The following is an 89,712-nucleotide window of genomic DNA, read 5'->3' as shown; positions in this document are numbered from 1 at the left end:
AATCAAGGTAAAAAATATTAAAAAGCTCGTAAGAGCAATTCAAACGTTGATACATCAACTTTTCTAGAGGGAGACTCGCAGGTTCTCCCCTAGGAAAGGGCTTCTCGGGTGAAGAGTATAAACTAAACGCCAGTTAGAGGACCTTTACGTGCGGAAGATGAAGCCTAGATGGCGTCCCGCTTGTTTATCTTGACGATATGAAAATCCTCGTTCACTTGTAAACGTGCAAATAGCTGTTTGTTCAATATGAGCTTCTAAAACACCCGCACGCAAACACTGTTCTTTCACAGTGGCCCCATTATCGATATGATATTTTCCAGTCTCTTCCCGGTACTTAATCCAGTCATTTGCATATCCTAGTTCTTGATACTTCTGAGCCACATCTGCATCTACTTCAAAGCGATCTTGGCTGAGGCAATGTCCGATGTAGGCATGCAGGTGGTTAGGATCTTCACCCTTCTTTTCTATCAAATGCGTCAGGAGTTTCGGTACAATCTCTTTTACCGTTCCTTGCCAGCCGGAATGTACAGCTGCAATCAGTCCACTCTGCTCACTCCAAAGAAGAAGAGGGACGCAGTCTGCTGTGAAGACACCTAATACGGTATTTGGTTCATAACTAAACAACGCATCTGTATCCGGAATGGCAGTCTCCAGTGATGTGGCCCCTCTTCCCCAGTCATCTTTCGTTACCTCATAAAAGTTAGCGCTATGTGTCTGATTGGCTAAAACAAATTGAGAGAGCGGAACGCCAAGTTCGGCTGCTAGCTGGTGTCGATTTTCTAGAACTGCATCAGGAGAAACACAACTATGAAGAGCTATATTGTTTGATTCCGGTCGTGTTTCATCACGTAAGGTGAGTCCTACTGTAAGGTGAGCTGTTGGGTGAAATTGTGTAAGCATCCAATCCTCCTCTAATTCATAAACAAAAAGTCGTTTTCCGTTATAAAGTCGTAACTAAAATCGATAAATAAAAAATAGTCGTTACTAAGCGGGTAGCTGAATGTGCGGACAAACTCACGCGTCTCAATATCGGAGTAGAGGTCGGATAAGCGTCCGTGTTGCGTCCGCTGCATGCGCATCATGTTCTCCAGGAAATAAGGACGAAACGCCCAGTTAGATCCGCGGACCTGTTCTTCTCGCATCCAGGCCCCTTGCTTTTTTCTTAAGTTGGCAGATACTTGGCGTCCGCTCGCATCGCATATGTAGAGACGGAATGCGGGGCCATCAAAAATGGTTTTGGCTTCTTCTGCTAAGTCGTCTGCATGTTCCTCGTCTCGCCATTTGGATAGTTTTTTTAGGCGTTGGTGGCATTGTTCAGTGAACTGAATGCGCTGAAGGATCAATTCTTTTTCGCGACTCACAAAGGTCTGAATCTGACTAGACAATGTCACATCGAGCGTTACATCAAGTTCAAGCTGGCAACTCGGTTTGGCGATATAAAACCCTTGGTAATAATGTCCGTTATTTTTCCAAGCAAAATAGAGCTGATTGGCGTCCTCTATCATCTCATAAGCTAGCACGGCACCGATTCGTCTAGCTAGTACTGATAAAGTATGAAGGATATCTTGAAAGTTTTCTAAGTTGGTTGAGCGAGTCAACGACGCATCGATTTTGAGAATGTCTGGTCGCAAAGCGCGAATCCGGTCAATATTCGAGCTGGCGCCACCGATATGATCGATGGCGAGTCGAATGCCGTACGTCTTATAATAGCGAAACAGATGGTTCAGACTTTCAAACTCTTCTTCAATATCGTGCTCTGTTACTTCAAGAACAAAACGGTTCAGTGCGAAACCTTTTTTCTCTTGTTCGGTTAAGAAGCGTAGGAACGCCTCGTCGTCTCCTTCGATCAATTGACTAGCCGACCGGTTGACTGAGAGGAATCCAGGGTCTCCGGTTGCTAGTAAGTGGTCTACTGCCAGTGACAGCAGATGCGTATCGACTTCATTTTTAAATTCAACGGGAATCTCTGGATCTAAAAAGAACTCTCCGAGTGACTGCCAGTTGCCGTCCTCTTCGTATCTCCCCAATACTTCATAGCCATCCACTTGATGGGTGATAGCACTGACGATTGGCTGTAGCGCAGGGCGCACGCGGTCTAGGTGATCCATAATCTGAAGAGCGTCCATTTCATAGCCCCCTTAAAGGTACTTGTCATTTCATGATTATATCATTTTGTAAGCAGACTAAAAATGCAAAGAATTCGGAAAATGGGTAAACTAGAGAGAGCTAGGGTAAGGAAGGAGAGAGCAGAATGAAAGTCACGACATTAGGGTTTTGGGGAGGCTACCCCAACCAAGGAGAAGCGACATCTGCTTTTCTAGTAGAATATGAAGGAAGTCGTTTATTAGTAGACTGTGGGAGTGCTGTATTATCCACTTATTTAACGCTAGGTGAAGTGCAAGAATTGGATGCGGTGTTAATCAGCCACTACCATCCAGATCATATTGCAGATGTTGGTGTCCTTCAGCATGCCGCGATGATCTTCAAGCAGCTTGGGCAGCTAGAAAACCCGATTCCAATTTATGCGCATACGCAAGACCCTGTCGAGTTTGGGAAGTTAAGTTATAAAGGTGTGACAGTAGGTATGGAACTAGATGCACGTGCTACCTATACAATCGGGCCATTCAAAGTCTCAACATGTCCTACTGTGCATCCCGTCTATTGTCTTGCCTTTCGTGTTGAAGCAGGTGGAAAGACCGTCGTCTTCACTGCAGATACAGGCTGGACAGACGCGCTCGTCTCATTTGCGGATAGAGCCGACGTACTAATTAGTGAGTGTAATGTATATCCACAATACGCAGGTAAGATCCAGGGACATTTAACTGGAAAAGAAGCGGGCAAGCTCGCATCGGAAGCGGGAGTGGGAAGGCTGATATTAACTCATTTACCCCAGTATGGAGACCGGACTGTTCTTGTGACGGAAGCAGAATCTGCCTATTCAGGACCTGTAGAACTTGCCTATACCAAACAACAAATCGAATTGTAGAAATGAGGACGCATATGAAAACAGCATTGATGCTCGGAGGCACCCAGTTTGTCGGAAAACGCGTGGTGCAGCTTCTTTTAGAGCGTGGAATCCAAGTGACGATTGCAACTAGAGGGCAGAAGCAAGACGATTTCCGAGACCAAGTCACCCGAGTTCGTTTAGACCGAACTGATGAGAAGTCCGTATTACATGCTCTTCAAGGAAAAGAGTTTGATGTGGTGTTTGACCACACATGTTATTCTCCTGTTGAAGTGAGAGAAGTGCTAGAAGCTTTAGGGGACGGAGTAGGGAAATATGTATTTATTTCTTCTGTTGCGGTCTACGATTTTGGGGAAAATTTGACGGAACAAGAGTTCAATCCACGTCACTTTGACATTCATTATAAACCGCGTGAGGAATACGCAGGGCTAGAGGGGTATCAAGAAGCGAAGCGTGCTTCGGAAGCGGTACTTTATCAACAGGCCCCTTGTCCTGTCGTCACAGTTCGCTTTCCTTATATCGTTGGGGTAGACGACTATACAGAACGTTTCGCGTTTCACGTGCGGTCGATTGAAGAAGGTCACTCAATTGGAGTGAGCAATCCCCAAGCGCGCTTCGGATTTGTTGATTCTGCTGAAGCAGCTCACTTTTTAGTGGAAGTGGCGGCAAGTGACTTTGAAGGCCCGATCAATGCAGGATCAGATGGGAGTGTCTCGCACGAAGAACTGTACCAGATGATTGCACAGGCGCTTGATAGAGAATACCGGCTTTCAGAAGATACGATGACAAACCGCAGTCCTTATGACTTAGGGGATTCTCTTGCTCAGACAACAGCGTTCGCTCATGAACAAGGGTTTTCGTTTAAAGAGATGCATCAAGTAATAGAAGAACAAATTGCCATTCATCAGACAGCTGTCAGCAAAAAGGATGACAGTGGTCACTAGTAGGATAGTGCGCATATTGTGTAGAGTAGACATAAGGAGATGACACTATGGATACAACACATACATTTACAAAACGTGAAGAATTGATCAACGCTCTGATTCACGGACTGGGGGCACTACTCAGTGTAGCGGCGCTCGTCGTGCTCATCGTTGCAGGCGCTCAAACAGGAAATGCTTGGCATGTCGTGAGCTTCGCCGTTTTTGGTACTTCGATGTTGATTTTATATACGTCATCGACACTCGTTCACAGCTTTCCTGAAGGGAAGGCAAAAGATTGGTTTGAGTGGCTCGACCATTCTTCGATCTATTGGTTCATCGCCGGAACCTATACACCGTTTTTGTTTTTAGCAGTAGAAGGAGCGCTGGCTTGGGTGTTGTTTGGCATCGTGTGGGCGCTCGCGATTGGTGGCACATTATTTAAACTATACTTTGTCAAACGTTTCGTAAAACTTTCTACATTCCTTTATGTTGTGATGGGATGGTTGATCGTATTCGCTTGGAATCCATTGACCGCTGCGATGACACAAGAAGGATTGTGGCTGTTGATTGCCGGCGGAATCCTTTATACGGTTGGAGCTATTTTTTATGTGTGGCGAGGATTTCTTTACCATCACGCCGTCTGGCACGTATTTGTATTAGCTGCAAGTGTCTGCCACTTCTTTTCTGTCTACAGTTTACTTTCATAAAGCGATGGCTGGACTGAAGTGGTTACGGTTGTTAAAGGAAAAGGACTGGCTGATCGTGCCGCCGCTACATCAAACACCAGTCGCTCTTAAAAATAAAGTGCCTTAATGCCACTCCTTCTGAGAGTGGCTTTTTGTATGTATAACTTTGCTGTCCTGCAATCTTTTACAGAAAGATTATGCGAAGGTTGTACAAATTAAAAACATTTTCTACTAAATAATAGCTAAAAAACGAAAAGGGTTGTATAATCATTGTACAAGTATTGTATAAAGAGGAGGGCCATCCATGAAAAAGAGAATCGCAGTCGTGGGAGCGGGACCTGGTGGACTTGCAGCAGCCATGTTATTGGCCTCAAAAGGCTTTGAAGTAGACGTTTATGAGAAAAATGATACGGTCGGCGGACGTAATGCAGCCATTGAAATGGAAGGGTTTCGTTTTGATGTAGGACCTACATTTTTAAGCATGATCCATATTGTTGATGAATTGTTTGAAGCGGCGGGTCGGAATATGCATGACTACATGGATTTAGTAGAACTTCCTGAGATGTATCAGTTAACGTTTGATGGAGGACATACTTTGGACATGACACGAGACCGGGAAGAGATGAAGCGTCGTATTGAAGCGGCATATCCAGGAAATAGTGAAGGGTATGATCAGTTTTTATACGAAAGCAGCAAGAAGCTTTCTGCTTTGACGCCGATCCTTCAATCTCGCATGGACAAATTTATCCATTACATGCGGCCATCTGTCATAAAAGCACTACCCGAGCTTGAGCTAGGAAAAACGTTGTACGACGTCTTGAGCCGCTACTTCAATCACGAAGAATTAAAACTAGCCTTTACATTCCAGTCTAAGTATTTGGGGATGTCTCCTTGGGAATGTCCAGGAGCGTTTTCAATCCTCTCTTATATGGAACACGCGTATGGTATTTATCATCCGATTGGTGGTGTGAATCAGCTCTCGCATTCTATGGCCAAAGTGGTTGAAGAATACGGCGGGCGAATCCACTTAGGACAAGGTGTGAAGAAGTTCAAACTTGATGGCAAGAAAGTCACAGGATTGCTCCTTGAGAATGGAGAACAAGTGGACGTAGACGAAGTGGTCGTTAATGGAGATTTCGGACATGTCATGACAAATCTCGTTGATGAAGGTACACTAAAAAAATATTCACCTGAAAATTTAGAAAATAACTATTGAACAGAAGCGCATTACAGCCCTTCATTCACAGGGGAAACAAGTCTGGAGTGGTGACGAGGTTGTGATGAATGCCGATTTGTTGAAGGCCTATCCGGAGCTTGTGGACGAGGCGGACCGTCCATCGTTTACAAATCAACATGTGGAAAAAATCGAGCCTTCGATTTCAGCATTTGTAATTTTGGCTGGTCTTACTACACGATTAAAGGGTTTGAATCATCATACAGTTTATTTCTCAAACGACTACCGTTCGGAATTTCAAGCGCTATTTGAACGAGGAGAGCTCGCACAAGACCCAACTATTTATTTGTGCAACTCAAGTGTAACGGATCGAGAGCGGTCACCAGATGGCGATAATCTATTTATCTTGGTTAATGCTCCGCCACTATCTAAGGACGGGTTCGCTTATTATGACGTAGATGCTTATAAAGAGCTCATCTACGATCGCTTAGAAGAAAAGGGACTGGCTATCCGAAAGCACATTCGAGTGGAGCGAGTTATTCCACCAGCAGAAATTGCAGAAACGTTCGGGGCATTTCGTGGAGCACTTTACGGCCTCTCGAGTCACCGCAAACAAGACGCCTTCTTACGACCAAGAAACAAAAGTAAAGATCTGCACAACCTGTACTTTGTTGGAGGCAGTACCCATCCGGGTGGCGGCTCGCCAATGGTCACACTTTCAGGTATGAATGTGGCAGAGGTGCTGATTACAAAATGGAAAGGGCGGTCTTAGATGTATCGTAAACAACAGTATGTTTTAGAAGGTGGCATGCCACGCGAAGTGGTCGTGAGAACCTATACAGAACAAGATTTTGATGAATTGATTCAAATTCAACGCGAAAGCTTTCCGCCGCCTTTTCCAGATGAACTTCTTTGGACACGAGAGCAATTAGAAAATCATATCCGCCTTTATCCAGAGGGTGCTTTGTGCGTGGAAGTGGACGGGAAGCTCGCAGGTTCTGTCACTGGTTTACGTATGAACTATTCTGAAGAGGATCCAGACCACACGTGGGAAGAAGTGACCGGCGGAGGAGACATTTCCCCTCACGTACCAGACGGCAATACACTTTATGTAGTGGATCTCTGCGTGCGACCGGAATTTCGTAGCTTAAAGCTAGGAAACCTCCTCTTACAAGGCCTTTATGAACGGGTCGTTGTGGATGGATTGGAGAGACTGCTTGGTGGAGGACGTATGTCAGGCTATCATCGCTATGCGGCTCAAGCAACACCAGAAGAATATATGGAAAACGTGCTAGCTGGCGAATGGAAAGACCCCGTTATTACATTTATGCTACGAAGTGGTAGGACACCCGTACGAATTGTGAGAAACTATCTAGAAGACGAGGAGTCCCACAACATGGCCATGCTAATGGAGTGGAAAAATCCATTTAAATCTGTGTGAACATTAGAGGTGTCTATCTTAATTGTAGATAGGCACCTTTTTATACATAGGGTTGCAGGAATTCCTGCAATACGTTACGATTAAATAGAAAGTTACGTGTTTTGTCACATTTGGAGGGTCAATATGAAGGAAATACTGCAAAAAGTAGAAAATTCAGCTGGAACTATGTCGGCAGGTCAAAAACGTCTCGTAACACTTTTGAAAGAAAATCAAATGACAGTGGCCTTTTCTTCTGCAACTGAAGTAGGAAAGAAAGCACAAGTGAGTGAGTCAACCGTGATCAGGTGGGCACAAAAGCTAGGCTATAAAGGATTTACCGAATTTCAAACCCACTTGCAACAACTTCTAACAGAAGCCCACATTGAAACAGGGGAACCTCCGAAAGGTGCTTCTACATCCATCGTGAAAAATTTACTCGATGCAGATATACAAAGTCTCCATGTCTTGAAAGAGAGCTTAGATGAAGAACAGCTTCTTCAAGCGGTAGATGCTTTAAGTCGTGCGCAACGTATTTATGTAACGAGTAACTTTTTTGATTATGGACTCGCTCACTCATTTGCTCACTGGTTGGACATGGTACAAGGAAATACTCAGCTGCTCATGCAAGGAGATGTCCAATACTACCAACAGCTTTCAAGGTTGACTACAGACGATGTCGTTTTGGCGTTTGCTTTTCCGAGATATACAAAGAATGTCAATAAGACACTCGAAATCGCTAAACAGCAAGGTGCAAAGGTGATCGTAGTTACTGACGGACCACATAGCCCCGCTACTGAATTTGCAGATGTGACGTTCTTTGTGCAGGTGCCGAGTAACTTGAGCATCGATTCTTATACAGCTGTTCATGCTTTGAATGCCACACTTATGCGCTTCCTATATGTGAAAGAGCATGACCGGATGGTTCAAAACATTGAACGCGTAAATGATATGTATGAACGTCAAGATATCTTTTTACCACCAAACCCCAAGTCAGACACGAACTAAACTCGATTAAAAGGAGAGATTGGATGAAGAAAAAGACAGGACTATTTGTTTCACTCGCAGCAACAGCAGCCTTGGTACTCGGAGCATGCGGCTCTGGAGGATCGGAAAACTCAGGTGAAGAAGGCGGTATGAACCTCCTTGAAGACGGGAAACTAACGTATGCTTCAAGTGGTCTCTACAAACCATTCAGCTTTGAAGAAGGCGGAGACCTGCAAGGATTTGATGTGGAGATTGGTGCGGCTATTGCAGAAGAGATGGGACTAGAGCCAAATCCGGTAACATCCCCATGGGAAACAATTATCCAGTCGTTACTCGGCAATAAGTTTGATGCCGTAATCGGCTCTATGTCCATTACGAAAGAACGTGCAGAACGAGTAGCCTTCTCTGATCCTTACTACTATTCAGGTGGTATGATCTTTGTTCCTGAAGGAAGCGACATTCAAGGAGCCGAAGATTTAGAAGGAAAACGTATTGGTGTAGTAGCTCAATCTACGTATGATGAAGCTGCGCAAGAATACACGGACGATATTAAATACTACAATTCAGACGTCGTGGCTTTAAAAGATTTAACAGTTGAGGGACGTTTAGATGCTGTAATCACGGCGGATGTAGTTGGCTTTGAAGCTATTTCCTCTGGAATGGCTATTCAAGAAGTTGGAGAACCTCTATGGGTAGAACAGCCAGCATTTGCTGTTCGTCCGGAAGATGAGGAATTACTAGCAGAGATGGATAAAGCACTCGATGCCATCATCGAGGATGGTACGTATGCGGAAATCTCTGAGAAGTATTTCGGACGTGACTTATTAGACGTCGATCTAGAAGGCATTACAATCTTAGAATAACCGGGAGGAAACACAATGGAGTTTTTACAAACTATACTTGAAGTTCTCAAGCGAACAGCTCCCGGATTCCTCGAAGCAACCGTACTGACCTTACAGGTCACGGCGGTTGCTTTGGTGTTAGGAACACTTCTAGGGCTCGTTTTCGCTTTGATGAAGATTTCAAAATCAAAAGTCTTACAAGCCATCGCAAATACTTACATTATGATTATAAGAGGGACACCACTGATCGTTCAGATCATGTTCCTATACTTTGGAATCACCGCAATAGTTATCTTAGATGCTTTTTGGGCCGGTGCCATTGCGCTAGGGATTCATAACGGGGCCTATATTGCGGAGATTTTCCGAGGAGCTATTCAAAGCATTGATAAAGGACAACGCGAAGCGAGTATGGCACTTGGAATGACGCGAGGTCAAAGCATGAAGCGTATCATTTTTCCTCAAGCTTTGAAACGTTCAATTCCGCCACTAGGGAATCAATTTATTATCACATTAAAAGATTCTTCGCTCGTCTATATTATCAGTGTGTCCGAGTTGTTTGCGGTCGCTAACCGAGATGCGGCACAGTCGTATCAACCATTTGAGACGTATTTAGTAGTAGCACTTTATTATTTAGTGCTTGTTATGATTTTTACAGCGATTCTACGCTGGTATGAAGGCCGTTTAAACGTAGACAAATAGGAGGTGATTCAACATGTTAAAAGCAACTGATTTACACAAATCATTTGGAGATTTAGAAGTTCTGAAAGGAATTAACCTGGAAGTGCAACCATCAGAAGTGGTGGTCCTTGTAGGAGTTTCTGGTTCTGGTAAGAGTACGTTGTTACGCTGCTTCAATTTCCTAGAACGCATCAATCAAGGGACGATTGAAATCGATGGACAAGTGATTGATGCTAATAAACAGAAATTGTCGCAAGTACGTGCGGAAGTCGGAATGGTTTTTCAGCACTTTAATTTGTTTCCACACAAAACGGTGCTCGAAAACGTGATTGAAGCACCGATCATTGTAAAGAAAGAAAAGAAAGAGACGGCCATCGCAAAAGGCAAGGCCCTTCTCGAGAAAGTAGGATTGGCGGATAAAGCGAATGTCTATCCTTCTAAGTTGTCTGGAGGACAAAAACAACGCGTGGCCATTGCTCGGGCACTTGCTATGGAACCGAAAGCGCTGTTGTTTGATGAGCCAACTTCTGCGTTAGATCCGGAGCTTGTTGGAGAGGTTCTTGCAGTTATGAAGCAACTAGCAGAAGAGGGTATGACAATGGTCGTTGTGACGCATGAAATGAAGTTTGCTCGTGAAGTAGCAGACCGCATTATCATGCTAGATGAAGGTGTCATCATTGAAAACACGGATCCAAACACGTTCTTTGAAAATCCATCTAATGAGCGAACACGTCAGTTTATCTCATTAGTAGAATAACAAAAACTCCCGCACAACGTTACTGTGCGGGAGTTTTCTGTTGTTCGTAACATGTAAAACAAAGCAACTGGCCATTTTCATGGACACCTTGTACAAAACCGGCATCACAATAGATGGTTTTACTACAAGACGCGCAAGTTCCTACGATTTCCATGACACTCACCTCTTACCACGATTATACAGTAGCTAAAGCTTTAAGTGCGATAGAAGGTCCAAAGAACTCGTAATGGATCTGCTCTTGTGAGAAGCCTAAGTCAATCAGATTGGCAATCATGCTCTCCATGAAGCCGACTGGTCCACAGACATATATATCAGCATTTTGAGGAATGTTTGCTAGCACTTCACGAGTAATGAACTGACCATCTGTCTCAGAGAAGAATGAGATGTAAGAAAGGTGTTCTTGTTCTGCATCTAGTTTGGTTAACGCATCTGCAAAAGCAGCATCTTTTTCACTTCGTGCCGCATGGTAAAAATGAATTGGACGATTGGCTGACGTTTGAAGCAGGCGCTCCGTCATACTCATAAGTGGTGTAATCCCAACACCGCCAGCTAAAAAGACGACCGGAGTTTGACGAGATTCATCTAATACAAATTCTCCTGCTGGAGGAGTTACTTCGACTACGCCACCCACCTCAAGCTGATCGTGTAAGTACACAGACACTTTTCCATTCGGGTCTTGATCGTCTTCACGTTTCACAGAGATTCGGAAAGTCTCTGCATCTGCAGCTTTTGACAGACTATATTGACGGATCATCATGTACTGTTCTCCAGGAATCTTCACTCTAACAGAAATATACTGACCCGGTTGATAAGTAGGAACAGTTGAGCCGTCCGCAGGTTTGAGATAGAACGAAGTGATGAGGTCACTCTCTTGAACTTTTTCAACAACAGTGAAATCTTTAAACAAACGCCATCCGCCATTTTGTTCGGCAGCTTGATCATACATTCCTTTTTCAACAGAGATAAATACATCTGCAATGACACCATAAGCTTCTGCCCAGGCATTGATGATTTCAGGTGTTGCCGCATCACCTAATACCGTTTTGATGGCTTTTAATAAAAATTCTCCAACGATAGGGTATTGCTCTGGTACGATACCGAGACTAACATGCTTATGTGCGATTTGAACCACAGAAGGGAGAATCGCTTCTAAGTTGTCGATGTGGACAGCCGCTGCATAAACGGTGTTGGCTAGTGCCGTCTGCTGACGTCCTTTTGCTTGATTTGCATGATTGAAGACATTCAAAAGTTCTGGGTGTGCTTCAAACATAGAACGATAAAATTCAGTAGTGATTGTTGTTCCGTGTTGAGCGAGGACAGGTGCAGTAGCTTTAATGATCGTGCGTGTTTCTTGAGATAACATAAAAACAGCTCCTTTTCTCTTGGTAGCTTTAGCATACTCCTCGTCAGACTTTAAACCAATATACAAAATACCACTTTAAAATTTTAGACACATTTGTTGTCACAAGTTGTTCACCTGTGCGATAGTGAGGAGAGAGGTGAACGGCATGCGGATGACGATGTATACAGACTTTTCATTACGTCTATTAATTTATTTGGCAATACGACCTACCGGTGAGAAAGCTACAGTTCCAGAGATTGCAGACTCATATGGCATCTCTAAACATCATTTAATGAAAGTGGCCCAACATTTAGCGAAGCTCGGGTACATTGAGAGTACTCGCGGTAGAGGTGGCGGAGTCCGATTACTGAAAGAACCAGAGTCCATCAATGTCGGGCAAGTGGTGCGGCAAATGGAAGATGATTTTCATTTGGTAGAGTGTTTTGACCGAGAGAAAAACGGCTGCCCGATAACACCGGTATGTTCTTTAAAACATGCACTAGGCAGGGCATTACAAGCGTATTTGGCTGTATTAGATGACTATACTTTACAGGATCTGGCGCATAACCCATTAGAACTTTTGACATTCTTGAATGGAAATCAGCAGCCCACATAAAAAACGGTCACTTCAAATGGAGAAGTGACCGTTTTTTCAACTGACTAATTTCAATCCTACGACACTGGCGATGATGAGACCCAAAAAGAAAAGGCGAAGTGGGGCAGCTGATTCTTTATAAAACACCATTCCCAAAACAGCTCCACCGGCAGCACCGATTCCCGTCCAAATAGCGTAAGCCATACCCATAGGCAATGTCTCCATAGCGATTGAAAGAAATAAGAAACTCCCTCCGAAGCTCGCAACCAGTAGAGCTACAGAACCAATTGTCTTCTTTTGATGGAGACGCGCCATCATAGCTACTCCTGTCATTTCTAAAAGTCCTGCAACAACAAGCGCTATCCAAGCCATTAGACATTCTCCTCCTTCGTCGTTTGTTTCAATCCGATGATTCCTGCCAGTAATAAACCGATAAATAGAATTTGCATCCAACCAAGGGGTTGTCCAAAAACTAATGCATCTGTTAGTACAGTTCCTACAGTTCCGAGTCCAACAAATACAGCATAAGCCGTGCCTACAGGTAATTTCTTACCGGAGCGGATCAACAAGCCAAAGCTGATTACAATGGCCACGACAGTAAGTCCCCATTCAGGTAGCGTGGTAGCATGTTTTAACCCAATGACCCACATCACTTCAAATACAGCTGCTACTACTAATAAACTCCATTCTTTCATTATTCGAACTCCTCTCCAAAATAAAAACCTGAAAGACACTGCTTCCGCAGTATCTCCCAGGCTTTTGTCCCTCCGTGTACATGGCCATGCCATGCGTTTTCTCTCGGACCAGTCAAAGCGCTAGCTTCCGGAACCCTAGAAAACTTTCGTGTCTTTCAGTTGCCCATAGTATACTAAAGAAAAGTAGTAATGGGAAGGGAGAACACTTCATGGCACAAGTGGATTATGCAACACCGATCGGCCGCCTTGTCATCACGGGAGATGAGAAGGCAGTTCATTCTGTCTTGTTTGAAGACGGAGACGAGCTGCAACACCCCTATTCAGAAACATTGCCACAAGAGTTAAAACTGGCTTTTCAGGAAATCAAAGACTACTTTGAGGGGAAAGGAAAAGACTTCACGTTTCAAATGGAACCTCAAACGGGTACACCGTTTCAGCGAGAAGTATGGCAGAGTCTGAGTGCCATTCCTTATGGAGAAACAGGATCCTACTTACAAATTGCCACATCGATCAATCGTCCAAAAGCGGTACGAGCAGTCGGAGGAGCGAATGGCAGGAATCCGTTTACTGTCGTCTTACCATGCCATCGAATCATTGGATCTAGCGGCAAGATGGTAGGTTATACAGGAGGTCTATGGCGCAAAGAATGGCTATTAGCCCATGAACAGAAATTTAAAACCACTTTGGCTGATTAAAGCCAAAGTGGTTTTTCTCTTACTTTGTAGGTGTGCGAAGTTCCACACGACGAATTTTTCCAGACGTCGTTTTTGGAAGCTCTTCAATAAATTCAATAATACGAGGATATTTGTAAGGTGCTGTAATTTCCTTCGTATGCGTTTGCAATTCTTTGATCAAAGCGTCTTTGTCTTCATGTTGATTCGAATCACGAAGGACAATAAAGGCCTTCACTACACTCCCGCGGATTTCGTCTGGAGCAGCTACGACAGCACACTCACGAACAGCAGGATGCTTAGTAAGAGCATCTTCTACTTCGAATGGCCCGATTGTATAGCCAGAACTGATGATGATATCGTCACTACGGCCTTCAAACCAGAAGTATCCGTCCTCATCCTTTGTCGCTTGGTCACCAGTCAGGTACCAGTCGCCACGGTAAGCAGCAGCTGTACGGTCTTTATCATTGTAGTAGCCGCGGAACAAAGCAGGAGCTGTTTTATGGACCGCAATATCTCCGACTTCGCCTGGCTTTACGGGATCTCCAAATTCATTGATGACATCCACTTGGTTTCCAGGAGTCGGTTTCCCCATAGAACCTGGGCGAACTTCCATATCTTGCAGAGTTCCTACAAGTAATGTGTTTTCAGTTTGCCCGTAACCATCACGAACGTTTAATTGGAACGCGTCTTGGAACGCCTCGATTACTTGACGGTTCAGTGGCTCACCAGCTGAAACGGCGCTGCGTAATTGGTTGAGATCATAAGACTTTAAGTTCTCGACTGAGCGTTCGCTCAAAACTACTTTAAACGATCCCCTTATCGTATAAAAAAGTCTCTTTGATTGTAAGCGGTTTCGCAAAACCCAGTCAATCTATTTTTTTATAATTGAAACTATTTAAATAATTCAGTGATACTTCAATTTTTTTGCTTAGAAATGGCAAAAACGGGTATAGATACAGTACGAGCTAGTAAAAGTGAGGTGATTCGATGTTTGGTAAGAAAAAAGAAGATGAACACGAAAAACGTAAAATTCGTGAATTAGAAGATAAGAAGTTGAAGCTTTCTTCAAATGACATGGATTCGGATAAAAATGAGAATACAGAAGTTGTAGATCCTCAGCCTCGAATCAACACAGAAAACTTATAACTATTAAAAACCCAGACCATCTTAGGTCTGGGTTTTTGTTTAGCTTCTTGTTTTTAAGATGGCGAGCTGTCCTTGATCGCGTCTTTGAGCAAGCTCTGTAATTGTGAACTGTCCGTAGGAGGCTTCTGCAAGAGCAGCTAGCCGTTGTCTGGTTGCCTCATCCATTTGCGGGTTCCCTTGAGCTTCCCAAGAAGACTCCATAGTAGGTCCTAGGTGTTTTGTGAAAGCTGCGATTCCGCCTTCGCCACCTCCAAGGTGCATGCCAAGCATGGGGCCTGTGACAGCCCAGCGCAGTCCAATTGAATCTTTGACGATTTCGTCCATTTCTGCCATCGTTACGACTCCTTGATCGGCCAAATACATAGCTTCCCTAAGTAAAGCAAATTGAAGCCGGTTGGCTACAAAACCAAAGACTTCTTTCTTGATCAGCTGCGGATGTTTCCCCAATGATTGATAAAATGCCATGGCTTCCTCAATTGTTTCAGACGAAGTTGATTCTCCTGGTACCACTTCTACTAGAGGCATGACAAGAGGTGGGTTGAATGGATGCCCTATGGCTACCCGTGACGGATCTTTCATCTTCTCTGAGATCGCAGTTGCCGGAAGTGTTGAGGAAGAAGAGAAGAACAGTGTATGGGCAGGGGCCCATTGCTCCATTTGTTGATACAGCCCTTGCTTAAACTCTAAATTCTCAGGTCCGTTCTCTTGAACCCAGTCCGCTGCTGCGAGGGCTTCCTGGAGGTTCATTGTGACACGTAGTGCTTCTTCAGAATATGTATCTGGTAATCCGAGCTCTCGAAGTGTAGGTTGTACGGTTTGATGATGCTGTTCCCAAACAGACGCCAAGTCGTCTCGGATGTCGACAATAGTTACTTGGTGCCCGTGGCTGAGGAACAAAGATGCCCAAGACAATCCGATTGTTCCTGCCCCCACTACAGTAATTTGCTTCTGTTTCATGATGTCTCCTCCTTTATTCTGTTCTCTATATCGTAGCAGATTCACAGAAGGGGAGTTAATTGTTTTCATATTATTCAAACGGTATACTTAAAATATCTAAATGTTTAGGAAGGGGATGACGGATGACATTTACCGTCGATAGCGCAATATTTGTATTATCTGTTCTATTAATTGTTGGAGTCGCTACTACTAAATTTTCCTCACGTCTTGGATTACCCTCACTAGTACTCTTCATTGGGGTTGGTATGCTTGCCAGCCAATACATCTATTTTGATAATGCTAAGATTACACAACTTGTTGGAATTCTCGCATTGATTGTTATTTTGTTTGAGGGTGGTATGCAAACAAAATGGAAATCGATGCGTACAGTATTGCCAGCTGCAGCCTCACTCGCGACTATTGGTGTGCTCCTTACAACAGTCGGGATTGGGGTTGTAGCCAAATTTGTGCTCGACCTTTCTTGGTTAGAAGGCATGTTATTCGGTGCTATTGTTGGCTCTACCGATGCGGCAGCTGTATTCGCAGTCCTAGGAAATAAAAATATCAAACAAAATATCACGTCCACACTTGAAGCTGAATCAGGAACGAATGATCCGATGGCTGTCTTTTTAACAGTCACGTTCATTAGCTTGATTCAAGCAGAAGCAGGATCTATCTGGTCGTTGATCGGATCGTTCTTTTGGCAAATGGGTCTTGGCTTAGTTCTAGGACTTATCATTGGAAGGATCTCTGTGTGGGCTATCAACAAAATCAATTTGGATTCTTCTGGTCTCTATCCGGTGCTCGCGATGGGGTTTGCCATTTTCACATATGCCTTTACAACAGCCGTGGGAGCGAGTGGGTTACTTGCTGTCTATGTCATGGCGGTGCTGCTTGGAAACATGGATCTCACATACCGTCACTCCATTTTCCGCTTTAATGAGGGATTTGCTTGGATGATGCAAATCTGTATGTTTATTCTTCTTGGTCTACTAGTGTTCCCAAATCAGCTGCGTGAAGTCATTTGGCAGGGTCTGCTACTCGCTGTGGTTTTAATGTTTGTTGCACGACCTATTGGCGTCTATATCAGCTTATTGACGAGTCAGTTCAATGCAAAAGAAAAGCTGTTCATCTCATGGGCAGGGTTACGAGGAGCGGTTCCTATTGTATTAGCAACTTATCCACTACTTGCTGGAATTGATAACGCAGATTTGCTGTTCAATGTCGTGTTCTTCGTCGTGTTATTGTCTGCATTATTCCAAGGAGCTACGCTGACACCATTTGCTGAGAAATTGCAGCTTGTAGGACCTAAGACAGTTCAAGTTCCTCACAGTTTAGAACTTGTATCTATAGGGAAAACCAATACAGAAATCATCGAGATTGTGATTGAACCTGGTACAAAAATCGATGGAGAAGAGCTAAAGAATGTCGAGCTTCCTACCGATACATTGATTACGGCAGTCATTCGAGGAGAGCGTGTGATCACACCTCGTGGAGATACGTTAATTCAAGGTGGGGACGTCCTTTACGTTCTAGTTTCTAAGTTCAAACGAGAAAAAATTAAAGCTATGTTCAGAGAAAAATAGGATAAATGGCTTCACCTAAACACAAACAGTTTACGAGAATTCGTAAGCTGTTTTTTTAACCGTGATGGTATACTAGGACTACAACAGTTGGTATTTGAAGTGGTCGAGACTGAAAAAGTAGAAGACTTGCAGCATTTAAAGAGAATCTTGACCTACTATAAAGAAAAAGGGTTCATGTATGCACTTGATGATGTAGGAGAAGGGTTCAGTACGCTGGAGATGTTAACCGGAATTGAACCTCACTACATGAAGTTAGATCGTAAATTTGTCACCGATATTCATCAGCGACCAGAACAACAAGAGGTGGCCTTATCTTTTCTTGCTCACGCACGCGAGATGGGAACCGTGCCACTAGCTGAAGGAATTGAAACGAAAGAAGAATATGAGTGGTTAAAGCAGGCAGGCTATGTTTTATTCCAAGGGTACTACATAGGCCGTCCGCAAGCTGAACCAGCTCCAATTGAAGCCCTCAACTTTTGAGGGTTTTTTTATGTTGTAGAAATCCTAAAGATATCGGTGGAAACGAAAGCCGATGTCATGTAAAATGTTTAATTATAAACCTCAAGGAGGAACACCCATGGTAAAAATGAAAAAAAAGCGTAAAAAAATTAAAAATCAAATTCTTTCGACGATGCAACATGCTGCATCACTTGAGATTAATGAACAGTTGCAACGATTAGCATTAGAGTGGAATCGTGGTATGGAAGCAGCTTTCGCGGAGCAAACCATCACTTTTACACAATATAATGCGCTGCGCAAAATCAAAGAGCATCAGCCATTACACCAACAGCAATTAAGTGACCTATTATCTGTAACTAAAGGAAATGTAAGCCAATTGATTGGCCGTCTCGAAAAAGCTGATCTTGTGAAAACGGAAAAGTCCGGAAATGTGAAGCATGTCACACTAACCGAAGCAGGAGAACAAGAAGTAACTCGTTTACACCAGACGGCTGTAAGTGCGGATAAGGAATTCTTGGGTCACTGGAGCGAGGAAGAACAACAAGTGCTGAATGGTTTACTGAAGAAAGCGCTTTCATAAATTTAAGGAATTTCTGAATATTATTTGAAAATATGAAAAGGTGGGCAATTGCATGAAAGAAACTATTACCCGCCTGCAAATAGACGGGAAAGAAATTATATTAATAGGTGCTGCGCACGTCTCGAAAGCTAGTGCCACCGAAGTTAAAGAAGTGATTGAACGTGAAAAGCCAGATGCTGTGTGTATTGAACTTGATGAACAACGTTTTCAATCCATCCAACAAGGTGACAAGTGGAAAAACATGGACATCTTTAAAGTCATTAAAGAGAAGAAAGCAACTATGTTGTTGATGAACCTGGCTATTTCTTCTTTTCAAAACCGTATGGCGAAGCAATTTGACGTCACGCCAGGGCAAGAGCAAATTCAGGGGATTGTTAGTGCTAAAGAGGTTGGTGCCGAACTTGTTTTGGCGGATCGAGATATTCAAGTAACCTTTGCGCGTATCTGGGGAAATCTTGGCTTCTGGGGAAAATCGCAACTCTTAGCAGGAGTCATCTTCGGTATTTTTGAAAAAGATACCATCACAGAAGAAGAGATGGAAAAGATGAAAGAACAAGATACCTTACAAGCCGTACTTGCTGAATTTACGGAGTCGTTCCCTCGTTTGAAAACACCTTTAATAGATGAGCGTGACCAATATCTAGCGCAAAAGATCAAGTCGGCGCCTGGTGATAAAGTTGTCGCTGTGCTTGGTGCAGCCCATGTTCCGGGTATCACAAAAGAAATTTACCGTGACCACGATTTGGAAAAGCTCTCAGAGCGTCCACCTAAGTCGATTGTGCCGACTATTCTTGGATGGGCACTGCCTATTTTAATTATTGCTTTGATCGTCGCGACTTTTTTCATCAATCCTGAAGCGGGAGCAAACCAAGCCTTTAGTTGGATTCTTTGGACTGGAACAATGGCGGCGATTGGAGCCGCTGTTGCTTTCGGGCACCCTTTAGCTATCGTGTCCGCTTTCTTTGCTGCACCGATTACGGCACTGCATCCGATTTTGGCATCAGGTTGGGTCTCTGGGCTTGTTCAAGCCTTTGTTCGGAAGCCAACAGTGGCAGACTTTGAGACACTATCGGAAGACGTCTTCACAGTTAAAGGATTTTGGCACAATAAAGTGACGCGTGTCTTGTTAGTTGTAGTTTTGACCAATATCTTTGGTTCGATTGGAACATTTATTGGAGGGGCAGATGTCATTCGTCTGTTCTTGAAAAATCTAGGGTTTTAGAAAGTGAGTACCAAATTCATGACAGTAATAAGCTATTTATATATGTATGGGTACAACGAAGATGAAGGTCAACTTGCAGAAATGGAAATTCGAGCATTCTTTGGTGAGGATGCAAAAGGCAAAGTTATTGTGTCTCCCGTATCGGTAGATCCTTCTCGCAGCGTCTTTATCCGTGAAAAGGTACACGTCTTGTTGAAAGCTGATTCAGTGGAACACTTGATTGAGCAAGCTCATCAGTTTGGAGCGATTGATGAATCCTACAAGGTAATGTTTTTAAAACACGACCGAGTCAATGAAACAGGAGAATGGGGCAACGAAGAACGGCTCCGTTTGACGCGTGCAGTAGGTAACGAGATGCCTGGTACCCTGTCTTTTAAAAATCCTGACCAAGTTTACGCGATTACCCATTTAGACGGAGTCTGGTATCTAGGGATTTACGAAAAGAGCCAACCGGTCTGGATGAAACATGTAGACAAACCTCAGGGCTATTCCACAGCCCTAAGTGCTCGAACCGCCCGTACTTTAGTCAACATCGCCAATCCAAAAGCTGAGCCGCTGACTATGATTGATCCCTGCTGTGGTATCGGAACGGTGCTAGTAGAAGCGGCCTCCATGGGGCTGTTCGTCAGAGGACGGGACAAGAATCCGCTTGCTTGTGTAGGAGCGAGAGAAAACTTGGAACATTATAACTACCCCGTAGAAATTGATGTGGAAAAAGGGGCAATTGAAGACCAGGATGGTCACTACGACGTCGCGTTTTTAGATCTACCCTATAACCTCTACACACATTCAACGGAAACAGAGCAACATGCGCTCATCGATCATGCGGCGCGTCTTGCTGAAACAATCGTACTCGTAACTATTGAGGCAATGGACAAGGCAATTGAAGCAGCAGGACTTCAGATCGTAGACCGAGCGACTACGACAAAACAACGCTTTACCCGAGAAGTATTAGTATGTAAAAGAACCGATCTGTCGAGCTGACAGATCGGTTCTTACTTTATTAGTGAATATCTTTTTTCTTAAAGCGCCCGCCGCGTACTTCCGCAATAGAACCGATGGCAAGAAATGCATTTTCATCAAAGTCTTCTACAATCGTTTTCAATTTTGCTTCTTCCAGACGAGTCACGACGGTAAAGATTACTTTCTTCCGGTCTCCGGTGTATGCACCTTCTCCGTGTAAAAACGTCACACCACGACCGAGACGGTCAATGATAGCGGCACCAATATCTTCAGTTTCATCACTAATGATGAATACAGAACGAGATTCATCCAAGCCTTGGATGACGATATCGATTGTTTTAAAAGCGATAAAGTAGGCGAGGAAAGAATACATAGCTTGTTCCCATGTGAATACAAACCCCGCAATAGAAAAAATGACCAAGTTGATGATCATGATGATTTCTCCAACAGAGAATGGAGTGATTTTGTTGAAAAGAATCGCTAAAATCTCCGACCCGTCAAGAGACCCTCCATTTCGGATAACCAAGCCGACTCCAAATCCTAAAACAATTCCTCCAAATACTGTAGAGAGTAATAAATCGTCCGTGAAGGCCGGAACCGGATGCAGGATTGCGGTAAAAATCGATAATACGGTAATTCCAAACAACGTGGATAAGGCAAATGTCTTTCCGATCTGTTTATACCCTAAAAAGAAGAACGGGATATTTAATATGAAAATAAAAACTCCTAACTGAATAGGGGTGACATGAGAGAGAATAATGGACACACCCACAACCCCGCCGTCTAGGATCTTATTTGGAACAAGGAACAGTTCAAGTCCTACAGCCATTGCCACGGCACCTATAAAAATGAGAAGTAGTCTAGCGAATAAAACTTTAGCAGGTGTTTGACGATTGGCAATTCGTTTTTTTGTACCATCAGGTAATTCAATAATAGTATCCATCATTCAAATTCCAACTTTCCATTTGTATAGTTATAAGCATACCAAACCGGGAACTAAACGGAAGACTATTTTGAACTCAAAATAATCTTTGTTGAAAAATTCTTTATTATCTGACAAAATAGTAAGTGGGAGAAATGTAAGCGTATTCATTGCGCGACTAAACAAAAGGAGAGATGAGAATGGTTTATAAGTTTCCAAACACTGAAGGTGCAGTAATAACATTTAAAGAGCAGTATGATAACTACATTAATGGGAAGTGGACAGCTCCAGTCAAAGGTCAATACTTTGAAAATGTAACACCTGTAACAGGAAAAGTGTTTACTAAGGTAGCTCGTTCAACTTCTGAAGACATTGATTTAGCATTAGATGCGGCTCACGCAGCAAAAGATAGCTGGGGAACCACTTCTGTAGCTGAGCGTGCAGTCATTTTAAATAAGATTGCAGATCGTATGGAAGAAAATTTAGAGATGCTAGCGGTTGCAGAAACTTGGGACAATGGGAAAGCCGTACGTGAAACTTTAAACGCAGATCTACCACTTGCCATTGATCACTTCCGCTACTTTGCAGGAGCTATCCGTGCGCAAGAAGGAAATCTGAGTCAGATTGATAACAATACAGTAGCGTATCATTTCCATGAGCCGCTAGGAGTGGTAGGGCAAATTATTCCTTGGAACTTCCCGATTTTAATGGCTGTGTGGAAATTGGCACCGGCACTTGCTGCAGGAAACTGTGTCGTGTTAAAGCCAGCGGAGCAAACGCCTGCTTCTATTTTAGTCTTGATGGAATTAATTGAAGACTTGCTACCACCTGGTGTTATCAATATCGTCAATGGATTTGGTCTTGAAGCTGGGAAGCCACTTGCGTCTAGTCCTCGTATCGCGAAAATTGCGTTTACAGGAGAAACGACGACTGGTCGTTTGATTATGCAGTATGCATCTCAAAACTTGATTCCTGTGACACTTGAACTTGGTGGAAAGTCACCAAATATTTTCTTCGAAGATATTATGGACAAAGACGATGCGTTCTTAGATAAAGCAGTAGAAGGTTTTGTGCTATTCGCTTTAAACCAAGGGGAAGTATGTACATGTCCATCTCGTGCGCTAATCCAAGAATCAATCTACGATAAATTCATGGAAAAAGTGTTGAAGCGAGTAGAGGCAATTGCAACTGGAAACCCACTTGATCCGAATACTATGATGGGTGCACAGGCATCTACAGAGCAGATGGAAAAAATCTTGTCTTACTTAGATATCGGGAAACAAGAAGGTGCTGAGTGTCTAGCAGGTGGAGAGCGCAATGACCTAGGCGGCGAATTTGCAGAAGGCTATTACATCAAACCAACTGTCTTCAAAGGCCACAACAAAATGCGTATCTTCCAAGAAGAAATCTTTGGTCCAGTAGTTTCTGTTACAACGTTCAAGACGAAAGAAGAAGCGCTTGAAATTGCAAATGATACATTATACGGACTTGGTTCAGGTGTTTGGACACGTGATATGAATACAGCGTACCGTTTTGGACGTGGCATTCAAGCAGGCCGTGTGTGGACAAACTGTTACCATGCGTACCCAGCACACGCTGCTTTCGGTGGTTACAAAATGTCGGGTATTGGACGCGAAAATCACTTGATGATGCTGAGCCACTATCAACAGACAAAGAACTTGCTTGTATCGTATGATGAAAACAAATTAGGATTCTTCTGATCCCACCGAGGAGGTGATGGCGATGACAGAACGGGTTGTAGCGACAGACGCGGCACTGGATTTAATTGCGCTGTTGACAGAAAAGCACGGCCCCGTGATGTTTCACCAGTCAGGAGGCTGTTGTGACGGGTCTTCTCCGATGTGTTATCCGGAAGGAGATTTGTTGATAGGGGACCAAGACATTTACCTTGGAACCATCGGCGGCGCCAAGTTTTACATCCATAAAAATCAGTTTGACTACTGGAAGCATACGCAACTGATCATTGATGTAGTCGACGGTCGTGGAGGCATGTTTTCTTTAGAGGGTGTAGAAGGCAAACGCTTTTTGACAAGATCCCGTGCATTCACATCGGAAGAGAACAAAGAACTTCAAAATTCATAAATTGAATGGCTCCTCCTTCATGGGAGGGGCTGTTTTTTGTATAATGGGAACATGGACAAGGAGGATACCCATGCAAATTGAATCTTATGAAGTAGAAAGACTTCTCGATCCGACTGGAATTGTAGAAGGAGATCGCTATGAATTTTTATTCGGACTAGCTTATGACGAAGAAGATGAATTGTTTGAAGAGACGGATTCAATCGATGTGCGTGTCATCTTTGCTGATGACAGTAAAGGTAAACGCATCGCTCAAGCGCACTTTATCGACCGAGCTACAGGGAAAGTGTTAGACTTTGAAATTGAAGAAGACGAATATACAACTCTTTTGGCATTTTGCCAGGAGCACTATACAGAAGCAGAATGATAGGGATAGAGGTGAACTCATGAAACTCACAGAAATTTTATCGGCTCTTGATGTAGTTGATGTGAAAAACGAACAAGCGGTAGATATTACAGGGCTCGCCTATAATTCTCGCAAAGTAGAACCGGGGAACGTCTTTGTCTGTATCCGAGGTGTCAAAGCGGATGGGCATAAATTTGCACCTTCAGCAGTAGAAGCGGGAGCAGTTGCATTGATTGTGGAAGAGTTCTTAACGGAGCTTGCCGTTCCTCAATACTTGGTGAAAGACGCGCGTAGCAGTCTTGCTGCCTTAGCAGACGCTTATTTTGATCACCCGACGCAAAAAATGAAAACAATTGGCATTACAGCAACGAATGGCAAGACATCGACTTCATTTATGGCGAACGCCATTTTAGAAGAACAAGGACTTAAAACAGGTCTTATCGGAACGGTAGTCGTAAAAATTGGAGACAAAGCAGAACCTTCTGAATTGACGACACCAGAGTCACTTGATCTGCAACGTTATTTTTCAGAGATGGTAGATGCAGATATCCAGCATGTGGTGATGGAGGTCTCGTCTTCAGCACTAGAACTCGACCGCGTGGGCAGTGTGGATTTTGATATCGTAACTTTCAATAATATCAGCCGGGAGCATATCGACCTGCATTCATCCTTTGAAAACTACGTGATGCACAAGTCAAAGCTAGTTACACGAGCGGGTGCTGATAAAGTAGCCATCTTGAACTTGGATGACGCCTACTCAGCAGCGCTTCAAGATCAGACGGAGGCTCAGGTTGTAACGATTGGTGTAGAAAGTGAAGAAGCGGACATCCGCTGCACGAATCTCGATTTGTCTACAGGACGAGCTACATTCACAGTAGCAATTGCGCGTACAATCGAAACGCCACAAGGAACGATTCCTCAAGGAGACTTCACGGTAACTTTAGGTACTCCAGGATATCACTCGGTTTACAATTCTTTAGTGGCGATTGCAATTGGACTCCTTTGTGATGCATCGGTTGAAACCATTCAACGAGCAATGGAAAACTTCACCGGAGTAGAGCGTCGTTTCGAGATGATTTTCGAAGAGAGCTTCAAAATTATCGATGATCACTTCGCAAACAGCGGGAATATTGATATTACACTTGGAACACTTGAGAAGATGGACTACCGCAACTTGAAGCTTGTCTATGCCATTCGAGGGGACCGTGGAGTGACGGTCAACCGTGAAAATGCAGAGGCTATTGCTCGTTGGGCGCCGAAGCTCGGGCTCACAGAAGTGATTGCGACAATCAGTAAATCACACGTCACAGCTAAAGATGTCGTGGCGGAAGAAGAGAAAGCGGTCTTCTTGGAAGTTATGGAAGCTGCCGGGATTCAAGTGCATTTGCATGAAGAATTACCAGATGCGGTGAAAGAAGGCTTGTCACGTGCTGAAGAACAAGATGTCGTGTTACTTGCAGGGTGCCAAGGCATGGACTACGGCGCAAAATTTGCGCTCGAACAACTTGCGGACATGCAACCTACGCTAGACCGAGAAAAACTATTCAAACCTCTTGCTACACGAGTGGCGGGAGTCTAATGACAGAACAAGCTCTGAAGCACATTTGCTCCAGGGCTTGTTTTTTACCATTCAATGTCTTCGTTTTTAGGGTAATCGACCGTCAATTGAATATCATGGACGGCACTTTTTGTCTTATTGGCCTCCGCAATAACCTTTTGCTTAAAGCCTTCGTAGTCTGGTCCGCCGACCACGATGCTACGAGCTAGTTTTGGCAGGATGACTTTACGTTCTTCTTTCGGTACTTTCAAGAAAGACACGGCCAGCATGTCAACGTATTGTGTCGCATAATCTTCCGTTGAACGCTGAGGAGAAAGGAGCGCCTGTTTGACGTCTGTGAAATCCTCTTCAGGTAACACACTTTCTAACGCTTCAATAACTTTCGCTTGGAAAAGACGCACTTCCATCGAATATACATGAAGATGTGGGTGCTTGATGTCTTCGCCAGCTAAGCGAATGAAATCGTTCAACCCGAAAGCGGTGAACAGCAGCTCTGGCCAAAGAATTTTACAGCCAAAATACACATTGCGCTCCGGTGTGATCATGTCCCGGTCTTTCAGCAAGTCTCGCCGTGCCCCATTGGCTACTACCATCACGTCTTCCTTTCCTTTTCGTGCAGCAGCGATACATAACAGTGTTTTTGTTAGGCGTCTATGGGTGCTTTCGTAGTCGTAAAACGCGTTCTCTTCCCCAAGGAGATCAAACGCCGCTGTTAAAAACGCATCTAAATCCCAAATGTCTCCACTAACAGTGGCCCCTGTACTGTAAGGGGTTGATTGAATCGATAACATACCAACACGTCCTTTCTTCAGATGAATTAGCGTTTCGGTTGATAGTCGAGCATAGCAAACAACGTTTGCTTTTCTTTGTCTGTTAGATCGCGCCATTTGCCGATTGGCAAACTACCGAGTTCGATGTTCATGATACGTACACGCTGAAGGCGCTTAATGGTAAACCCTAAAGCCGAACACATACGACGAATCTGTCGATTCAGTCCTTGTGTCAAGATGATGGAGAAGGTATGTGGCCCGAGCTGTTTCACCTTGCACGGTTTCGTCACCGTATCTAAAATCCGCACTCCGGATGCCATCTTCTCAAGAAACGTCGGTGTAATCCGCTCATTAAGAGTCACGATATATTCTTTTTCATGTTCGTTCTCAGAACGCAAAATTTCATTGACGATGTCGCCGTCATTAGTTAGTAAAATCAACCCGTCAGAGTCTTTATCAAGTCGTCCTATGTGAAAGATGCGCTGGTCGTGGTTGACGAAGTCTACAATATTGCCTTCGATATGTCGTTCTGTAGTACTTGTAATTCCCACGGGTTTGTTTAACGCGATATAGACCAAATCCTGTTCATGAGAAATGACTTTGCCATCTACAGTTACTTCATCGTCTGGTTGTACACGGCTTCCAAGCTCTGCTGGTGCGCCGTTGATTAAAACGCGTCCATCTAAGATCCACTGATCCGCGCCGCGGCGTGAAACGATGCCAGCTTCTGCTAAATATTTGTTGATACGCATACTCTGCCTCCTTATTGATTCTTAAACAGTTTAAACCATCCTTTGTAGGTAAACCACACTAGCATACCTCCCGCAATCAAGAACATAAAAAGCAGTACTCCAAAGTAGCCAAATGACCAAGAAAGTTCGGGCATATAGTCAAAGTTCATTCCGTAGACACCTGCAATGAACGTCAATGGAATGAAGACGGTCGATACAATCGTAAGAGTCATCATAATCCGGTTCATGCGACTGGAGTTCATCGACATATGGCTGTCTCGAATATCCGAAGTCAGCTCTCGATTAGACTCGATCATCTCAGAAAGTTTGATTAAATGATCATAGATATCTTGGAAATACGTTCGCTCTTCTTCGGTAAAATTAAGTCGTGAGGAAGCTAGCATCCGGTACAATAGGTCTCGCATCGGATTGATAGTACGGCGAAGGTGAAGAAGGTCACTTCGCAGTTCAAAGACCTGTTTCATAGAAAATTGGTCTTGCTGGTAAGACATATCGTCTTCCACATCATTCAAATAATCTTCAATCTTATAGATGATCGGGAAGTAGTGATCCACTACTTTATCAATAATCTGATAGAGCGCCTGCATGGAGCCGCGCTTCCATGACTTTGTACTTTGTATCAAGCGATCTCGCGCTTCGTCTAGCTCATGCATCTCGTCATAGTGGAAGGTCACGACAAAGTTCCCACCGACAAAGACATCGAGTTCTTCCGCTTCCATGGTCTGTTCATTATATGTATGAAGCACAAAGAAGGTATGGCGGTCATAGTTGTCTAGTTTGGGGCGTTGCAAATCGTGTAAACAGTCTTCAATCGCCAACGGATGAAACTGAAAGTAATCTTTCAATAAGTTTTGTTCGTCAATGGATGGGTTGCTGATGTCGACCCAATACCATTCGAACAGTTGGTTTTGTAATTCTTCTAAAGTGAAGTCTTGGACGAGCTCGTGCTCTGTAGTGACTCCTAGCGTGCGAATCATGCAAACACCTCCTACTTGTTCTATCATACCCCCTCACTCGTATTCTCAAAAGTAAAATCCTGTATTGACATTAGGAAAAGTCCTGACGTATAGTGAAGCTAACTAGAAATCGAAAAGAGGTGGAGCATTATGGCAAGTGTATATGTAAACGCACGCATCTGTTCAGTCAGCATGCTTCATTCTCTATGTGTACATTCCGGTCAGCTCTGACGATCGGTTTGTTTTGCAATAGGATGAAAGCTGTTTCTGAACGCAGATGCGTGCAGAGACAGCTTTTTTTGTCGGCAAAAAGCAAAAGGGGAAGCCGGCGACTACCTATTTGGAGGGCATCACATTGCACCTATTAGAAAATTATGGCTGGACACCAGCTTGGGAAGAAAAAATGACACGCCAAGGAACGGCGGGAAGAGTGACTGTTGCACATAAAGGTTTGTACCGAGTGGCAACTGAGGAAGGCGAATGGCTCGCTGCTCCTAGCGGGAAGTTTGAATTCTCACAATCCAGAGAGCACCAACCTGTAGTAGGGGACTGGGTTGTAGTGGAACAAATGCCAGGAGAACAACGAGCCATCATTCACGAAGTGCTGCCTCGAATTTCTCAATTTGAGCGCAAGATTGCGGGACGTACTACAGAAGTCCAAGTGATTGCCGTCAATGTGGATTATGCTTTCTTGACCATGTCGCTGAATCAAGATTTCAATTTGCGTAGGCTAGAACGTTATTTGATCGCAGCTTACGATTCAGGTGCTTCACCGATTGTCGTACTCACGAAAAAAGATATGTGTGACGATTCGGAGTGGTATCAAAAGCAAGTGGAAGAAGTTGCGTTCGGCGTTCCTATCTTTACAGTTAGCAGTAAGACAGGAGAAGGAATCGAAGACTTGCGCGAGCTGATTCAGCCGAATAAGACTGCCGCATTACTTGGCTCGTCTGGGGTCGGGAAGTCATCACTAGTTAATGCGGTTTTGGGGACAGAATGGATGGCTGTCAGTGAGATTCGAGAAGACGATGCGAAGGGCCGTCACACGACCACCCATCGTGAACTAGTACTGATTCCGAGTGGAGGAGCTATTTTGGATACTCCGGGAATGCGAGAGTTTCAACTATGGGATTCAGGTGAAAGTCTAGGAGAGAGTTTCTCAGATGTGGAGCAGCTATCTGAACACTGCCGCTTCCGTGACTGCCAACATCAGAAAGAGCCAGGATGTGCGGTACAACAAGCCATTGCAGAAGGAACATTGAAAAAAGACCGCTTTTCAAGTTATTTAAAACTGCAAAAAGAGCTTGCTCATATGAAACGCAAGGCAGATTCTTCGGCACAGCGTGAAGAGCGCAACAAATGGAAACAAATTACGAAATCAGTACGTAACAACAATAAAATAAAACGATAATTTCATAAAAAGCATTGCAATCCCCTCCATTTGCGAATAATATGGTTAAGTGTTTTCAAATTGTTCGTATTTAGGAGGGTTTTCATGTTTCGTTTACAAGAACATGGTACAACCGTTAAAACAGAAGTATTAGCAGGAATTACAACATTCCTGACTATGGTCTATATTGTCATTGTCAATCCTGTCATCTTGGCGGATGCAGGAGTTCCATTTGATCAAGTTTTCTTAGCTACGATTATCGCGTCCGTTGTCGGTACGTTATGGATGGCGTTGTTTGCAAATTATCCAATTGCTATTGCACCAGGGATGGGGCTTAATGCGTTCTTCACGTATACGGTGGTCATCTCCTCAAACGGGCAGATTGATTACTTGACGGCATTTTCAGCTGTCTTTATTGCAGGAATCATTTTTGTTATCTTATCTGTTACACCACTGCGTGAAAAACTCATCATCAGTATTCCGTCTAACTTAAAGCACGGGATTACTGCAGGAATAGGGTTGTTCATTTCTTTTATCGGATTACGTTTATCCGGTATTGTGCAAGCGCATGAGATGAACTTAGTAAAGCTTGGAGATTTGACGAACCCGTCAGTATTACTAACTTTATTCGGACTGCTTGTCACATTGATTCTCATGGTGCGAAACGTCTACGGAGCTATCTTCTACGGCATGCTCACAACAGGGATTGTCGCTTACTTTACAGAACAACTGAAGTTCGATGGCTTTTTCAAAGTCCCATCGTTGCCAGAAGGAATTCTTGTGTGGAATCCGGTTGCAGCGATCGGCGATGTCATTGAGTTTGGGATGATCGGAATCATCATCTCGTTTGTACTTGTAACATTATTTGATACGACAGGAACAATGGTCGGGGTAGCCAAACAAGCTGGTCTGATGAAAGGTGACCATATGCCACGTGCTCGTCAGGCACTTCTTGCAGATTCTGTTGCTACAACGATTGGATCGATGTTCGGGACAAGTCCAACTTCTGCTTATATCGAATCTTCTTCAGGGGTAGCGGTAGGAGGGCGAACAGGATTGACGACGTTGACAGTCGGCATCTTGTTTATGGTCTCTGCTTTCTTTGGCCCGTTAGTTGCTTCCTTGTCAGGTGTTGCTGCTATCACAGCGCCAGCACTGATTATTGTTGGGTCGCTAATGATCAGTGCAGTCAAACATATCGACTGGGATGCATTTGATGAAGCCTTCCCGGCATTCATCGTCATCTTAGCAATGCCGCTTACATCGAGCATTGCAACAGGGATCGAGCTTGGATTCATCATCTATCCGATTCTGAAGATGGTTCAAGGTCGCTTTAAAGAAGTACATCCACTTCTTTATATCTTTGCCGTCTTGTTCTTCTTCCAACTAATCTACCTGCCTCATTAATACACCACGCTCCGAGCTCATGCTCGGGGCGTTTTTTATATGAAAGCAAATCAATTGCACAGTCTAAAGTGAATTCGTATAATAAAGTCAAAGATAGTCAAAGTCAGTAGGAGGTGAGACCATGAAAAATATCTCAGACATAATTGAAGGGTATTTGAAAAGTATTATCGAAACTACTAAACAAGGGCAAATTGAAATTAAGCGCAATGAAGTCGCTGAAAAATTTCAATGTGTTCCGTCACAGATCAACTACGTGATCAATACACGGTTTACTGTAGACCGGGGCTACCTCGTAGAAAGCAAGCGAGGGGGAGGCGGATACATTCGGATTTTCCGAGTTGCTGCCAGTGAACAGACGGACGTCATCCGCGATATGTTAGATGTACTAAAGGGAGGCGCCTCTGAATCGATGGTCGAAGACATGGTGTATCGACTACTTGACCTTGACATGATTTCAAAACGAGAAGCCAAACTGATTGTCGCCGCTTGTGCGCGTTCTACCTTATCGGTGCCGTTGCCACTGCGTGACCAGTTGCGAGGCCGAGTCGCCCAGGCGATGTTATTGACACTGTTACAGCCTGATCAGGAAAGGTAGGATGCCAGATGATTTGTGAAAACTGCAAACAGCGACCTGCTCACGTCAAGATGACCGTGACGCAGAACGGAGAACCTTTTACACGCCACTTATGTGAGGTGTGTGCGAGTCAGCTGCATCCATTTCAAAATCAGCAAGATCCGCTCACCGTACATCAGTTATTAACTAATTTGTTTACACCTGAACAACCGACTAAACAAGCCAACCGGGAAAAGAGCCAGTGGAGCTGTCCAACCTGCGGATGGACGTATGAACGCTTTGTTCACCGCGGGAAGTTTGGCTGTGCCGACTGCTATACGACATTTGGCAATGCCTTACCGCCTGTCATGAAGCGGCTCCATAACGGCAATGCTGAACATATAGGCCAAGTACCGGAAGCATATGAAGAGACGCGTGATTTAAAACGCCGTATAGAAGATATTCGCTCGCGTATGCAGGAAGCCATTGCTCAAGAAGAGTTTGAGACGGCCGCAACGCTACGTGACCAAGCGCGTGAGCTCGAAGCGAAGCTTTTGAAAGGGGGCGATTGACGGTGGATATGGACCGCTTTCTGAAGAACCAAGTGACGAGCTGGATGGAAAGTACCGGGGAATATGCCGACATCGTCATGAGCACCCGCATCCGTCTAGCACGAAACTTGGACGGCTACCGCTTTCCATTAGCATTTACAGAAGACGAAGCGCATAGAATCGAACAGACCGTGACGGGCATCTTGCTCGATGCTGACAAGCTTCCTCAGCAGTTCACGTCATATCAAATGAAGCAGCTCGACCCGCTCGACAAGCAAGTGTTGATTGAAAAACATTTAATCAGTCCGAGTTTGATCGAAGCAGAATATGAATCGGCTGCCGTGATTTCAGAAGATGAATCACTCAGCATCATGGTCAATGAAGAAGACCATTTGCGCATCCAGTGCATCTTGCCAGGGCTGCAACTTGAAGAAGCCTACAAGCAGGCGCGCAACATTGACCGTGTGCTCGATCGTGAAGTCAGTTACGCATTTGATGAAAAGTATGGCTATTTGACCACATGCCCTACCAACACAGGAACGGGACTTCGAGCCTCTGTAATGATGCATTTACCGGCACTGACTGCCACGAAGCAAATGGCCAAAATTGCACCAATCATCAACCGACTGGGTATGGTCGTGCGGGGTATTTACGGAGAAGGCAGTGAAGCTCTAGGCAACGTCTACCAAGTGTCCAATCAAGTGACGCTTGGAAAGGCAGAAGTCGAGATTTTGCAAGAACTGCAAGGCTTGACGAAGCAACTGATTGAAAAAGAACGAGAAGCGCGGCAAGCCCTCTTGTCTCACTCGCGCATTATCTTAGAAGACAAACTGTTCCGCTCACTTGGAACACTCCGTTATGCACGAATGCTCTCAACGGAAGAAGCAGCTTCTTGTTTATCGGATGTGCGTCTCGCTATTGACTTGGGAATCATCACCCACGTCAGCAAAACGATCTTGAATGAATGCATGGTGTTTATGCAGCCAGGATTTTTACAGCAATATGCCGGATCCTCTCTTTCCCCGAAAGACCGCGATGTGTTTCGGGCGAAAATGATTAGGGAACGGTTGACTATAGAAGAAAAAGGAGAGAATTCATATGATGTTTAATCGTTTTACACAACGTTCACAAAAAGTGCTTCAACTAGCTCAAGAAGAAGCCATTCGTCTAAAACATGAAGCGATTGGCACTGAACATATCCTTTTAGGACTGATTCGTGAAGGTAACGGGATTGCGGCTAAAGCTCTAGAAGCAAGCAACGTCGATCCTAAAGCTATTGAAGAAGGCATTGAAGAATTGGTCGGTACTGGTGAGAAAGACGTCGGCCCGATCGTTCACTATACACCTCGTGCGAAAAAAGTAATCGAGCTATCTGTTGATGAGTCTCGTAAACTTGGCCACTCGTACATTGGTACAGAACATTTATTACTTGCATTGATCCGTGAAGGCGAAGGCGTCGCGGCTCGTGTACTAAGCAATGCGGGTATCAGCTTGAACAAAGCGCGTCAACAAGTATTGCACCTGCTAGGAAGCAGCGAGCAGGCGAACAATTCGTCTTCTTCGTCTTCCACATCTACTGCGAGTACACCGACACTGGATGGTTTAGCTCGTGACTTGACTCAGATTGCACGTGAAGGCACGCTTGACCCAGTCATCGGACGTAGTAAAGAAATTACGCGTGTCATTGAAATCTTAGCGCGTCGCACGAAAAACAACCCAGTTCTAATTGGGGAACCAGGTGTTGGTAAGACGGCAATCGCAGAAGGTCTTGCTCAGCAGATCGTTCACAACGAAGTACCTGAAATCTTACGTGACAAACGCGTTATGACACTGGACATGGGTACTGTAGTCGCTGGTACAAAATACCGTGGTGAGTTCGAAGACCGTCTGAAAAAAGTAATGGACGAGATTCGCCAAGCGGGCAACATCATCCTATTCATCGATGAGTTGCACACCTTAATCGGAGCCGGTGGAGCTGAAGGAGCTATCGATGCCTCCAACATCTTGAAACCAGCCTTAGCTCGTGGCGAATTGCAATGTATCGGTGCTACAACACTGGATGAGTACCGTAAATATATCGAAAAAGATGCAGCGCTTGAGCGTCGTTTCCAACCGATTCAAGTCGATGAGCCATCTGTTGAAGAAGCTATCCAAATCATCTACGGCCTACGTGACCGTTACGAAGCGCATCACCGTGTGAAAATTACAGATGCTGCTGTGGAAGCTGCAGTCAAAATGTCAGACCGCTACATCTCGGACCGTTTCTTACCGGATAAAGCGATTGACTTGATTGATGAAGCGGGATCAAAAGTTCGCTTGCGTTCTTACACAACTCCACCAAACTTAAAAGAGATGGAGCAACAGCTCGAGAGCCTTCGTTCTGAAAAGAATGCGGCAGTTCAAAGCCAAGAGTTCGAAAAAGCGGCTTCGTTCCGTGATAAAGAGCAGAAGTTAAAAGATGAACTTGAAAAACTAAAAGACAACTGGAAAGAAAAACAAGGTAAGGCAGAGACAGAAGTCACTGTAGAAGATATCGCGACTGTCGTTTCGATGTGGTCTGGTGTACCAGTTTCGAAACTTGCGCAAACTGAATCTGACAAGCTATTGAAGCTTGAAGATACACTTCATGAACGTGTCATCGGTCAATCGGAAGCAGTCGACGCTATCTCTCGTGCGATTCGCCGTGCACGTGCGGGTCTGAAAGATCCAAAACGTCCAATCGGATCCTTCATCTTCCTAGGGCCAACTGGTGTCGGGAAGACTGAGCTTGCCAGAGCGCTTGCTGAAGTGATGTTCGGGGATGAAGACGCGATGATTCGAATCGACATGTCTGAGTACATGGAGAAACATTCAACGTCTCGCCTAGTCGGTTCTCCTCCAGGATATGTAGGGTTTGATGAAGGTGGTCAATTGACGGAGAAAGTGCGCCGCAAACCTTACTCAGTCATCCTACTGGATGAAATCGAAAAAGCGCACCCAGATGTATTCAATATCCTATTGCAAGTGTTAGAAGACGGCCGTTTGACAGACTCAAAAGGTCGCACAGTCGATTTCCGTAACACGGTGGTCATCATGACATCGAACGTCGGAGCAGACGCTGTGAAGTACAACAAATATGTTGGCTTCAACTTGCAAGAAGCAGGCTCTTCTAAAGACTACAAAGACATGAAGTCGAAGATGCTTGAAGAACTGAAAAAGGCGTTCCGCCCAGAGTTCTTAAACCGTCTTGATGAAATGATCGTGTTCCACTCTTTAGAGCGCGAGCACTTAAAAGAAATCGTCACTTTGATGGCGAACCAACTGACAAAACGCTTGAAAGAGCAAGATATTGAGCTGGAGCTGACAGAAGCCGCTAAAGATAAGATTGCGAAAGAAGGCTATGATCCAGATTACGGTGCTCGTCCACTGCGCCGTGCTCTACAGAAACACGTAGAGGATCGCCTATCTGAAGAAATCTTAAAAGGTGAAGTCTTGACTGGCCAACACATCCTGTTCGATGTGGAGAACGACGAATTCGTTGTTCGTACGCAAAAAGCAGAACCAGTTAGTGAGTAAATTTATCCAACACCCTATGATATCGCATGCATGGGGTGTTGTTTTTCGTTCTAAAGAAATTGCGGTATACTAGAGAGAACGCACGTTCCATAGGAGGTAGACATGGCAAAACGAAAAACCAAATTTATGTGTAATGATTGTGGCTATGAATCAGCAAAATGGATGGGGAAATGTCCGGGCTGTGGTAACTGGAACACGATGGTAGAAGAAGTTGAAGTGGTCACGAAAGGACCAAAGCGTTCGTTTGTCACTTCTGATGGCCCATCAAGTAAAGCAACACCAATCAACTCTGTAGAAACACAAGAAGAGCCTCGTGTCGATACATCTCTTGGCGAATTAAACCGAGTACTAGGTGGCGGAATCGTGCCAGGATCTTTAGTGTTGATCGGTGGAGATCCGGGTATCGGGAAATCTACGTTGCTTCTTCAAGTATCTTCGCTGTTAGCGAATAAAAATATGCGCACGCTTTACATCTCTGGGGAGGAATCTGTCCGCCAGACAAAGCTTCGAGCAGAACGTCTCGGAGTGGCATCGAGTGAGTTGTACTTGTACGCTGAGACCAACCTCGAACTGATCAACGAAACGATTGAAACGGTGCAGCCGAAGTTTGTCATTATCGACTCCATTCAGACGGTTCACCATCCGGAAGTGACGAGTGCACCAGGTAGTGTCTCTCAAGTCCGCGAATGTACAGCGGAAATGATGCGCATTGCGAAGACGAAAAATATTGCTATCTTTTTAGTCGGTCACGTAACAAAAGAAGGGCAGATTGCAGGACCTCGATTACTCGAACATATGGTAGATACCGTGCTGTACTTTGAGGGGGAGCGTCACCATACTTACCGCATCTTACGTTCGCAAAAGAACCGATTTGGTTCGACGAACGAGATTGCCATTTTTGAAATGGTTCAAGCGGGTTTAAAAGAAGTGCTGAATCCATCGGAACTATTCTTGCAGGAGCGTTCGCACGGAGCCCCAGGGTCCGCCATTGTGGCATCTATGGAAGGGACACGGCCAATCTTAGTCGAGATTCAAGCTCTCGTCACACAGTCGAGTTTTAACTATCCGAAGCGAATGGCAACAGGTGTTGATCAGAACCGCGTCTCCCTCCTCATGGCCGTCCTCGAGAAACGGATGGGGATGCTACTGCAGACGCAAGATGCCTACATCAAAGTAGCGGGTGGCGTGAAGTTGGATGAACCGTCTATCGATTTAGCCATTCTCGTCAGCGTCGTCTCGAGCTTCCGAGATACCGGAGCGAAACCGACCGATGTCTTTATCGGAGAAGTCGGACTGACGGGTGAAATCCGCCGCGTGTCACGCATTGAACAACGTGTCCAGGAAGCAGCGAAACTTGGCTTCAAACGTGTTATAGTCCCCGCTAGTAACTTGGGAGGCTGGGACTTCCCAGCAGGCATTCAAGTCATCGGCGTTGATAGCGTCAACGAAGCGATGAAACTAGCTTTTCGCGAAGAATGATTTACTTGCCATAGACCTTTTCGGGTCTATGGCTTATTCTTTAGGCTCCGCGTGGACGGACAAGAAAATGTAAGCGTATAATGAAAAGACAACTGATAAGGAGGTGGAGACATGCTTAAATGGATCATTCAAATCGCGTTTATTCTGATTGGTGGTACACTCGGGTTATTTTTATTACCGCACTTATACGAAGCTATGAATTTATCCGACAACCCATGGATTGCCAATCCGTACGTATCCATTTTAGTAGGGGCCGTTTTACTTTATGTGGCCGCATTATTTATAACAGATTATCTGGTGACGTTTATTCGCTGGATGGAAGAGAGATTACTGAACACGCCTGTCTGGGACCTGGTATTTGGAACCATTGGATTGGTACTGGGGCTAGTTGTAGCATTTCTTCTTGGTAGTGCCATCAACACACTCGACTTGCCGGCAATCGGTTCAGTCGTACCGGTACTGCTCTCGCTTGTTCTTGGATACCTTGGATTCCAAGTGGGCTTTAAAAAACGAGAAGAGATGATGTCGATTTTTTCAGGTGTTCGTACTCCGGCAGCGAAAAAGAAAGCGGAAGAGGAACTAGCAGTTTCTGATACGCCGAATTACAAATTACTCGATACAAGTGTCATCATTGACGGGAGAATCGCAGACATCTCGGATACAGGCTTCTTAGAAGGGACGCTTGTTATTCCTCAGTTCGTTTTGACAGAGCTCCAGCATATTGCGGATTCTTCTGACACTCTGAAACGAACTCGTGGTAGACGGGGCCTAGATGTGTTGAAACGATTGCAGGCAGAACGTGCCACTCCTATTGAAATTGCAGATGACGATTTCGATGACACGCACGAAGTGGATCTGAAATTGATGAAGCTTGCTAAGAAGAAAAAAGGAGTCGTTATGACCAATGACTTCAACTTGAATAAAGTATGTGAACTTCACAATGTTCCCGTGCTCAATATCAACGATCTCGCAAATGCGGTGAAACCCGTCGTTATTCCGGGCGAAGTGATGCAAGTCGTCATCATCAAAGACGGAAAAGAGCAAAATCAAGGCGTTGCCTACCTCGATGATGGTACGATGATTGTTGTAGAAGGCGGAAAAGCGTATATCAACCAAGCCATCCAAGTGGAAGTGACAAGTGTGTTGCAAACTTCTGCTGGTCGGATGATCTTCGCCAAGCCACTTGAATCCAAATAGCCACAGAATCTCGGTTGCACGTCGGACCGAGATTCCGTTTGTTTACAACAGATAGAAAGGTGTTTACATATGAACTATACAGTGGTGCTTCCTGCTGCAGGAAGTGGGAAGCGAATGGGAGCTGAACACAACAAGCTGTTTTTAAAGCTAGAAGGGCAGCCCATCCTCGCGCACACGTTGCAAGTGTTTCAGCAAGATCCTTGGTGCGAAGCGATCGTTCTTGCTATTAAAGAAGAAGAACGGAACATCATTGAAGAGCTTGTCGAAACGTACAGGCTTACAAAGGTTACTCACCTCGTTCAAGGGGGAAGTGAACGCCAGCACAGTGTGTTTGAGGCGCTGAAGGCTGCCTATCCGTGCGAAATCGTATTGGTCCACGATGCAGCGAGACCGTTCATCTTGCAGTCGACGATTCACGCACTCGTTGAAAAAGCAGACACAGAAGGTGGTGCCATAGCGGCTGTAAAAGCAAAAGATACGATGAAGCGTGTACGGAACGGTCGTGTAGAAGAGACGATTGACCGAGAAACGTTGTGGTCGGTCCAAACACCACAGGCTTTCCGCTACCCACTTTTATTCGAAGCAGCGGAGCAAGCGCAAAAAGACGGGTTTTTAGGGACGGACGAAGCGATGCTTGCTGAACGCGCAGGTATCCCGGTTCATGTTGTTGAAAGCTCATATGACAATCAAAAAATGACGACACCAGACGATTTATTAATTGGAGAATTGATTTTGAAACGACGAAAGGAGAACAACTAATGCGTATTGGACAAGGATTTGATGTACATGCTTTTGAAGAAGGACGCCCATTGATCATCGGAGGAATCACGGTTCCTCATGAGCGCGGTCTAGTCGGCCACTCAGATGCCGATGTACTGCTTCACACGATAACGGATGCAGCTTTAGGTGCTGTCGGAGAAGGGGATATCGGACGCCACTTCCCAGATACTGACCCAGCATTTAAAGATGCGGATTCAGCAAAGCTATTGACGCACTGCTGGAACATCGTCAAAGAAAAAGGTTACGTGCTAGGAAACATTGACTGTACGATTATTGCACAGCGCCCGAAAATGGCGCCGCATATTCCTGCGATGCGCACACGGATTGCGGAGCTTCTGGAAGCGGACGAGTCGCAGATCAACGTCAAGGCGACGACAACGGAAAAGTTAGGCTTCCCAGGACGCGAAGAAGGAATCGCGGCTCTTGCAACGATTCTATTAGTACAAAAATAAACTTTCTCTATCGCCTATCCAGTGATAGAATGGTACAAGTGAATTTTAGAGGAGGAACACCCCATGACGAATGAAGTCCGCGTACGCTACGCACCGAGCCCGACTGGTCAACTCCATATCGGCGGTGCCCGCACAGCGCTTTTTAATTATTTATTTGCTCGCCACCACGGCGGGAAATTTATCGTCCGCATCGAGGATACGGATATCGAACGCAATATTGAAGGTGGCGAACTGTCGCAGCTTGAGAACCTTCGCTGGTTAGGGATCGACTACGATGAGTCCGTTGATATCGGTGGAGACTACGGCCCATATCGTCAAATGGAACGTTTAGATATCTACACAGAGCATGCAGAAAAAATGCTTGCAGAAGGACATGCTTACAAATGCTTCTGTACACCAGAACAATTAGAAGCAGAGCGTGAAGAGCAAAAGGCTTCTGGTATTGCTGCTCCGATGTACAGCGGAACTTGCCGCAACTTGAGCGCTGAAGAAGTCGCTGCAAAAGAAGCGGCTGGTGAAAAGTTCACGATTCGTATGCGTGTCCCTTCAGATGTAACGTACACGATCGAAGATATGGTTCGTGGAACAGTTACGTTTGAATCAAAAGACGTTGGCGACTGGGTGCTTGTGAAAGCAAACGGCATTCCTACTTACAACTATGCAGTTGTTCTTGATGATTACTTCATGAAGATCAGCCACGTGCTTCGTGGGGAAGAGCATCTTTCCAACACACCAAAGCAGATCATGGTCTTCCATGCATTTGGGTGGGAAGCACCGAAATACGGTCACATGACGTTGATCATCAACGAGAGCCGTAAAAAACTTTCAAAACGTGACGAGTCCATCATTCAGTTCATCACGCAATATAAAAACTTAGGCTATCTACCAGAAGCGATGTTCAATTTCTTCGCACTACTTGGCTGGTCTCCAGAAGGAGAAGAAGAAATTTTCTCTAAAGAGCAGTTGATCGAGTTGTTCGATGAAAAACGCTTATCGAAGTCACCATCTATGTTCGATACGAATAAACTAACATGGATGAACAACCAGTACATGAAGAAATTATCCGCTGAAGAAGTCGCTGCTATGGCGATCCCGCATCTTCAACAAGCAGGTAAGTTACCGGCTGAACTTACGGAAGAGCAAGCAACTTGGGCAAACCAACTTGTAGCGTTGTACCAAGAGCAAATGAGCTTTGGTGCGGAAATCGTAGAGCTGTCTGAACTATTCTTTGCAGATGAACTTCACTATGACGACGATGCAATGGCTGTTTTGAACGAAGAACAGGTACCAGCTGTTATGACAGCGTTCAAAGCACAGCTTGAAGCGATGGATACGTTAGAGGCAGATGCTATCAAAGCGGCTATCAAAGCCGTTCAAAAAGAGACTGGCGCGAAAGGGAAAGGCTTGTTCATGCCAATCCGTGTCGTTGCTACAGGCCAAACTCATGGCCCGGATCTCCCAAATGCTCTAGCTCTTCTAGGGAAAGACAAAGTACTGAGCCGCGTTGAAAAGTTCGCTAAACAATAAAGTTGACTTTCTTTTCAGTGTGAGTAAAATTAGAACCACATGAACGATACCAAAGCTTCGATGAGGAGAAGTAAAAGGCGTATGCTCCCGTAGAGAGGGTCACCACCGGCTGAAAGTGACCTGAGCCAATGCAACTTTGAAATGCACCTCTGAGCGCTGTGCTGAACTTGTAGTAGGCCAGACGATTCGCCCTCGTTACGGGTAGGAAAAGTGGGATTCTTTTTTGAAAAATTCCTCATCAGAGTGGAACCGTGCATATAGCGCCTCTGTCTAGTCGATCTGACTGGACGGGGCGCTTTTTTCGTGAGGGATAGTGGGTGTGGTTTGGTTTCCATAAAATCACTTGGGGCGTGAAATGAGCGTCTTGGGTCTCTAAATGGCTTTACTCAGGCGCCAAATCCCTGCTCTCGGTCCTTAAAACAAACTTGACGGTCGTCAAATTGAACGACCGTATCACAATCTATGTATACAAAAGGAGGAACCTGCATGTTCAAACGTATGAAAGAAGACATCGCGACCGTCTTCGAGCAAGATCCCGCGGCACGCAGTGTCTTGGAAGTCGTCTTGACCTATTCCGGACTGCATGCTGTCTGGGCGCACCGCATCGCACATGCACTATTTCGCAATAAATTATTTTTCTTGGCGCGCGTCGTCTCACAAGTGAGCCGTTTCTTCACAGGGATTGAAATCCATCCGGGGGCTAAAATCGGACGCCGTTTCTTCATCGACCACGGTATGGGTGTTGTCATTGGAGAGACCTGTATAATTGGGGACGACTGTATTATCTTCCAAGGTGTCACTTTAGGTGGGACTGGAAAAGAGAGAGGCAAACGCCATCCGACGCTTGGGAACAACGTGCTTGTTGCTACCGGAGCCAAAGTGCTAGGTTCCATAACACTAGGAGACAACAGCAAGGTTGGGGCAGGGTCAGTCGTGTTGAAAGATGTCCCGCCTAACGCTACAGTCGTCGGCATTCCAGGTAAAGTGGTTATTTTAGATGGAATCCGAGTGAAACAGAACTTGAATCATCAAAATTTACCTGATCCAGTAGATGAGCGTTGTCAGCAGATGGAAGATTGCATTGAAAAGCTGCAACGAGAATTGGACCGTTTAAGTACGCAATTGCGAGAGGAGAGAGGACAATGAGTATTCGTATTTTCAACACGTTGACTCGTGAAAAAGAGACATTCGTTCCGTTAGAAGAGGGTAAGGTCAAAATGTATGTATGCGGACCTACTGTATACAACTACATTCATATCGGAAATGCCCGTCCTGTCATCGTATACGATACAGTGCGCAACTATCTGACGTATCGCGGTTACGACGTTCATTTCGTCTCGAATTTCACAGACGTCGACGATAAGATCATCAAAGCAGCGAACGATCTTGGTGAAGAAGTCTCTGAGTTGACGGAGCGCTTCATAGAAGCCTACTTTGCAGACATCGAGGCACTCGGATGCCACCGTGCAGACGACCACCCTCGCGTTACGGATCATATGGATCAAATCATCGATTTCATTCAAGTACTCATCGATAAGGGCTATGCTTACGAGTCACAAGGAGACGTGTACTACCGCACTCGAAAGTTCGAAGGTTATGGCAAACTGTCTCATCAAGACATCAACGACTTGAAGAGTGGAGCACGCATTGAAGTCGGCGAGAAAAAAGAAGATGCGCTTGATTTTGCTTTATGGAAAGCGGCAAAACCGGGAGAGATTTCATGGGAAAGTCCTTGGGGAGCAGGGCGTCCAGGATGGCACATCGAATGTTCTGTTATGGCACGAGACATCTTAGGGGATACAATTGACATCCACGCGGGTGGACAAGACTTGACGTTCCCGCACCACGAGAACGAGATTGCTCAGTCAGAAGCGCACAATGACAAAGAGTTCGCGCGTTACTGGATGCACAACGGCTACATCAATATCGACAACGAGAAGATGTCGAAGTCACTAGGGAACTTCGTCCTTGTGAATGACATTCGCAAACATATCGACCCACAAGTATTACGTTTCTTCATGCTCAGCGTGCACTACCGCAATCCGATCAACTATTCAGGGGAGCTTGTAGAGCAAGCGGAGGCAGGGCTTGACCGCATTCGTACCTCTTACACGAATGTACTTCATCGTTTAGAACACTCAGCAGACCTTGGGGATCAAGACGACATGTGGACGTTCCAGTTAAACGAGCAGATCAAAGCGTTTGAAGATGCGATGGACGATGACTTCAATACTGCGAATGCTATCGCCGTGTTGTTCGAAATCGCAAAACAAGCAAACGTCTACTTGAAACAGAACCAGACGTCTGTTGCTGTATTGACTGCGTATGCATCGACACTTGAAAAGTTCATGCAAGTGCTCGGCTTGAAATTGTCTGCTGAAAAAGAACTGTTGGACGAAGAAATCGATGCACTAATCGAAGAACGCAATCAAGCACGTAAAGACCGCAACTTCGCACGCGCAGATGAAATTCGCGACCAGTTGAAAGAGCTCAACATTCTGCTTGAAGACACCGCACAGGGTGTCCGCTGGAAACGGGGCTGACCAGATGACTTTAACACCTGCTGATGTGAAACAGTTGAATGCTCTTGCGCTTGCGTATATGGGAGATGCCGTACTTGAACGCGCTGTCCGAGAACACCTTTTGGTGAACGGCATGATCCGTCCTAATGCGCTGCACCGAGAAGCGACGAATTACGTCTCCGCTAAAGCGCAGAGTCTGATCGTACACACCATGTTAGATAACGAATTTTTGACCGAAGAAGAAACGGCGACATACAGACGCGGTAGAAATGCCAAGTCCGGTACTGTCCCGAAAAATACCGATGTGCAGACGTACCGAGCGAGCACAGGCTTTGAAGCTGTGCTTGGTAGCCTTTATCTTCGCGGCGAACACGACCGAGTAGAAGAGTTGCTACGTTATGCCATCGAGTTGATCGATAGCCGAAAGGAGGCAACATTATGACAGAACATACAACACAAACCGGTGAAATTATTGCAGGGAAGAATCCTGTCCTTGAATCATTGAAAGCCGGCCGTGAGATGAATAAAATCTGGATTGGAGAAGGGACGCAAAAAGGGGGCGTTGCAGAAATCGTCAAATTGGCGAAAGAAGCAGGCGTCATCGTTCAGTTCGTTCCTAAGAAAAAGCTCGACCAGTTAACAGACTCCGTTCACCAAGGCGTCGTGGCATCTGTCGCTGCTTATAGCTACGCAGAGCTTGACGACATGTTTGCGCTTGCTGAAAAACAAGGGCAAGACCCCTTCATCTTAATCCTAGATGAACTTGAAGATCCGCATAATCTCGGTTCGATTTTACGTACAGCGGACGCATCAGGTGTTCATGGTATTATCATCCCTAAACGACGCGCTGTCGGTCTAACTGCAGTTGTAGCGAAAGCTTCAACAGGTGCTATCGAACACGTGCCGGTTCACCGTGCGACGAATCTGGCTCAAACGATTGATGAGTTAAAAAAACGTGGCGTATGGATTGCGGGAACAGACGCAAAAGGCTCTACAGACTACCGCCGTATGGATGCGACACTTCCGCTTGCTATCATCATCGGAGGAGAAGGTAAAGGAATGGGCCGCCTACTCAGAGACAAGTGTGATTTCTTATACCACTTGCCGATGATCGGTCACGTCACAAGCCTCAACGCTTCTGTAGCTGCTTCACTTTTGATGTATGAAGTGTACCGAAACCGTCATCCGCTAGGGTCCTGATATGAAGCAGATTCTTCTTGTTGACGGCTACAACATCATCGGGGCTTGGAAAGAGCTTCGCGTGCTGAAAGATACGAAGCTCCTTGATGCGCGCGACCGATTGATTGAGCATATGGCTGAATATCAGGCATTCATGGGGTGCGAGGTCATCATCGTTTTTGATGCGCACTTGGTGCCTGGCATCGAGGCGAAAGAACAGAAGTATAAGCTGCAAATCATTTATACACGTGAAAACGAGACCGCAGACGAGCGTATTGAAAAATTAGCTGCACAGCTGATCAACCGCCGGACAGAAGTTATCGTGGCCACGTCCGATTCCATCGAACAATGGGTCATCTTTGCGCAAGGCGCTCTTCGGAAATCTGCGCGAGAGTTAGAGATTGAGATGGAACTTGTCGAAAAACAAATCACTAAGGAAGTGCGGACGATTCAGTCCACAAATGCCCACACTAAGATTCCGCTGACGCAAGAAGTGGCAGAAATTTTTGAAAAATGGCGCAGAGGATTGAAATGATGCATTGAAGGCGCTTACCAACTTCTGTATACTAGAGGTAACAAGCGCATCCGAGGTGACTTCATGGATAAGACAGCACATGGGCATGCTCCCTTTTCACAGCAGTCGGATGAAGAGGTTTTAGAACTTATTCATGCCGGCAATACAGAAGCACTCGATTTTCTCATCACCAAATACAAGCCACTCGTCCGCATGAAAGGTAAGTCGTATTTCCTGATCGGTGCCGATCGGGAAGACGTCTTGCAAGAAGGCATGATTGGGCTTTATAAAGCCATTCGTGATTTTCGTGAGGAGAAGCTCACGTCCTTCCGAGCTTTTGCTGAGCTATGCATCACGCGTCAAATCATTACTGCTATCAAGACGGCTACGCGACAGAAGCATATTCCGCTGAACTCGTACGTCTCGCTCGATAAGCCGGTGTATTTTGACGAGGAGTCGGAACGGACGCTTCTTGATACGATTGCCAGTACGGTCATCGACAATCCCGAGCAGCTACTAATCAGCCAGGAGAGCTTTGATTTTATCGAAGAGAAGATGGGCGAGATGCTCAGTGATTTGGAGCAACAAGTGCTCATGCTATACATTGAAGGGCAGTCCTATCAGGAGATCTCAGAGCAGCTGAACCGTCATGTCAAGTCTATCGACAACGCTCTGCAAAGGGTCAAACGCAAATTGGAGCGCTATGCAGAAGTGAGTGTTATGAGCTGATTGGGGATTCATATCTGTTATTGACACAGGAAAAATCAGGTGTTACGCTTGTAAAAGACTCTACACGCCGAAAGGTGAATGGTATGTCTCAAAAAATCAGTTTAAGTTGTACACAGTGTGGCAGCCGTAACTATATCGTTCCTGCCAAAACGACATCAACGCGTATTGAACGCAAGAAATTTTGTGCGCATTGCAATGCACATACACTTCATAAGCAAACACTGTAAACATACATCGTAAGATCCCACGCATGGAGGTTTTAGCTCGAATGGCTAATGTAGGTAATTTCTTTAAAAACGTCGTTTCTGAGATGCGTAAGGTCAGCTGGCCGCGCCGTAAGGAACTTACACGTTACACGATCATTGTACTGTCCACGGTTGTAGTTGTTGCATTATTCTTTGCTCTAGTTGATTTAGGAATTACAGAACTGTTCCGTTGGTATCTTGATCTGTAAGCAGCAACAGTTTGATATGTGAACGAATAGCCCGTACTTGAAACGGGTTTTTTCATTTGGAGAGAAAAAAAGGAGGATTCCACACCGATGGAGAAGAATTGGTATGTTGTCCACACGTATTCTGGGTATGAAAACAAAGTAAAAGCAAACCTTGAAAAGCGCGTTGAGACGATGGGAATGCAGGACAAGATTTTCCGCGTCATCATTCCAGAAGAGCAAGAGACAGATTATAAAGATGGTAAAAAGCGCACAGTGATGCGTAAAACGTTCCCAGGGTACGTTTTGGTCGAATTGATCATGACAGATGACGCTTGGTACGTCGTACGTAATACACCAGGTGTAACAGGATTTATCGGGTCATCAGGTGGCGGTACAAAACCGACTCCACTTCTTCCTGAAGAAGTTGACTTCATCTTGAAGCAAATGGGCATGTCCGAGCGTAAAGTGGAGATGGACTTTGAAATTGGCGAATTGGTTGAAGTACTTGAAGGACCATTTGCGCACTTCCAAGGAAAAGTTGAAGCGATCGACGGCTCTAAGGGCAAAATCACAGTTTCTGTCGACATGTTCGGCCGTGAAACAAACATGGAACTTGACTATGAGCAAGTTCAGAAAATATAATTTCCATTTCGCACTTGCGAAACCTTGGAAATTATAGTATCATTTCAAAGGTCAGGCTGAAAAAGTCTGCCTAACAAATTTTATTACTGTAAGCAGCGTAACGCTGAGAGACAGATATTGAGTGGGAGGGGCAACCCTATTACCACATCACGGACTTAAGGAGGTGTGTCTCGTGGCTAAAAAAGTGATTAAAGTTGTTAAACTACAAATCCCTGCAGGTAAAGCTAACCCAGCTCCACCAGTTGGACCAGCACTAGGTCAAGCAGGTGTGAACATCATGGGATTCTGTAAGGAGTTCAACGCACGTACTGCTGATCAAGCAGGACTAATCATTCCGGTTGAAATTTCTGTATTTGAAGACCGTTCATTTACATTCATTACAAAAACTCCACCGGCAGCAGTTCTACTTAAAGTAGCAGCTGGTATTCAATCTGGATCAGGTGAACCAAACCGCGTAAAAGTGGCAGTGGTGAAACGTGATAAAGTTCGCGAAATCGCAGAACAAAAAATGCCAGATTTAAATGCAGCATCTGTTGAAGCAGCTATGTTGATGGTTGAAGGTACTGCACGTAGCATGGGTATTACGATCGAAGACTAATACTGTGCTCACGTTTTTATGACGCGTTTGTTTTTGGGGGTTGTAGTTGTTCATATAATGAATAGCTACAGCCCTTAATTGTGGGAGGTTTATTCCGCTAAGACCACTATAAGGAGGACATTTTAAAATGGCTAAACAAGGTAAAAAACTACAAGATGCGGCGAAATTAGTCGACCGTACGAAATTATATTCTGTTGACGAGGCAATCGCACTTGCTAAAGAAACTAGCACTGTGAACTTCGATGCAACAGTTGAAGTGGCATTCCGCCTTGGAATCGACACTCGTAAAAACGACCAGCAAATCCGTGGAGCGGTAGTGCTTCCAAACGGAACTGGTAAAACTCAGCGCGTACTTGTATTCGCTAAAGGTGACAAAGCTAAAGAAGCAGAAGCTGCTGGCGCTGACTTCGTAGGCGATGCTGATTACATCAACAAAATCCAACAAGGTTGGTTCGACTTCGACGTGATCGTAGCGACTCCAGACATGATGGGTGAAGTTGGTAAAATCGGTCGTGTATTAGGACCTAAAGGCTTAATGCCAAACCCGAAAACAGGTACAGTTACATTTGATGTAACAAAAGCTGTTAACGAAATCAAAGCAGGTAAAGTTGAATACCGCGCTGATAAAGCTGGAATCATCCACGCTCCAATCGGTAAAGCTTCTTTCGACAACGAAAAGCTAGTAGAAAACTTCAAAACTGTATTTGAAACAATTCAAAAAGCTAAGCCATCAGCGGCTAAAGGTGTTTACATGAAGTCTGTAGTTGTAACAACAACTATGGGTCCTGCTGTAAAAATCGACGCTGCAGCTGCAGCGAAATAATTGTTGACAACTCCAAGAGACATCTGTTAAGATGTCTCTTGTTGTAACTTAATCATTTGTACCGAAGACAGCAGGTGCGTGTCATGCGCTTAATGTTCCTGCCGAGGACAAGCAAAATTCAGATTCTTTTTGATGATGACTTTTCCTGCCTTCGTGTCTTTCGAGATCCGGAGGCTTTTCTTTTGTCGGTATAAATGGCAATTCTAATAGGAGGTGCCACTATGAGCAAAGCAATCGAAACAAAACAAGTGCAAGTGAAAGAAATCGCTGAGAAATTCCAAGCTGCTGCTTCTGTTGTAGTTGTTGATTACCGTGGTTTAAACGTTGCGCAAGTAACAGAACTTCGTAAACAACTTCGTGAAGCTGGTGTGGAGTTCAAAGTATTCAAGAACTCACTTACTCGTCGTGCGACTGAGTCTGTTGGCTTTGAAGCATTAAACGAGCACTTAACAGGTCCAAACGCTGTTGCATTTTCTAACGAAGATGTAGTAGCTCCAGCGAAAATCATCAACGATTTCGCAAAAACGAACGAAGCGCTTGAAATCAAAGCGGGAATCATCGAAGGTACGGTTGCATCTGCAGCAGACGTTAAAGCTCTTGCAGAACTTCCATCACGCGAAGGCCTACTTTCTATGCTACTTTCTGTACTTCAAGCTCCAATGCGCAACTTCGCGCTTGCAACAAAAGCTGTTGCAGAACAAAAAGAAGAGCAAGGCGCTTAATAGCAGCCTCGTAGCTTCATAAACTTACATCCAAATAGGAGGAAATTAAAATGAAAAACGAGCAAATCTTAGAAGCAATCAAAGAAATGACAGTTCTTGAACTTAACGACCTAGTAAAAGCAATCGAAGAAGAATTTGGTGTAACTGCTGCAGCTCCTGTAGCTATGGCTGGTGGCGCTGGTGCAGCTGCTGCTGAAGAGCAAACTGAATTTGACGTAATCCTAGCTTCTGCTGGCGATCAAAAAATCAAAGTAATCAAAGTGGTACGTGAAATCACTGGTCTTGGCTTGAAAGAAGCTAAAGAAGTAGTAGACAACGCACCAAAAGCACTTAAAGAAGGCGTATCTAAAGAAGATGCTGAAGCAATCAAGGCTCAACTTGAAGAAGTAGGCGCTAACGTAGAAGTTAAGTAATTTCTTACTTCTTACATTGAAAAGCCCGTCATATTGGTGACGGGCTTTTCTTCTTTTTACGTTTTGGGAAGGAGGAACTATCATGAGCAACCACTATTATTCGAATCGCCCAGATGTAGAAAGCAAGCCGTCCAGCATTTCGCATACCGGTCGTGGTCATCAGTTCACATTGGAGACGGACAGGGGAGTTTTCAGCAAGAGTGGAGTAGATTTTGGCTCCCGTGTGCTCATGGAAGCATTTCAAGCGCCTCAGATAGAAGGGGATTTCGCTGATGTTGGATGTGGCTATGGTCCGATCGGACTGACGCTCGCCAAAGATTTTCCAAATCGCATAGTCCACATGGTGGACGTCAATGAGAGAGCAGTCGAGCTTGCCGGGAAAAATGCAAGTCGCAACGGGATTCAAAATGTGCGAATTGCCGTGAGTGATGGAATGGAACGTGTGCCAGATCAACTGGCTGCGGTCATCACCAATCCTCCGATTCGTGCGGGGAAAGAAACCATCTTTCGCTTCTACCAACAAGCGTATGATCGCTTGGTTTCAGGCGGAGAATTGTGGGTCGTCATCCAGAAGAAACAAGGGGCGCCGTCTACAAAAGACTTTCTTGAGGAACTATTCAATGAAGTAGAAGTCGTAGAAAAAGTCAAGGGATATTGGATTTTAAACGCCAAGAAATATTGACTTGACAAAATGGCTATGATATTATAATAAAATGCAAAAATATTATTTTGTAGGAGTATGCCCATTTTTAAAGCGTGCTTCATCAATTTGTTTATGTAATCGAAAATGAGCTCTAACTTAGAACTCGTTTTCTTTTTGTCTTTATCGCTGCACTGCAGCATAGAAAGAAAATTGTTTCTTGAGGGGTGAATAAGTTGACAGGTCAACTAGTTCAGTACGGACAACACCGCCAGCGCAGAAGTTTTGCGCGTATCAGTGAGGTGCTCGATCTTCCGAATCTGATTGAGATTCAGACGGCATCTTATGAGTGGTTTTTAGAAGAAGGATTGCGTGAAATGTTTAAAGACATCTCGCCAATCGAAGATTTTACAGGGAATCTTTCTCTGGAATTCGTCGACTACAAGCTGGGCGAACCTAAATACTCAGTAGACGAATCAAAAGAACGTGATGCTACGTATGCAGCACCACTTCGTGTGAAAGTTCGTCTTCACAATAAAGAGACAGACGAAGTAAAAGAGCAAGACGTATTTATGGGTGACTTCCCACTTATGACAGAGACAGGCACATTCATCATCAATGGTGCTGAGCGTGTTATCGTTTCTCAGTTAGTTCGTTCCCCTAGTGTATATTTCCATGACAAAACAGATAAAAACGGTAAAAAAGGCTTCGGCGCTACAGTGATTCCAAACCGTGGTGCGTGGCTTGAGTATGAAATTGATGCAAAAGACGTTGTCTACGTCCGTATCGACCGTACTCGTAAATTACCGGTTACTGTGTTATTGCGTGCTCTAGGTTTCGGGACTGACCAAGAAATCATTGATCTTCTTGGAGACAACGAATACCTTCGCAATACATTAGAAAAAGACAACACAGAAACTACAGAAAAAGCACTTCTTGAAATCTACGAGCGTCTTCGTCCAGGCGAGCCGCCAACAGTAGAAAGCGCGAAGAGCCTGCTTTACTCTCGTTTCTTCGATTCGAAGCGTTATGATTTAGCGAATGTAGGTCGCTACAAAATGAATAAAAAGCTTCACATCAAAAACCGCCTGTTCAACCAAACGATCGCTGAGACATTAGTAGATCCAGAAACAGGAGAAATCCTAGTTGAAGAAGGTACAATGATTGACCGTCGTGTGTTAGACCGTCTGATTCCAAACCTTGAAAACGGCATTGGTTTCAAAACACTTTCACAAGTGGGTGGCGTTCTAGAAGACGACATCACGATCCAAGCAATCAAAATCTACGCGCCAAACGATGAGAACCAAAAAGAAATTACGGTTATCAGCAATGCGTACGTAGAAGAAGAAATCAAAAATATCACACCAGCGGATATCATTTCTTCTATCTCATACTTCTTTAACCTACTATTCAATGTTGGAAACACAGATGACATTGATCACCTAGGAAATCGTCGTCTGCGTTCAGTCGGAGAGCTTCTTCAGAATCAGTTCCGTATCGGTCTTTCTCGTATGGAGCGTGTTGTACGTGAGCGTATGTCTATCAATGACACACAATCTATCGTACCGCAACAGCTGATCAACATCCGTCCTGTTATCGCGTCGATTAAAGAGTTCTTCGGTAGTTCTCAGTTATCTCAGTTCATGGATCAGACCAACCCACTTGCAGAACTTACGCACAAGCGTCGTCTGTCTGCACTTGGACCAGGTGGTTTGACACGTGAACGCGCCGGCTTTGAAGTACGTGATGTTCACTATTCTCACTATGGTCGTATGTGTCCGATTGAAACGCCAGAGGGTCCAAACATTGGTTTGATCAACTCCCTATCGAGCTTCGCGAAAGTGAACAAGTTCGGTTTCATCGAAACTCCATACCGTCGCGTTGATCCAGAAACTGGTCAAGTGACAAGCCGTATTGATTATTTAACAGCTGACGAAGAAGACCACTATGTAGTAGCACAAGCAAACTCGATTCTAACTGAAGACGGTAGCTTTGCTAACGAAGAAGTCGTAGGTCGTTTCCGTGGAGACAACACGGTATTCCGCCGCGAACAAATCGACTACATGGACGTATCACCGAAACAAGTTGTTTCGGCTGCGACAGCTTGTATCCCGTTCTTAGAGAATGATGACTCCAACCGTGCCCTAATGGGAGCGAACATGCAACGTCAAGCCGTGCCTCTATTAAACCCAGAAGCACCGTTTGTCGGAACAGGTATGGAGCACGTCAATGCTCGGGATTCAGGTGCTGCTGTAGTAGCGAAGTATCACGGAATCGTAGAACATGTAGAAGCAAAAGAAATTCGCGTTCGCCGCATCGAGGAAGTCGATGGCAAAGAAGTAAAAGGCGACTTAACTACGTATAAATTACAAAAATTCATCCGCTCGAACCAAGGGACAAGTTACAACCAGCGCCCGATCGTTAGTGTTGGTGATGTTGTAAAACCAAAAGACATTCTTGCAGACGGTCCATCTATGGAAGCTGGAGAACTTGCGCTAGGTCGTAACGTTCTTGTTGCCTTCATGACATGGGATGGTTACAACTATGAGGATGCTGTCATCATGAGTGAGCGTCTTGTAAAAGATGACGTTTACACATCTGTCCATATTGAAGAGTATGAGTCAGAATCTCGTGATACAAAGCTTGGGCCAGAGGAAATCACTCGTGATATTCCAAACGTCGGAGAAGAAGCACTTCGTAACTTAGACGATCGCGGAATTATCCGTATCGGTGCTGAAGTACGCGATGGCGACATCTTAGTTGGTAAAGTAACACCTAAAGGGGTTACAGAATTGACTGCAGAAGAGCGTCTATTACACGCAATCTTCGGTGAAAAAGCACGTGAAGTACGTGATACATCTCTACGTGTACCACACGGTGCTGGCGGGATCATCCTGGACGTGAAAGTATTCAACCGTGAAGATGGCGATGAGCTTCCACCAGGTGTGAACCAATTGGTTCGTGCGTACATCGTACAAAAACGTAAAATCTCTGTCGGAGATAAGATGGCGGGTCGTCACGGAAATAAAGGGGTTATCTCTCGCATCTTGCCAGAGGAAGATATGCCTTTCCTTCCAGACGGAACTCCAGTAGATATCATGTTGAATCCACTTGGGGTACCATCTCGTATGAACATCGGTCAGGTACTTGAGCTTCACTTAGGTATGGCTGCTCGTACTCTTGGCGTTCATATGGCATCTCCAGTATTTGATGGAGCGAATGAAGAAGACGTGTGGGAGACAATGGAAGAAGCCGGAATGAACCGTGACGGGAAAACCGTTCTTTATGATGGTCGTTCTGGAGAACCATTTGATAACCGCGTGTCTGTCGGAATCATGTACATGATCAAACTTGCGCACATGGTTGACGATAAACTTCACGCTCGTTCTACAGGTCCTTACTCACTTGTTACGCAACAACCGCTGGGTGGTAAAGCTCAGTTTGGTGGACAGCGTTTCGGGGAGATGGAGGTTTGGGCACTTGAGGCTTATGGTGCTGCTTACACACTTCAAGAAATCTTGACAGTAAAATCCGATGACGTGGTAGGTCGTGTGAAAACATACGAAGCCATCGTTAAAGGCGAAAGCGTTCCAGAACCAGGTGTTCCTGAATCATTCAAAGTATTGATCAAAGAACTTCAGTCATTAGGTATGGATGTGAAGATGATGACGATTGATGATGAGGAAGTCGAGCTTCGCGATCTTGAAGAAGACGAAGACCTGCCATCAGCAGAATCACTTGGCATCTTGCCACCAGCAGTAGAAGAGACTGCTGGAACAGTTGAATAAGAACTAATTTATTGCGGGAGGGTTCTCCTTCCCGCCTATCTTAAAGCAGAGCTGCTTGAAGTCTTTTAAAGACAACACTAGAGGGAGGTAGGCTCCTTGATAGACGTTAATAACTTCGAATATATGAAAATTGGATTAGCTTCACCAGACAAGATTCGTTCATGGTCTTATGGAGAAGTTAAAAAACCAGAAACAATCAACTACCGTACACTAAAACCTGAGAAAGACGGGTTATTCTGTGAACGTATCTTCGGTCCTACAAAGGACTGGGAGTGTCACTGTGGGAAATACAAACGCGTCCGTTATAAAGGCGTCGTCTGTGACCGCTGTGGCGTAGAAGTCACACGTGCAAAAGTACGTCGTGAGCGCATGGGTCACATCGAGCTTGCTGCTCCTGTTTCTCATATTTGGTACTTCAAAGGTATTCCAAGCCGTATGGGCTTGATCCTAGACATGTCTCCACGTTCATTAGAAGAAGTCATTTACTTCGCTTCTTACGTGGTAGTCGATCCAGCGGATACACCTCTAGAGAAGAAACAACTTCTTTCTGAGAAAGAATACCGTGCATACCGTGATAAATTCGGTACAAAATTCCAAGCAGCGATGGGTGCAGAGGCTATCAAACGCCTTCTTGAAGAAATCGACTTGGAAAAAGAAACCGATACATTAAAAGAAGAATTGAAAACTGCACAAGGTCAACGTCGTACGCGTGCGATTAAACGCCTTGAAGTAGTAGAGTCATTCCGTAACTCTGGGAACAAACCAGACTGGATGATCCTTGATGTTCTTCCTGTTATACCACCGGAACTACGTCCGATGGTACAGCTAGACGGCGGACGTTTTGCGACGTCTGACTTGAATGACCTGTACCGCCGCGTAATCAACCGGAACAACCGTCTCAAACGCCTTCTTGACCTTGGTGCTCCAAGCATCATCGTCCAAAATGAAAAGCGTATGCTTCAAGAAGCTGTAGATGCATTAATTGATAATGGTCGTCGTGGCCGTCCAGTTACTGGACCAGGTAACCGTCCATTGAAATCGTTGTCTCACATGCTAAAAGGGAAGCAAGGACGTTTCCGTCAAAACTTACTGGGTAAACGTGTTGACTATTCAGGTCGTTCGGTTATCGTTGTAGGTCCTAACTTGAAAATGTACCAGTGTGGTCTGCCAAAAGAAATGGCGATCGAGCTATTCAAGCCGTTCGTTATGAAAGAATTGGTAGAGCGCGGTCTGGCTCACAATATTAAATCTGCTAAACGTAAAATTGAGCGTTTGCACTCTGAAGTATGGGATGTACTAGAAGACGTGATTCGTGAGCACCCAGTTCTTCTTAACCGTGCACCTACGCTTCACCGTTTAGGAATCCAGGCATTCGAGCCGACACTTGTTGAAGGCCGTGCCATCCGTCTACACCCACTCGTATGTACAGCGTATAACGCCGACTTCGACGGTGACCAAATGGCGGTTCACGTTCCATTATCTGCAGAAGCACAAGCAGAAGCTCGTCTTCTAATGCTTGCTGCACAAAACATCTTGAACCCGAAAGATGGAAAACCAGTTGTTACACCATCTCAGGATATGGTATTAGGAAACTACTACTTAACTCTTGAGCGTGAAGGTGCAACTGGTGAAGGCTCTATCTTCTACGGTCCAGATGAAGTATTACTTGCGTACACGAACGGACACGTGCATTTGCACTCTCGTATCGCAATCGCAGCATCTTCTTTGAACAACCAAACGTTCACAGAAGAGCAAAACAAAATGTTGTTATTAACGACAGTTGGTAAAGTGATCTTCAACGAGATCCTTCCTAAGGAATTCCCGTATATCAACGAACCAACTGATTTCAACCTACAAGTAGAAACACCGGAGAAATACTTCGTTCCAACAAACACAGATGTGAAAAAACATTTTGAGGGAGTTGAGCTGGTATCTCCATTCAAGAAGAAAATTCTTGGAAACATCATCGCAGAGGTATTCAAGCAGTTCCACATCACAGAAACATCTAAAATGTTGGACCGCATGAAGGCTCTTGGATTCAAGCACTCAACTCGTGCCGGTATCACAATCGGTATCTCGGATATCGTGGTACTTCCGGACAAAGGAGAAATCCTTGAGGAAGCACAAGGCAAAGTGGACAAAGTAACGAAGCAGTTCCGTCGTGGTCTTATCACGGAGGACGAGCGTTATGCAAGTGTCATCAGCCAGTGGAGTAAAGCAAAAGAAGTCATCCAAGAAAAACTGATGCAATCTCTAGACAAATTGAACCCAATCTTCATGATGCAAGACTCTGGAGCACGTGGTAACGCGTCTAACTTCACACAGCTTGCAGGTATGCGTGGTCTAATGGCCAACCCGGCTGGTCGTATCATTGAGTTACCGATCAAATCTTCATTCCGTGAAGGTCTGACAGTACTTGAATACTTCATCTCAACTCACGGTGCTCGTAAAGGTCTTGCCGATACAGCCCTGAAAACAGCTGACTCTGGTTACCTAACTCGTCGACTTGTTGACGTAGCACAAGATGTCATCGTTCGCGAAGACGATTGTGGTACAGACCGCGGTCTTGAAATTGGGTCACTTATGGAAGGTTCAGAGGTCATCGAGGACTTCAGCGAACGTATCGTTGGTCGTCACACGAAGAAAACAGTTTACCACCCAGAAACTGGTGCTGTGATCCTAGAAAAAGACGGCTTGATTACAACGGATATTGCTCGTGAGATTCTAGACGCTGGACTTGATAAATTAACAATCCGTTCTGCATTCACTTGTAACACGAAACACGGTGTATGTAAGAAGTGTTACGGTCTAAACCTTGCAACAGGCGACACAGTAGAAGTGGGAGAAGCAGTTGGTATCATCGCTGCCCAGTCTATCGGAGAGCCAGGTACACAGTTAACAATGCGTACATTCCACACAGGTGGGGTTGCCGGAGACGATATCACTCAAGGTCTTCCACGTATCCAAGAAATCTTTGAAGCTCGTAATCCGAAAGGACAAGCGGTCATCTCAGAAGTCAACGGTACAATTGCGAAGGTCGATGAGATTCGTGAAGGCCAAAAAGAAATTACAGTCCAAGGTGACGTGGAGACACGTAAATACTTGGCACCATACAATGCCCGTCTGAAAGTCGCTGAAGGCGATACAGTAGAACGTGGACAAGTTATGACAGAAGGTTCTATTGATCCGAAAGAGTTACTTCGTGTCAAAGACGTAAACACAGTTCAACTGTACTTGCTGAAAGAAGTTCAGAAAGTATACCGTATGCAAGGGGTAGAAATCGGAGACAAACACATCGAGGTTATGGTTCGCCAGATGCTTCGTAAAGTGCGTGTCATCGAGGCAGGCGAAACGGAACTTCTTCCAGGATCACTTCTGGATGTTCACCAATTCGCTGAAGCTAACCGTGATGCAGTTCTTGAAGGAAAACTTCCGGCAACTTGCCGTCCAGTTATCCTAGGGATCACAAAAGCATCTCTTGAAACAGAATCCTTCTTATCTGCTGCATCGTTCCAGGAGACAACTCGTGTTCTTACAGATGCTGCGATCAAAGGAAAACGTGATGAGTTGCTTGGTCTTAAAGAGAACGTTATTATCGGGAAGCTTGTCCCAGCAGGTACTGGTATGCAACGCTACCGTCAATTGCGCTTAGCAAAAGACGAGCTTGAAGAAGATTTAGAAACGATCGGTGCTGAATAAGCACTAGTCGATGAATCGCGGGCTCCTTCCAAACTGGAGAGAGCCCGTGATATTTTTATGGATTCGTGTTGACATGAATCTGTAGAGATGATAATATGTTTAAGGTTGATAGTTCCATGACTTGACCGCTTTGGAGGATATGCAAATGTCTTATGAAAAAGTGAAGCAAGCACAGAAAACGATCATCGGTACAAAGCAAGCAGTAAAAGCTGCGCGAAAAGGACACTTGTCCGAAATTATTGTAGCGATGGATGCCGATCACCATGTGATTGCACCGGTTCTAGAAGTTGCACAACAGTTCAATATTCCAGTAACTCACGTTCCATCAAAACAACAGCTTGGTAAAGTGGCTGGCCTTCGGGTTCACGCTTCTGTCGTAGCAATTGCTGACTAACGGTTTTTGTGAAATTCACAAAGCCTTTGTTTTTTACCTAAAAATGAACCACCTGGATGTGTGGTCTTAAATTAACTAGAAATGAAGGGAGGACAAATCGATGCCTACAATTAACCAATTGGTCCGTAAGCCTCGTAAATCCAACGTCACTAAGTCAAAATCACCAGCACTAGGAAAAGGCTACAACAGCTTTAAAAAATCAACGACAAACTTGAACTCGCCTCAAAAGCGTGGAGTTTGTACGCGTGTTGGTACAATGACACCGAAGAAACCGAACTCGGCTCTTCGTAAATATGCTCGTGTGCGTTTAACAAACACACTGGAAGTAACTGCTTACATTCCAGGTGAAGGTCACAACCTTCAAGAGCACAGTGTTGTACTTATCCGTGGCGGACGAGTAAAAGATTTACCAGGGGTACGCTACCACATCGTTCGTGGTGCACTTGATACTGCTGGTGTTAATGGTCGTATGCAAAGCCGTTCACTTTACGGTACTAAGCGTCCAAAAGAAAAGAAATAATTTAATTCAAATCGTACCAATCTTTGAAAGGAGGAAAACACATGCCTCGTAAAGGTCCTGTTTCCAAACGTGACGTGTTACCAGATCCAATTTACAATTCAAAGCTAGTAACACGCTTAATTAACAAAATGATGATTGATGGTAAAAGAGGTACTTCTCAAAAGATTCTTTATGGAGCGTTCGAATTAGTAAAAGAGCGTTCTGGTAAAGATCCACTAGAAGTATTCGAAGCTGCACTAAACAACGTAATGCCAGTACTAGAAGTACGCGCACGCCGTGTTGGTGGAGCGAACTACCAAGTACCGGTTGAGGTTCGCCCAGACCGTCGTTCTACTCTTGGTCTTCGTTACCTTGTAAACTACTCTCGCCTACGTGGAGAGAAAACAATGGAAGAGCGTTTAGCGAATGAAATCCTAGATGCATCTAACAACACTGGTGCTTCAGTTAAGAAACGCGAAGATATGCACAAAATGGCGGAAGCGAACAAAGCATTCGCTCACTACCGCTGGTAGGATTTATCCGAATCTAAACACTCTAATCCGAAGTGGAAGGAGACAAAATAAATGGCTCGCGAATTTTCATTACAGAAAACTCGTAATATCGGAATCATGGCCCACATCGATGCTGGTAAAACAACAACGACTGAGCGTATCCTTTATTACACTGGCCGTATCCACAAAATTGGTGAAACGCACGAAGGTGCTTCACAAATGGACTGGATGGAGCAAGAGCAAGAGCGCGGAATTACAATCACTTCAGCTGCTACAACAGCTGCATGGAAAGAGCACCGCGTAAACATCATCGATACACCAGGACACGTAGACTTCACAGTTGAAGTTGAACGTTCATTACGTGTACTTGATGGTGCGGTAACTGTACTTGATGCACAGTCAGGTGTAGAACCACAAACGGAAACAGTATGGCGTCAAGCTACAACTTACGGCGTACCACGTATCGTTTTCATCAACAAAATGGATAAAACAGGTGCAGACTTCTTGTACTCTGTTAAAACATTACACGATCGTTTAGAAGCTAACGCTCATCCGATCCAATTACCAATCGGTGCAGAAGACGACTTCAAAGGAATCATTGACTTAGTGACAATGACTGCTACGATGTACGGAAACGACCTTGGTACTGACATCCAAGAAGTAGAAATTCCAGAAGAATACAAAGCTCAAGCTGAAGAATACCGTGAAAAGTTAGTTGAAGCGGTTGCTGAACTTGACGAAGAACTTATGGAAAAATATCTTGGTGGCGAAGAAATCACAAACGAAGAACTAGTTGAAGGTATCCGTAAAGGTACTGTAAACGTCGAGTTCTACCCAGTTGTTTGTGGTACTGCGTTCAAAAACAAAGGTGTTCAGAAGATGCTAGATGCGGTTATCGCATACTTGCCTTCTCCACTTGATGTAGCTCCAATGAAAGGTATCGACCCAGACTCTGGTGAAGAGCTAGTACGTGAGCCATCTGATGAAGCTCCGTTCTCTGCACTTGCCTTCAAAGTTATGACAGATCCTTACGTTGGTAAATTAACATTCTTCCGTGTGTACTCAGGTACATTGGACTCTGGATCTTATGTTCAGAACTCAACAAAAGGGAAGCGTGAGCGTGTAGGTCGTATCCTACAAATGCACGCTAACTCACGTGAAGAAATTTCTAAGGTATATGCAGGAGATATCGCTGCTGCTGTTGGTCTTAAAGACACAACTACTGGTGACACACTTTGTGACGAGAAGCACTTAGTCATTCTTGAATCAATGGAGTTCCCAGAGCCAGTTATCTCACTATCTGTAGAACCAAAATCAAAAGCTGACCAAGATAAAATGGGTCAAGCTCTACAAAAACTTCAAGACGAGGATCCGACGTTCCGTGCTCACACGGACCAAGAAACTGGTCAAACGATCATCTCTGGTATGGGTGAACTTCACCTTGATATCCTAGTTGACCGTATGCGTCGTGAATTCAAAGTTGAAGCTAACGTAGGTGCTCCACAAGTATCTTACCGTGAGACAATCCGTTCTACTGCTCAAGTAGAAGGTAAATTTGTCCGCCAATCTGGTGGTCGTGGTCAATTTGGTCACGTTTGGATCGAGTTCTCTCCAAACGAAGAAGGTAAAGGCTTTGAATTCGAAAACGCTATCGTTGGTGGTGTAGTACCACGTGAATACATTCCAGCAATCGAAGCGGGTCTTCGTGACTCTCTAGATAACGGTATGTTAGCTGGTTACCCAATCATCGACTTGAAAGCAAAATTATTCGATGGTTCATACCACGATGTTGACTCGAATGAGATGGCGTTCAAAATTGCCGCTTCTATGGCACTTAAAAACGCAGTATCTAAAGTTAACCCAGTTCTTCTAGAGCCTGTTATGAAAGTAGAAGTTGTAATTCCAGAAGAATACCTAGGCGATATCATGGGTGACATCACGTCACGTCGTGGACGCGTTGAAGGTATGGAAGCTCGCGGAAACGCACAAGTAGTTCGTGCAATGGTTCCACTTGCTGAAATGTTTGGTTATGCAACATCTCTTCGTTCTAACACTCAAGGACGCGGAACATTCTCAATGGTGTTCGATCACTACGAAGAAGTTCCTAAGTCAATCTCTGAAGAGATCATCAAAAAAAATAAAGGTGAATAATTGAAATTCACCTTCGTTTCAAGTATAACTATCTTGTAGTGTATGAAAGCGAGGGGCTTGCCCCTTTCGCTTTTATCATAAAACAAACAATTACTGAGGAGGATTTACTCTAATGGCTAAAGAAAAATTCGATCGTTCCAAAACACATGCTAACATCGGTACTATCGGTCACGTTGACCACGGTAAAACAACTCTAACAGCTGCAATCGCTACTGTTCTTTCTAAGCGTCTTGGTGGTGAGGCTCGTTCATACGACCAAATCGATAACGCTCCTGAAGAAAAAGAGCGCGGAATCACAATCAACACTTCTCACGTTGAGTATGAAACTGCTACTCGTCACTATGCACACGTTGACTGCCCAGGTCACGCTGACTATGTTAAAAACATGATCACTGGTGCTGCACAAATGGACGGCGGTATCTTAGTAGTATCTGCTGCTGATGGCCCAATGCCACAAACTCGTGAGCACATTCTTCTTTCACGTCAAGTAGGTGTTCCTTACCTAGTTGTATTCATGAACAAATGTGACATGGTTGATGACGAAGAGTTACTAGAATTAGTTGAAATGGAAATTCGTGATCTATTATCAGAATACGACTTCCCAGGCGACGAGATTCCAGTAATCAAAGGTTCTGCTCTTAAAGCTCTAGAAGGCGAAGCAGAATGGGAAGAAAAAATCATGGAACTTATGGACGCTGTAGATTCTTACATCCCAACACCTGAGCGCCAAACTGACAAGCCTTTCATGATGCCAGTTGAGGACGTATTCTCAATCACTGGTCGTGGAACAGTTGCTACTGGCCGTGTTGAGCGTGGACAAGTTAAAGTCGGTGACGTTGTAGACATCATCGGTATCGTTGAAGAGCCAAAATCTACTACTGTAACTGGTGTAGAAATGTTCCGTAAACTTCTTGACTATGCAGAAGCTGGAGACAACATCGGTGCACTTCTTCGTGGGGTTTCTCGTGAAGATATCCAACGTGGACAAGTATTAGCTAAACCAGGCTCAATCACTCCACACACTGAGTTCAAAGCTGAAGTTTATGTTCTTTCAAAAGAAGAGGGTGGACGTCACACTCCATTCTTCTCTAACTACCGCCCACAGTTCTACTTCCGTACAACTGACGTAACTGGCGTATGTAACTTACCAGAAGGCGTTGAAATGGTTATGCCTGGAGACAACATCGAAATGACTGTTTCTCTAATCGCTCCTATCGCGCTTGAAGAAGGTACTAAGTTCTCTATCCGTGAGGGTGGACGTACTGTTGGTGCTGGCGTAGTTGCTACTATCACTAAATAATTTCAGCTTTTGCTGATCTTGACCCTTCCCGGGACGCTGGGAAGGGTTTTTTATATATCTAGATGTGGAGAACGCCGTTCTAGAAATCTTGTGAAAACCGGGCGGGTCCGTAGAGGCGCTTTTGCCTCTATGGATGCGACCGGTTTTCGCGGGGATTTCTGGCGTTCGCAACTCGATTTCGTCTAGATGCGGAAGGCGTTCGCAGCTCGATATCACTAGATGTGGAGAACGCCGCTCTAGAAATGCTTTAGTTAAGTGATTATTACATTAAATGCTCTCATTATGACGTTAGAGGCTTCCATTCTTACATTAACTCGTTCCACTCTGACATTAGATTGCTCCACTCTTACATTCCTCGCTTTATGGAACCCTTTTCCCTAACCACCAGCTACCTAAATCTTTCCTAGAAAGACCTACCACACTCTAAGGGTTTGTCCAAATCTCATCACGGGTAAAGTCTCCTATATTAATAGAGGAGGCTATCCCTCATGAGGATCAGCACTTACAAAGTCCCCAGTACCAAATCCATTCGTCTAAAAGACTATCCCACTACTGAAGATAAGAAAAAAGAAAATGAACACATACGAGATGAAATCATTCCAGACTTGGTGAAACAGATGAAGTCGTTACATCATCGGCTACATGCTGAAGAAAAGCATGGAATCCTTGTAGTGCTGCAAGCAATGGATGCAGCGGGGAAAGATGAAGCCATTAGTTACATTTTCTCGAACCTAAGTGCCCAGGGACTAAAAACCACCACTTTGGGAAAACCAACAGAAGATGAGCGTGCAAAAGATTATTTGCGTCGCATTCAAGAAGGCTTACCTAGTAGAGGCGAGATCGGTATTTTGAACCGCTCTCATTACGAAGAAGTCATCGCTCCTCGTATTCATGATTTATTAGAAGAAGGGGACATTCCTTCACATGGAGATAAACAAAGTATTTGGCAGATGCGCTACCGTCAAATAAATGATTATGAAAAATATTTATATGAAAATGGCATCCACATTGTGAAGTTCTTCTTCCACATGTCGAAAGACGAGCAGAAAGACAGGTTGCTCGAGCGTATGAAGAACCCAGAGAAGCATTGGGAGTTTTCATTTGCTGACGTAGAAGAAAGAGAGCACTGGGACGACTATCATAAAATTTTTGAAGAAATGCTAAATCATACGTCGACCAGTTACTGCCCTTGGTATGTCTTACCGGCCGATGATGAATGGCATAGTAGACGTCTGGTGACAGAAATCATGATTCAGTTGATGGAAAAGCTGGATCCTAAATATCCGACATTTACAGGAGACGATTTAAAACGATTGAAGAAGGAAATTAAAAAGCTTGAGAACGAGTGAGAGTGTCGCCATATCTGGCGGCATTTTCTTTTATAGAAGCAAGGATTCACCAATAAATTCATTTATACGGATCATTAATCACTCCTGTTGACACCTCTAAATACCCGTGCTATTATAGCTTTTGTTACTTTAATACTCTACTTGTTTAGCAGGTTAAAGTATTAATCATAGATATCTAGAAAAGAGGAATTTCCATGAATGCAGTACTTATCGCGGTATTGATCATGCTTGTGCTCAGCTTGCTGCGCGTCAACGTGGTCATCGCATTACTTGTTGGTGCGCTCTCTGGTGGCCTTATTGCCGGATTGTCACTAACGGATACATTAACAGCTATTACAGAAGGTCTTGGCGGAGGAGCGACCATTGCACTCAGCTATGCGTTACTTGGAGGCTTTGCGGTAGCCATCTCGCGTACTGGATTGCCACTTTGGTTAGTAGACAAACTGGTGGATTCAGCGAACCAGAATAAATCAGGCAACTTTGGAACCATCAAGTGGTTCTTGCTAGCTGCCATCTTATTGATGTCAATTGCATCACAAAACATCATTCCTATTCACATTGCATTTATTCCCTTATTGATTCCGCCGTTGTTGCCACTATTTAATAAAATGAAGATTGACCGTCGTTTGATTGCTTCGATTTTAACGTTCGGTCTAACAGCTCCATACATTCTATTGCCATACGGATTCGGAGCTCTCTTCCACGATATCATCGCAACCCAGATGGAGGCTGCTGGAATGACAATCGACCGTTCGGACATTCCTATGGCGATGTTAATCCCGACAGCAGGATTAGTAGTCGGTCTTATCGTAGCGGTATTTATCAGCTACCGAAAAGCTCGTGACTACAAAGATACAGCAGCTGTAGAAGTTGAGCGTGTCAAAGTAACGCCGATGACTATCTTATTCACGATTCTTGCATTAGCTGCTGCGTTAGCAGGACAATTGCTCACAGAGAGTATGATTATCGGAGCTCTAGCTGGTATCGCTGTTTTATTCGCCACTCGCGCAGTGCGTTGGTCCGAGTCGGATCGTGTTCTTATAGAAGGAATGCAGATGATGGCATTCATCGGTTTTGTTATGATTGCGGCTAATGGCTTTGCTAGCGTCATGACAGCAACTGGAGACGTTGAAACATTAGTAGAGGGAACGACAAGTGCTATTGGGAACAACCAAGCCTTAGCTGCCCTTCTAATGCTTGTAGTGGGTCTTGTGGTCACATTAGGGATTGGATCATCATTCGCTACGATTCCAATCATAGCGACATTGTTCGTACCGTTTGCTATGGAAGTCGGATTTAGTCCTATGGCAATCATCGCTCTAATTGGAACAGCAGGGGCACTAGGAGATGCAGGGTCACCAGCGTCAGACTCAACGCTTGGTCCGACATCAGGATTGAATGCAGATGGCCAGCACAATCACATCTGGGATACTACAGTGCCAACGTTCATTCACTACAACATTCCGCTCATTATTTTCGGCTGGATTGCCGCAATGATTCTTTAATTAAAAAGAAACAAAAAAGAATTCGCAAAAACACTTGCGGATTCTTTTTATTTTAGTTATAATGTTGAATGTTGGTCTTTGACTGCGATGAAGCGAGAGGTTACCGACACACCCGGCCGCTTTGCCATGGCGGGTGTGCTGGAAAATTTTCGTGGAGAATGTCTAGAAAATAGGCGAAAAGGAGGGAAAATAATGGCAAAACAAAAAATTCGTATCCGTTTAAAAGCGTATGATCACAGAATTCTTGATCAATCTGCTGAGAAAATCGTAGAAACTGCGAAACGTTCAGGTGCTAGTGTATCAGGTCCGATCCCACTTCCAACTGAGAAGTCGACGTACACAATCTTGCGTGCGGTTCACAAGTACAAAGATTCTCGTGAGCAATTCGAAATGCGTACGCATAAACGTCTGATCGATATCGTTAACCCAACACCACAAACTGTTGACGCGTTAATGAAGCTTGATTTACCATCTGGCGTTGATATCGAAATCAAACTTTAATGGTAGAAAAATAAAAAACAAACAATTAACAGGAGGTGTGACGAATGACCAAAGGAATCTTAGGTAGAAAAATCGGTATGACGCAAGTATTTGCTGAGAACGGTGATCTAATCCCTGTAACTGTAATCCAAGCTACTCCAAACGTAGTTTTACAAAAGAAGACAGTTGACACGGATGGCTACGAAGCGATCCAGTTAGGTTTTGAAGATAAGCGCGAAAAGCTTTCTAACAAACCAGCTAAAGGACACGTAGCAAAAGCGGACACTGCTCCTAAGCGCTTCATCCGCGAGTTCCGCGGACTTAATACTGCTGATTACGAGATTGGTCAAGTAGTCAATGTAGAAAGTTTCGCTGAAGGCGATGTAATCGATGTAACAGGTGTAACAAAAGGTAAAGGTTTCCAAGGTGTGATTAAACGCCACGGACAATCTCGCGGCCCAATGTCTCACGGTTCTCGTTACCACCGTCGTCCGGGTTCAATGGGTCCAGTTGCTCCGAACCGTGTATTCAAACAAAAGAAATTACCTGGTCAAATGGGTGGAAACACAGTAACAATCCAAAACTTACAAGTTGTGAAGATTGATGCTGAGCGTAACCTTCTATTAGTAAAAGGTAATGTTCCTGGTTCTCGTAAATCATTAGTAGTCGTTAAAGCTGCTATTAAATCGAAATAATCTTTGAAGAAAGGAGGAAACAGGAATGGCAAAAGTTAAAGTTGTAAATTTAACAGGTGCTGAAGTTGGTGAGATCGAATTAAGCGACAAAGTATTCGGTATCGAACCAAATGAATCAGTACTGTTTGAAGCAATTATTGCGCAACGTGCTTCTCTACGCCAAGGTAACCACAAAGTGAAAGGTCGCTCTGAGGTATCTGGTGGTGGACGTAAGCCATGGCGTCAAAAAGGAACTGGCCGTGCTCGTCAAGGGTCTATCCGCTCTCCACAATGGCGTGGCGGTGGTATCGTATTCGGTCCAGTACCACGTAGCTATAGCTACAAATTACCGAAAAAAGTTCGTCGCTTAGCTCTTCTTTCAGCGTTATCTTCTAAGGTACGTGAAGAAAGCTTCGTAGTCGTAGATGCATTGTCATTTGATGCACCAAAAACAAAAGACTTTGCTAAAGTATTGAAAGATCTTTCAATCGCTAAAAAAGCATTGTTCGTTACTGCTGATCTAGATGAGAACGTAGCATTATCTGCTCGTAACTTAGCTGGTATCACAGTAGTTCCTGCTTCTGGAATTAACGTTCTTGATCTTGTTGGACATGATCAAGTAGTTATGACTAAAGCAGCTGTAGAAAAAGTGGAGGAGGTGCTTGGATAATGGAAGCACGTGATATTATTAAACGTCCGGTCATTACCGAGCGTTCTTCTGAACTAATGGGCGATAAGAAGTACACTTTCGAAGTGGACACTCGCGCAACAAAAACAAACGTGAAAAGCGCTGTGGAAGAAATCTTTGGTGTTGAAGTTGCGAAAGTAAACATCATGAACTATAAAGGTAAATTCAAACGCGTTGGCCGTTTCGGCGGATTCACAAACAAACGTCGTAAAGCAATCGTTACATTGACTGCTGACAGCAAAGAAATCGAATTATTCGAGATCTAATCTTATAGAAGAGTTAAAACCAAGAAGGAGGGAAAAAAATGGCGATTAGAAAGTATAAACCGACCACAAACGGACGTCGTAACATGACTAGTCTTGATTATGCTGAAATCACAACAAACAAGCCTGAGAAATCATTGCTTGCACCTGTGAAGCGTAAAGGCGGCCGTAACAACCAAGGTAAAATTACTGTTCGTCATCACGGTGGCGGTCACAAGCGTCAATACCGTATCATCGATTTCAAACGCAACAAAGATGGCATTCCAGGCCGCGTTGCTACAATCGAGTATGATCCAAACCGCTCTGCGAATATCGCATTAATCAACTATGTTGATGGAGAAAAACGTTACATCTTAGCACCAAAAGGATTAGTAGTAGGTATGGAAATCGTATCTGGTCCAGAAGCGGATATTAAAGTAGGTAACGCGTTACCACTTGAAAACATCCCAATGGGTTCTACAATCCACAACATCGAAATGAAACCTGGTAAAGGTGGACAGCTAGTACGTTCTGCTGGTACATCTGCACAAGTTTTAGGTCGTGAAGGTAAGTACGTAATCGTACGTCTTCAATCTGGTGAAGTTCGTCTAATCCTAGGTGTTTGCCGTGCAACTATCGGTGAAGTAGGAAACGAACAACACGAACTAGTAAACATCGGTAAAGCAGGTCGTTCACGCTGGTTAGGTAAACGCCCAACTGTACGTGGATCTGTAATGAACCCGAACGATCACCCACACGGTGGTGGTGAAGGTCGTACACCAATCGGACGTAAGTCTCCAATGTCTCCATGGGGTAAACCAACTCTAGGAGCGAAGACTCGTAAGAAGAAAAACAAATCCGACAAAATGATCATTCGTCGTCGTAAAAAATAATGTGGTTAAACTGCGGTTCGTAGGAGCCGTAGTGGAATCACTAAGGGAGGTTCCAAAATGGGTCGTAGCTTGAAAAAAGGACCTTTTGTAGACGATCACTTAATGAAAAAAGTGGACGCTCAGAAGGACAGTGAGAAGAAGTCAGTAATCAAAACTTGGTCTCGCCGCTCTACAATTTTCCCATCATTCATCGGTCAAACGATTGCAGTCTACGATGGTCGTAAACACGTGCCTGTATACGTAACTGAAGATATGGTTGGACACAAATTAGGCGAGTTCGCACCAACACGTGCTTATAAAGGTCACGGTGCTGACGATAAGAAAACAAGACGCTAATTGAGAGGAGGTAACACCACATGGCACAAGCTAAAGCAGTTGCTAAAACAGTGCGCATTGCTCCTCGTAAAGTACGATTAGTCGTTGATTTGATCCGAGGTAAGCAAGTTGGCGAAGCTGTTGCAATTTTAAACCACACACCACGTTCTGCATCAGTAGTTGTTGAGAAAGTTTTAAAATCTGCAGTCGCTAACGCAGAGCACAACTACGATTTAGACATTAATAGCTTAGTAGTATCTGAGGTCTTCGTTGATGAAGGTCCAACATTAAAACGTTTCCGTCCACGTGCACAAGGTCGTGCGAGTGCGATCAATAAACGTACTAGCCACATCACTGTAGTGGTATCTGAGAAGAAGGAGGGATAATTCGTGGGTCAAAAAGTACATCCTATAGGGTTACGCGTAGGTATTATTCGTGATTGGGAATCAAAATGGTTCGCTGAAAAAGAATACGCTACACTCTTACACGAAGATTTGAAAATTCGTAAATTCATCGACACACGTCTAAAAGACGCGTCTGTTTCTAAAGTAGAAATCGAGCGTGCTGCAAAACGTGTGAACATTACAATTCACACTGCGAAACCAGGTATGGTAATCGGTAAAGGTGGTACAGAAGTTGAAGCTGTACGTAAATCTTTGAATGATCTTACTGGCAAGCGTGTACACATCAACATCGTTGAAATCAAACGCGCGGATCTTGATGCGAAATTAGTCGCTGAAGGAATTGCACGCCAACTTGAAGGCCGTGTATCTTTCCGTCGTGCACAAAAACAAGCTATTCAACGCACAATGCGTGCTGGCGCACAAGGGATCAAAACGCAAGTTTCTGGTCGTCTAGGTGGAGCTGACATCGCACGTGCTGAACATTACAGCGAAGGTACTGTTCCACTTCATACACTTCGTGCTGATATCGATTACGCACACGCTGAAGCTGATACTACTTATGGTAAGTTAGGCGTTAAAGTATGGATCTATCGTGGAGAAGTCCTTCCTACTAAGAAGAACTCTGAGGAAGGAGGCAACTAATATGTTAATGCCTAAACGCGTTAAATACCGTCGTCAACACCGTGGAAAAATGCGCGGACAAGCAAAAGGCGGTACAGAAGTAACATTTGGTGAATTTGGCCTTCAGTCAACTGAAGCTAGCTGGATCACAAGCCGTCAGATTGAGTCTGCACGTATTGCAATGACACGTTACATGAAACGTGGCGGTAAAGTATGGATTAAAATTTTCCCGCACAAACCATATACGAAAAAGCCTCTTGAGGTACGTATGGGTTCTGGTAAAGGGGCACCTGAAGGCTGGGTTGCTGTCGTTAAACCAGGAAGAATTATGTTTGAAATTGCAGGAGTATCTGAGGAAGTTGCACGCGAAGCTCTTCGCCTTGCATCTCACAAGTTGCCTGTAAAATGTAAAGTAGTTAAACGTCAAGAAATTGGTGGTGAATCTAATGAAAGCTAATGACATCCGTGAACTTACTACAGCTGAGATCGAACAAAAAGTAAAATCACTGAAAGAAGAGCTTTTCAACCTTCGCTTCCAATTGGCGACTGGTCAATTAGAAAACACAGCTCGCATTCGTGAAGTCCGCAAAGCGATTGCACGTATGAAAACTGTGATTCGCGAAAGAGAAATCAGTGCAAACAACTGATAAAGGAGGTTTTCAAGCATGACTGAGCGTAACCAACGCAAAGTGTATACAGGCCGAGTGGTTTCAGACAAAATGGACAAGACTGTAACGGTTCAAGTTGAAACTTACAAAAAGCACAAGTTATACGGCAAGCGTGTAAAATATTCAAAGAAATTCAAAGCGCATGATGAAATGAACGAAGCTCAAGTAGGAGATATCGTACGCATCATGGAAACTCGCCCGCTGTCAGCTACAAAACGTTTCCGTTTAGTGGAAGTTGTAGAAAAAGCGGTTATTATCTAATAAAATTCGGAACGATTTATTTCCGGAAGGAGGTAACCTAAATGATCCAACAAGAGAGTCGTATGAAAGTTGCTGACAACTCAGGTGCACGTGAAGTTTTAACTATTAAAGTACTTGGTGGTACTGGACGTAAGACTGCTAACATCGGCGATATCGTCGTGTGTACAGTTAAGAAAGCAACACCAGGTGGCGTTGTCAAGAAAGGTGACGTTGTTAAAGCGGTAATCGTTCGCACTAAGAGCGGAGTTCGCCGTAAAGACGGTACGTACATCAAATTTGATGAGAACGCTTGTGTCATCATCAAAGACGACAAAGGACCTCGTGGAACTCGTATTTTCGGACCAGTTGCACGTGAACTACGTGACAGCAATTTCATGAAAATCGTATCTTTAGCTCCAGAAGTTCTTTAATTACGAGATAGTGCCAATCAAGGAGGTGCGACAGAATGCATGTAAAAAAAGGCGATAAAGTCATGGTAATCTCAGGGAAAGACAAAGGGAAAACAGGTGTTATCCTTTCAGCGTTTCCTAAGAAAGACCGCGTGCTAGTTGAAGGTGTAAACATCGTCAAAAAGCACACTAAGCCAAATCAAGCAAATCCACAAGGTGGAATTGTTGAACAAGAAGCTGCCATTCACGTATCAAACGTCATGTTGATCGACCCTAAAACAGGGGAACCAACACGCGTAGGTTACAAAGGGGAAGACGGTAAAAAAGTTCGTGTTGCCAAAAAATCTGGTGAAATTATTAAATAAGCTAAATGAAGAAGGGAGGTACACACATGAACCGCCTAAAAGAAAAGTTTGTTAACGAAGTTACTCCTGCTCTAATGAGCAAGTTTGAATATACATCTGTTATGCAGGTACCAAAAGTAGACAAAATCGTGATCAACATGGGTGTGGGCGACGCTGTCCAAAACACTAAATCACTTGATGCTGCTGTTGAAGAACTGCAAACAATCGCTGGTCAAAAACCAGTAATCACTAAAGCTAAAAAATCTATCGCCGGCTTCCGTCTTCGTGAAGGTATGCCAATCGGTGCGAAAGTTACACTACGCGGTGAGCGTATGTATGACTTCTTGGATAAATTAATCGCAATCTCACTTCCACGTGTACGTGACTTCCGTGGTGTTTCTAAAAAAGCATTCGACGGTCGCGGTAACTACACATTAGGTGTGAAAGAGCAATTGATCTTCCCTGAAATCGATTATGATAAAGTATCTAAAGTCCGCGGTATGGACATCGTAATTGTAACAACTGCGAACTCTGATGAAGAAGCTCGCGAGTTATTGACACAATTCGGTATGCCATTCCAAAAGTAAATAATAGGGAGGCGAAATCGTGGCTAAAAAATCAATGATCGCTAAACAAAAACGTACGCCAAAACATCCAGTGCAAGCCTACACACGCTGTGAGCGTTGTGGACGCCCGCACTCTGTATATCGTAAATTCAAGCTTTGCCGTATTTGTTTCCGTGAGTTAGCTTACAAAGGACAAATTCCAGGCGTTAAAAAAGCAAGCTGGTAATCCCCTAAACTGGGAAGGAGGTAAATGTAATGACAATGTCAGATCCAATTGCAGATATGCTGACTCGCATTCGTAATGCGAATATGGTTCGTCACGAGAAACTAGAAGTGCCTGCTTCAAACTTGAAGAAGGAAATCGCTGAAATTCTAAAGCGTGAAGGTTTCGTCCGTGATGTTGAGTATGTAGAAGATAGCAAACAAGGTATCATTCGTATCTTCTTGAAATACGGTCAAAATAACGAACGCGTTATCACTGGCTTAAAACGTATTTCAAAACCAGGTCTTCGCGTTTACGCGAAAACTAACGATGTTCCTAAAGTTCTTAACGGACTAGGTATCGCTTTAATTTCTACTTCACAAGGTCTTGTAACAGATAAAGAAGCTCGTGCTAAACAAGTTGGCGGAGAAGTCGTCGCTTACGTTTGGTAATCAGTAACAAATGAATGGAGGTGCAACAGCATGTCTCGCGTAGGTAAAAAAGTTATCGAAGTACCAGCTAACGTTACCTTGACAATTGCAGATGACAATACGGTCACTGTTAAAGGTCCTAAAGGTGAGTTAACTCGTACGTTCAACCAAGATATGAAGATCGAACAAGAAGGTACTACACTTTCTGTAGTTCGTCCATCTGAATCAAAAGAACACCGTACAATCCACGGAACAACTCGTGCGTTACTAGCTAACATGATCACAGGCGTTTCTGAAGGATTCACACGCGGTTTAGAATTAGTTGGGGTTGGTTACCGTGCACAATTACAAGGGAAGAAACTTGTTCTTAACGTAGGTTACTCTCACCCAGTTGAATTCACACCTGAAGACGGTCTTGAAATCGAAGTTCCTTCAAATACGAAGGTAATCGTTAAAGGGATCAACAAAGAACGCGTTGGAGCATTAGCTTCAAACATCCGTCAAGTACGTCCTCCAGAGCCTTATAAAGGTAAAGGGATTCGTTATGAAGGCGAAAACGTTCGTCGTAAAGAAGGTAAAACAGGTAAATAATGCTCGTAAGCATTAGAAAGGAGTGACCACTGTGATTACGAAACAAGATAAAAATCAAGTTCGTAAGAAACGTCATGCACGTGTTCGTACAAAAATCACGGGTACTGCTGAGCGTCCACGCTTAAACGTATACCGTTCTAATCAACACATTTATGCACAATTGATTGATGATGCTTCTGGTGTAACACTAGCTAGCGCTTCAACAATGGAAAAAGGCTTTGACGGTGCTACTGGTAATGTAGAAGCCGCAGCTAAGGTTGGCGAAGCAATCGCTAAACGCGCTGCAGAAAAGAACGTTACTAATGTTGTATTTGACCGTGGAGGTTACTTATATCATGGACGTGTGAAAGCATTAGCTGATGCTGCACGCGAAAATGGCTTAGAATTTTAAGAAGAAGGAGGGACATACATCATGCGTGCTATTGACCCAAACAAATTTGAATTCGAAGAACGCGTAGTAACCATCAACCGTGTTGCTAAAGTTGTAAAAGGTGGACGTCGTTTCCGTTTTACAGCATTAGTCGTTGTTGGTGACAAGAATGGACATGTTGGATTCGGTACTGGTAAAGCACAAGAAGTGCCAGACGCAATCCGCAAGGCTATTGAAGACGCGAAGAAAAACTTGATTGAAGTACCAATGGTAGAAGGAACTACACCTCACCAAGTGCTTGGCCGTTTCGGCGCTGGTTCGATTATGATCAAACCTGCTGCACCTGGTACAGGAGTAATCGCTGGTGGACCAGTACGTGCTGTACTTGAGTTAGCTGGTATTACGGATATTCTTTCTAAATCACTAGGTTCTAACACACCAATCAACATGGTTCGCGCTACTGTTGATGGCTTAAAACAATTAAAACGTGCTGAAGATGTTGCGAAGCTACGTGGTAAATCTGTGGAAGAACTATTAGGATAAGGGGGGAATTGACAATGGCAAACAAATTAGAAATCACCCTAACTAAAAGTTTGATCGGTTCAAAGCCTAACCAACGTAAAGTTGCGGAAGCACTTGGTCTTCGTAAGATGCACCAAACAGTTGAACACCAAGATAACGCTGCAATTCGTGGTATGATCACGAAAGTTGCACATTTAGTCACAGTTAACGAGAAGTAATTCTCTGATTTTACAATTAAGGAGGTGCCACCAGTTGAAACTACATGAGTTAAAACCAGCTGAAGGTTCACGTAAGGAACGCAACCGCGTAGGTCGTGGTACAGGTTCTGGTAACGGTAAAACATCTGGCCGTGGACATAAAGGGCAAAATTCTCGTTCTGGCGGTGGAGTACGACCAGGATTTGAGGGTGGACAAAACCCATTGTTCCGTCGTTTACCAAAACGTGGATTTACAAACATTAACCGTAAAGAATATGCTGTAGTCAACCTAGATGCGCTTAACCGTTTCGAAGAGGGCACAGAAGTTACACCTGCTCTTCTTATTGAAACAGGTGTAGTGAGCAAAGAAAGATCTGGAATCAAGATCCTTGGTAACGGAACTCTTGACAAAAAGCTTTCTGTTCAAGCTCACAAGTTCTCTGCTTCTGCTAAAGAAGCGATTGAGAACGCCGGCGGATCCGTCGAGGTGATTTAATGTTTCAAACAATCTCTAACTTTATGCGTGTGCGAGATATTCGAAATAAAATTCTATTCACGCTAGCTATGCTTGTCATCTTCCGCCTTGGAACTTTTGTTCCAGTGCCAAATGTAGATGCAGACGTGCTACGTGCATCAGATGAGTTAGGAATCATTGGATTCCTAAACATCTTCGGTGGAGGGGCGTTGGTTAACTTCTCAATCCTTGCGATGGGAATTATGCCATACATCACCGCATCCATTATTGTGCAGTTGTTACAAATGGATGTTGTCCCTAAATTTACAGAGTGGGCGAAGCAAGGTGAAGTCGGTCGACGTAAGCTTGCGCAATTCACTCGTTATTTCACAATCGTATTAGCGTTCATTCAAGCGATCGCCATGTCTTACGGATTCAACCGTATGTACGGTGGTCAATTGATTCAAGACGACGGCGTAATGACTTATGTGGTTATTGCAATCGTTCTGACTGCAGGTACAGCATTCTTGCTGTGGCTAGGTGAGCAAATTACAGCACACGGAGTAGGTAACGGGATTTCCATTATCATCTTCGCAGGTATCGTAGCTGCGATTCCAACAGCAGTGAACCAAATTTACGCTACGCAAATTGAAGGAGCGGGCGATGCCCTATTCATCAATCTTGCTATTCTCGCATTAATTGTCTTGGCAATCATCGCAGTAACTGTGGGCGTTATTTACGTTCAACAGGCACTACGTAAAATTCCAATTCAATATGCAAAACGTGTTGCAGGCTCCTCTCAAACAGGTGGTCAGCAAACACACTTACCATTAAAAGTTAACGCGGCGGGAGTCATCCCAGTAATTTTCGCTTCTGCGTTTCTAATGGCGCCACAATCATTGACGTTGTTCTTCGGTACCAACTCGGTTACAGAAGCTATGACACGTGTCCTTGATTACACACAGCCAATCGGTATGATCTTGTTCGTTGCTTTGATCGTTGCCTTCACATACTTCTATGCATTCATTCAGGTGAATCCGGAGAATATGGCAGACAACTTGAAAAAGCAGGGAGCTTACATTCCGGGGATTCGTCCAGGAAGCCAGACGCAAGATTACTTAACAACTGTCCTCTACCGCTTAACATTTGTCGGAGCTATTTTCTTAGCAGTGATTTCGGTTATGCCACTGTTATTCATCGAATTTGCAGGGTTGCCACAATCTGCGCAAATCGGTGGAACAAGCTTGATCATCGTTGTTGGGGTAGCATTAGAGACAATGAAACAGCTAGAGTCACAGCTTGTGAAGCGTCACTATAAAGGGTTTATGAAGTAAGAGGTTGAAAAGGGAACATTTCGTTCCTCTTTCGACCTATTGATAAGAGGGAGGAAAAAACGTATGAATATCGTTTTAATGGGTTTGCCAGGTGCCGGAAAAGGTACGCAAGCAGATAAAATTGTTGAGAAGTACGAAATCCCTCATATTTCTACAGGCGATATGTTCCGTGCGGCGATTAAAAACCAAACGGCACTAGGTCTTGAAGCAAAATCGTTTATGGATCAAGGTGCATTAGTACCTGATGAAGTAACGATTGGTATTGTTCGTGAACGTTTAAGCCAAGCAGACTGTGAGAAAGGCTTCTTATTAGATGGCTTCCCTCGCACAGTACCTCAAGCAGAAGCATTGGATGCAACACTTGCGGATATGGGGAAATCTGTAGAGCATGTGATCAACATCCAAGTGGAGCAAGAGGAATTGATTAAACGTTTAACCGGTCGTCGCATCTGTAAAGAATGCGGTACGGCCTATCACTTAGTGTTCAACCCTCCACAAGAGGAAGGCAAATGTGATAAAGACGGTGGCGAATTGTATCAACGTGCGGATGATAATCCAGAAACGGTATCAAACCGTCTGGAAGTAAATATGAAGCAAACACAGCCACTACTCGACTTTTATGGCGACAAAGGCGTGTTAACTAATATTGATGGTCAGCAACATATCACTAAAGTATTTGCTGATATCGATGCTCTATTAACAAACCACCGCAAGTAACCCCGGTTCTTGTCTTCGGACATCCGGGTGGTATGCAACAAGAAACATGTTTTTCTAGAGAGCTGCAAAAGCATATTGCGCCCGGTATACGAACGGATGATAGGTTAGTGTACAACTACCTATTGGAAGGGGTATAATGGGTTTCGTGGAAGCATCGATTGCTTTATGCGAAGCCTTACGAGTGTCTTTCGAACATCTCTCATGCTTTCCAGACATATGCTCTCAGCAGACGATCGTACCTGTATGAAGCAACAGAACAGCGAATGGGCTTCGGCTTGATTTGTATAAGAAGGGAGACTGGGTTGATGGCGAAAGATGATGTAATTGAAGTCGAAGGAACAGTAATTGAGACTTTGCCAAATGCCATGTTCAAGGTAGAACTTGAGAATGGTCATACTATTTTGGCGCACGTTTCAGGCAAGATCCGGATGCACTTTATTCGTATTCTTCCTGGAGACAAAGTCACAATTGAACTATCTCCTTATGATTTAACTCGCGGTCGTATTACGTACCGTTTTAAATAATCTTTTGCACTCCGGACTATTAAGGAGGTTAGGTTAGATGAAAGTGAGACCATCTGTAAAACCGATCTGCGAAAAATGTAAGGTTATTCGCCGACGCGGTAAAGTTATGGTAATCTGTGAAAACCCTAAACACAAACAAAGACAAGGTTAATTTGAAGGAGGTGCACTCATGGCACGTATTGCTGGTGTTGATATTCCTCGCGATAAGCGCGTTGTAATTTCATTAACATACATTTATGGTATTGGTAAAAACACAGCTCAGAAAGTTTTAGAAGCTGCTGGCGTATCTCAAGATACACGCGTACGCGACTTAACTGAAGATGAGCTAAACAAAATTCGTGAAGCAGTCGGTGCGTTTAAAGTAGAAGGAGATCTTCGTCGTGAAATCTCTCTAAACATCAAACGTCTAATGGAAATCGGATCATTCCGTGGTATCCGTCACCGTCGTGGTCTACCAGTTCGTGGACAAAATACGAAGAACAATGCGCGTACGCGTAAAGGTCCTCGTAAAACTGTAGCGAACAAGAAAAAATAATCGGTAAAGGAGGTTTTTCTACAACATGGCACGTAAACAACAAACTCGTAAACGTCGTGTGAAAAAGAATATCGAATCTGGTATTGCTCACATCCGTTCTACATTCAACAATACAATCGTTACGATTACTGACATGCAAGGAAATGCCCTTTCATGGTCAAGCGCTGGAGCACTAGGATTCCGTGGTTCACGTAAATCTACTCCATTCGCTGCGCAAATGGCTGCTGAAACAGCTGCAAAGGGTTCTATGGAACACGGTTTAAAAACGTTGGAAGTAACAGTAAAAGGTCCTGGTGCTGGTCGTGAAGCGGCTATCCGTGCACTTCAAGCTGCAGGTCTAGATGTAACTGCTATTAAAGACGTAACTCCAGTTCCACATAACGGTTGCCGTCCACCAAAACGCCGTCGCGTGTAATAGGTGAAACTGCATCATTTATTGGACTGATGAAAATCAGCAACGATCGAATTCATGATGGCAAGTCCTATACATTCGATGTTTTGAGGGAGGGTAAAGTAGTATGCTGGAAATCGAAAAACCAAAGATTGAAACGATAGAAATCAGCGAAGATGCGAAATATGGCAAATTTGTTGTTGAGCCGCTAGAACGTGGGTATGGAAATACTTTGGGGAATTCACTACGCCGCATTCTTCTGTCTTCTTTACCAGGAGCTGCAGTGACATCTATTCAAATTGACGGTGTACTTCACGAGTTCTCAACTATTGAGGGCGTTGTTGAAGACGTAGCATCGATCATTATGAACGTGAAGAAACTTGCACTTAAAATCTATTCCGATGAAGAAAAAGTCATCGAAATCGATGTAAAAGGTGAAGGAACAGTGACTGCTGCAGACATTACGCATGACAGTGATGTTGAAATTTTGAACCCTGAACTCTATATCGCAACAATCGGCAAAAACGGACACCTTCGTATGCGTTTATACGCTAACCGAGGCCGTGGCTATACTCCTGCTGATCAAAACAAACGTGAGGATCTTCCTATCGGCGTAATCCCGATCGACTCTATTTATACTCCAGTTTCACGCGTTAATTTTCAAGTGGAAAATACTCGTGTTGGTCAATCGACTAACTTCGACAAATTATCGCTTGATGTGTGGACAGATGGCAGCACCGGTCCAAAAGAGGCGATTTCGCTTGGAGCTAAAATCTTAACGGAGCACTTGAACATCTTTGTTGGCATGACGGATGAGGCAAAAACTGCTGAAATCATGGTCGAAAAAGAAGAAGATCAAAAAGAAAAAGTCTTGGAAATGACAATTGAAGAGCTTGATCTTTCTGTTCGTTCTTACAACTGCTTGAAGCGCGCTGGAATCAATACGGTTCTAGAATTAGCTAACAAGTCAGAAGACGACATGATGAAAGTACGTAACCTTGGTATTGAACTAAAGGAGGGAAACATCCATGGGTTACCGCAAACTTGGACGTACAAGTTCTCAGCGTAAAGCAATGTTACGTGACTTAACTACGGACCTAATTATCAACGAGCGTATTCAGACAACTGAAGCACGTGCGAAGGAATTACGTTCTGTAGTTGAAAAAATGATCACACTAGGAAAGCGTGGCGATCTTCATGCTCGCCGTCAAGCTGCTGCTTACATTCGCAATGAAACAGCTGTGAAAACAGATGAAGAAGGCAATGAAACATCAGTATACGCTTTATCTAAACTATTTGATGATGTAGCACCACGCTACGCAGATCGTCAAGGTGGTTACACTCGTATCATGAAAGTTGGTCCACGTCGTGGAGACGGCGCACCAGTAGTAGTGATCGAATTAGTGTAAGACAAACGAGAGAGGGTTTAGGGTTCACCCAGACTCTCTCTTTTTCAAACGATTTATACGACAATTAAAAAGGCTGAGCGTTATGATGAGCGGACCTTCTTGGTGGCGTCTCGTCTAGCTCTACGCACCTCATCAAGCAGGCATGCCTTGAGCAAGCAGCCTGCACAACCCTGAAGAGCGCACTGATGAGGTGCGCGCTTTTTTATTACCCAAAAAACCGACTGTTTCGGAAAGAATGCATAGCCGTGCATTGCTTCGGGCACAGTAAAAAGCCTAGATGAGAGAAGATGAGACAGCTAGAGGAGGAGTCATTCATGACAACCGTTGTTCGTTTACAGGATGTGTCGTTCACGTATCCTTCAGAAGAACCAATCAAACCCGCTGTGTCCCATGTATCCTACTCCGTCAATCAAGGAGAATGGATTGCGATTGTCGGACATAACGGTTCAGGGAAATCTACTATGGCCAAGCTGATCAATGGCTTGCTCTTCCCAAGTGAGGGAAGCGTCGAGTTGTTTGGACACCGTTTGACAGAAGAGACGTTGTGGGAGAGTCGTTCCCAGCTAGGGATGGTCTTTCAAAACCCAGACAATCAGTTTGTAGGAGCTACAGTACAAGACGATGTGGCATTCGCTTTAGAAAATAATGGGATTCCATACGAAGATATGGTCCAGCGTGTTCATTCAGCCCTGCAACAGGTCCAGATGGCGGAATTCGTCAATCAGGAGCCCCATCACCTATCAGGTGGGCAGAAACAGCGTGTTGCTATTGCAGGCGCTATAGCGATGCAACCAAAATTATTAATTTTAGATGAGGCCACTTCGATGTTGGATCCTCAAGGGCGCCGAGAGGTCATACAGACGCTTCAGACGCTCCGTGAGGCGTCTGATGTAACCGTCCTGTCTATTACACATGACTTAGAAGAAGCGATGCTTGCAGACCGTGTCATTGTAATGAACGGCGGAGAGAAGTTTTTAGAAGGAAGTCCGCAAGATGTGTTTGCTAACCGCGAGCAGATTACGGGACTTGGACTTGACCTTCCATTTGCAGCGAATGTTGCGGCGCTGCTCCGTGCACGCGGACTAGATGTGCCGTCAACGATTATGTCAGAGCAAGAATTGGTGGATGCCTTATGGACATTAAACTCCAACAAGTAAGCTATGCCTACGCGGCAGGTACGCCATTTGAGAAACGCGCTTTGTATGACGTGGACTTGACGATTCCGTCAGGCAGCTATCAAGCCATCATCGGGCACACTGGCTCTGGGAAATCGACCATCCTGCAACATTTGAATGCGATACTGAAGCCAACGACTGGGACCGTGCAGATCGGTGACAAACGCATTGATGCCGGTCAGAAGCCGAAAGAGTTAAAATCGGTCCGTCAACGTGTCGGCATTGTGTTTCAGTTCCCTGAGCACCAGTTGTTCGAGGAGACTGTGGAAAAAGACATCATGTTCGGTCCAATGAACTTTGGTGTCCCAGAAGAAGAAGCACGTCGACGTGCGCATGAGCTGGTCGGTCTTCTTGGATTGCCACAACAAGTACTAGAGAAATCTCCGTTTGACTTGTCTGGTGGCCAGATGCGCCGAGTAGCAATTGCCGGAGTTCTTGCTATGGACCCTGAGGTGCTTGTCCTTGATGAGCCGACAGCTGGACTGGATCCACGAGGTCGTAAAGAGATCATGAACTTATTCGCACGTCTTCACCGCGAAAAAGGGCTGACGACCGTTCTCGTGACGCACAGTATGGAAGATGCGGCGCGATATGCAGACCGGATTGCCATCATGCACAGCGGAAAATGTGTCGTCGAAGGCACCCCTCAAGAAGTGTTCGCACAGACCGAACTTCTAGAAGATTTCCGTTTGGAGCTTCCTCAGTCTGTGAAGCTGCAGCGCACAATTGAAGAGATTACCGGGCATGAGTTCCCGACACTCTATCTGACGGAAGAAGAGCTTGCTGAAGCACTAGCTAGCTACTGGACGCCGAATGGGGAGGGGATGAACTGATGCTTGAGAAAATGATTTTTGGGCGTTACATCCCGGGAGACTCGATTGTTCACCGAATTGACGCGCGAGCGAAACTCGTCTTCGTGTTCTTGTTCATCGCCATCGTGTTCTTAGCGAACAACTGGATCACCTATGGCTTGTTGATTGTGTTCACGTTAACAATCGTCGCAGTATCCGGAATTCGCTTTTACTTTATCGTCAGTGGTCTGAAGCCTGTGTTGTTCTTACTAGTCTTTACCTTCTTGTTGCACACGTTCTTCACCAAAGAAGGAACGGTGCTGCTCGATTTAGGATTTACAGAAATCTACACAGGCGGTGTAATTCAAGGTATTTTCATTGCAATCCGGTTCTTCGTACTGGTTGTGATGACGACGATTCTGACACTCACGACGACACCGATCTCGATTACAGATGCACTTGAACTGTTGTTGAATCCTTTAAAGAAAATCAAGCTACCGGTACATGAACTTGCTTTAATGATGTCGATTTCGCTTCGCTTCATTCCAACGCTTATGGACGAGACGGACAAAATCATGAAAGCCCAGATGGCGAGAGGGTCGGATATGACGACAGGGCCGTTCAAAGAGCGAATGAAAGCGGTCGTTCCTTTGTTGATTCCTCTGTTTGTCAGCGCGTTCAAGCGTGCAGAAGACCTTGCTACTGCAATGGAAGTCAGGGGCTATAAAGGTGGCGAAGGACGCACGCGCTACCGTCAACTGGACTGGAACCTTCGCGACACGGTAGCGATTCTCTTATTGCTCGTATTTGCAGTCGGGCTTTTCTTATTAAGGTCGTAGGGGGAGAGGACCATGCGTTTACGAGCTATCATCAGCTATGACGGAAGCGGCTTCTCTGGCTACCAGGTTCAACCGAATGGTCGCACCGTTCAAGAAGAGATTGAAACCGTCTTGACGAAGATGCATCAAGGTGTGAAGACGCGTATCACAGCAAGTGGCCGGACAGATACTGGAGTACATGCGACAGGTCAGGTCATCCATTTTGATAGTGAACTGTCGATTCCGCCAATGGGGTGGGTAAAGGGTCTCAATGCCCAGCTACCAGATGACATTCGAATTTTACAAGTGGAACAGGTGGCTGACGACTTTCATGCGCGCTTTGACGTCCAGTGGAAGACCTATCGCTACAAGTGGACGCTTGAGGACATCCCTATGCCGTTTGAGCGTCATATGGTGTCTTATGTCCAAGGAAAGCGTCCGGAGCTGTCACGGATGCAGGAAGCGGCTAATCACCTTATCGGAGAACATGACTTTCGAAGTTTCAGTGCTACGAACACAAGTATCCAAGATTTTGTGCGAAGTATTTACGAAGCGCGTCTGGAGCAGCATGATCACCAGCTTCATCTAGTGATCACCGGAAACGGCTTTTTGTACAATATGGTGCGGATCATTGCGGGAACTTTGTGGGAAATTGGAATCGGTAAACGCGAGCCTTCAGAGATGATTGAAATCATCGCGGCGATGGACCGCAGTAAGGCTGGCAAAACCGCGCCACCGCAGGGCTTGTATCTTGAAAAAGTCGGCTACGAAACTTTGTAGCAACTTTTCCAGGTGTTTTTTGAAAACCGCTTGACATCAGGCCGTATCTGTTATACGATGATGTATGGTATTTTCAAACCCCACAAATAAGCCCCGAAACTTAATTGTTAGGTTAAATAGAAAATTCAAGAACGAATCAGATCGTTATTAGGAGGACAATATACATGCGTACAACATTCATGGCTAAAGGTCACGAAGTAGAGCGTAAGTGGTTAGTTGTTGACGCGGAAGGCCAAACTCTTGGTCGTCTAGCTTCAGAAGTAGCATCTATCTTACGTGGTAAAAACAAACCAACATTCACACCAAACGTTGACACAGGTGATCACGTAATCATCATCAACGCTGACAAAATCGAATTAACAGGTAACAAGTTGCAAGACAAAATCTACTACCGTCACACTCAATTCGCTGGTGGATTAAAGCAACGTACAGCTCTTGAAATGCGTACTAAGTACCCAACTCAAATGCTAGAATTAGCAATCAAAGGCATGCTTCCTAAAAACTCTTTAGGTCGTCAAATGTTCCGTAAGCTTCACGTTTATGCTGGAGCAGAACACCAACATGCAGCACAACAACCAGAAGCATACGAGCTTCGCGGATAATCATTAAGAGGAGGACATACCCTTGGCACAAGTTCAATATATCGGCACAGGCCGTCGTAAAAGCTCAGTTGCACGCGTACGTTTAGTACCGGGCGAAGGTAAAATCATCATCAACAAACGTGAAGTAGCGGACTACGTTCCATACGAAACGCTTGAGCAAATCATCAAACAACCACTTGTAACTACTGAAACTCTTGGTAGCTACGATGTACACGTAAACGTAAACGGTGGAGGATTCACTGGTCAAGCTGGTGCTATCCGTCACGGTATCGCACGTGCTCTACTTACTGTAGACCCAGACTTCCGCGGGAAATTAAAATCTGCTGGATTCTTAACACGTGACCCACGTATGAAAGAGCGTAAAAAGCCAGGTCTTAAAGGCGCTCGTCGTGCACCTCAGTTCTCAAAACGTTAATGTTTGGATTACGGTACAAACCCATTCTCGCTTCGGCGAGGGTGGGTTTTTTTGTTGGGTGAAGATCTTACTAGGAAGGGCTTGGGTACTAAAGATCTTACTAGGAAGGGCTTGGGTAGCTGGGGGTGGGGGTGTGGATAGTTTCCATAAAGCGAGGAATGTAAGAGTGGGGCGAGCTAACGTCGGAATGGAGTGAGTTAACGTAAGAGTGGAGCCTGCTAACGTCATAATCAGAGCACTTAATGTAATAATCACTCAACTAAAGTGAAGGTCTTACTAGGAAGGGCTTGGGTAGTTGGGGGCGTGGATAGTTTCCATAAAGCGAGGAATGTAAGAGTGGGGAGAACTAACGTCGGAATGGAGTGAGCTAACGTAAGAGTGGAGCCTGCTAACGTCACAATCAGAGCACTTAATGTAATAATCACTCAACTAAAGTATTCCAAAGTTGTATAATCTACATACCAAATCCAATATACACTCTGTAATCAAAATGCTATTCTACTTAAAAGGAGGAATCGCTATCGAACTCTATTACAACGATACTTATTTTCAAGATCTTGAGATCTTCTATGCCCGAATCCCTTCTGCACACCCTCAAAAAAGTTATGTGGAATCTCAACTAACTCACGTGAAGATAGGTGGCCGTGGAGAATCGAAAATATTCCGAGCCCTCGAGGAAGTGGCTTTCGAAGAACCCGCGCTGATTATCCGTAATTTTGTAACACAAGTTCATGAGAAACGTATAATTCAAATTGATTATCTAGTAGTCACTCGAAAATATTTGCTCCTAATAGAAGTGAAAAATATCGCAGGGCATGTGAAGTTCACTCTCACACCACCCCAAATCATTCGAACTCTTCCAAACAAAATCCCTCAAGCTTTTGATTGTCCCTTCACTCAACTCGATCGAAATGTAGATGGCTTTCAAAAGTTATTTAAAAAGCTCCAGATACCTGTTTATAGCTGCGTAGTCTGGGCGAACCCTACGACAACATTCGAACTTTCCTTCCAACCATCACATCCTTTCCTTACAAGAAAAAAACTTCCCTTATTCATTCAGCAATTAGAAAAACTCCCTGTTTCCTTACCAGAAGAAAACTATTCCAAACTAAAATGCGAAATTCTCACTAGTACGAAAGCATTCAAAGAAAAATCCTATTGCTCGAGGTACCAGGTTGATGAGAAAGATTTGTTGCCAGGACTCTATTGTCCCGAGTGCCATACTGTACTCAAGAAATCTGTGCGCACATGGATTTGTCCTACATGTAAAATCCAAGCAAATCATTTAGTCGCTACTAATATCTTCAGCCAATTCACTATTCGGAAATCTCATCTGTCTGTCGCGGAAATCAAAAAGCATCTTCCAGACCTTGAAGGAAGGATAATACGAAGCTTGTTACTGGAATCAGGGTTTAAAGTTAGTGGGTATACAAAGTCTCAAAGGTATTCTAGGGAATGAATGACACTCTCGAGATTAGAGGGTTGCTTTGTTAGAGTTAGTTTCCATAAAGTGAGGAATGTCAGAGTGGGGCGAGCTAACGTCAGAATGGAGGGAGTTAACGTAAGAGTGGAGCCTGCTAACGTCACAATCAGAGCACTTACTGTAATAATCATTCAACTAAAGTATTCCGTCGTGACTCAATTCACATCCTGAAATTCAGTCCCCCCGTAGTCCCCCAACACATACCCAAAACCTCCCCCGCATACACTGCATCAAAAAGGAGTCGAGGCATGAAAAAGAGATGGTTGCTGCTGGGCGTCATCATCTTTACCGGAATCTGGGCATGGTCGCAGCAAGCGAATGGGATGATGGGGGGATTCGGACCGGACGCACTTGAGGGGAAAATGATTGTTCTAGATCCAGGACATTGGGGAGCCAGTCATGGAGAAGTGATTGAGAGCACGATCACGCTGCAACTCGTCCAAGAAGTGAAGCGGCAACTCGAGAAATGCGGAGCGTCCGTCATCCTCACTCGTTTGACTGAAGCGGATGCTATAGAAGAAGCACAACCAGATGGAGAGTACCCAACAGTCCGAGCGCGCAAACGAGCCGATCTCCTGTACCGTGAAGAGAAAATGAATGAAGCAAAAGCCGATGCGATCCTCAGCGTCCACGTGAACGCCGTCCCGCAATCCAAATGGCGAGGTGCCCAAGTGTTCTTTCATGAAGAGGGCACCGTCAATGGTCAACCTCTCGCAAAAGCCATCCAGCAAAGCCTCCGAGATACACTTCAAAATACAGAACGTGAAGCCATGGGGATTCGTCAAATCTATTTACTCAAAAAAGCGAATGCTCCAGCGGTCCTTGTCGAAACGGGTTTTATCAGCAATGATGAAGAACGAGAATTGCTCCAATCGAAGGAATATCAACAGCAAATTGCACAAGGTATTGTAGAAGGACTCGAACAGTTTTTTCAGTCGCAAGCACAACCATCCCCTACGCAACAGGGGTATGCTATACTAATAGACGACTAGGAAAAAAAGGAGTTTTGAGCATGCTAAACGAACAAGAGGTACGGGCTCTTCTTGGGAAACTCGAAGATCCGTTTCTACATAAAACACTCGAAGAAACAAACGGCATTCTTTCCGTCAAAATCAAAGAAGAAAAGAACTATGTAAGTGTCAAAGTAGCTATCGCAAAAACCAATACAGCAGAGCAAATGCAGCTTCAGACAAAAGTCGTCGACACATTGAAAAGTGCCGGCGTCGCAACTGTAGGGATTCGCTTTGAAGAATTACCAAAAGAAGCGTTAGAACAGTTCCGTGGACAACTCGGTGCAGCGGCTGAGAGCTTAACGTCCCCAGCAACTAGTGTGAAGATCATCTCGATCGCATCTGGTAAAGGCGGCGTAGGGAAATCTACAGTATCTGTGAACTTGGCAGTCGCACTTGCGCGTCTTGGTAAAAAAGTGGGTCTGGTTGACGCGGACATCTATGGATTCAGCGTACCGGACATGATGGGGATTCGAGAAAATCCTCAAATCAAAGAAGACCGCATCATTCCAGTAGAGCGTAAAGGCGTCAAAGTCATCTCGATGGGCTTCTTCGTAGAGAACAACGCGCCAGTTGTATGGCGTGGACCAATGCTTGGTAAAGTATTGGATCAATTCTTTAAAGATGTGGAGTGGGGCGAGCTAGACTTCTTGCTACTCGACTTACCACCAGGTACAGGAGACGTGGCACTAGACATTCACCAGATGCTTCCGGCTTCTAAAGAGATTGTCGTCACGACACCACACCCAACGGCAGCATTCGTAGCGGCACGTGCAGGGGCAATGGCTCTTCAGACGGACCACGAAGTACTCGGAGTTATCGAGAACATGTCTTGGTATGAGTCAAAGTCTACGGGTGAGCGTGAAATGGTATTTGGTAAAGGTGGCGGACCGAAACTTGCTGATGAGCTTCGTACCGTGCTACTCGGACAGATTCCACTTGGCCAACCGGACTGGGACAACGAAGATTTTGCACCATCTGTATATGAAGAATCGCACCCAACAGGAAAACTGTATAACGAAATCGCGCAACAAGTCATTGAGCGCGCATAATTAGAAGAAAGCCGTATTCTCACATCGAGTGAAAATACGGCTTCTTTTTATTGACCACCACCAGCTCCGCTAGAACCACCGGCACCACCACCAGATCCTCCACCAGCACCGCCAGAGGATCCGCTGCCCTGTGTTCCGCCTGGAGGAGAGCCAGAGCCTTGTTGTTCGCCAGTTCCTTTGCCAGCCTCAGCCGCATTCATCACAAGTTCCTGCCAGTACGCTTGCCAAACTGGGTTTTGAATGGTCTCTTCCACGACCTTCTTCATCTCGTCTCGAAGTTCACTGGACTTTAAAAGCTTCCCGAGCTCCTGTTGTTGAGTAGGCTGTTTCCAAAACTCTTCCCATTCTTTCATATAGTCGGGATCCGTCATAAGTTGCTTCATTAGTTCTTTCTGTTGGTCCGTCATACTCTTAGCCATCGCTTCCATGAACTTTGGATCTTCCATCGAATGTTCCCAAAAGGCTTTTACTTCTTCACTCAATAGACTGGTCTCCACAGATTGTTTCACTACATCTTGCTCTAGCACTAGCATCTTCTGAAATGTCGGATCACCAAGAGTATCGCGAAGGGCTTTCTTTCCTTCCTCGGTTTGCAACGCATCAACGACCATTTTCTTTGTCTCTTCATAGCTCGTTTTGTCGTTACCTGGAGAACAGGCAGAGAGAAGCAGCATACAGCTTAAGACTACTATGTAGCGCATTATCGTCACCCCTTTTTCAATTAGTGTTCACAATTGCTAGGGAAATATACAAGGATGAAGAGCTTTCATAGATTTTTATCTAAAAAATTTGATACAATCGTTAAGAACTAGAAAGAGATGGAGGACTTTTCGTGACAATACGAAATTGGTTTAAATTTTTTGTACGCGCGATGCTCATCGGTGGGTTAATCACAGGTGTGCTCGGCTTATTCATACGATGGGACGATGCTTTCGCTAGCTATTTCCAAGCAGGGCAGTGGGGAGAGTTCTTTGCAGCTTTCGCATTTATGATGGTAATGGGCTTCACTGTGAGCGTCATTGCTCAGATGGGATTCTTCGCTTATCTTACGATTCATCAGATGGGGGTCAACATTTTCCGCAGTCTGACATTATGGAATTGGGTGCAGATCTTATTAATTATTATCGTTATCGCAGATTTGATTATTTTCCGTTTCCGTCCAGGCAGCGCATCGACATCCCAACTACTACTGTATTTAGGATTACTGGCTGTTCTTATTGGAACATCTGTAACGGTAGCCATCATCAAAGCGAGACTAACTAAGAAACATGCATTGATTTCTGCTTTATTTTTTATGATCGTTGTATCAACGCTTGAATGGTTGCCTGTGCTTATGGTGCGAGCAGAGAATGTAGATAGCTGGGTTACATTATTGTTGTTCCCGATACTCGCGGTGAATGCATTCCAACTTCTAGCATTACCAAAGTACAACAAACAATCCGAGATCGACCTAGCGAAACGTGAAGAACGACGCAAGGCTCGGAAGCAGCAAGCCGCTCAGTAATGAGCGGTTTTCTTATTTTCATATAACGGTTGATTCTAAGGTTTTATAAGTTTTGATAGTTTAGAGTTTTAACGAACGAGGTGTAAAGACATTTCTCTTGCCGGATATGTTGTGTTGAATAAACGAATGTATCACATCATCTTGTAAATGTAGAGAAAAACGAAAAAACTTTAGAAAAAGTTACGAAAAACCGTTGACGATATGTTTAAAACGATGCTAAGATACAGAGGTCGCCAAAACGAGACGAAACAAATAGTTGACAACACATTGAATGTTTTGTTACTATATGAAAGTTGTCTCAAGACGACATATGAACATTGAAAACTGAACATGCAAGACGTCAAGATAGAGCGTCACCACCCCGACCCCCGTTGGGTGTGTGTGACGCAAACAGAACCAAGTCACTTCCTATAAACGGTCGTGACGGACGTTCAAAAATGGACATCATTATGATGCCAGCAACAAAATGAGCTTATATTAAGTTCTCTTTTATGGAGAGTTTGATCCTGGCTCAGGACGAACGCTG

105 protein-coding genes, 2 pseudogenes, 1 riboswitch and 1 other annotated feature are annotated in these 89,712 nt (G+C 44.5%); of the genes and pseudogenes, 95 read left to right on the top strand and 12 right to left on the bottom strand.

Translation table 11 applies throughout. From position 1 onward, the window contains the following. Window positions 1-144: 144 nt before the first annotated feature. Window positions 145-900: a peptidoglycan editing factor PgeF gene (pgeF, locus tag CF394_RS05725; RefSeq protein ID WP_094942274.1), complete on the bottom strand. Its 756-nt coding sequence runs from the start codon at window positions 898-900 to the stop codon at window positions 145-147. An 11-nt stretch (window positions 901-911) separates the two neighbouring features. Beyond that, complete coding sequence (locus CF394_RS05720; protein ID WP_094942273.1) at window positions 912-2,126, bottom strand: EAL domain-containing protein; 1,215 nt, start codon at window positions 2,124-2,126, stop codon at window positions 912-914. A gap of 125 nt (window positions 2,127-2,251) precedes the next feature. Between CF394_RS05720 and CF394_RS05715 the strand changes: the two genes are divergently transcribed. From CF394_RS05715 to CF394_RS05670, 10 genes and pseudogenes are all read left to right on the top strand, one after another. Next, window positions 2,252-2,986: an MBL fold metallo-hydrolase gene (locus CF394_RS05715; RefSeq protein ID WP_094942272.1), complete on the top strand. Its 735-nt coding sequence runs from the start codon at window positions 2,252-2,254 to the stop codon at window positions 2,984-2,986. A 14-nt stretch (window positions 2,987-3,000) separates the two neighbouring features. Beyond that, window positions 3,001-3,909, top strand: a complete 909-nt coding sequence (locus tag CF394_RS05710) for an NAD-dependent epimerase/dehydratase family protein (protein WP_165767467.1) — start codon at window positions 3,001-3,003, stop codon at window positions 3,907-3,909. A gap of 47 nt (window positions 3,910-3,956) precedes the next feature. Continuing rightward, the gene (gene trhA, locus CF394_RS05705; RefSeq protein ID WP_094942270.1) at window positions 3,957-4,595 is read left to right on the top strand and encodes a PAQR family membrane homeostasis protein TrhA; all 639 of its coding nucleotides are present in this window, start codon (window positions 3,957-3,959) and stop codon (window positions 4,593-4,595) included. Window positions 4,596-4,878: 283 nt separating this feature from the next. Next, a pseudogene (locus CF394_RS05700) lies at window positions 4,879-5,778 on the top strand (phytoene desaturase family protein); the annotation flags it as partial. A gap of 76 nt (window positions 5,779-5,854) precedes the next feature. Continuing rightward, a complete protein-coding gene (locus CF394_RS05695) occupies window positions 5,855-6,520 on the top strand; it encodes a phytoene desaturase family protein (protein ID WP_094942268.1) in 666 nt (221 codons plus the stop codon). Next, a complete protein-coding gene (locus CF394_RS05690) occupies window positions 6,521-7,189 on the top strand; it encodes a GNAT family N-acetyltransferase (protein ID WP_094942267.1) in 669 nt (222 codons plus the stop codon). A gap of 123 nt (window positions 7,190-7,312) precedes the next feature. After that, complete coding sequence (locus CF394_RS05685) at window positions 7,313-8,173, top strand: MurR/RpiR family transcriptional regulator (protein WP_094942266.1); 861 nt, start codon at window positions 7,313-7,315, stop codon at window positions 8,171-8,173. Between the two features lie 23 nt (window positions 8,174-8,196). Then, window positions 8,197-9,015, top strand: coding sequence for a transporter substrate-binding domain-containing protein (locus CF394_RS05680; protein WP_094942265.1), 819 nt, complete (start codon window positions 8,197-8,199; stop codon window positions 9,013-9,015). A 15-nt stretch (window positions 9,016-9,030) separates the two neighbouring features. Next, the gene (locus tag CF394_RS05675) at window positions 9,031-9,693 is read left to right on the top strand and encodes an amino acid ABC transporter permease (protein WP_094942264.1); all 663 of its coding nucleotides are present in this window, start codon (window positions 9,031-9,033) and stop codon (window positions 9,691-9,693) included. 13 nt (window positions 9,694-9,706) lie between these two features. Then, entirely contained in the window at window positions 9,707-10,429 is a 723-nt protein-coding gene (locus CF394_RS05670) for an amino acid ABC transporter ATP-binding protein (protein WP_094942263.1), read from the top strand. Window positions 10,430-10,604: 175 nt separating this feature from the next. Here CF394_RS05670 and hmpA read toward each other — a convergent pair whose 3' ends face one another. Next, on the bottom strand, window positions 10,605-11,792 hold the full coding sequence (hmpA, locus tag CF394_RS05665; protein ID WP_094942262.1) for an NO-inducible flavohemoprotein: 1,188 nt from the start codon (window positions 11,790-11,792) through the stop codon (window positions 10,605-10,607). Between the two features lie 145 nt (window positions 11,793-11,937). Here hmpA and CF394_RS05660 point away from each other — a divergent pair, with 145 nt between their 5' ends. After that, window positions 11,938-12,387 (top strand): RrF2 family transcriptional regulator, encoded by a 450-nt coding sequence (locus CF394_RS05660; protein ID WP_094942261.1) that lies wholly within the window; start codon window positions 11,938-11,940, stop codon window positions 12,385-12,387. Window positions 12,388-12,423: 36 nt separating this feature from the next. On the opposite strand, the gene CF394_RS05655 is transcribed toward CF394_RS05660, so the two are convergent. Continuing rightward, window positions 12,424-12,738 carry a DMT family transporter gene (locus CF394_RS05655; protein ID WP_094942260.1) on the bottom strand — a complete coding sequence of 105 codons (315 nt, stop codon included), beginning with the start codon at window positions 12,736-12,738 and terminating at the stop codon, window positions 12,424-12,426. Then, window positions 12,738-13,061, bottom strand: a complete 324-nt coding sequence (locus CF394_RS05650; RefSeq protein ID WP_207761691.1) for a DMT family transporter — start codon at window positions 13,059-13,061, stop codon at window positions 12,738-12,740. The genes CF394_RS05655 and CF394_RS05650 overlap by 1 nt, the downstream gene beginning before the upstream one ends. A 51-nt stretch (window positions 13,062-13,112) precedes the next feature. After that, window positions 13,113-13,211, bottom strand: a riboswitch (guanidine-I (ykkC/yxkD leader). 59 nt (window positions 13,212-13,270) lie between these two features. Here CF394_RS05650 and CF394_RS05645 point away from each other — a divergent pair. After that, window positions 13,271-13,756 (top strand): methylated-DNA--[protein]-cysteine S-methyltransferase, encoded by a 486-nt coding sequence (locus CF394_RS05645; protein ID WP_094942259.1) that lies wholly within the window; start codon window positions 13,271-13,273, stop codon window positions 13,754-13,756. A gap of 19 nt (window positions 13,757-13,775) precedes the next feature. On the opposite strand, the pseudogene CF394_RS05640 reads toward CF394_RS05645, so the two are convergent. Continuing rightward, window positions 13,776-14,516, bottom strand: a pseudogene (locus tag CF394_RS05640) (AMP-binding enzyme); the annotation flags it as partial. Window positions 14,517-14,722: 206 nt separating this feature from the next. Here CF394_RS05640 and CF394_RS15735 point away from each other — a divergent pair. Then, the gene (locus CF394_RS15735; protein WP_165767466.1) at window positions 14,723-14,881 is read left to right on the top strand and encodes a hypothetical protein; all 159 of its coding nucleotides are present in this window, start codon (window positions 14,723-14,725) and stop codon (window positions 14,879-14,881) included. 39 nt (window positions 14,882-14,920) lie between these two features. Here the strand turns inward: CF394_RS15735 and CF394_RS05635 are convergent, their stop codons facing one another. Further along, on the bottom strand, window positions 14,921-15,838 hold the full coding sequence (locus CF394_RS05635; protein WP_094942258.1) for a 3-hydroxyacyl-CoA dehydrogenase NAD-binding domain-containing protein: 918 nt from the start codon (window positions 15,836-15,838) through the stop codon (window positions 14,921-14,923). Between the two features lie 122 nt (window positions 15,839-15,960). Here CF394_RS05635 and CF394_RS05630 point away from each other — a divergent pair, with 122 nt between their 5' ends. From CF394_RS05630 to CF394_RS05610, 5 genes are all read left to right on the top strand, one after another. Beyond that, entirely contained in the window at window positions 15,961-17,403 is a 1,443-nt protein-coding gene (locus CF394_RS05630; RefSeq protein WP_094942257.1) for a potassium/proton antiporter, read from the top strand. A 69-nt stretch (window positions 17,404-17,472) separates the two neighbouring features. Continuing rightward, the gene (locus CF394_RS05625) at window positions 17,473-17,883 is read left to right on the top strand and encodes an EAL domain-containing protein (protein WP_094942256.1); all 411 of its coding nucleotides are present in this window, start codon (window positions 17,473-17,475) and stop codon (window positions 17,881-17,883) included. Between the two features lie 97 nt (window positions 17,884-17,980). Next, a complete protein-coding gene (locus CF394_RS05620; RefSeq protein WP_165767465.1) occupies window positions 17,981-18,442 on the top strand; it encodes a MarR family winged helix-turn-helix transcriptional regulator in 462 nt (153 codons plus the stop codon). Window positions 18,443-18,494: 52 nt separating this feature from the next. Next, the gene (locus tag CF394_RS05615; RefSeq protein ID WP_094942254.1) at window positions 18,495-19,664 is read left to right on the top strand and encodes a TraB/GumN family protein; all 1,170 of its coding nucleotides are present in this window, start codon (window positions 18,495-18,497) and stop codon (window positions 19,662-19,664) included. 3 nt (window positions 19,665-19,667) lie between these two features. Further along, window positions 19,668-20,648: a TRM11 family SAM-dependent methyltransferase gene (locus tag CF394_RS05610; RefSeq protein WP_094942253.1), complete on the top strand. Its 981-nt coding sequence runs from the start codon at window positions 19,668-19,670 to the stop codon at window positions 20,646-20,648. Between the two features lie 19 nt (window positions 20,649-20,667). On the opposite strand, the gene CF394_RS05605 is transcribed toward CF394_RS05610, so the two are convergent. After that, window positions 20,668-21,570, bottom strand: a complete 903-nt coding sequence (locus CF394_RS05605) for a YitT family protein (RefSeq protein ID WP_094942252.1) — start codon at window positions 21,568-21,570, stop codon at window positions 20,668-20,670. Between the two features lie 179 nt (window positions 21,571-21,749). Between CF394_RS05605 and adh the strand changes: the two genes are divergently transcribed. The 4 genes from adh (at window position 21,750) to CF394_RS05585 (ending at window position 25,574) form a co-directional block, all read left to right on the top strand. Next, the gene (adh, locus tag CF394_RS05600; RefSeq protein ID WP_094942251.1) at window positions 21,750-23,270 is read left to right on the top strand and encodes an aldehyde dehydrogenase; all 1,521 of its coding nucleotides are present in this window, start codon (window positions 21,750-21,752) and stop codon (window positions 23,268-23,270) included. Window positions 23,271-23,292: 22 nt separating this feature from the next. After that, window positions 23,293-23,652: a DUF779 domain-containing protein gene (locus CF394_RS05595; RefSeq protein WP_094942250.1), complete on the top strand. Its 360-nt coding sequence runs from the start codon at window positions 23,293-23,295 to the stop codon at window positions 23,650-23,652. Between the two features lie 70 nt (window positions 23,653-23,722). Then, window positions 23,723-24,016, top strand: coding sequence for a DUF6509 family protein (locus CF394_RS05590; RefSeq protein WP_094942249.1), 294 nt, complete (start codon window positions 23,723-23,725; stop codon window positions 24,014-24,016). Between the two features lie 19 nt (window positions 24,017-24,035). Beyond that, complete coding sequence (locus CF394_RS05585; RefSeq protein WP_094942248.1) at window positions 24,036-25,574, top strand: Mur ligase family protein; 1,539 nt, start codon at window positions 24,036-24,038, stop codon at window positions 25,572-25,574. A 44-nt stretch (window positions 25,575-25,618) separates the two neighbouring features. On the opposite strand, the gene CF394_RS05580 is transcribed toward CF394_RS05585, so the two are convergent. The 3 genes from CF394_RS05580 to corA are packed head-to-tail and all read right to left on the bottom strand — an operon-like array spanning window position 25,619 to window position 28,052. Then, entirely contained in the window at window positions 25,619-26,344 is a 726-nt protein-coding gene (locus CF394_RS05580) for a DUF6904 family protein (RefSeq protein WP_094942247.1), read from the bottom strand. 26 nt (window positions 26,345-26,370) lie between these two features. After that, on the bottom strand, window positions 26,371-27,075 hold the full coding sequence (gene rluF, locus CF394_RS05575; protein WP_094942246.1) for a 23S rRNA pseudouridine(2604) synthase RluF: 705 nt from the start codon (window positions 27,073-27,075) through the stop codon (window positions 26,371-26,373). Between the two features lie 11 nt (window positions 27,076-27,086). Next, window positions 27,087-28,052 carry a magnesium/cobalt transporter CorA gene (gene corA / locus CF394_RS05570; RefSeq protein WP_094942245.1) on the bottom strand — a complete coding sequence of 322 codons (966 nt, stop codon included), beginning with the start codon at window positions 28,050-28,052 and terminating at the stop codon, window positions 27,087-27,089. Between the two features lie 334 nt (window positions 28,053-28,386). On the opposite strand from corA, the gene rsgA reads away from it, so the two are divergent. The 72 genes from rsgA (at window position 28,387) to salA (ending at window position 87,682) form a co-directional block, all read left to right on the top strand. Beyond that, the gene (gene rsgA / locus CF394_RS05565; RefSeq protein ID WP_094942275.1) at window positions 28,387-29,442 is read left to right on the top strand and encodes a ribosome small subunit-dependent GTPase A; all 1,056 of its coding nucleotides are present in this window, start codon (window positions 28,387-28,389) and stop codon (window positions 29,440-29,442) included. A gap of 84 nt (window positions 29,443-29,526) precedes the next feature. Next, complete coding sequence (locus CF394_RS05560) at window positions 29,527-30,828, top strand: NCS2 family permease (RefSeq protein ID WP_094942244.1); 1,302 nt, start codon at window positions 29,527-29,529, stop codon at window positions 30,826-30,828. Window positions 30,829-30,949: 121 nt separating this feature from the next. Further along, complete coding sequence (locus CF394_RS05555) at window positions 30,950-31,423, top strand: CtsR family transcriptional regulator (protein WP_094942243.1); 474 nt, start codon at window positions 30,950-30,952, stop codon at window positions 31,421-31,423. 8 nt (window positions 31,424-31,431) lie between these two features. Further along, window positions 31,432-31,953, top strand: coding sequence for a UvrB/UvrC motif-containing protein (locus CF394_RS05550; RefSeq protein WP_094942242.1), 522 nt, complete (start codon window positions 31,432-31,434; stop codon window positions 31,951-31,953). Window positions 31,954-31,955: 2 nt separating this feature from the next. After that, window positions 31,956-33,041, top strand: a complete 1,086-nt coding sequence (gene mcsB, locus CF394_RS05545; protein ID WP_094942241.1) for a protein-arginine kinase McsB — start codon at window positions 31,956-31,958, stop codon at window positions 33,039-33,041. Then, on the top strand, window positions 33,031-35,487 hold the full coding sequence (locus CF394_RS05540; protein WP_094942240.1) for an ATP-dependent Clp protease ATP-binding subunit: 2,457 nt from the start codon (window positions 33,031-33,033) through the stop codon (window positions 35,485-35,487). Before mcsB ends, CF394_RS05540 begins: the two co-directional genes overlap by 11 nt. A gap of 102 nt (window positions 35,488-35,589) precedes the next feature. Further along, a complete protein-coding gene (gene radA / locus CF394_RS05535; protein WP_094942239.1) occupies window positions 35,590-36,966 on the top strand; it encodes a DNA repair protein RadA in 1,377 nt (458 codons plus the stop codon). 111 nt (window positions 36,967-37,077) lie between these two features. Beyond that, window positions 37,078-38,163: a PIN/TRAM domain-containing protein gene (locus tag CF394_RS05530; RefSeq protein WP_094942238.1), complete on the top strand. Its 1,086-nt coding sequence runs from the start codon at window positions 37,078-37,080 to the stop codon at window positions 38,161-38,163. Between the two features lie 69 nt (window positions 38,164-38,232). Further along, entirely contained in the window at window positions 38,233-38,922 is a 690-nt protein-coding gene (ispD, locus tag CF394_RS05525; RefSeq protein WP_094942237.1) for a 2-C-methyl-D-erythritol 4-phosphate cytidylyltransferase, read from the top strand. Then, window positions 38,922-39,395, top strand: a complete 474-nt coding sequence (gene ispF / locus CF394_RS05520; protein ID WP_094942236.1) for a 2-C-methyl-D-erythritol 2,4-cyclodiphosphate synthase — start codon at window positions 38,922-38,924, stop codon at window positions 39,393-39,395. The genes ispD and ispF overlap by 1 nt, the downstream gene beginning before the upstream one ends. Before the next feature lie 63 nt (window positions 39,396-39,458). Further along, window positions 39,459-40,922, top strand: coding sequence for a glutamate--tRNA ligase (gene gltX / locus CF394_RS05515; protein ID WP_094942235.1), 1,464 nt, complete (start codon window positions 39,459-39,461; stop codon window positions 40,920-40,922). Between the two features lie 486 nt (window positions 40,923-41,408). Continuing rightward, complete coding sequence (gene cysE, locus CF394_RS05510; RefSeq protein ID WP_094942234.1) at window positions 41,409-42,068, top strand: serine O-acetyltransferase; 660 nt, start codon at window positions 41,409-41,411, stop codon at window positions 42,066-42,068. Further along, window positions 42,065-43,465, top strand: a complete 1,401-nt coding sequence (gene cysS, locus CF394_RS05505; RefSeq protein ID WP_094942233.1) for a cysteine--tRNA ligase — start codon at window positions 42,065-42,067, stop codon at window positions 43,463-43,465. Before cysE ends, cysS begins: the two co-directional genes overlap by 4 nt. Window positions 43,466-43,469: 4 nt before the next feature. Further along, entirely contained in the window at window positions 43,470-43,886 is a 417-nt protein-coding gene (locus CF394_RS05500) for a Mini-ribonuclease 3 (RefSeq protein ID WP_094942232.1), read from the top strand. After that, window positions 43,883-44,644: a 23S rRNA (guanosine(2251)-2'-O)-methyltransferase RlmB gene (rlmB, locus tag CF394_RS05495; RefSeq protein ID WP_094942231.1), complete on the top strand. Its 762-nt coding sequence runs from the start codon at window positions 43,883-43,885 to the stop codon at window positions 44,642-44,644. The genes CF394_RS05500 and rlmB overlap by 4 nt, the downstream gene beginning before the upstream one ends. A 1-nt stretch (window position 44,645) precedes the next feature. After that, window positions 44,646-45,158 (top strand): NYN domain-containing protein, encoded by a 513-nt coding sequence (locus CF394_RS05490; protein WP_094942230.1) that lies wholly within the window; start codon window positions 44,646-44,648, stop codon window positions 45,156-45,158. Window positions 45,159-45,221: 63 nt separating this feature from the next. Then, window positions 45,222-45,866 carry an RNA polymerase sporulation sigma factor SigH gene (sigH, locus tag CF394_RS05485; protein ID WP_094942229.1) on the top strand — a complete coding sequence of 215 codons (645 nt, stop codon included), beginning with the start codon at window positions 45,222-45,224 and terminating at the stop codon, window positions 45,864-45,866. 83 nt (window positions 45,867-45,949) lie between these two features. Beyond that, the gene (gene rpmG / locus CF394_RS05480) at window positions 45,950-46,093 is read left to right on the top strand and encodes a 50S ribosomal protein L33 (RefSeq protein WP_094942228.1); all 144 of its coding nucleotides are present in this window, start codon (window positions 45,950-45,952) and stop codon (window positions 46,091-46,093) included. Window positions 46,094-46,134: 41 nt separating this feature from the next. Beyond that, complete coding sequence (gene secE, locus CF394_RS05475) at window positions 46,135-46,320, top strand: preprotein translocase subunit SecE (protein ID WP_094942227.1); 186 nt, start codon at window positions 46,135-46,137, stop codon at window positions 46,318-46,320. Between the two features lie 87 nt (window positions 46,321-46,407). Next, on the top strand, window positions 46,408-46,941 hold the full coding sequence (gene nusG / locus CF394_RS05470; RefSeq protein ID WP_094942226.1) for a transcription termination/antitermination protein NusG: 534 nt from the start codon (window positions 46,408-46,410) through the stop codon (window positions 46,939-46,941). Between the two features lie 172 nt (window positions 46,942-47,113). Next, window positions 47,114-47,539 (top strand): 50S ribosomal protein L11, encoded by a 426-nt coding sequence (gene rplK, locus CF394_RS05465; protein ID WP_165767464.1) that lies wholly within the window; start codon window positions 47,114-47,116, stop codon window positions 47,537-47,539. A gap of 127 nt (window positions 47,540-47,666) precedes the next feature. Beyond that, window positions 47,667-48,362, top strand: a complete 696-nt coding sequence (rplA, locus tag CF394_RS05460; protein WP_094942224.1) for a 50S ribosomal protein L1 — start codon at window positions 47,667-47,669, stop codon at window positions 48,360-48,362. Window positions 48,363-48,405: 43 nt separating this feature from the next. Beyond that, window positions 48,406-48,552 (top strand) — a sequence feature (ribosomal protein L10 leader region). A gap of 31 nt (window positions 48,553-48,583) precedes the next feature. Beyond that, the gene (gene rplJ / locus CF394_RS05455) at window positions 48,584-49,084 is read left to right on the top strand and encodes a 50S ribosomal protein L10 (RefSeq protein WP_094942223.1); all 501 of its coding nucleotides are present in this window, start codon (window positions 48,584-48,586) and stop codon (window positions 49,082-49,084) included. Between the two features lie 50 nt (window positions 49,085-49,134). Beyond that, on the top strand, window positions 49,135-49,497 hold the full coding sequence (gene rplL, locus CF394_RS05450; protein ID WP_094942222.1) for a 50S ribosomal protein L7/L12: 363 nt from the start codon (window positions 49,135-49,137) through the stop codon (window positions 49,495-49,497). 82 nt (window positions 49,498-49,579) lie between these two features. Further along, window positions 49,580-50,179: a class I SAM-dependent methyltransferase gene (locus tag CF394_RS05445; protein ID WP_094942221.1), complete on the top strand. Its 600-nt coding sequence runs from the start codon at window positions 49,580-49,582 to the stop codon at window positions 50,177-50,179. 194 nt (window positions 50,180-50,373) lie between these two features. Next, on the top strand, window positions 50,374-53,925 hold the full coding sequence (rpoB, locus tag CF394_RS05440; RefSeq protein WP_094942220.1) for a DNA-directed RNA polymerase subunit beta: 3,552 nt from the start codon (window positions 50,374-50,376) through the stop codon (window positions 53,923-53,925). 123 nt (window positions 53,926-54,048) lie between these two features. Beyond that, a complete protein-coding gene (gene rpoC, locus CF394_RS05435; RefSeq protein ID WP_439332860.1) occupies window positions 54,049-57,624 on the top strand; it encodes a DNA-directed RNA polymerase subunit beta' in 3,576 nt (1,191 codons plus the stop codon). Window positions 57,625-57,769: 145 nt separating this feature from the next. Further along, on the top strand, window positions 57,770-58,018 hold the full coding sequence (locus CF394_RS05430) for a ribosomal L7Ae/L30e/S12e/Gadd45 family protein (RefSeq protein WP_094942218.1): 249 nt from the start codon (window positions 57,770-57,772) through the stop codon (window positions 58,016-58,018). 100 nt (window positions 58,019-58,118) lie between these two features. Beyond that, the gene (gene rpsL, locus CF394_RS05425; protein WP_094942217.1) at window positions 58,119-58,538 is read left to right on the top strand and encodes a 30S ribosomal protein S12; all 420 of its coding nucleotides are present in this window, start codon (window positions 58,119-58,121) and stop codon (window positions 58,536-58,538) included. A 41-nt stretch (window positions 58,539-58,579) separates the two neighbouring features. Then, window positions 58,580-59,050: a 30S ribosomal protein S7 gene (gene rpsG, locus CF394_RS05420; RefSeq protein WP_094942216.1), complete on the top strand. Its 471-nt coding sequence runs from the start codon at window positions 58,580-58,582 to the stop codon at window positions 59,048-59,050. Window positions 59,051-59,101: 51 nt separating this feature from the next. After that, window positions 59,102-61,180 carry an elongation factor G gene (gene fusA / locus CF394_RS05415; protein ID WP_094942215.1) on the top strand — a complete coding sequence of 693 codons (2,079 nt, stop codon included), beginning with the start codon at window positions 59,102-59,104 and terminating at the stop codon, window positions 61,178-61,180. 112 nt (window positions 61,181-61,292) lie between these two features. Further along, window positions 61,293-62,480 carry an elongation factor Tu gene (gene tuf, locus CF394_RS05410; RefSeq protein ID WP_094942214.1) on the top strand — a complete coding sequence of 396 codons (1,188 nt, stop codon included), beginning with the start codon at window positions 61,293-61,295 and terminating at the stop codon, window positions 62,478-62,480. Window positions 62,481-62,968: 488 nt separating this feature from the next. Further along, entirely contained in the window at window positions 62,969-63,829 is an 861-nt protein-coding gene (locus CF394_RS05405; RefSeq protein ID WP_094942213.1) for a PPK2 family polyphosphate kinase, read from the top strand. Between the two features lie 194 nt (window positions 63,830-64,023). Further along, window positions 64,024-65,334, top strand: coding sequence for a Na+/H+ antiporter family protein (locus CF394_RS05400; RefSeq protein WP_094942212.1), 1,311 nt, complete (start codon window positions 64,024-64,026; stop codon window positions 65,332-65,334). Window positions 65,335-65,526: 192 nt separating this feature from the next. Next, entirely contained in the window at window positions 65,527-65,835 is a 309-nt protein-coding gene (rpsJ, locus tag CF394_RS05395; RefSeq protein WP_093274779.1) for a 30S ribosomal protein S10, read from the top strand. Window positions 65,836-65,879: 44 nt separating this feature from the next. Next, window positions 65,880-66,509: a 50S ribosomal protein L3 gene (rplC, locus tag CF394_RS05390; protein ID WP_094942211.1), complete on the top strand. Its 630-nt coding sequence runs from the start codon at window positions 65,880-65,882 to the stop codon at window positions 66,507-66,509. 25 nt (window positions 66,510-66,534) lie between these two features. Then, complete coding sequence (rplD, locus tag CF394_RS05385) at window positions 66,535-67,158, top strand: 50S ribosomal protein L4 (RefSeq protein ID WP_094942210.1); 624 nt, start codon at window positions 66,535-66,537, stop codon at window positions 67,156-67,158. Beyond that, a complete protein-coding gene (rplW, locus tag CF394_RS05380) occupies window positions 67,158-67,442 on the top strand; it encodes a 50S ribosomal protein L23 (protein ID WP_094942209.1) in 285 nt (94 codons plus the stop codon). The genes rplD and rplW overlap by 1 nt, the downstream gene beginning before the upstream one ends. A gap of 38 nt (window positions 67,443-67,480) precedes the next feature. Beyond that, window positions 67,481-68,311, top strand: a complete 831-nt coding sequence (rplB, locus tag CF394_RS05375; RefSeq protein ID WP_094942208.1) for a 50S ribosomal protein L2 — start codon at window positions 67,481-67,483, stop codon at window positions 68,309-68,311. Window positions 68,312-68,368: 57 nt separating this feature from the next. Further along, on the top strand, window positions 68,369-68,647 hold the full coding sequence (gene rpsS / locus CF394_RS05370) for a 30S ribosomal protein S19 (RefSeq protein WP_094942207.1): 279 nt from the start codon (window positions 68,369-68,371) through the stop codon (window positions 68,645-68,647). A gap of 20 nt (window positions 68,648-68,667) precedes the next feature. Then, a complete protein-coding gene (gene rplV / locus CF394_RS05365; RefSeq protein WP_094942206.1) occupies window positions 68,668-69,012 on the top strand; it encodes a 50S ribosomal protein L22 in 345 nt (114 codons plus the stop codon). A 3-nt stretch (window positions 69,013-69,015) separates the two neighbouring features. Continuing rightward, window positions 69,016-69,672, top strand: a complete 657-nt coding sequence (rpsC, locus tag CF394_RS05360; RefSeq protein ID WP_094942205.1) for a 30S ribosomal protein S3 — start codon at window positions 69,016-69,018, stop codon at window positions 69,670-69,672. A 1-nt stretch (window position 69,673) separates the two neighbouring features. Further along, window positions 69,674-70,108, top strand: coding sequence for a 50S ribosomal protein L16 (rplP, locus tag CF394_RS05355; RefSeq protein ID WP_094942204.1), 435 nt, complete (start codon window positions 69,674-69,676; stop codon window positions 70,106-70,108). Next, window positions 70,098-70,298: a 50S ribosomal protein L29 gene (gene rpmC, locus CF394_RS05350; RefSeq protein WP_053591325.1), complete on the top strand. Its 201-nt coding sequence runs from the start codon at window positions 70,098-70,100 to the stop codon at window positions 70,296-70,298. The genes rplP and rpmC overlap by 11 nt, the downstream gene beginning before the upstream one ends. Before the next feature lie 18 nt (window positions 70,299-70,316). Continuing rightward, the gene (rpsQ, locus tag CF394_RS05345) at window positions 70,317-70,580 is read left to right on the top strand and encodes a 30S ribosomal protein S17 (protein WP_094942203.1); all 264 of its coding nucleotides are present in this window, start codon (window positions 70,317-70,319) and stop codon (window positions 70,578-70,580) included. A 41-nt stretch (window positions 70,581-70,621) separates the two neighbouring features. Next, window positions 70,622-70,990 carry a 50S ribosomal protein L14 gene (rplN, locus tag CF394_RS05340; protein WP_094942202.1) on the top strand — a complete coding sequence of 123 codons (369 nt, stop codon included), beginning with the start codon at window positions 70,622-70,624 and terminating at the stop codon, window positions 70,988-70,990. A 35-nt stretch (window positions 70,991-71,025) separates the two neighbouring features. Next, entirely contained in the window at window positions 71,026-71,334 is a 309-nt protein-coding gene (gene rplX, locus CF394_RS05335; RefSeq protein WP_094942201.1) for a 50S ribosomal protein L24, read from the top strand. A 26-nt stretch (window positions 71,335-71,360) separates the two neighbouring features. Further along, window positions 71,361-71,900: a 50S ribosomal protein L5 gene (rplE, locus tag CF394_RS05330; protein ID WP_094942200.1), complete on the top strand. Its 540-nt coding sequence runs from the start codon at window positions 71,361-71,363 to the stop codon at window positions 71,898-71,900. 19 nt (window positions 71,901-71,919) lie between these two features. Further along, window positions 71,920-72,105, top strand: coding sequence for a type Z 30S ribosomal protein S14 (locus CF394_RS05325; protein WP_094942199.1), 186 nt, complete (start codon window positions 71,920-71,922; stop codon window positions 72,103-72,105). A 29-nt stretch (window positions 72,106-72,134) separates the two neighbouring features. Further along, window positions 72,135-72,533, top strand: a complete 399-nt coding sequence (gene rpsH, locus CF394_RS05320; RefSeq protein WP_094942198.1) for a 30S ribosomal protein S8 — start codon at window positions 72,135-72,137, stop codon at window positions 72,531-72,533. 30 nt (window positions 72,534-72,563) lie between these two features. Beyond that, window positions 72,564-73,103, top strand: a complete 540-nt coding sequence (gene rplF / locus CF394_RS05315) for a 50S ribosomal protein L6 (RefSeq protein ID WP_094942197.1) — start codon at window positions 72,564-72,566, stop codon at window positions 73,101-73,103. A 31-nt stretch (window positions 73,104-73,134) separates the two neighbouring features. Beyond that, the gene (gene rplR / locus CF394_RS05310; protein WP_094942196.1) at window positions 73,135-73,494 is read left to right on the top strand and encodes a 50S ribosomal protein L18; all 360 of its coding nucleotides are present in this window, start codon (window positions 73,135-73,137) and stop codon (window positions 73,492-73,494) included. A 21-nt stretch (window positions 73,495-73,515) separates the two neighbouring features. Continuing rightward, complete coding sequence (gene rpsE, locus CF394_RS05305; RefSeq protein ID WP_094942195.1) at window positions 73,516-74,016, top strand: 30S ribosomal protein S5; 501 nt, start codon at window positions 73,516-73,518, stop codon at window positions 74,014-74,016. A 14-nt stretch (window positions 74,017-74,030) separates the two neighbouring features. Continuing rightward, window positions 74,031-74,213 (top strand): 50S ribosomal protein L30, encoded by a 183-nt coding sequence (gene rpmD, locus CF394_RS05300; protein WP_094942194.1) that lies wholly within the window; start codon window positions 74,031-74,033, stop codon window positions 74,211-74,213. A 34-nt stretch (window positions 74,214-74,247) separates the two neighbouring features. Then, the gene (gene rplO, locus CF394_RS05295) at window positions 74,248-74,688 is read left to right on the top strand and encodes a 50S ribosomal protein L15 (RefSeq protein ID WP_094942193.1); all 441 of its coding nucleotides are present in this window, start codon (window positions 74,248-74,250) and stop codon (window positions 74,686-74,688) included. Then, a complete protein-coding gene (gene secY, locus CF394_RS05290; RefSeq protein ID WP_094942192.1) occupies window positions 74,688-75,980 on the top strand; it encodes a preprotein translocase subunit SecY in 1,293 nt (430 codons plus the stop codon). Before rplO ends, secY begins: the two co-directional genes overlap by 1 nt. Before the next feature lie 63 nt (window positions 75,981-76,043). Then, window positions 76,044-76,697, top strand: a complete 654-nt coding sequence (locus tag CF394_RS05285) for an adenylate kinase (protein WP_094942191.1) — start codon at window positions 76,044-76,046, stop codon at window positions 76,695-76,697. Window positions 76,698-77,002: 305 nt separating this feature from the next. After that, complete coding sequence (gene infA / locus CF394_RS05280) at window positions 77,003-77,221, top strand: translation initiation factor IF-1 (RefSeq protein WP_094942190.1); 219 nt, start codon at window positions 77,003-77,005, stop codon at window positions 77,219-77,221. A gap of 37 nt (window positions 77,222-77,258) precedes the next feature. Then, window positions 77,259-77,372: a 50S ribosomal protein L36 gene (rpmJ, locus tag CF394_RS05275; RefSeq protein ID WP_003247619.1), complete on the top strand. Its 114-nt coding sequence runs from the start codon at window positions 77,259-77,261 to the stop codon at window positions 77,370-77,372. 18 nt (window positions 77,373-77,390) lie between these two features. Then, window positions 77,391-77,756 carry a 30S ribosomal protein S13 gene (rpsM, locus tag CF394_RS05270; protein ID WP_094942189.1) on the top strand — a complete coding sequence of 122 codons (366 nt, stop codon included), beginning with the start codon at window positions 77,391-77,393 and terminating at the stop codon, window positions 77,754-77,756. A gap of 25 nt (window positions 77,757-77,781) precedes the next feature. Continuing rightward, window positions 77,782-78,171 (top strand): 30S ribosomal protein S11, encoded by a 390-nt coding sequence (rpsK, locus tag CF394_RS05265; protein ID WP_094942188.1) that lies wholly within the window; start codon window positions 77,782-77,784, stop codon window positions 78,169-78,171. Window positions 78,172-78,274: 103 nt separating this feature from the next. Further along, window positions 78,275-79,216, top strand: coding sequence for a DNA-directed RNA polymerase subunit alpha (locus CF394_RS05260; RefSeq protein ID WP_439332859.1), 942 nt, complete (start codon window positions 78,275-78,277; stop codon window positions 79,214-79,216). Further along, entirely contained in the window at window positions 79,176-79,556 is a 381-nt protein-coding gene (gene rplQ, locus CF394_RS05255; RefSeq protein ID WP_094942187.1) for a 50S ribosomal protein L17, read from the top strand. The genes CF394_RS05260 and rplQ overlap by 41 nt, the downstream gene beginning before the upstream one ends. Window positions 79,557-79,870: 314 nt before the next feature. Continuing rightward, window positions 79,871-80,713 (top strand): energy-coupling factor ABC transporter ATP-binding protein, encoded by an 843-nt coding sequence (locus CF394_RS05250; protein WP_094942186.1) that lies wholly within the window; start codon window positions 79,871-79,873, stop codon window positions 80,711-80,713. Next, on the top strand, window positions 80,689-81,564 hold the full coding sequence (locus tag CF394_RS05245; protein WP_094942185.1) for an energy-coupling factor ABC transporter ATP-binding protein: 876 nt from the start codon (window positions 80,689-80,691) through the stop codon (window positions 81,562-81,564). The genes CF394_RS05250 and CF394_RS05245 overlap by 25 nt, the downstream gene beginning before the upstream one ends. Beyond that, entirely contained in the window at window positions 81,564-82,361 is a 798-nt protein-coding gene (locus CF394_RS05240) for an energy-coupling factor transporter transmembrane component T family protein (protein ID WP_094942184.1), read from the top strand. The genes CF394_RS05245 and CF394_RS05240 overlap by 1 nt, the downstream gene beginning before the upstream one ends. Window positions 82,362-82,373: 12 nt before the next feature. Beyond that, window positions 82,374-83,120 carry a tRNA pseudouridine(38-40) synthase TruA gene (truA, locus tag CF394_RS05235; RefSeq protein ID WP_094942183.1) on the top strand — a complete coding sequence of 249 codons (747 nt, stop codon included), beginning with the start codon at window positions 82,374-82,376 and terminating at the stop codon, window positions 83,118-83,120. A gap of 164 nt (window positions 83,121-83,284) precedes the next feature. Beyond that, window positions 83,285-83,722 carry a 50S ribosomal protein L13 gene (rplM, locus tag CF394_RS05230; RefSeq protein WP_094942182.1) on the top strand — a complete coding sequence of 146 codons (438 nt, stop codon included), beginning with the start codon at window positions 83,285-83,287 and terminating at the stop codon, window positions 83,720-83,722. A 22-nt stretch (window positions 83,723-83,744) separates the two neighbouring features. Next, a complete protein-coding gene (gene rpsI / locus CF394_RS05225) occupies window positions 83,745-84,137 on the top strand; it encodes a 30S ribosomal protein S9 (RefSeq protein WP_094942181.1) in 393 nt (130 codons plus the stop codon). A gap of 490 nt (window positions 84,138-84,627) precedes the next feature. After that, window positions 84,628-85,596: a nuclease-related domain-containing protein gene (locus CF394_RS16270; protein ID WP_369333186.1), complete on the top strand. Its 969-nt coding sequence runs from the start codon at window positions 84,628-84,630 to the stop codon at window positions 85,594-85,596. 272 nt (window positions 85,597-85,868) lie between these two features. Further along, entirely contained in the window at window positions 85,869-86,612 is a 744-nt protein-coding gene (locus CF394_RS05215; protein WP_094942179.1) for an N-acetylmuramoyl-L-alanine amidase family protein, read from the top strand. A 20-nt stretch (window positions 86,613-86,632) separates the two neighbouring features. After that, a complete protein-coding gene (gene salA, locus CF394_RS05210; RefSeq protein ID WP_094942178.1) occupies window positions 86,633-87,682 on the top strand; it encodes an iron-sulfur carrier protein/transcriptional regulator SalA in 1,050 nt (349 codons plus the stop codon). Between the two features lie 47 nt (window positions 87,683-87,729). Here the strand turns inward: salA and gerD are convergent, their stop codons facing one another. Further along, window positions 87,730-88,383, bottom strand: a complete 654-nt coding sequence (gene gerD / locus CF394_RS05205) for a spore germination lipoprotein GerD (protein ID WP_094942177.1) — start codon at window positions 88,381-88,383, stop codon at window positions 87,730-87,732. A gap of 131 nt (window positions 88,384-88,514) precedes the next feature. Here gerD and CF394_RS05200 point away from each other — a divergent pair, with 131 nt between their 5' ends. Further along, a complete protein-coding gene (locus CF394_RS05200) occupies window positions 88,515-89,186 on the top strand; it encodes a KinB-signaling pathway activation protein (protein ID WP_094942176.1) in 672 nt (223 codons plus the stop codon). Window positions 89,187-89,712 lie beyond the last annotated feature (526 nt).

Origin of the sequence: Tetzosporium hominis, from assembly GCF_002265435.1 — a bacterium.
GTDB lineage: Bacteria > Bacillota > Bacilli > Bacillales_A > Planococcaceae > Chryseomicrobium > Chryseomicrobium hominis.
This window is presented reverse-complemented; position numbering and strand designations above follow the sequence as displayed.

Coding starts and splice junctions, on each gene's coding strand:
- CF394_RS05490 (WP_094942230.1), top strand. CDS start 44,646: ATGAAGCAGATTCTTCTTGTTGACGGCTACAACATCATCGGGGCTTGG.
- CF394_RS05630 (WP_094942257.1), top strand. CDS start 15,961: ATGACATTTACCGTCGATAGCGCAATATTTGTATTATCTGTTCTATTA.
- CF394_RS05675 (WP_094942264.1), top strand. CDS start 9,031: ATGGAGTTTTTACAAACTATACTTGAAGTTCTCAAGCGAACAGCTCCC.
- CF394_RS05585 (WP_094942248.1), top strand. CDS start 24,036: ATGAAACTCACAGAAATTTTATCGGCTCTTGATGTAGTTGATGTGAAA.
- gltX (WP_094942235.1), top strand. CDS start 39,459: ATGACGAATGAAGTCCGCGTACGCTACGCACCGAGCCCGACTGGTCAA.
- rplN (WP_094942202.1), top strand. CDS start 70,622: ATGATCCAACAAGAGAGTCGTATGAAAGTTGCTGACAACTCAGGTGCA.
- CF394_RS15735 (WP_165767466.1), top strand. CDS start 14,723: ATGTTTGGTAAGAAAAAAGAAGATGAACACGAAAAACGTAAAATTCGT.
- rplP (WP_094942204.1), top strand. CDS start 69,674: ATGTTAATGCCTAAACGCGTTAAATACCGTCGTCAACACCGTGGAAAA.
- rluF (WP_094942246.1), bottom strand. CDS start 27,075: ATGCGTATCAACAAATATTTAGCAGAAGCTGGCATCGTTTCACGCCGC.
- rplJ (WP_094942223.1), top strand. CDS start 48,584: ATGAGCAAAGCAATCGAAACAAAACAAGTGCAAGTGAAAGAAATCGCT.
- CF394_RS05550 (WP_094942242.1), top strand. CDS start 31,432: ATGATTTGTGAAAACTGCAAACAGCGACCTGCTCACGTCAAGATGACC.
- CF394_RS05685 (WP_094942266.1), top strand. CDS start 7,313: ATGAAGGAAATACTGCAAAAAGTAGAAAATTCAGCTGGAACTATGTCG.
- ispF (WP_094942236.1), top strand. CDS start 38,922: ATGCGTATTGGACAAGGATTTGATGTACATGCTTTTGAAGAAGGACGC.
- salA (WP_094942178.1), top strand. CDS start 86,633: ATGCTAAACGAACAAGAGGTACGGGCTCTTCTTGGGAAACTCGAAGAT.
- CF394_RS05555 (WP_094942243.1), top strand. CDS start 30,950: ATGAAAAATATCTCAGACATAATTGAAGGGTATTTGAAAAGTATTATC.
- CF394_RS05260 (WP_439332859.1), top strand. CDS start 78,275: ATGCTGGAAATCGAAAAACCAAAGATTGAAACGATAGAAATCAGCGAA.
- rpsM (WP_094942189.1), top strand. CDS start 77,391: ATGGCACGTATTGCTGGTGTTGATATTCCTCGCGATAAGCGCGTTGTA.
- CF394_RS05710 (WP_165767467.1), top strand. CDS start 3,001: ATGAAAACAGCATTGATGCTCGGAGGCACCCAGTTTGTCGGAAAACGC.
- rpsG (WP_094942216.1), top strand. CDS start 58,580: ATGCCTCGTAAAGGTCCTGTTTCCAAACGTGACGTGTTACCAGATCCA.
- cysE (WP_094942234.1), top strand. CDS start 41,409: ATGTTCAAACGTATGAAAGAAGACATCGCGACCGTCTTCGAGCAAGAT.
- sigH (WP_094942229.1), top strand. CDS start 45,222: ATGGATAAGACAGCACATGGGCATGCTCCCTTTTCACAGCAGTCGGAT.
- CF394_RS05690 (WP_094942267.1), top strand. CDS start 6,521: ATGTATCGTAAACAACAGTATGTTTTAGAAGGTGGCATGCCACGCGAA.
- CF394_RS05695 (WP_094942268.1), top strand. CDS start 5,855: ATGAATGCCGATTTGTTGAAGGCCTATCCGGAGCTTGTGGACGAGGCG.
- tuf (WP_094942214.1), top strand. CDS start 61,293: ATGGCTAAAGAAAAATTCGATCGTTCCAAAACACATGCTAACATCGGT.
- nusG (WP_094942226.1), top strand. CDS start 46,408: ATGGAGAAGAATTGGTATGTTGTCCACACGTATTCTGGGTATGAAAAC.
- hmpA (WP_094942262.1), bottom strand. CDS start 11,792: ATGTTATCTCAAGAAACACGCACGATCATTAAAGCTACTGCACCTGTC.
- rplD (WP_094942210.1), top strand. CDS start 66,535: ATGGCAAAAGTTAAAGTTGTAAATTTAACAGGTGCTGAAGTTGGTGAG.
- rlmB (WP_094942231.1), top strand. CDS start 43,883: ATGACAGAACATACAACACAAACCGGTGAAATTATTGCAGGGAAGAAT.
- ispD (WP_094942237.1), top strand. CDS start 38,233: ATGAACTATACAGTGGTGCTTCCTGCTGCAGGAAGTGGGAAGCGAATG.
- CF394_RS05635 (WP_094942258.1), bottom strand. CDS start 15,838: ATGAAACAGAAGCAAATTACTGTAGTGGGGGCAGGAACAATCGGATTG.
- trhA (WP_094942270.1), top strand. CDS start 3,957: ATGGATACAACACATACATTTACAAAACGTGAAGAATTGATCAACGCT.
- rpsQ (WP_094942203.1), top strand. CDS start 70,317: ATGACTGAGCGTAACCAACGCAAAGTGTATACAGGCCGAGTGGTTTCA.
- CF394_RS05430 (WP_094942218.1), top strand. CDS start 57,770: ATGTCTTATGAAAAAGTGAAGCAAGCACAGAAAACGATCATCGGTACA.
- rpsS (WP_094942207.1), top strand. CDS start 68,369: ATGGGTCGTAGCTTGAAAAAAGGACCTTTTGTAGACGATCACTTAATG.
- CF394_RS05405 (WP_094942213.1), top strand. CDS start 62,969: ATGAGGATCAGCACTTACAAAGTCCCCAGTACCAAATCCATTCGTCTA.
- rpsE (WP_094942195.1), top strand. CDS start 73,516: ATGCGTGCTATTGACCCAAACAAATTTGAATTCGAAGAACGCGTAGTA.
- rpsK (WP_094942188.1), top strand. CDS start 77,782: ATGGCACGTAAACAACAAACTCGTAAACGTCGTGTGAAAAAGAATATC.
- CF394_RS05720 (WP_094942273.1), bottom strand. CDS start 2,126: ATGGACGCTCTTCAGATTATGGATCACCTAGACCGCGTGCGCCCTGCG.
- CF394_RS05285 (WP_094942191.1), top strand. CDS start 76,044: ATGAATATCGTTTTAATGGGTTTGCCAGGTGCCGGAAAAGGTACGCAA.
- CF394_RS05595 (WP_094942250.1), top strand. CDS start 23,293: ATGACAGAACGGGTTGTAGCGACAGACGCGGCACTGGATTTAATTGCG.
- CF394_RS05500 (WP_094942232.1), top strand. CDS start 43,470: ATGACTTTAACACCTGCTGATGTGAAACAGTTGAATGCTCTTGCGCTT.
- secE (WP_094942227.1), top strand. CDS start 46,135: ATGGCTAATGTAGGTAATTTCTTTAAAAACGTCGTTTCTGAGATGCGT.
- CF394_RS05445 (WP_094942221.1), top strand. CDS start 49,580: ATGAGCAACCACTATTATTCGAATCGCCCAGATGTAGAAAGCAAGCCG.
- CF394_RS05650 (WP_207761691.1), bottom strand. CDS start 13,061: ATGAAAGAATGGAGTTTATTAGTAGTAGCAGCTGTATTTGAAGTGATG.
- fusA (WP_094942215.1), top strand. CDS start 59,102: ATGGCTCGCGAATTTTCATTACAGAAAACTCGTAATATCGGAATCATG.
- rplB (WP_094942208.1), top strand. CDS start 67,481: ATGGCGATTAGAAAGTATAAACCGACCACAAACGGACGTCGTAACATG.
- pgeF (WP_094942274.1), bottom strand. CDS start 900: ATGCTTACACAATTTCACCCAACAGCTCACCTTACAGTAGGACTCACC.
- rplW (WP_094942209.1), top strand. CDS start 67,158: ATGGAAGCACGTGATATTATTAAACGTCCGGTCATTACCGAGCGTTCT.
- rplQ (WP_094942187.1), top strand. CDS start 79,176: ATGGGTTACCGCAAACTTGGACGTACAAGTTCTCAGCGTAAAGCAATG.
- cysS (WP_094942233.1), top strand. CDS start 42,065: ATGAGTATTCGTATTTTCAACACGTTGACTCGTGAAAAAGAGACATTC.
- secY (WP_094942192.1), top strand. CDS start 74,688: ATGTTTCAAACAATCTCTAACTTTATGCGTGTGCGAGATATTCGAAAT.
- CF394_RS05400 (WP_094942212.1), top strand. CDS start 64,024: ATGAATGCAGTACTTATCGCGGTATTGATCATGCTTGTGCTCAGCTTG.
- rpmG (WP_094942228.1), top strand. CDS start 45,950: ATGTCTCAAAAAATCAGTTTAAGTTGTACACAGTGTGGCAGCCGTAAC.
- rplM (WP_094942182.1), top strand. CDS start 83,285: ATGCGTACAACATTCATGGCTAAAGGTCACGAAGTAGAGCGTAAGTGG.
- rpmD (WP_094942194.1), top strand. CDS start 74,031: ATGGCAAACAAATTAGAAATCACCCTAACTAAAAGTTTGATCGGTTCA.
- rplC (WP_094942211.1), top strand. CDS start 65,880: ATGACCAAAGGAATCTTAGGTAGAAAAATCGGTATGACGCAAGTATTT.
- radA (WP_094942239.1), top strand. CDS start 35,590: ATGGCAAAACGAAAAACCAAATTTATGTGTAATGATTGTGGCTATGAA.
- CF394_RS05530 (WP_094942238.1), top strand. CDS start 37,078: ATGCTTAAATGGATCATTCAAATCGCGTTTATTCTGATTGGTGGTACA.
- rplA (WP_094942224.1), top strand. CDS start 47,667: ATGGCTAAACAAGGTAAAAAACTACAAGATGCGGCGAAATTAGTCGAC.
- CF394_RS05240 (WP_094942184.1), top strand. CDS start 81,564: ATGCTTGAGAAAATGATTTTTGGGCGTTACATCCCGGGAGACTCGATT.
- CF394_RS05245 (WP_094942185.1), top strand. CDS start 80,689: ATGGACATTAAACTCCAACAAGTAAGCTATGCCTACGCGGCAGGTACG.
- CF394_RS05215 (WP_094942179.1), top strand. CDS start 85,869: ATGAAAAAGAGATGGTTGCTGCTGGGCGTCATCATCTTTACCGGAATC.
- CF394_RS05605 (WP_094942252.1), bottom strand. CDS start 21,570: ATGGATACTATTATTGAATTACCTGATGGTACAAAAAAACGAATTGCC.
- rpsL (WP_094942217.1), top strand. CDS start 58,119: ATGCCTACAATTAACCAATTGGTCCGTAAGCCTCGTAAATCCAACGTC.
- CF394_RS05670 (WP_094942263.1), top strand. CDS start 9,707: ATGTTAAAAGCAACTGATTTACACAAATCATTTGGAGATTTAGAAGTT.
- CF394_RS05560 (WP_094942244.1), top strand. CDS start 29,527: ATGTTTCGTTTACAAGAACATGGTACAACCGTTAAAACAGAAGTATTA.
- CF394_RS05620 (WP_165767465.1), top strand. CDS start 17,981: ATGGTAAAAATGAAAAAAAAGCGTAAAAAAATTAAAAATCAAATTCTT.
- CF394_RS05580 (WP_094942247.1), bottom strand. CDS start 26,344: ATGTTATCGATTCAATCAACCCCTTACAGTACAGGGGCCACTGTTAGT.
- CF394_RS05655 (WP_094942260.1), bottom strand. CDS start 12,738: ATGGCTTGGATAGCGCTTGTTGTTGCAGGACTTTTAGAAATGACAGGA.
- CF394_RS05540 (WP_094942240.1), top strand. CDS start 33,031: ATGATGTTTAATCGTTTTACACAACGTTCACAAAAAGTGCTTCAACTA.
- CF394_RS05680 (WP_094942265.1), top strand. CDS start 8,197: ATGAAGAAAAAGACAGGACTATTTGTTTCACTCGCAGCAACAGCAGCC.
- CF394_RS05645 (WP_094942259.1), top strand. CDS start 13,271: ATGGCACAAGTGGATTATGCAACACCGATCGGCCGCCTTGTCATCACG.
- corA (WP_094942245.1), bottom strand. CDS start 28,052: ATGATTCGCACGCTAGGAGTCACTACAGAGCACGAGCTCGTCCAAGAC.
- CF394_RS05615 (WP_094942254.1), top strand. CDS start 18,495: ATGAAAGAAACTATTACCCGCCTGCAAATAGACGGGAAAGAAATTATA.
- rpoC (WP_439332860.1), top strand. CDS start 54,049: ATGAAAATTGGATTAGCTTCACCAGACAAGATTCGTTCATGGTCTTAT.
- rpsH (WP_094942198.1), top strand. CDS start 72,135: ATGACAATGTCAGATCCAATTGCAGATATGCTGACTCGCATTCGTAAT.
- adh (WP_094942251.1), top strand. CDS start 21,750: ATGGTTTATAAGTTTCCAAACACTGAAGGTGCAGTAATAACATTTAAA.
- gerD (WP_094942177.1), bottom strand. CDS start 88,383: ATGCGCTACATAGTAGTCTTAAGCTGTATGCTGCTTCTCTCTGCCTGT.
- rpmC (WP_053591325.1), top strand. CDS start 70,098: ATGAAAGCTAATGACATCCGTGAACTTACTACAGCTGAGATCGAACAA.
- CF394_RS05660 (WP_094942261.1), top strand. CDS start 11,938: ATGCGGATGACGATGTATACAGACTTTTCATTACGTCTATTAATTTAT.
- CF394_RS05715 (WP_094942272.1), top strand. CDS start 2,252: ATGAAAGTCACGACATTAGGGTTTTGGGGAGGCTACCCCAACCAAGGA.
- truA (WP_094942183.1), top strand. CDS start 82,374: ATGCGTTTACGAGCTATCATCAGCTATGACGGAAGCGGCTTCTCTGGC.
- CF394_RS05590 (WP_094942249.1), top strand. CDS start 23,723: ATGCAAATTGAATCTTATGAAGTAGAAAGACTTCTCGATCCGACTGGA.
- rplV (WP_094942206.1), top strand. CDS start 68,668: ATGGCACAAGCTAAAGCAGTTGCTAAAACAGTGCGCATTGCTCCTCGT.
- rplL (WP_094942222.1), top strand. CDS start 49,135: ATGAAAAACGAGCAAATCTTAGAAGCAATCAAAGAAATGACAGTTCTT.
- CF394_RS05250 (WP_094942186.1), top strand. CDS start 79,871: ATGACAACCGTTGTTCGTTTACAGGATGTGTCGTTCACGTATCCTTCA.
- rplE (WP_094942200.1), top strand. CDS start 71,361: ATGAACCGCCTAAAAGAAAAGTTTGTTAACGAAGTTACTCCTGCTCTA.
- rplX (WP_094942201.1), top strand. CDS start 71,026: ATGCATGTAAAAAAAGGCGATAAAGTCATGGTAATCTCAGGGAAAGAC.
- rplF (WP_094942197.1), top strand. CDS start 72,564: ATGTCTCGCGTAGGTAAAAAAGTTATCGAAGTACCAGCTAACGTTACC.
- infA (WP_094942190.1), top strand. CDS start 77,003: ATGGCGAAAGATGATGTAATTGAAGTCGAAGGAACAGTAATTGAGACT.
- CF394_RS16270 (WP_369333186.1), top strand. CDS start 84,628: ATGCTATTCTACTTAAAAGGAGGAATCGCTATCGAACTCTATTACAAC.
- rpsJ (WP_093274779.1), top strand. CDS start 65,527: ATGGCAAAACAAAAAATTCGTATCCGTTTAAAAGCGTATGATCACAGA.
- rpmJ (WP_003247619.1), top strand. CDS start 77,259: ATGAAAGTGAGACCATCTGTAAAACCGATCTGCGAAAAATGTAAGGTT.